Genomic DNA, 101,408 nt, shown 5'->3' on the forward strand with positions numbered 1-101,408 from the left:
CCCCCGTAAAGGGCATCGTTGCCCATCGTTCCGTCGCGCGTGTTCAGCGAACTCAGCCGATCAAGTTGGTCATCCAGCGTGTCGGCGATATCCGCCAGCATGTCGGCATAGATGACCGAGTAAACCCTGTAGGAAAGTGTCGCCATCGCGCATCCTCCTTGCGAAGCCAAGACCCGTCGGACTGTGCAAGCCTTATGCCACGGATGCGACGCTGCCACGACGCACGGGCAGCCTCAGGCGGGTTTTCGGCGGATTTCATCCCGCCGATCGACCGCCCCTGGGCACTCTGCCGCGCATCCCGGTCAAGGATGGGGCACACTGCGCAACGACCGGGCAGGGTCGGCCCCGCCCCGATCCCTGATTCGTCGTGATCTTCCCTTACTGCGGAAAACCGGGAGAGCGCCGCAACTCGCCGGTGACGCGCCCTCGCCAATTCGTCAGCGGACCGGTCAGGTGACGGCGGATGACCGGCGCGTCCTCGGGCAGCAGGCCCAGATGGACCAGCAATGCGGCAATCGCCGCCTCGGCCCCGCGGGTGCCGCCATCGGTGATCTTCAGCGCGATCCCAAGGCCGCGTTCCGGCAGGATACCCACGAAGACCGCCTCGGCCCCGGTCTTGACTGCGCCCTGACCGCCCAGGGCGCGCATCATTTCGGTGCAGGCACGCCCTTCGCCGGCGACCAGTTCGGGATGGGCCATCATCGCCTGGACCAGCCGCCGCTGCGCATCCCCGCGCAGACCGGGACGCGGATCGGCGAAATCCGCCATCGCCTGCGCCAACCCAGCGACACTGCAAGCGAAATTGGGTGCCGAGCAGCCGTCGACACCCCAGCCCGCAGCCTCTTCTCCGGTCGTCTCCTCAAAGGCCGCGCGCACGGCCTTCTGCACCGGGTGGTCGATCTCGACATAATCGGCATCGCCACCAAGCACCTGATTCAGTGTCAGGAACCCCGCATGCTTTCCCGAGCAGTTGTTGTGCAACTGGCAGGGCTCGCTGTCCGAACAGATCAGGCGCTTGCGCTCGTCCGGGTCGTTGGGCAGGTGGCTGCCGCAGCGCAGGTCGGGCTCGTCCAGTCCCAACCCTTTCAGCCAATGGGCAACGCGACCGACATGGATCTGCGCACCATTGTGGCTGGCACAGGCAAGCGCCAACTGTTCGGGACCAAGTCCGGCGCGGTCGGCCGCTCCGCTTTCGACCAGCGGCAGCGCCTGGATCATCTTGCACGAGGATCGCGGAAAGATCACCGTTCCCGGATCGCCCCAGGCCTCGACGATACCATTGGCATCGGCAACCACGGCATGGCCGCGATGCAGGCTTTCAAGCAGGCCGCCACGCCATAATTCGATCAGATTGGCCGCAGTCATGGACAGTTTTCCTCTGACAATCACGCGATATCCCGCAAGGGGGCTTTTTTGCGCGTCGATTTTTGCGTTATCCTTAAGCCGGATGGTTGAATCCACAACCGACATCGGCAACAAGTCCGGATAAACCGGACCATGGCAGGAGGCCAGAGCATGTTGAAATCCGCCCCGCATGTGGCGGCGGCAGCCGCCGCTTTCGCAATCGCCCTTTCTGCGCCCGTATTCGCGCAGGATTCGACGAACGTGATCGGCACCCAAGGCGACTGGACGGCTTTTTCGGCCTCCAGCCCGAAAGAGTGCTGGGCCGTTTCCGCACCGAAATCGTCCCAGAACACGGACTCGAGCGGCAGCCCCAAAGAAGTGTCCCGCGGCGATATCCGCCTGTACATCGCCTATCGTCCCGGCCAGTCGGGCGAAGTTTCGTTCTCGGGCGGCTATCCCTTTGCCCCGGATTCGGCGGTCGAGGTGAATATCGGCGGCAACACCTTCAAGCTGTTCACCGAGGGTGAAAGCGCCTGGACCGGCTCGCCCGCAGAAGACGGCAAGCTGATCACGGCCCTGCGCGGCGGCTCGACCGCAGTGCTGACCGGACGCTCGGCCCGCGGCACCGTGACCAAGGACACGTTCAGCCTGTCGGGCATCACCGCGATGACCAACAAGGCCCAGACCAGCTGCAAATAGGCCTCGCGGTCCCGATTTGCCGAAGATTCTCGTGAACAGGGGCTTGGGCCCCTGTTTTCTTTTTGGCTCGTTTACCCTATATAACGGCCTTCCCCCATCCGCCCGGACGCCCAAGCCATGACCGCCCCGATCACCCAGGACCTGTTGACCATCCCGCGCAAGCTGCCGGAAACGGCGCTGAAGAACATCGTGGGGCTGACCCGCGACCAGTTGCGCGACGCGCTGGTCGAGGCCGGGACGCCCGAAAAGCAGGCGAAGATGCGCGTCGGCCAGATCTGGCAGTGGGTCTATCACTGGGGCGTACGCGACTTTGCGCAGATGACGAACCTGGCGAAGGATTATCGCGCCTTCCTGGCCGAGCGGTTCGAGATTGCGGTCCCCGAAATCGTGACCCGTCAGGTTTCGGCCGACGGCACCCGCAAGTACCTGCTGCGCATCGCCGGTGGGCATGAGGTCGAGACGGTCTATATCCCCGAGGAATCGCGCGGCACGCTTTGCATCTCGTCCCAGGTCGGCTGCACGCTGACCTGTTCCTTCTGCCACACCGGCACCCAGAAGCTGGTGCGCAACCTGACCGCGGGGGAAATCGTGGGTCAGGTCATGGTCGCGCGCGACGACCTGGGCGAGTGGCCGGTTCAGGGCGCGCCCAAGGACGAGACGCGCCTTGTCAGCAACGTCGTGCTGATGGGCATGGGCGAGCCGCTTTACAATTTCGACAATGTCCGTGACGCGATGAAAGTGGTGATGGATGGCGAAGGGATCAGCCTGTCCCGCCGCCGCATCACCCTGTCGACCTCTGGTGTCGTTCCCGAAATCGCCAAGACCGCCGAGGAAATCGGCTGTCTTCTGGCCGTCAGCTTCCATGCGACCACCGACGAGACCCGCAACATGCTGGTTCCGGTGAACAAGAAATGGAACATCGAGACGCTTCTGAACGCGCTGCGCGAATACCCGCGCCTGTCGAATTCCGAACGCATCACCTTTGAATATGTGATGCTCGACGGCGTGAACGACAGCGATGCGGATGCCCGCCGTCTGGTCAAGCTGATCCGCGGCATTCCGGCCAAGATCAACCTGATCCCGTTCAACGAATGGCCCGGCGTCGCCTATAAGCGGTCCAGCTGGGAACGGATCGAGGCATTTGCCGACATCGTCCACAAGGCGGGCTATGCGAGCCCGATCCGCACCCCGCGCGGCGAGGATATCATGGCCGCCTGCGGACAGCTGAAAACCGCGACCGAGCGTGGCCGCAAGACCGCCGCCCAGATCGCCGCCGAAGCGCGGGTCTGAGGCGGAGGCAGGTTCGCCCGGCACGGCTTGTTGCTGGGGTATTTGAAAAACGGTGAAATCCGAAGCTCCGGCTACCCCTCTCACGGCCTCACTGTTTCATAAATACCCAATGCGACCTCTCCACCCGCGAATGGTGCGAGGATTCACGAATATGGGTAAGACCTGCACCGAACTTGCCCCGCGCGCCGCAGGATCGTAGAAGCGTCACGACCCGAGAATGAGGCGCGCATGACCCATCCGAAACCCGTCGTCCTTTGCATCCTCGATGGATGGGGCATCTCGTCGCGGCCCGAGCAAAGCGCGCCGGATCAGGCCAATACCCCGAATTTCGACCGGCTGATGCGCGAATGCCCGCATGGAACGCTGGTGACCTTCGGCCCCGATGTTGGTCTGCCCAAGGGGCAGATGGGCAATTCCGAGGTCGGCCACACCAATATCGGCGCTGGTCGGGTGGTCGCGATGGACCTGGGCCAGATCGATCTCGCCATCGAGGATGGCAGCTTTTACGAGAATACCGGTATCGGCGCCTTCATCGAAAAGCTGAAGGCCAGCGGTGGCACTGCGCATCTGATGGGGGTCGTCTCGGATGGCGGTGTCCACGGCCATATCCAGCATGTCATCGCCGCGGCCCGCGCCATCGCGACCCGTGGCGTTCCGGTGGTCATCCATGCAGTGACCGACGGGCGGGACGTGCCGCCGAAATCCGCGATGGGCTTCGTGACCGAGCTTCAGGGCAACCTGCCCGCGGGCGTGACCATCGGCACTGTCATCGGGCGCTATTACGCAATGGACCGCGACAATCGCTGGGAACGTGTCAGCCGGGCCTTTGCCGCAATGGTCCGGGCGCAGGGACAGTCCGCCCCCGATGCCGCACATGCCGTCGAAGCCGCCTATCACCGCGACGAAACCGATGAGTTCATCCAGCCCACGGTGATCGCGGACTATGCCGGTGCAAAAGACGGCGACGGCTTTTTCTGCCTGAATTTCCGTGCCGATCGCGCGCGAGAGATCCTGGCCGCCATCGGCCAGCCGGATTTCGACGCGTTCGAAACCGGGCCGCGGCCGCAATGGGCCTCGCTGCTGGGCATGGTCGATTATTCCACCAGGCATGACGAGTACATGGACGCCGCCTATCCGAAGCGGCAGGTGGAAAACACGCTGGGCGCTTGGGTCGCGAACAAGGGCCTGCGCCAGTTCCGTCTGGCCGAGACCGAGAAATATCCGCATGTCACCTTCTTCCTGAACGGCGGCAAGGAAACGCCCGAGCCGGGCGAGGACCGCTTCATGCCGCAAAGCCCGAAGGTCGCGACCTATGACCTTGCACCCGAAATGTCGGCACCCGAGGTCAGCGCGAAGCTCGCCTGGGCCATCGGCGAGGGTTACGACCTGATCGTCGTGAACTATGCCAACCCCGACATGGTCGGCCATACCGGCAGCCTTCCGGCAGCCATCCGCGCCTGCGAGGTCGTGGACAAGGGGCTGGGCATGATGCTTGAGGCGCTGGACAAGGCAGGTGGCGCGGCGGTCGTCATCGCCGACCACGGCAATTGCGAAACCATGATCGACCCCGCCACCGGAGGGCCGCATACCGCCCATACCGTGAATCCGGTTCCCGTCATCGTCTATGGTGGATCGCAGGGCGCCAGCCTGAGCAATGGCCGCCTGGCCGATATCGCTCCGACCGTGCTGGACCTGATGGGGCTGGACCTTCCGCCCGAGATGACCGGCAAATCCCTGATCGTGCGCCCATGAAGCTGAAACTCGCCCTGCCCGTCCTTCTTGCCGCGGGCCTTGCCAGCGTCGCCCCGGCCCAGCAGGCCAGCTCCGCCCAGCAAAGCGCCGCGCTTAGCCAGGCGGCGCAAGAGGCGGCCGAAGCCGCCGACATGCTGCGCAATGCGACCGGACAGCTTGATCAGGCGCTAAGCAAGGATGACCAGGTCCGCTCGCTGACCGACATGATCCGGGCTTATGAACAGGGACTGGCTGCGTTGCGCGACGGATTGCGCCGCGCCGGCATCCGCGAGCAGGAAATCCGCGCCGAGTTCGATGCCCGCCGTGACCGTCTGGGTCGGGTCGTCGGCGTGATGACCGCCATGCAGCGTTCCCCCGAAACGATGCTGCTGCTGCACCCCGCCGGACCGGAGGCGTCGGCCCATGCCGGGATGATCCTCAGTTCGGTCGCGCCGGGCCTGCAGGCCGAGGCCGAAGACATGCGCCGCCAGCTGGAAGAGATCCAGACGGTCCGCACCCTGCAACTGAACGCCGCCAATACGCTGGCCCAGGGTCTGGGCCAGGTGCAGGAGGCGCGACGGCTGCTGGCCTCGGCCGTCACGGACCGTTCGGATCTTCCGGTGCGCTTCGGGCAGGACCCGGAAGAGCTGACCTCGCTGGTTCAGTCCGCCGATACGCTTGATGCCTTCGCATCCGGGATCGTCGGCATGGAACAGGACGTCGGCGCGCCGATGGCCGATTTCGAAGGCGCGCAGGGCAGCCTGCCCTTGCCGGTGCTGGGCACGGTCCTGCGCCGCTATAACGAGGCCGACGCCGCCGGCGTCCAGCGCCCCGGTCTTGTCATTGCGACCGGTCCTGCGGCGCTCGTGACGACGCCATGGAGCGCGACCATCCGCTATCGCGGCCCGCTGCTCGACTATGGCAATGTCATGATCGTCGAGCCGGCGCGCGGCTATCTGATGATTTTCGCAGGCCTGGCCCAGGTCTTCGGAGAGACGGGCGACGTGCTTGCCGCAGGCGACCCGGTCGGCCTGATGGGCGGCATCGAACCTGAAGCACAGGAATTCGGGGCCGAGTTCGTGGCCGACGCGGCCATGGGCAACGGCGCTGGACAGAGCGAAACACTGTATGTTGAACTGCGAAAAGGCAAGGAAACACTGGACCCGGCCGAGTGGTTCGTGATGAATCCCATCATCGGCGGGACAAGCCACAACGCAACCGGGCAGGACGGAACATCGGAATGAAACATTACCTTCTGGCCGGAGCTATCGGCACCATCGCCGGCACATTGGTCGCGACCCAGTTCGCGGGCCCCCTGGTCGCGCAGGAAACCGGCAAGAACGCCTCAGTCTATGAGCAGCTCGACCTGTTCGGCAACGTCTTCGAACGCGTCCGCAGCGACTATGTGGAACAGGTCGACGACAAGGAACTGATCGAGGCCGCGATCAACGGCATGCTGACCTCGCTTGATCCGCACAGCTCGTTCCTGTCGGCCAAGGATTACGAGGACATGCAGACCCAGACGCGCGGCAGCTTCGGCGGCCTTGGGATCGAGGTCGGGCAAGAGGACGGGATCGTCAAGGTCATCTCGCCCATCGACGACACACCCGCGGCCGAGGCGGGCGTCAAGGCGGGCGACTATATCACCCATGTGAATGGCGAATCGCTGGTCGGGCTGACGCTGGATCAGGCGGTCGAGAAGATGCGTGGCCCGGTCGGGTCCGAAATCAAGATCACCATCCTGCGCGAAGGCGAGAAAGAGCCCTTCGACCTGACCATCGTGCGCGACACCATCAAGCTGACCGTGGTCAAGACTCGTGTCGAGGGCCATGCCGTTGTCCTGCGCGTCTCGACCTTCAACGACGAGACGATGGACACGCTGAAGACCCAGATGGCCAAGGCGGTCAAGGATGCCGGCGGGATGGACAAGATCACGGGTTTCGTTCTTGACCTGCGCAATAACCCCGGCGGCTTGCTGAACCAGGCCATCGAGGTTTCGGACGCCTTCCTCGACAAGGGCGAGATCGTTTCGACCCGCGGACGCAAGCCCGAGGAATCGGAACGCTGGAACGCCGAAAAAGGCGATCTGGCGCAGGGCAAGCCGATGGTCGTTCTGATCAACGGCGGTTCGGCCTCGGCCTCGGAAATCGTGACCGGCGCGCTTCAGGACCACCGTCGCGCCATCGTCGTCGGCACCAAGTCCTTCGGCAAGGGATCGGTCCAGACGGTGATGCCCGTGACCTCGGACAGCGCCATCCGCCTGACCACGGCACGCTATTACACGCCGTCGGGGCGTTCGATCCAGTCGCTTGGCATTCAGCCGGACATCATCGTTGAACAGCCCCCGGCCAAGCCCGTGGACGAGAACGAGGACAAGCCCAAGACCGAGTCGAAATTCCTGAACTCGGAAGCCGACCTGCGCGGCGCTCTGAACAACGACGCGATCAGCGACGATGAGCGCAAGCAGATCGAGGAAGAGGCCAAGCAGGTTGAAGCGACCGCCAAGCTGCGGGACGAAGATTACCAGCTTGCCTATGCCGTCGACATCCTGAAGGGGCTTTCCGCGGTGAACTTCCAGGCCAGCGCCGTTCCCGACAGCGTGAAGCCCGCGATCACCGGCGAGGATGCCACCCAGGAAGACGAGGAAGGCGCGGAACGGCAATGACAGGGCAATTGCTCGGCCCGTCGGGCCTGCCCTATCGCCCCTGCGCGGGTGTCGTCCTGATCGACAAGCGGGGTCTGGTCTTTGCCGGGCAGCGCATCGACAATCCGGGTCATGCCTGGCAAATGCCGCAAGGCGGGATCGACGCGGGGGAAACCCCGCGCGAAGCCGCCCTGCGCGAGTTGGTCGAGGAAACCGGTGTCACCCCCGATCTGGTCGAGGTCATCGCCGAATCCCCCGAATGGGTCACCTATGACCTGCCGCCCGAGCTTCTGGGCAAGGTCTGGAAAGGGCGCTTCGGGGGTCAGCAGCAGAAATGGCTGGCGCTGCGCTTCCTTGGCTCGGACAAGGACGTCCGGATCCAGACCGAGCACCCCGAGTTCGACCGCTGGCAATGGATGCGCGCCGCCGACCTGACCTCGTCGATCGTGCCCTTCAAGCGTTCGGTCTATGAACAGGTGTTCAAGGATTTCGCGAACTTGGTGTCCTAGGGGTTTTTCTCAACCTGAAATTGAAATGCCGCACTCCACCGGAGCGCGGCATTTTCATTGGGAGTCCCGCGACCAGTCATCACCGGCAAAAATTGGCCGAAGAAATGGAAAAACCTCCCCAAAATACGAAGCTGATCAATTCGCAATATAATGTTTTGATGCTTTGGCCGGAAATAATCCATTCCGCACATATCGTTGCAAACCGCGTCGCCAATCAATTCACGCGCTGAAAACAAACCGGTGATCTCAGGAACAAAGAACCCTGCGAAAGGCTTCATCCTCCAGTCGAAAGGAGATCAGCCATGAAACGCCTTTTCCTCATTCCCGGAGCCATCGCCGCGATTGCCGCCGGATCCGCCTTGGCCCAAACCACTGTCGTGACGCCGGGCCAGCCGGTCGTCGTGACCCAGCCCCCGGCAACCGCGCAAGTCCAGACCAATGATCCCCCGACCAGCGGTGGCGGCGCGGTCGGCGGCGCAACCACCGGAGCCATTGCCGGTGCGATTGCCGGCGGGCCGGTTGGGGCTGCCGTGGGCGGTATCGTTGGTGCCGTCACCGGTGATGTGACCGAGGACGCGATGACGCCGGCGACCCGCACCTATGTTCTGCAAAATCCGGTCCAGTCTGTTCCGGTTCAAGGCAATGTCGTCGTCGGCTCTCAAATCCCCGACGCGGTCCAATTCCAGCAGATCCCGGATTCGCCCTATCAGTATGTCTATGTGAATGACCAGCCGGTGATCGTCGAACCGCAAACACGCAAGGTTCTTTATGTGGTCCGGTAATTCCGGTTCCCAATAAACAATCCGATGGGCCGGTTTCGAATACTGGCCCACCGATATTTATCTGAATGACGTGGAATTGGCATTCGCCAAATCCAATGAAGCCATTCAGCAATTAAGGCCCTTGAATTGCCGCATCCCCTGCCCTATCTGCAGGGGCGAGGACGACCTCTCCATCATGGATATCAAGCGGGACGGCCCGATCTTTCGACAGGAGATCAGGCATGGCTTGGTTCTATCTTCTTGCTGCAGGCATTCTGGAAGTCGTCTGGGCTTACGCGATGAAGAAATCCGCGGGCTTCACAATCCTTACCCCCTCGGTCGTCACGATCGTCGCCATGATCGCCAGCTTCGCGCTGCTGTCCGTCGCGATGAAGACGCTGCCCCTGGGCACTGCCTATACGATCTGGACCGGTATCGGCGCGGTCGGGGCCTTCATCCTGGGCATTACTTTGCTGGGTGAGGCCGCAAGCCCCGCGCGCATCATCGCCGCCCTGCTGATCGTCAGCGGCATCGTCACGATGAAGCTGGCCTCGGGCCATTGACTGCCATGCCAGACCCGGCCGGGTGCGGATCGACTGAGCGACCCGCCTGACCTGTAGAGCGTCAGGGCAGAGATTCACCACGAGCGGGAATCACGCCTCAAGCGGAAATGGGCAGGACGCCTTGCGCGCTCTGCCCGGGATCCTCGTCGCAAGATCACAGTGTCTTGGCCAGCGCCTCAAGCTGATCCGCCGCCATCCCCCAGCCGGTGTGAAAGCCCATCGCCTCGTGCTCGGCCTTGGTTTCGGCATTCCAATGCATGGCGCGGGCCTCGTAATCCGTGCCGCCGCCCTCCGCATCCGACAGCGTGACGCTAGCCGCCATGAAGGGCTTTCCCGCAGGTCGCCAGCCCGGTTCGAAGGCGTCGGTAAAAATCAGCCGTTCGCCGGGCAGGATCTCAAGGAAAACGCCGATATTGTCGAAACGCTCACCCTCGGGACCGTTCATGACGGTAGAGAACTGACCGCCCGGTCGCAGCTCGATCCGCGCTTCCGAGACATTCCAGGGCTTCGGGCAGAACCATTGGACCAGCAGGTCAGGTTCGGTCCAGCAACGCCAGATCGCGGCGCGCGGCGCTGCCAGAAGGCGTTTCAGGACAAGGTCGTTCTCGGATTCGTTCATCTCCAACCCTCCAATTTGCGGGGGCAGGATAGCATGTCAGGCGGCGGCGCCCAAACCCGCCAGCCGCGCCTTCAGCGCCTCGCGCGGAACTTCAGCGCGGGTGCCCTGCAGGACCGCCCGCCCGCGTTCCAGCATCAGGAAGCGGTCGCCAAGGTCATGGGCAAAGTCGAAGAATTGCTCGACCAGGACGATCGCCATGTCGCCACGGTCACGCAAGCCTTTGATGACACGCCCGATCTGCTGGATGATGTTGGGCTGGATCCCCTCGGTCGGCTCATCCAGCAGCAGGACCCGAGGGCGGGGGATAAGCGCCCGCGCGATGGCCAGTTGCTGCTGCTGCCCGCCGGACAGGTCCCCTCCGCGACGGTGGGCCATTTCAGCCAGAACCGGGAAATGATCAAAGATCTCGTCGGGAATCCGCCGCTCGCCACGGGGCAGAAGCGCAAGGCCCGTTTCCAGGTTTTCGCGCACGCTCAGCAGCGGAAAGATCATCCGGCCTTGCGGGACATAGCCCACGCCGCGGACCGCCATGCCCTGCGCATTGACGCGACCCAGTTCTGCGCCACTCAGCCGCAGGCTGCCGCCCGAGCGCGGATGACTGCCCGACAGTACCTTCAGCAGGCTGGTCTTTCCGACGCCGTTATTGCCCATGACGCAGGTGACCTGCCCCGGCTCGGCGATCAGGTCGACACCGTGCAGGATCTGGCTTCCGCCGTAATGCAGGGTGATGTCGCGTGCTTCCAGCATGTTCAGCCCCTTCCCAGATAGACGTCGACGACCTGCGGATTCGCGGTGACGTGGTCCAGGCTTCCCTCGGCCAGCACGGCGCCTTCGTGCAGCACCGTCACCTTGCACTCCAGCCGACGCACGAAGTCCATGTCGTGTTCGACCACGACAACGGCGTGCCGTTCGGCCAGCCGGCGCAGCAGCGTGGTCGTCTGCTCGCGCTCGGCCAGCGTCATCCCGGCGGCGGGTTCGTCGACCAGCAGCAGGCGCGGTTCCTGCGCCAGCAGCATCCCGATTTCCAGCCACTGCTTCTGTCCGTGGCTCAACTCTCCGGACTTGCGCCCCAGATGTTCGGCAAGACCCACTTCCTCTGCAAGCTCAGCCACGCGAGCGACGCTGTCGGCCGAAGGGCGCCAGCGCAAAACGCGGAACGGCCCACGCGCGGCGCTCAGCGCCATGGTCAGGTTCTCGGCCACCGTCTGATCCTCGAAGACCGTCGGACGCTGAAACTTGCGGCCGACCCCGGCGCGCGCAATCTGCGCCTCGTTCATCCGCAGCAGACTTTTCGAGCTTTCGCCCCACAACACCTCGCCTTCGTTCGGGCGGGTCTTGCCTGTCACGATGTCCATGAAGGTCGTCTTGCCCGCGCCGTTCGGCCCGATGATGGCGCGCAGTTCACGCTCGCCGATTTCGAAGGACAGATTGTTGATGGCGCGGAACCCGTCGAAACTGACCGAGATGCCGCGAACCTCCAGCAGCGCGCTCATTCCACCGCCTCCTTTTCGCGCAGGGCGCCCATGTCGGGACCAAGGGCGGCCCCCCGGCGGTGGGGCGGGCGCAGCCCCTCGAACCAGGCGACCAGCCCGGAAATGCCCTTCGGCGCGAACAGGGTGACCAGCACGAAGGACAGGCCCAGCAGCACCTGCCACCAGTCAACCCATTTGATGGTATAGATGCCCAGATTCACGTCGGGCGCACGGCCGCCGGTGAACCAGCTTGACAGAAGCGACACGAAGACGGCCCCGATCGCCGCGCCATAAAGCCGCCCGCGCCCGCCGATCGCCACCCAGACCGCCAGATAGATCGAGGCAATGGGCGCAAGCTCGGCCGGATTGATGATCCCCGCCTGTGGGTAATACAGCGCCCCGGCGATGGCGGTCACGATGGCGGCCAGCACAAAGACCACCAGCTTGTAGCTTTCGACCGAATAGCCCAGAAAACGCACCCGCGCCTCGTCGTCGCGGATGGCGCGGGTAACGCTGCCGAATTTCCCCGAGGCGACCCAGGCGATCAGCAGATAACCCAACCCCAGCGCCAAAGCCGAGGCCCAGAGGAACCAGACCGACAGCCTTTCCTGCCCCACGCCATCCAGGCCGGGGATGTTTTGCAGGCCCGACAGGCCGTTGTTCCCGCGCAGGCCGGAATCGTTCTGGAACAGGTAAAGTGCCAGCGCCAGTGTCATCGCCTGCGTCAGGATCGACAGGTAAACCCCGTTCACGCGAGAACGGAAGGCGAGCCAGCCGAAGACCAGCGCCAGCAGCCCCGGCAACAGCACGACCAGCGCCAATTGTGCCGGGAGCGAGCCGGCAAAGGTCCAGATCGCCGGGAAACGGTCCGCCCCCACGACGCCAAAGATCTGGGTGGCGACGGCGGCGGAAATCTCGGCCTCGGTCGGCGGGATGGGCAGGTTCGCAAGCGAGCCGGCGACGATCCCCTCGGTCCGGGCGACCATCAGCCACATGCCGATCATGTAGCCGCCAAGCGCGAAGAAGGCCATTTGCCCAAGGCTCAGGATACCGGCATAGCCCCAGACCAGATCCATCGCCACTGCCGCCAGTGCAAGGCAGAGCGTCTTGCCCAGCGTCTTGACCATGCTGGTCGAGATGACGCCAGTCCCATAGCCCGCCGACAGCACCGTGACCGCGACGGTAAAGACCGCCAGCACGGCAAGGAAGACAAGGATCGAAGGGTGCCGCAGGACCAATGGTTTGCGCATGTCAGGCCCCCGCCGCCCGGCCCCTGGCGGCAATGATGCCGCGCGGCCGGAACTGGATGAAAATGATGATGAACAGGATCATGTAGGTCTGGGCGGCCAGGGTATTGGCCGGGTTGAACCATTCGATCCCCTTTTGCAGGAAGCCGATCAGCGCCGCGCCCGCCAGCGTGCCCCAGATATTGCCGACCCCGCCGACAACGACCGTCATGAAGCTTTGCACGATGTAGTCGCTGCCCAATTCGGAGGTGACCTTGGCAAACAGCCCGATCGCCACGCCTGCGATTCCGGCAATGCCCGAGCCAAGTCCGAAGGTCAGCATGTTGATGCGGTCCGGGCTGATGCCCATGCTGGCCGCCATGCCGGGGTTCTGGGTCACGGCGCGGACCTCCAGCCCCAGCCGGGTGCGGTTCATGATGAACAGGTAAAGGCCCAGGAAAACCAGCGCGAGGACGAAGATCGCGATGCGGATATAGCTGATCGAGACCACGTCGTTGAAGGTCAGCGCGCCGTCCAGCCATGCGGGCGCAGTCAGCGGCCGCGCCTGCGTGCCGAAGATGTTCTTGGCCAGTTGCTGCAACGCGATGCTGACGCCGAAGGTGGCCAGCAGCGTCTCCAGCGGGCGCTTGTAAAGATGGCGGATCACCAGCCGCTCCAGCGCCACGCCCGCGGCGAAGGTGACGGCAAAGGCCAAGGGCAGCGCCACGATCAGCGAAAGTGTCCGGTCGGCTATGAATTGCTGGACGACATAGCCGGTATAGGCGCCCATCATGATGAATTCGCCATGCGCCATATTGATGACGCCCATCACCCCAAAGGTGACCGCAAGCCCGATGGCGGCCAGGAAATAGATCGAGGCCAGCGACAGCGCGTCAAGCGACAGGTCCGCCGCCTGCATCAGACCGATCCGCGTTTCGGTCCCACGCAGCGCGGCGCGGGCGGCGTCCGTGACCTGCGGGTTTGGCTCGGCGTAAAGATCAAGGAAACGGTGCCGGGCCAGCGCCGCGTCGACCTCATCCTCGCTGGCGGCGGGCTGGACAAGGCCCTGACCCTCCAGCGCGGTATAGGCGCGGTCGCGCGCCTGCTGATCACCAAGTTCGGCGACGGGAATGCCACCGACAGCCCCATTGGCAATATGGCCGGACAGCGTCGCGCGCATCGCGTCTGGCGTCAGCCGCGCCGGGGCAAGCCCCTCGGAGACCAGCATCCCATAAGCCTCGTCGCGGCCAAGATCGCCACCGACGGAAAGTTCTCGGGCGATATTCGCACCCGCCGGGACAGCCTCCAGCGCGACCCGCTTCGTCGCCAGGATCGGATTCAGGCTCGCGCGGAAATCCAGCCCGGTATCGCCGCCGAAGCCTTCGATCGCGGCGATGCGTGCATCGGGATCAGGATCATGCTGGATGGTCAGCAACCGCTCCAGCCGGGCCTTGCGCGCGGCAAGCGCTGGGTCGGGATCGTCCATTGCCTCGCGCAGCAGCTGCAACTGCCCGGCATCGGCACGACGGGCCAGCGCGTCCAGCGCCTCGGCCCGGCGTTGCGGATCAGGATCGGACAGGGCATTCCCGGCCAAGGCGGCCGCGATGACGCCACGTACACCTGAATTCGGGCGCAGAAGGGTCAGATCCGCCTCGACAGCCGCGCCCAGATCGGCACCGGTCACCGCGTCCTGCAGCCGCAGGCCCTGCCCCTCGGGCGCGGTGATGACCAGCAGCCCGTCGCTTTTGCGCAGCGCGAGCAGGCGGTCACCCCAGGCCTGCAGCAAAGCCGCGCCTTGTGGACCAGTGGCGGCAATATCCTCGACCACCGGTCCGACCGACTGGCGAGAGGGTTTCTCGATCTGCGCGCGATGGCTGGCGACGACCGCCGCCAGGTCGGGCGCTTGCGCCCGCGCGGCAAGGGGCAGGACCAGCGCCAGCAGCGCCAGGACAGACAGAAGGTGACGCATGAAATCCTCGGACCGCAAAGGGGCGGCGACGACCGCCGCCCCGGTCAGGCTCAGTAGTTCGACTGCGCCTGCACGCAGCTTTGGGTCTCGGTGTTCCACATGCCGCATTTCTTGCCCGGCCAGTCGGCGTCCAGCTTGGCGCTTTCGGGCAGGAAGTCGGTCCAGGCATCGCCAGCGACCTCATCAGTCTGGCTGACAATGTCGAATTGACCATCGGCGCGGATCTCGCCGATCAGGACGGGCTTCGTCAGGTGGTGGTTCGGCAGGACCTTGGCCGTGCCGCCGGTCAGGTTCGGCACCTCGACCCCCACGATCGAGTCAAGAACGGCGTCGGTATCGGTCGACCCCGCCTTTTCCACGGCCGCAACCCAGGCGTTGAAGCCGATCATCGTCGCTTCCATCGGGTCGTTGGTCACGCGATCATCCTTGCCGGTGAACTTGTGCCACTGCTCGATGAAGGCCTTGTTCTCGGGGCTGTCGGCGGACTGGAAATAGTTCCATGCGGCCAGGTGGCCGACCAGGTTCGCGGTATCCAGGCCCGCCAACTCCTCCTCGCCGACCGAGAAGGCCATGACCGGGATGTCATCGGCCGAAACGCCCGCCGCCGCCAGTTCCTTGTAAAAGCCGATATTCGCGTCACCGTTGATCGTCGAGACGACGCCGACCTTCTTGCCATCTGCCCCCAGCGCGACCACGTCCGCGACGATCTTCGACCAGTCGGAATGCCCGAAGGGGGTATAGTTAACGAAGATATCGCCCTCGGCCACGCCCTTACCCTTGAGATAGGCGTCAAGGATGTTGTTCGTGGTGCGGGGATAGACATAGTCGGTTCCCAGAAGCGCCCATTTCTCGACGCCCAGTTCCTCCATCATGTAGTCCACTGCCGGGATCGCCTGCTGGTTCGGGGCGGCACCGGTATAGATCACGTTCTTCGAAGATTCCTCGCCCTCGTACTGGACGGGATAGAACAGCAACCCGTTCAGCTCCTCGATGACCGGCAGGACCGACTTGCGGCTGACGCTGGTCCAGCAACCGAAGATCGCATCGACCCCGTTGACCGAAATCAGCTCGCGCGCCTTTTCCGCGAAAAGCGGCCAGTCCGAGGCCGGGTCGACGACCACCGCCTCGATCTTCTTGCCCAGCAATCCGCCCTTGGCGTTCTGCTGGTCCACCATCATCAAGACCGTGTCCTTCAGCGTGGTTTCCGAAATCGCCATCGTCCCGGACAGCGAATGCAGGACCCCGATCTTGATCGTGTCTTCCTGCGCCCATGAGGCGCCCGCCAGGCCGACCGACAGAAGGGCGGCGGCCAAGGCGCGATTGTGATGTTTCATCCCTGTTTCCCTCTCGTTGATTATGCCGCGTGGCGGCTGCAACGATCAGGTCAGCGACACCGGATTTTGCCAAGTTCCGGGGCAACTTCGTTCGAAACCGTTCGGAACTGCCCGATTTTCTGCCAGTTTTTCGGGCGACAGGCGTTGCGATGCGGCAAATGGAAAAGGGGCGGCCTGCGCCACCCCCTTCGGTCCACAATCTGTCCGGGTCTAGCTGCGCAGCATCGCCAGAAGCTGGCTGTCGGCATAGCCGTCCGGGACCAGTCCGCGCGAACGCTGATAGGCCTTGACCGCCTCGACCGACTTGGCGCCCAGCTTGCCGTCGACTCCGCCGGTGTCGAAGCCCTTGGCCATCAACAGGCGCTGGATCTCGGCCTTTTCGCCATTCGACAGGGTGCGGTCGCCACGCGGCCAGCTGCCGCGAATGCCCGGTCGCCCGGCAATCCCGTCCGCGAGATAGGAAACCGCCAGCGCATAGCTGTCCGAGGCGTTGTATTTCAGGATGGCGCGGAAGTTGTCGGTGATCAGGAAAGCCGGGCCGCGCGCCCCTGCAGGCGCAAGGATCGCCCCCGAGGGCACCGCGCCGCCATTCGCCGCGCGCACGCCCATAGCCGCCCACTGGCTGCCTGACTTCACCACCGACTTGCCGACATGGTTGAAGTCGAAGCCCTGCGGCAGCACGACCTCGGTTCCCCAGGGCTGACCCGGACGCCAGCCGTTCTGGCGCAGATAGGACGCCGTCGAGGCCAGCGAGTCCGTCGGATCGTCCGACCAGATGTCGCGGCGGCCATCTCCGTTGAAGTCGACGGCATGGCTGAGGAAGGACGAGGGCATGAACTGCGTATGTCCCATCGCGCCCGCCCAGCTTCCGACCATGTGCGAGCTGTCGACATCGCCGGCCTGGATGATGCGCAGCGCGCTGACCAGCTCGCCCGCGAAGAATTCGCCCCGGCGGCCGTCATAGGCCAGCGTCGCCAGCGCGGGCACGATCTGCGTGCTGCCGCGATTCGCGCCGAAATTGGATTCCATGCCCCAGATCGCAAGGACATATTCGCGCGGAACGCCATAGCGCGCCTCGATCGCGGACAGGGTGCTGTTGTAGCGCGCCGACATCTGCCGGCCGGTTGCGATCCGGCTGCCGCCGACCGCACCGTCAAGATAGTCCCAGATCGGCTTGCTGAACTCGCTTTGCTTGCCGTCCAGCGCCACGATGCTGGGCTGGAAATGCGCCCCGGCCATGTTGCTGTCGAACACCGCCGGAGAGATGCCCGCCGCGATCGCGCGGGGGCGGAAGCTTTGGACCCAATAGCGGAAACCGGCCTCTGAACCCTGGCCGCCCGCCGTCGGCAGGCCGCTGAAATTGCCTCCGCCCGCACCGGGGGCCCGGCTTGATACGCCGCAGCCCGCCAGCGCGCAGACCAGAAGGATCGCGCCCGCTAATCGGAAATGTCCTGCCCTCATTTCTTGCCTGTCCCGTGCTCTTGTTCTGGTTGAGAACCAGTCTAACCCAGCAAGGCACGATTTGGATAGGCCCGGATCAGGCGTCGTCGTCTTCCGCGTCCTCGTCCTCGTCGCCGAACAGGGGCTCCATCTGCGCGACGATGACGGCATTCTCCTCAAGCGCGCGATCCATCAGGGCGCGCTCTTCCTCCGGAATGTCGTGGCCTTCGGCCAGCCGCTCCTCGACGGTGCCGTGGCCGGTGACTTCGATCGGGGAAAGCCCCGCCTGCTTCAGGATGGCCACCGTTTCGCGCACGGCCTCTCCTTCGTCTGTGCCCGAGGCATAGCAGACCAGCGCCGCGCCGGTTGCGTCTTCAGGCAGGCCGTCATCGGCGGCACGGCCGACCTCGACCAGAAGCGTATAGACATGCTGCGCCATGGCTTTCCCCTTGATGCGATTTGCGCTCATATCCCCGAAACATCGGAGAGTGACAATGAGCAAGAGCCTTGCCCGGGTCCGTGCCGCGCTGGAAGCCGCCGGAGCCACGACCCAAATCCGCGAAACCGACGACCGCGCGCGAACCGCGGCGGGCGCGGCCGAAGTCGTCGGCTGCGAGGTCGACCAGATCGCCAAGTCCATCATCTTCCGCGGCGAAGAGTCGGGCCATATCGTGCTGTTCCTGACCGCGGGCGGCAACCGTGTCAATTCCGGCAAGGCGGCCGAGGTCGCGGGACAGGATTTGGGCAAGGCCGATGCCGACCAGATCCGGGCCGAGACGGGTTTTGCGATCGGCGGCGTCGCCCCGGTCGGACATCTGCAACGGATCGAAGCCTATATCGACCCGCGCCTGACCGAATTCCCCGAGGTCTGGGCGGCGGCGGGGACGCCGCGGCACCTGTTCTCGATCTCTCCGCAGGAGTTGATCCGCATCACCGGCGCCCGCATGGCCGAGTTCACCGAATGAAAAAGGGGGGCGATCTCGCCCCCCGTCAATGGCTATTTGGCGACCGCCCGGTATAGCCAGATCAGGATCACCGCGCCGACCAGTCCGACGAAACCCTGTGCGATCCAGCTTCCGGGCTGAGCGTTCAGCCCCAGGACGCCCAGGATCGCGTTGCCGACCACGGCGCCCACGATGCCCAGGATGACGTTCAGGAAAATCCCGGTATCTGCCTTCATGATGTTGCTGGCGATCCAGCCCGCGATACCGCCCACGACGATGGCGGCGATCCAGCCCAAGCCTTCCATGCACGTCTCCTTTGGAAAGGGTGTCCGACGCCTTAACGCCGCGACCCCCAATGAAGTTCACATGGCTCGGGGCGGAATCTGGGGCGCGCCGGACGCGCCCCGTTCCGTCGTGTTTCAGTCGCGCAGAAGCTCGTTGATCGAGGTTTTCGAGCGCGTCTGCGCGTCCACGCGCTTCACGATCACCGCGCAATAAAGGTTCACGCCGTTCTTCGAAGGCAGCGAACCCGCGACGACGACCGATCCGGCGGGCACCTCGCCATACATGATCTCGCCGGTTTCGCGGTCGACGATCTTGGTCGACTTGCCGATGAAGACGCCCATGCCCAGAACCGATCCCTCGCGCACGATGCAGCCCTCGACCACTTCGGAACGCGCGCCGATGAAGCAATTGTCCTCGATGATGGTCGGGCCGGCCTGCATCGGCTCCAGCACGCCGCCGATGCCCACGCCGCCCGACAGGTGGACGTTCTTGCCGATTTGCGCGCAGGAACCGACCGTGGCCCAGGTATCGACCATGGTGCCTTCGTCGACATAGGCGCCCAGGTTCACGAAGCTGGGCATCAGGACCACGCCCTTGGCGATGAAGGCCGATTTGCGCACGACCGCATTCGGCACCGCGCGGAAGCCCGCGTCGCGCCAGCGGTTTTCGCCCCAGCCGGCGAACTTGCTGTCCACCTTGTCCCACCAGCCGCCATTCTGCGGACCGCCGGCATGAACTTCCATGTCCTTCAGGCGAAAGCCCAGCAGCACGGCCTTTTTAGCCCACTGGTTGACGTGCCAGTCGTTGCCGCGCTTCTCGGCCACGCGCAGCGTGCCGCGGTCCAGGGCGTCAAGCGTGGCCTCCACAGCCTCGCGCGCCTCGCCGGTGGTGGCGGGGGTGATCTGGTCGCGAATGTCCCAGGCGGATTCGATGGCGGCTTCAAGCTGGGCGTTGGACATGGGATCTCTCTGTTGCTGGAACTCGGGTGGAAACTGTCTCGCAAGGGCTATAGACCGGGGGCGTGCAGCCGCGCAATCCGCGCCTGCCCCACGTCAGAGGTTTCGATGATCGAAGAAGACGAGCGCCACCACCCGATCCGTGACAGCCAGCAGGACGCCGTGGCCGCGCGCCAACTGCCCGACACGCCCCAGACCCGTGCGCCCGCCTATCGTCTTGCCTTTACCGACCACGAATTCCTGTTGCGCGAGGAACTGCGTCCCGTCCGGCTGCAGCTTGAACTGCTCAAGCCCGAGATGATCATGGATGCGCGCGGCATCCGCTCGACCATCGTGCTGTTCGGCGGTGCCCGCATCCCTTCGCCCGCGAAGCGCGACGGCGCGCGCACCCCGGCCCTGGCCGAGCTGTCGCGTTATTATGAGGAAGCCCGCCGGTTTGCCCGGATGATGACCGAGCGCAGCCTTGAAAGCTATGGCGCCGAAAACGTCATCTGCACCGGTGGCGGACCCGGCGTGATGGAGGCGGGAAACCTTGGCGCGCACGAGGCCGGGGGGGCCTCCATCGGCCTGTCGATCGTGCTTCCGCATGAACAGGCGCCGAACGAATTCGTGACGCCCGACCTGTGCTTCAACTTCCATTACTTCGCGATCAGGAAGATGCATTTCCTGATGCGCGCCAAGGCAGTGACGGTGTTCCCCGGCGGCTTCGGCACCATGGACGAGATGTTCGAGGCCCTGACCCTGATCCAGACCGGCCGCATGAAGCGTGTCCCCTTCATCCTGTTCGGTGCAGAATTCTGGAACCGGATCATCAACTGGGACGCGCTGGCCGAGGCCGGCACGATCAACCGCGAGGATCTGGGGCTGATCAGCTTTGTCGAAACCGCCGAGGAAGCGGTCGCAATCATCGACAACTGGGTCGTGCCCTGCCCCTGAGCGGGCGGGTCAGACCCGGTGATAGGGGCTGCCCCCCAGAATGGTGGTCGCGCGATAGATCTGTTCGGCCAGCATGACGCGGACCAGCATGTGCGGCCAGACCATGCGCCCAAAGCTGATCGCCAGATCGGCGCGGTCCCGCAGGGCCGGATCGATCCCGTCCGCGCCGCCGATGACAAAGGCGATGTCACGCGCCTGATCACGAAAACCCGCGATCTTCTGGGCAAATTCGGGTGAGGTCAGCATCTGCCCGCGCTCGTCCATCACGACCAGCGCGGCACCGTCGGGGATCGCACGTTCCAGCAGTGGAGCCTCGGCGGCCATGCCGCCACCGCGCTTGTCCTCGACTTCGGAAATCGTGACCGGAGGCAGGCCAAGCGCGCGTCCGGCCTTGGCATGACGGTCAAGGTAATCGGCGATCAATTTCGCCTCGGGGCCCTGCCGCAGCCGCCCGACCGCGGCAATGACCATGCGCATCGTCTGTTCCGGTCAGTTCTGGGGCCGGCGGGCCTCTTCAGCCGCGTGATCTGCGCGCATCCGCTCAAGCGTGGCAGAACGCAGCGCATCCGCCGGCATCCACATCTTTTCAAGCTGATAGAATTCGCGCACTTCCGGGCGGAACAGGTGAACGATCACATCATCGGTGTCGATCAGGACCCAATCCCCGGTTTCCTTGCCCTCGATCCGGGCGGTGCGGCCGGTCTGTTCCTTCAGACGCTGCACCAGCTTTTCGGCGATGGCGGCCACCTGGCGCGACGAACGACCCGAGGCGATCACCATGTGATCGGCCATGGCAGAACGGCCGCGCAGGTCGATGGTCACGACCTCTTCGGCCTTGTCGTCATCAAGCGAGGTGAGAATGCGGTCCAGTAGCTGATCGCTGCTCAGCTCGGACTCCGCGGTGGACGCAGCCGGCGAAGGGGCCGGCGAAGCGGTATTGGACAGGGGTTCATCCTCCGGTCATCGAGCCGAAAAACCCCGGCACTGGGTTCCATCAATGTAGCATGAATCGCCGTCCGCTCAATGTTCCGGGCCGGTTTTTGTTGACGATGACGCCGCGGGACAGGCGAAATCCCGCGGATTTTCCTGCCTCTCCGGGCAGTTGAGCCCGGACTGGACCCAGGCAAGCTGGTTCGTTTGAAGCCGCGTCATCTCGTCCCGGCGGTCGCTTGCCCCATCACGGACCAACGCATCAAGCGCAAAAAGCGCCGCAATCACCAACGGAACCACCCGCAGCAGGATGCGAATCGTCATGTCCTGGCCCTCCATCCGACTGGGCCGGGATGATAACGCAGATGACACGAAGGGGAATTGACAGGCGCGTGTGTCGATATTGCCTGGCCCGTCAATTCATCGTAATACTGCCGCCATGCGAGGATTCGTCTATTTCGACATCCATGACCGCGCCCGCCTGCCGGGGCGGTTTTACGGCGAAAGCCTGTCCGTCACTGCACGACTTTGACGGTCGATGGCGCGTGCCAGCGCCCTGCCGCGTATCGCGGCGCCAATTTTCGCGTTTTCCCAGCTACTCTTTCGGAAAGAGAAAGCCATGACCGGCAACACCAATATGGGCGCACCGCGCACCCTCTACGACAAGATCTTCGACGCGCATGTGGTCGACCGTTCCGATGACGGGACCTGCATCCTTTATATCGACCGTCACCTGGTCCACGAAGTGACCTCGCCCCAGGCATTCGAAGGCCTGCGCATGGCCGGCCGCAAGGTGCGCCGCCCCGACCAGACCATCGCCGTTCCGGACCACAACGTTCCGACCACCGCCGACCGGGTGAACGGGATCGAAAACCCCGAGGGCCGCATCCAGGTCGCCGAACTGGACAAGAACGCGCGTGAATTCGGGCTGAACTATTACCCGATGTCGGATGTCCGCCAGGGCATCGTCCATATCGTCGGCCCGGAACAGGGCTGGACCCTGCCCGGCATGACCGTCGTCTGCGGCGACAGCCACACCGCGACGCATGGCGCCTTCGGCTCGCTTGCCCACGGCATCGGCACGTCCGAGGTGGAACACGTCCTGGCCACCCAGACGCTGATCCAGAAGAAGTCCAAGAACATGAAGGTCGAGATCACCGGCAAACTGCTGCCGGGTGTGACCGCCAAGGACATTACTCTGGCCGTCATCGGCAAGACCGGCACCGCCGGCGGCACCGGCTATGTCATCGAATATTGCGGCGAAGCGATCCGCGAGCTGTCGATGGAAGGTCGCATGACCGTCTGCAACATGGCGATCGAAGGTGGCGCACGCGCCGGTCTGATCGCCCCGGACGAAAAGACCTTCGCCTATGTGAACGGCCGCCCGCACGCCCCGAAAGGCGCTGCCTGGGAAGCCGCGCTGAACTGGTGGAAGACGCTCTACACCGACGAAGGCGCGCATTTCGACAAGGTCGTGACCATCCGGGGCGAAGATATCGCCCCCGTCGTGACCTGGGGCACCTCGCCCGAGGACGTGCTGGCGATCACCGACAAGGTTCCCGCCGCCGAAGACTTCGAGGGTGGCAAGGTCGAGGCCGCGCGCCGCAGCCTTGACTATATGGGTCTGCAGCCCGGCACCCCGCTGAACGAGATCAAGATCGACGCGGTCTTCATCGGGTCCTGCACCAACGGCCGGATCGAGGATCTGCGCGCTGCCGCCGGCATCCTCAAGGGCCAGCATCTGGCCGAGGGCGTGCGCGGCATGGTCGTGCCCGGCTCGGGTCTGGTTCGGCTTCAGGCCGAGGAAGAGGGTCTGGACAAGATCTTCACCGATGCCGGCTTCGAATGGCGCCTTGCCGGTTGCTCGATGTGTCTGGGCATGAACCCCGACCAGCTTGCCCCGGGCGAACGCTGCGCCGCGACCTCGAACCGCAACTTCGAAGGGCGGATGGGCCGTGGCGGACGTACGCACCTGATGTCGCCGGTGATGGCGGCAGCAGCGGGCATCAAGGGCCACCTGACCGACGTGCGCGAATTCATGGCCGAGACCGTCTGACTTCGGCGCGGCGGGGCACCCTGCCCCGCCGCAGCAGAAGCACGGCGTTCACGGCAATCAGCACCAGCCCGGCATTCTCGAACCAGAAGTTGAAACGGATGTTCGCGAAATCCATGCTGATGAGACGGTCGACATGATGGAACCCCACCGCCCGCACCAGAACGAAGCCGCAAAGCACGGCAAGGCCCAGCAGGGCCAGGCCGTTTGCGTGCAACTGACCGGAAAGCGAGCGCAGGGCAACCAGCAGGGCGACCAGCACGACCAGAACCAGCACAGCGATGAAGGCGATCTGCACCAGCCAGCGCTGGTCATACCAGCCCTGCACATGTGCCAGACAGCGCCCCGTCGCGGTCAGCGCGGTTTGCAGGTCAAGCTGCTTGTTGATGGCCAGGAACGCCATGATCGCCGCGATCGTGCCCCACAAGCCGCGCGCCGCACCCTGCGGCTGGCGGCGCAGGACCATGATCGCCAGCACAAGGCATATCACATACGAGACCACCGTCAGCCAGCCGGTGATCTCGGGATCCCCGATCTGCGGCCTCCAGTCGCCAAAGATGCAATCGCTCAGGCCGGACAGGCCGGGGAAACCAAACATCGAACATACCTCACGGACGGTGGCAAACTGCCGTCGCCAAAAAGCTAACGGCCACCCACGCGGCCAGTCAATTCTGCGAGGAAGCAAATGGACAAGTTCACCACATTGACCGGGATCGCCGCTCCGATGCCGCTGGTCAATATCGACACCGACATGATCATCCCCAAGCAGTTCCTGAAAACGATCCATCGTTCGGGACTGGGCAAGAACCTGTTCGACGAGATGCGCTATGATTCCGAAGGCAACGAGGTTCCGGATTTCGTCCTGAACCAGCCCGCTTATCGGCAGTCGCAGATCATCGTCGCGGGCGACAATTTCGGCTGCGGGTCGTCGCGCGAACATGCGCCCTGGGCGCTGATGGATTTCGGCATCCGCTGCGTCATCTCGACCAGCTTCGCGGACATCTTCTTCAACAACTGCTTCAAGAACGGCATCCTTCCGATCGTCATGCCCAAGGAAGTCGTCGACGTGCTGATGGAAGACGCCCGCAAGGGGGCGAATGCCCGCATGACCGTCGATCTGGAAAATCAGGTCGTCACCACCTCGGACGGGCAAAGCTTCGCGTTCGAGGTCGACGCCTTCCGCAAGCATTGCATGCTGGAAGGGCTGGATGACATCGGCCTGACGATGGAGAAATCCGGCTCGATCGACAGCTTCGAGACCCAGATGGCCCAGAGCCTCCCTTGGGTCTAAGGGCGCTTGCCGGGGCGGTCCTTCTTGCCGCCCTGGGTTCCGCCACCGCGGCCGCGCCCCTGCGGATCGCCACGTTCAGCCCCGACCTGTCGCGAGACGGGCCAGGGCTTCTTTTGCGCGATCTTGGCCGCAAGGACGCCCAGATCGACGCGGTCGTCCGGGTGATCGCCGAAACCCGACCCGATATCCTGCTGCTGACCGGTTTCGACTGGGATCTGGACGGGCTGGCCTTGGCCGCCTTCCGCGCCCGGTTGTCGGCGGCTGGCGCGGATTATCCGCACAGTTTCTCGGCCCGCCCCAACGCGGGCATGCCCAGCGGGCTGGATCTGGACGGAAACGGCAGGGCCGGGACCGCCAATGACCGGCAGGGCTTTGGCCGCTTTTCCGGGCAGGGCGGCATGGCGATCCTGTCGCGTCACCCGATCGGCCCGGTCCTTGACCACTCGGCGTTCCTGTGGCGCGATCTGCCCGGCAATCTGATGCCCCCGGCCGCGCCCGAGGTGGCGGCCGTGCAGCGCCTGTCCTCGGCCGCACATTGGGACGCGACGCTGACCGTCGCGGGAAAGCCGCTGCACCTGCTGGCAATGGCGGCCTCGCCCCCGGTTTTCGACGGGCCCGAGGATCGCAACGGCAGGCGCAACCATGACGAGTTGGCCTTCTGGCTGGACCGGCTGCCCGGCGCGCCCTTCGTGCTGGCGGGCAAGCTGAACATCGACGCTGCCGACAGCGAGGGGCGCCCCGATGCGTTGGCCCGGATGATGGCGCGCGTGACCGATTCCCTGCCCGCAAGCGAAGGGGGCAGGGCTGCCGGCAGCGCGGGCGTGAACGCGGCTCAAAAGGGCGACCCGGCGCTGGATACCGGCGACTGGCCCGACGACAAGCCGCCCGGAAACCTGCGCGTCGATTACGTCCTGCCGCAAAAGGGCCTGAAGGTGCTTGGCTCGGGCGTATTCTGGCCCCCGACGGGCGAACTGGCGCAGGTGGCGCTGGCGGCCTCCAGCCATCGGCTGGTCTGGGTCGATATAGACTGGCCGCCCGCCGAGCGGTGAGCTGACCTAGAACTCGACCCCCGGCTGCGCCTTGATGCCCGCGCGGAAGGGATGCTTCACCGCCTCCATCTCGGTCACGAGATCGGCGGCCTCGATCAGGGCCGGATCGGCATTGCGCCCGGTCAGCACGACATGGGTCATCGGCGGCTTCTCACGTTGCAGGAAATCCAGCACCTCCCCCACCTGCAGATAGCCATAGCGGAGCGCGATGTTGATCTCGTCCAGCAGGACCATGCGGATGCGAGGGTCGCGGATCAGCTCTTGCGCCTTGTCCCAGCCCGCGCGCGCCGCAGCAATGTCGCGGTCCCGGTCCTGGGTTTCCCAGGTGAAGCCCTCGCCCATCGCGTGAAACTGGCACAGATCGCCGAAATGCCCGGTCAGCAACCGCCGCTCGCCCGTGTCCCATGCACCCTTGATGAACTGCACGACCGCGCAGGGCATGTCATGGGCGATGCAGCGCAGAATCATCCCGAAACCCGAGGACGACTTGCCCTTGCCCTTGCCGGTATGGACGATGACCAGCCCCTTTTCGCCGGTCTTGTCCTGCATCATCCGGTCTCGGGCGGCCTTGATCTGGGCCATCTTCTCGGAATGGCGGGTATTCCCTTCGGCTGACATCGCGACTCCCTTGCTTGACAAGTGCGGGCGCCCGGCGCACTTCTTTGCCTGCGCTGGTCCTGCCTTATGGCAGGCTAAGAGGGAATGCGACAGGCCTTGGCCTGGAAAGCAGCCGCCCCCGCGACCGTGACCGGAAAGGTCGCCCTATGCCACTGGCTTCGGCCGGGAAGGTGGGCCGACCGTTGGCGAAAGCCTGAATCCGCAAGCCGGGAGACCTGCCTGCGCCTTGTTTGACCGGCGGACGGGGTGTTCCTGCTTGGGTTCGTGGCACGAATCCCGTGCCCGCATACCCGCACCGCGCCCGCCACATGGAAATGAAGGGCGCATGGACGTTTCACTGCTTGTCTGCACCACCTGCCGCGCCGGCCAGCCGGTGCTGGATGGCCAGCCCGTCGCGGGCGCAAGGCTGCATGCGGCGCTGGACGGCGTGGCCCCGCCCCCGGGCGTCCGCATCATTCCCGTCGAATGCCTCTCGGCCTGCAACAGCGGCTCGGCCATCGCGCTCAGCGGGCCGGGCCGGTGGAGCTATGTCTATGGCCGGATGGAGATCGCGGACGTGCCCGAGATCCTTCAGGGCGCGGCCGCCTATGCCGCCAGCACCGACGGCATCGTGCCATGGCGCGACCGCGTCGCGATTTTCCGCAAGCGCAGTATCGCGCGCATTCCTCCGATTGGGTGAAAGATGACCGACCTGACCAAGACCCCCGTCACCGTGATCACAGGCTTCCTTGGCGCGGGCAAGACCACGCTGATCCGGCACCTGATGCAGAACCCGCAGGGCAAGCGGCTTGCCGTTCTGGTCAACGAATTCGGCACCGTGGGCGTCGACGGCGACATCCTGAAATCCTGCGCGGATGAAAGCTGCCCGGCCGAGAACATCGTCGAGCTGTCGAATGGCTGCATCTGCTGCACCGTCGCCGACGACTTCATCCCGACGCTGGAAGCGCTGATGGCCCTGCCCCGGAAGCCGGACCACATCCTGATCGAGACCTCGGGTCTGGCGCTGCCCAAGCCCTTGCTGAAGGCCTTCGACTGGCCCGCCATCCGTTCGCGCATCACCGTCGACGGCGTCATCGCCCTGGCCGATGCCGAGGCGGTGGCCGCGGGCCGCTTTGCCCCGGACGAGGACGCAGTGCAGGCCCAGCGCGCGGCGGATGAAAGCCTGGACCACGAAACGCCGCTGTCCGAGGTATTCGAGGACCAGATCGCCTGCGCCGATCTTGTCCTGCTGACCAAGGCCGATCTGGCGGGAGAGGCCGGCCTTACCGCCGCCCGCGCCGTGGTCGAGGCCGAGGCGCCGCGCAAGCTGCCGATTCTGCCCTTGTCCGAGGGTGTGATCGATCCGCGCGTGATCCTGGGCCTGAACGCCGCTGCCGAAGATGACCTGGATGCCCGCCCCAGCCACCATGACGGCGCGGATGACCACGAGCATGACGATTTCGACTCCGTCGTGATCGACCTGCCCGAGATCGCCGATCCCGCCGACCTGTCGGATCGGATCGCCCGGCTGGCGCGTGAACGGAACATCCTGCGGGTCAAGGGCCATGTCGCCGTCGCGGGCAAACCCATGCGCCTGCTGGTGCAGGCCGTGGGTGCGCGGGTCCGCCACCAGTTCGACCGCCCCTGGGGCGACAGCCCGCGCCAGTCGCGCCTTGTCGTCATTGCCGAACATGACGACATCGACGAAGCCGCGATCCGGCACATCCTGACGGCCTGACCCATGCATGTCGTCTTCCGCGAAAGCCGTGGGCTTGAGGAGACCGAGGTTCCGACGGACCCCGGCCAGACCTCGGCCGACATGGTCGTGCTGTCCTTTTCGGACAGCGACCTTGGTGCTTTCGCGGCAGGCTGGCATCGGGGCGGGCTGCCATCGCTTCGGCTGTGCAATCTTTCGGCCCTGCGCCATCCCCTGTCGGTCGACCAGTATTGCGAGACGGTTCTGTCCGGCGCACGCGCCGTTCTGGTCCGCCTGATCGGGGGCGAGGGGTATTGGCCCTATGGCATCGCCAGTCTTCAGGATCTTGCCCGGCGGCGGGGCATCGCGCTGGCCATCCTGCCCGGCGACGGGCACGAGGACGCCACCCTCGACCGCCTCTCGACCCTGCCGGTGCCGGTGCTGCGCAGACTGGCCGCGCTTTGCGACAGTGGCGGCGCTGACGCGGCCCGCAGCGCGCTGGCCGTGTTGGCCGCATCCGCGGGACTGGATGGGCCAGAGGTCGCGGATGCGCCCACCGTCCCGACTTTTGGCTTCCATGATCCGGATGCCGGGATAATGGCCGCGCCACTTGGCGGGCCGCGCCCGGTTCTTGTCAGCTTCTACCGCAGCTATCTGACCAGCGCCGATCTTGACCCGGTCGACGCCCTGATCCGGGCGCTGCGGCTAGCGGGCTTTGCCGCGACCGGGGTCTTTGCCCCCTCGCTGAAATCCCCCGGATTTGGGGAATGGCTTGCCCCGCACCTGCCCGGACTGGCCGCGGTGGTGAACATGACCGCGTTTTCGGCACGGGACGACGCTGGCGCGACGCCCTTTGACGGCGCGGATTTCCCGGTATTCCAGGTGGCGCTTGCCACCTCGACCCGCGATCTGTGGCTTGGGGAAGAGCGCGGGCTGTCCGCCGCCGATCTTGCAATGCATGTCGTCCTGCCCGAGATCGACGGGCGGATCTTTCTGGGCGTGGTCAGCTTCAAGGCCACCCAGCCGCGCGATCCGGTCCTGCAATTCTCGCGCCAGATCCACAGGGCCGATCCGGCGCGCATCGCGGCGGCGGTGGCAAAGTTCGCGGGCTGGCACCGGCTGCGCGCGCCGGTGGCACAAGCGGCGGCACGGGCGGTGGTCTTGTCCACCTATCCCGGAAAGCCCCATCAGCTGGCGCATGCCGTCGGGCTGGACGCGCTGGCCTCGTGCGGCGCGATGCTGGGCATTCCACATCACGATCTTGGGCAGCGGCTGATGCGCGAACGCCTGGACTGGCCGCTTGCGGATTATTGCACCACGCTGGCAGCCCTTCCCCCCCGCCTGCAGGACGATCTGGCAAAGACCTGGGGCGATCCGGCGGCTGACCCTGCGGTGCAGGACGGGGTCTTCCGCTTTGCCGCGATCCGACACGGGGATGCGCTGGTCGCGCTGCAACCCGAAAGGGCCGAGGTCGCCACCCGGTCCGAGGACTATCACGACCTGATTCGCGTGCCCCGCCATGGCTATGTCGCCTTTCACCTGTGGCTACGGCAGCAGGTTCGGGTCATCATCCACATGGGCGCGCATGGTACGCTGGAATGGCTGCCCGGCAAGGCGGTGGCCCTGTCCGACGATTGCTGGCCCGAGGCGCTGCTGGGCGACCTGCCGGTGACCTATCCCTTCATCGTCAACGACCCCGGCGAGGCGGCGCAGGCCAAGCGTCGGCTTGGCGCGATCACGCTGGGCCACCTGCCCCCGCCTTTGGTCGATTCCGGCCTGCCGGAAACCCTTGCCGGGCTGGAACGCCTGCTGGACGAATATTCGACCGCCGACGGGCTGGACCCGCGCCGGCGCGACCGCCTGATCGGCGCGATCCGGGACGAGGCCCGTGCCGCCGGGATCGAAGCCGATCTTGGCCTGCCCGCCGACGCCTCGGCCGCCGAGGCAGTGCCCCGCATCGACCGCTTCCTGTGCGATCTCAAGGACAGCCGCTTTGGCCATGGCCTGCACGTCTATGGCAGCGGGAATTGCGGGACCGAGGAGCGCGAAGGTCTGGCCCGCGCAATGGCGGGGCTGCGCGTCGCACCCGGTCCGTCGGGCTCGCCCGCGCGCGGGCGCAGGGACGTGCTGCCGACCGGGCGCAACATGTTTGCCGTCGATCCGCGCGCCGTGCCCACGCGCGCGGCCCATGCGCAGGGTGTGAAGCTGGCGGCAGAGTTGTTGCGCCGCCACCTGCAGGATCACGGCTACTGGCCCCAAGGGCTGGTCGTCGACCTGTGGGGCAGCGCCACGATGCGCACCGCGGGCGAGGATTTCGCCATGGCGCTGCATCTGGCGGGACTTGCGCCGCGTTGGGATGCGACCTCGGGTCGCGTGACCGGGGTCGAGGCGTTGGCACTGGCCGAGCTTGGCCGGCCCCGGATCGACGTGACACTGCGCGTCTCGGGCCTGTTTCGTGACGTGTTTCCGGGTCTGGCCCAGATGTTCCAGACCGGGGCCGCGATGCTGGCCGCGCGGGACGAGCTGCCCGAGGACAACCCCTATCGATCCATCGCGCCGCGCGTCTTCGGTCCCCGACCCGGCCAATATGGTGTCGGCATCGGTGCACTGGCCGAAACCTTCACGCCCGAGGCCCGCCGCGCCGCGGGCGAGGCCTGGCTTGCCGCATCCGCGCACGCGATCGGTGCGGACGGTCAGGTCCGCCACGCCCCCGACGCGCTCCGCGCGCGGCTGGCGCAGGCGGATGCCTTTGTCCATGCGCAGGATCTGCCGGAAACCGACCTGCTGCTGGCCGCCGACCATGCCGCGCATGAGGCGGGCTTTGCCGCGGCAATGGCACGGCTGGGGGCGCCCGCACCGGCGCTTTACCATCTCGACACGACCCGCCCCGACGCACCCCGCGCCCGCACCCTGTCCGAAGAGATCGCCCGCGTCACCCGCGCCCGCGCCGCGAACCCGGACTGGGCCGGCGGCATGATGGCCCACGGTTTTCGCGGTGCGGCAGAGATTGCGGCGACGCTGGACCACATGGCCGCCTTTGCCAATCTGGCGGGCGTGGTCCCCGGCCATCTGTTCGATCTGTACCATCGCGCGACGCTGGAACGCCCCGAGGTTGCGGCCTTCATGGCCCGCGAAAACCCCGCCGCGCTTGCCGCGATGCGGGACATGTTCGCGCGCCTGCTGGCATCGGGGCTGTGGGTCACGCGGCGGAACTCGGTCCATGCCGGGGGTGAGGAATGACGCCGCAGGTCAAGGGCTGGTGTCCGGGCGCGCTTCGCCCCATGCGGTCCGGCGACGGATTGATCCTGCGCATCCGGCCCCGGAATGGACGGCTGGAGGTCGGCCAGATTGCGGCGCTGGCGGATCTGTCGCAGCGCCACGGCAACGGGCTGATCGACTTGACCTCGCGCGCGAACCTGCAGCTTCGCGGGCTGGACGAACCGGGCCACCGGGCAGCGCTGGACGTGCTGGCGGGGCTGGACCTGCTTGACGCCTCGCCGCGGGCCGAGGCGCGGCGGAACGTGGTCCTGTCGCCACTTGCGCCATTGGACAGCCCCGCCTGGAGGATCGCGACGGCGCTTTCGGACCTGTTGTCGCGGGACGACGGGCCCGATCTGCCGGGCAAGTTCGGCTTCGCGGTCGATCATGGCGCGCGGCTGCGGGAAGGCGCGCCCGCCGATCTCCGCTTGTCGCCCGATGCGGATGCTGGCTGGCAGATTCGTCCAGATGGCGCGGCGTGGGTTCTGCGCGCCCCCTATGACAAGGCGGCAGACGTCGCGCTGGGGCTTGCCCGCTGGTTCGTCGCGCAGGGCGGATGCCCCAACGGGCGCGGGCGGATGCGCGATCTGATCCGGCGGGGTCCTCCTCCCCCGTCGGGGGCGGTGCCGGGCGGGCAATCCTCGCCCGAGCCGGCACCGCAACCGGGTCCGGTGGCACAGGGCTGGCTGCTGGGATTTGCCTTTGGCCAGATCACCGCCCCCCAGCTTGCCGCGATCAGCGCACCGGTGCGCCTGACGCCCTGGCGGATGCTGCTGGTCGAGGATGCCCGCCCCCCCGCGATTGCCGGCGCGATCACCGCGCCGGACGATCCCCTGATGCGGATCCACGCCTGCACGGGCGCGCCCGCCTGCCCCGAAGCGCGGGCCGACATGCGCGCGCTGGCCCGCAAGCTGGCCCCGCAGATGGGGACCGGCACGCTGCATCTCAGCGGCTGCGCCAAGGGCTGCGCGCATCCGGGTCCTGCGGCCCGGGTGCTGGTGGCGCGGTCCCCCGATCATTTCGACCTTGTGCAGAATGGCCGGGCCAGCGACCCGCCCCTGCGCCGGGGACTGACCCTTGCCATGGCGGCGGGCCTTGTCGCCACGCACGCCGACACACCCGATCTCAGCACGGACAGGACCATGCATCACTATGAAACCGACGGCGCGCGGATCTATCGCCAGTCCTTTGCAACCATCCGCGCCGAGGCGGATTTGGACCGCTTCGACCCGGACGAGGAACCCGTCGCCGTCCGCATGATCCATGCCGCGGGCCTTGTCGGGCTGGAACGCGAGATCGAATTCTCGCCCGGCATGGCGACGGCGGCGCGCTTGGCCTTGCAGGGGGGGGCCGCGATCCTGTGCGATGCCCGCATGGTCAGCGAGGGGATCACCCGCAACCGCCTGCCCGCCGGGAACCGGGTCATCTGCACGCTGGGCGATCCGGGCGTCCCCGGACTGGCCGAGCGGATGGGGAACACACGTTCGGCCGCGGCGCTGGAATTGTGGCGAGCGGACCTGAAGGGCGCGGTCGTCGCCATCGGCAATGCCCCGACGGCGCTGTTTCACCTGCTGAACATGCTGCATGATCCCGCCTGCCCGCGACCCGCCGCGATCATCGGTTGCCCGGTCGGATTTGTCGGGGCCGCCGAATCCAAGGCCGCGCTGATGCAGGATCTGCCCGTTCCCGCCCTGACCGTACACGGGCGGCTGGGCGGCTCGGCCATCACGGTCGCGGCGATCAACGCGCTTGCCAGCCGACAGGAGGCATGATGGGCCGGATCATCTGCGCCGGGCTTGGCCCCGGCGACCCCGACCTGATCTCGGTCCGCGCGGATCGCGCCATCCGGAGCGCGCGCCAGATCGCCTATTTCCGCAAGAAGGGGCGACCCGGTCAGGCGCGCCGCATCGTCGAGGGAATGCTGCCCCCCGGAGTCGCGGAACACGCGATGGAATACCCGGTCACGACCGAAATCCCCTTCGACAGCCCCGAATACAACCGCCTGCTGTCCGCGTTTTACGACGAATGGACCGCAAGGCTGGCGGCACTGGCCGCGCAGGATGACATCGTCGTGCTGTGCGAAGGCGATCCGCTTTTCTACGGCTCGTTCATGCATCTGCAAACGCGGCTGGCCCCGATCGCAACGGTCGAGGTGATCCCCGGCATTCCCGGCATGACCGGCTGCTGGAACGCGATCGGAACGCCGATGACCTGGGGCGACGATGCGATGACCGTGCTGATGGGCACCCTGCCCGAGCACGAACTGGCCCGCCACATGCGCGCCGCCGACGCGATCGTGGTGATGAAGACCGGGCGCAACCTGCCCAAGATCGCCCGCGCACTGGCCCTGGCAGATCGTCTGGACGATGCCTGGCTGGTCGAGCGTGGCACCATGCCCAACCAGCGGATGATGCCCCTGGCGGCGGCCGACCTTGCCGCCTGCCCCTATTTCGCGACGGTCCTTGTCCACGGGCGCGGACGCCGCCCCGCATCCGAGGCAGCGGAATGACCGGCTGGCTGGCCGTGGCAGGGCTGGGACCGGGCGACGCCGCCCTGGTCACGCCCGAGGTCGAAGCGGCATTGGCGCAGGCGACCGACATCGTGGGCTATGCCCCCTATGTCGCGCGCGTGCCCCCCCGGCCGGGGCTGACGCTGCATCCGTCTGACAACAGGGTCGAACTGGACCGGGCCGCGCTGGCGCTGGACATGGCCGCGCGGGGCGCACGGGTCGTCATCGTCTCGTCCGGGGATCCGGGGGTCTTTGCCATGGCCTCGGCCCTGTTCGAAACGCTGAAGACCCGGCCGGGCCATGATCCCGACATCCGCATCCTGCCCGGCATCACCGCAATGCTGGCCGCCGCCGCACGGCTTGGCGCGCCGCTGGGCCATGATTTCTGCGCGATCAACCTCTCCGACAACCTGAAGCCCTGGGATCTGGTCGAACGCCGCCTGCGGCTGGCGGCGCAGGCCGATTTCGCGATGGCGCTTTACAATCCGCGCTCGCGCGCAAGGCCGCAGCAATTCGCGCGCGCGCTGGAGATCCTGCGCGATGAATGCGGGGAAAAGCGGCTGATCTGCTTCGCCCGCGCCGTCACGACGCCAGAAGAGAGCCTGTCGACCCTGCCCCTGTCCGAGGCCCGGCCCGAGATGGCCGACATGCGCACGGTCGTGATCCTTGGCAACAGTGCCACCTGCCGCGTCGGGCGCTGGGTCTATACCCCGCGATCGGCACTGCCATGAAGCCAGTCCATCACCTCGACCGGGGTTGCGGCAAGCCGGCGCGGCGGCAGGTCGGGACGCCGGATCATGACGACCCCCAGCCCCAATTCGCGGGCGGCGACCAGCTTTGCCTGCGCCGCAGAGCCACCCGCATTCTTGGTGACGACATGACGGATGTCGTGGCGCCGCATCAGCTGGACATCCCCCGCCACCGTGAATGGCCCGCGCGACGCGATCAGCGTGGCCCCCGGCAGGGGATGCGCCGCCACCTCGGCAAAGCGCAAAAGCCAACGCTGCCGGATGGCAAGGAAGGGCGCAAGATTCTGGCGGCCGATGGCAAGGAACACCCCCTCCCCATCGCCCGGCAGGGCAGCAGCGGCGGCAGGGAAATCAGCGACGTCGATCCAGTGGTCGCCGGGCTGCTCGACCCAGGCCGGACGCTCCAGCGCGATCAGGCCGCTGCCGGTCAGGGCGCTCGCGGCCACCGCGTTCCGGCTGATCTGCGCGGCAAAGGGATGGGTCGCGTCGATCACATGGGTCACGGCCGTTTCGCGCAGGAACGTGGCCATGCCCTCGACCCCGCCGAACCCGCCGATCCGCATCGGCAGGGGCTGGCCGACCGGGGCGCTGGTCCGGCCCGCATAGGAATAGATCGCGTCGATCCCGGCCCCGGCGAGCAGGCGGGCCATGCCGCTCGCTTCCGTCGTCCCCCCCAACAGAAGGATGCGCATCTTGGCTGACCCCTGGCTTTCGATAATCGGACTGGGCGAGGATGGACCCGCCGGGCTTTGCCCCGCAAGCCGCGAGGCGCTGGAGGCAGCCGATATCGTCTTTGGCGCCCCCCGTCACCTGGCGCTGGCGGGCGTCGGCACGGGAGAGGTCTGGCCCGTTCCCTTCGACATCGCGCCGCTGCTCAGCCGGCGTGGGCGGCGGGTGGCCGCATTGGTTTCGGGCGATCCGTTCTGGCACGGCGCGGGGGGCGCGCTGGCGGCGGCGCTGGCACCGGGCGAATGGCGCGCCTTTCCGGTGCCGGGCACCTTCTCGCTGGCGGCGGCGCGGCTGGGCTGGCGACTTGAGGACGTCGCCTGCCTTGGCCTGCATGCCAGCCCATTTGCGCGCCTGCGCCCGGTCATGGCACGGGGCGCGCGCGCGATCTGCCTGATGCGCGACGGGGAAGCCCCGGCCGAGCTTGCCCGCTGGCTGACCCGCCACGGCCTGGGCGAGACGCAGATGATCGCGCTTGAATCGCTGGGCGGGCCGCGCGAGCGGATGCGCAAAAGCACGGCGGCGCGGTTCTCGCTGCCCTGCCGGTCCCCGGTCGCAGTTGCGCTGGATGGCAGCGCGCTGCCCGCCGGGACCGGCCTGCCGCATGGCTTCGGCCTGCCGGACGAGGTCTTCGCCCATGACGGGCAGATCACCCGCCGTGCCATCCGCGCAATGACGCTGGCCGCACTGTCGCCACGAGCGGGCGAAACCCTGTGGGATATCGGCGGCGGCTCGGGCTCGGTCGGGGTCGAATGGTGCCTGAATGGCGGTCGCGCCCTCAGCATCGAGCCACGCCCAGACCGGCTGGCGAACATCGCGACGAATATCGAGGCTTTCGGCCTGACCGGGCGGATGCGCCTTGTCCCCGGCACCGCGCCCGAAGCGCTGGCGGACTTGCCCTTGCCGGACGCGATCTTTGTCGGTGGCGGGGCGGATGCCGCGCTGTTCGATGCCCTTCCCCCCGCCCGGATCGTGGCCAATGCCGTCACGCTTGAGACCGAGACGCTGCTGGCCCAGCTTCACGCCGCGCGCGGGGGCAACCTGACCCGGATTTCACTGCAGGAAACCGCGCCGCTGGGCCGGATGCGCGGCTGGACCCCCTTACGAACCGTCACACAATGGAGCTTGCCATGAGAATTGCCGGACTGGGTTTCCGCAACGGCGCAACCCTTGCCTCGCTGCGCGAGGCGCTGGCCCGCGCCGGGCGTGCGGATGCGCTGGCGACCTGCGCCAGCAAGGCCCATGCCCCAGCACTGCAGGCGCTGGCACGACACCTGGACCTGCCGCTGATGGCGGTGCCGGTCGCGGGCGTCGCGACCCCCACCCGATCAAGTCGGGTCGAGGCGATGCACGGCACCGGGTCGGTCGCCGAGGCTGCGGCACTGGCCGCACTTGGCGCTGATGCGCGGATCGTCGTGCCCCGCGTCACCTCACGCGATGGCATGGCGACGGCGGCCATTGCCGAAGGAGATGCCCCGTGACCGTCCATTTCATCGGTGCGGGTCCGGGTGCGGCGGACCTTATTACGCTGCGCGGGCGCGATCTGATCGCGGCCTGCCCGGTCTGCCTTTACGCGGGATCGCTGGTTCCACGCGCGTTGCTGGACCATTGCCCGCCCGGCGCACGCCTCGTCGACACCGCCGCCCTGAGCCTCGATGACATCATGGCTGAGATCCGGGCGGCACATCAGGCAGGCCATGACGTGGCGCGGCTTCATTCGGGCGACCTGTCGGTCTGGTCTGCGATGGGCGAGCAGCTTCGCCGCCTCCGGGCGCTTGGCATCCCCTATGACGTGACGCCCGGCGTTCCGTCCTTCGCGGCGGCGGCGGCGGCACTGGGGGCTGAACTGACCCTGCCGGGGGTCGCGCAATCGGTGGTGCTGACGCGGACCTCGGGCCGCGCCTCGGCCATGCCCGAAGGCGAGACGCTGGCCGCCTTTGCCGCGACCGGCGCGACGCTGGCGATCCACCTGTCGATCCATGTCCTTGATCGCGTGCGCTCGGAACTGCTGCCCCACTACGGACCCGACTGCCCGGTCGCGGTGGTCTTTCGCGCAAGCTGGCCGGAACAGCGCATCCTGCGCACGACGCTGGCCGCGCTTGATCCGGCCATCGGGCGGGACGAGCGCACGGCGCTGATTCTGGTCGGGCGGGCGCTGGCCGCCGAAGGTTTCGACGAAAGCCGCCTTTACGCCGCCGATTACGACCGCCGCTTTCGCCCGGTCGGTGCCGCACCGCGATTCCCGGAATGAAGGGGCTGGTCATCAGCGCCCCTGCCTCGGGCAGCGGCAAGACCACGGTGACGCTGGGCCTGATCGCGGCGCTGCGGGCCCGGGGCTTGGTGATCCAGCCCTTCAAGAGCGGGCCGGATTACATCGACCCCGCCTTTCACCGCGCGGCGGCGGGGCGCGAATCCTTCAATCTCGACAGCTGGGCGATGGGACCGGAGCAGATCGCGCATCTGGTCGGCAAGGCGGTCGGGGCCGACCTTGCGCTGGCCGAAGGCTCGATGGGGCTGTTCGACGGAGTTGCCCGCCACGGCGGCGCGGGGAACGGTGCCAGCGCCGATATTGCCGCGCTGACCGGCTGGCCCGTCCTGCTGGTTCTGGACTGCCGCGGGCAGGCGCAATCCGTCGCTGCCGTCGCCCTTGGCTTTCGCCAGATGCGGCGCGACCTGCGGCTGGCGGGGGTTGTGCTGAACCGCGTCGCCTCGGCCCGGCACGAGGCGCTGATGCGGCTGGCGCTGGACGCCGTGGCGATCCCGGTGCTGGGCGTCCTGCCCCGCGACGCTGGGATCGAGCTGCCCGAGCGGCACCTTGGGCTGGTTCAGGCGCGCGAACATGCCGCGCTGGACCTGCTTCTGTCGCGGGCAGGCGAATGCATGGCCCGCCACCTTGATCTGGACGCGATCCTCGCCGCGGCCGGCGGCGGTCTTGCGCCGCAGCCGCATCGTCCTTTGTCGCCGCCAGCCGGGCGCATTGCGCTGGCACAGGATGACGCTTTCTCGTTTGTCTATCCGCACCTGCTGGACGGCTGGCGCGCAGTCGGGGCCACGATCCTGCCATTCTCGCCCCTGGCGGATCAGGCGCCCGATGACAGTGCCGGGGCCTGCTGGCTGCCCGGAGGCTATCCCGAGCTTCATGCCGGTGCTCTTGCCGCCGCCGCGCGTTTCCGCGACGGGCTGGCGCGTTTCGCCCTGACGCGCCCGGTCCATGGTGAATGCGGCGGCTACATGGCTATGGGGGCGGGGCTTGTCGACGCGGCGGGCAAACGGCATCGCATGGCCGGGCTTTTGGGGATCGAGAGCAGCTATGCCAGTCGCCGGATGCATCTGGGCTATCGTCTGGCCACGCCGCTGGCGCCGCTGGCCGGAATCCATGCCGGGGTGCTGACCGGGCACGAGTTCCACTATGCCACCATTCTAGACCAACCCGACGCACCGCTGGCCCATGTCACCGATGCCGAGGGCGTTCCCGTTTCCGAAACCGGCTCGCGCCGCGGCAATGCCACCGGCAGCTTCTTCCACCTGATCGGGGAAAGACCATGATCGACCTGACCCTGATCGGCATCGGCACCGGAAGTCCCGGCCACCTGACCCGGCAGGCCATCGCCGCAATGCTGGATTCGGACCTGATCCTGATCCCCGACAAGGGCGAGGACAAGGCGGACCTGGCCTTCCTGCGCGAGGCGCTGTGCCGGCAGGTCCTGCCCAGCCCGCCGCCGCTGGCACGGTTTCCCATGCCCCGCCGCGATGATGCGCAGGGCTATCTGCCGGGGGTGCGAGACTGGCACGATGCCATCGCCTGTTCCTGGCTGCAGGTGCTGGAAAGCCACCGCGCCAGCCGCCCCAGCCTGCTGATCTGGGGCGATCCGTCGCTTTACGACAGCAGCCTGCGCATTGCCCGCCACCTGTCGGCGCGCATGGCGCTGAACCTGCGCGTCATTCCGGGTATCACCGCGATCCAGGCGCTGTGCGCGGCCCATGCGATTCCCCTGAACGACCTTGGCCAGCCGGTGATCGTCACCACCGGACGCAGGCTGCGGGATCAGGGCTGGCCATCGGGCGCGGACAGGATCGTGGTGCTGCTGGACGGAGAATGCTCGTTTGACCGGCTGGACCCTTTGGGGGTGACGATCTGGTGGGGGGCCTATCTGGGAATGCCGCAGCAGATCCTGCATTCTGGTCCTCTGGCGCAGGCTGGGCCAGAGATCACGCGCATCCGGGCCCGCGCCCGTGCCGCGCATGGCTGGATCATGGACAGCTACCTGCTGGCCCGCCCCTGAAAAGGTGGCCGCCGTCCTTGCGTCGCGTGGAGGGAGGAGAGACGCGGCAAGAACGGCGGCGCTGCCATGAAGAACCCCGTGCGGCGCGGGGTGACAGGGATGCGGCCCCGTCCATTTCAGGTTGCGCCGCAGTGCAGAACAACTCAACGCCAATCCGGTATTGTCGGCTGTATGGACAGCCTCTGCTTGTTTCAGCGCCAGTCCGGCCCGCCCGATGGGCGAAAATCCCGCAAGATCGCAAGCAAGACCAACGCCCAAGCCGATGTGATCACGCAAATGGCACCAACGGTCCGATTGGCAGAATCCAAGGCCTGTGCAACTCTGGCGGCGCGAGCCACGTGCAGCCCAACGCCACACAAAGGACAGACGACATGCGCCAGATCCTGACCGCCGCCTCCCTTGCCGCGCTTTCCCTGCTTCAACCTCTGGCCGCGATGGCCGATGACGACGCCATCGAACAGGCGATCGAGGCCCGCCACGGCTTTTACAACATGCTTGCCATCAACATGGCGACCCTGTCCGGCATGGCCAAGGGCGACATCGCCTATGACGAGGCCGTGGCCAGCCGCGCCGGCGCCAATATCGAGGCGCTGACCCATTACGACCTGCCCAGCCTGTTCATCGAAGGCAGCGCCCATGGCCAGGCCGAGGACAGCGCCGCCAAGCCCGAGATCTGGACCAACCTGGACGATTTCAAATCCAAGTTCGCCGGCCTGGTCGAGGCCGCCACCGGCGCTTCCGAGGCGGTGAAGGGCGGGCAGGACAAGGTCGGCCCGGTGGTCGGCAAGCTGGGCGCTGCCTGCAAGGCCTGCCACGACGTCTATCGCGAAAAAAGCTGATGGCGGGGTCCGCCCCCCGACCCGCGCCTGACGACCCGGTGCAAGAGGTCGCGCTGTGGGATCCGCTGCTGCGCGGGTTCCACTGGACGCTTGCGCTGTTCGTGTCGCTGGGCTGGTGTCTGGGGCAATTCGGCCCGGCCAAGATGACGCTGCATTTCTGGTGCGGCTATGTCGTGATCGGGCTTCTGCTCTTTCGGCTTGTCTGGGGATTCATCGGGCCCGCACCGGCACGGTTTTCGCATTTCCTGCGCGGACCCGGGGCGGTCGCGGGATACATGCGGGGCATCTTCCTGCGCGAACCCAGCCATTGGCCCGGCCACAATCCGCTGGGCGCGCTTTCCGTCATCGCCATGCTGGCGGTGCTGGCCGCGCAGGTTTCAAGCGGGCTGATCTCGGACCCGGACGATTACATCAATATCGGCCCGCTGGCCGGCTATGTCAGCCCGGCGCTGCGAGCCAAGGCAGTCGGCTGGCACGAGGTCGGGGCCAATCTGGTCCTGATCCTGGTGCTTCTGCATGTCGCGATGATCCTGTTCTATCGCTTCTGGAAGCGCGAGGATCTGGTCCGGCCGATGCTGACCGGGCGCAAACAGGTGCGTGATCGCGGGACAGACTGATTGAGCGAATCGCCGCTGCATGCGACCCTGAAGATGCGAACTGCGCACGGATGGCGCCCGATTTCGCCGACCGTGTTTCCCCGCCCTTTCAAGGAGCACGACGACATGACCAAGATCATTGCCGCCGCAGCACTGATCCTGTCCGTGGCAGCTCTGCCAGCAATGGCCTGCCCCTACAGCAAGGCAAAAGCCGATCAGTCCGCTTCGACCACGACGGCCCCGGATGGCACGACGATCATCCTGAAGCCCAAAGCGAACAGCTAAGCGACGGCGGAAAAGTGAAACGGGGCCGGATCGACCGGCCCCGATTTCAGTTGAACCTGTTGTCCCGCGGGAAGCCGCGCGGTGCCATGTAACCCGCGCCCGCGCGCTTGCCCAACCATTCGGTCAGGTCGGGTTCGCTGCGGGTGCGCCCACCGCTTTCCTGCCAACGCAGGCCGTCGGCCAGCGTGATGCAGATCGCGTCGGACAGGCCGCCATCCTTGAACTTCTGCAGGCGCACGCCCTTGCCGCGTCCCATCTCGGGCAGCTCGTCCAGCGGGAAGACCAGCATCTTGCGATTCTCGCCCACGGTGACGACATGGTCGCCCGTGACCGGGCGGCACAGCAGCGCATCCCCGTTCAGCACCTGCTTGCCGGCGCGGGTCTGGGCCAGGATGTCGGGCGCGCCGACGATGAACCCGTCCCCCGCTTTCGACGCGACAAGATAGCGCGTCCCGTCGCGCCACGGGAACATGTCGATCACCGCGGCATCATTCGGCAGGTCGATCATCAGCCGCAGCGGCTCGCCCATGCCGCGCCCGCCGGGCAGATTGTTCGCCGGCAGGGTATAGAAGCGTCCGTTCGCGCCATAGACCATCAGCTTGTCGGTGGTCTCGGCATGAAGCGCCAGGAACGGCCCGTCGCCATCCTTGAACTTCACCTCGGCATCCAGCGGCTGGTGGCCCTTCATCGCACGGATCCAGCCCATCTTGGACAGGATGACGGTGATCGGCTCGCGCTCGATCATCGAATCCATGTCGATCTCGGCCACTTCGCCGGTTTCGCCGATCTCGGTCCGACGCAATCCGCCGGGGGCCGACTTGCCGAACTTGCCGCGGGTCTCGCGCAGCTCTTCGGCGATCTTCGCCCATTGGCTGCTTTCGTCGGCCAGCATGGCGGCCAGACCCTCGCGTTCCCTTGTCAGGTTCTCATGCTCGGCGCGAAGCTCGATTTCCTCAAGCCTGCGCAAGGCACGCAGGCGCATGTTCAGGATCGCCTCGACCTGGACTTCGGACAGCTTGAACTCGGCGATCATCACCGCCTTGGGATCATCCTCGAAGCGGATGATCTCGATCACGCGGTCAAGGTTCAGGAAGGCGATCATATAGCCTTCCAGCACCTCAAGCCGCGCCGCGATCTTGTCCAGCCGGAAGTTCGCACGCCGCACCAGCACGTCGCGCCGGTGGTCCAGGAAGGCGCGCAGCACCTCTTTCAGCGAACAGACCTTGGGCACGCGGCCGTCGATCAGGACGTTCATGTTCAGCCCGAAACGGATTTCCAGGTCCGAAACGCGGAACAGGGCCGCCATCAACTGCTCGGGGTCGACGTTGCGGGCGCGCGGCTCCAGCACGATGCGCACATCCTCGGCCGATTCGTCGCGGACATCGGCAAGGATCGGCACCTTCTTCAGCTGGATCACCTCGGCCAGCCGCTCGATCAGCTTGGATTTCTGGACCTGATAGGGGATCTCGGTCACGACGACCTGCCAGATGCCCCGACCCAGATCCTCGACCGACCAGCGCGCGCGCAGGCGCAGGCTGCCACGGCCAGTGCGGTATGCCTCGGCGATGGTCTCGCGGCTTTCGACCAGAACGCCGCCCGTCGGAAAATCGGGACCGGGCATGATCGAGATCAGCGTGTCGTCGCGGGCATCCGGCGACTTGATCAGGTGCAGGCAGGCGTCGATGACTTCGTGCAGGTTGTGCGGGGGCACGTTCGTCGCCATCCCGACCGCGATGCCGCTGGCGCCGTTGCACAGCAGGTTCGGGAAGGCCGCGGGCAGCACGATCGGTTCTTCCAGCGTACCGTCATAGTTCGGGCGGAAATCGACCGCATTCTCGGCCAGCCCCTCCATCAGGGCCTCGGCGCTCGCGGTCAGGCGGGCTTCGGTATAGCGGCTGGCGGCCGGGTTGTCGCCGTCGATATTGCCGAAGTTTCCCTGCCCGTCGACCAGCGGATAACGCATGGCAAAGGGCTGCGCCAAACGCGCCATCGCGTCATAGATCGCGGCATCGCCATGCGGGTGATAGTTCCCCATCACGTCGCCGGTAATCTTGGCGGATTTCCGGAACGCACCCGTCGGCGAAAGCCTCAGTTCGCGCATCGCGTAAAGGATGCGGCGATGGACCGGCTTCAGCCCGTCGCGTGCATCGGGCAGCGCCCGGTGCATGATCGTGCTGAGCGCATAGGTCAGGTAACGCTCGCCAATGGCGCGCGACAAGGGTTCGGAGCTGGTCTGATCCGCATTCGGATCGGGGATGTTCGGATCGTCGGACATGTCCGGTTGAATATTCCTGCGCGCGCCGTCGGTCCAGCCGGAAATGCGCGTATTGCGCGAGCGCGCCGCTTGTCGCAGAACCGTCCCGGCAACAGGGGGCCATGCATGAAAACCGTTCTGATCACCGGCTGTTCATCGGGCATCGGACTGGATGCCGCCAGGCACATGCGGACGCGGGGCTGGCGCGTGATTGCCACCTGCCGCAAGCCCGAGGATCTGGCCGCCCGCCGTGACGAAGGCTTCGACGCCATCCACCTGGAACTTTCTGATGAAGACAACGTGGCCCGCGCGGCGGATGAGGCACTGGCGTTGGGGCGCATCGACGCGCTGGTGAACAACGCCGCCTTCGCGATTCCCGGTGCGGCCGAGGATCTGCCCCGCGGCGCCCTGCGCTCGATCTTCGAGGCGAACCTGTTCGGCACCCATGACCTGACCCGCCGCCTGCTGCCGCAATTCCGCGAACATGGCGGGCGCGTGGTCAACATCAGCTCGGTTCTCGGCCTTGTCGGCATCCCTTGGCGCGGTGCCTATGTCGCGACAAAATTCGCGCTTGAAGGGCTGACCGACGTGATGCGCGTCGAGATGGCCGATACCCCGGTCAAGTTCATCCTGATCGAGCCCGGACCGATCGGCACCCGAATCCGCCTGAACTCGATCCCGCATTTCGAGGCCTGGATCGACTGGCGGTCCAGTCCGAGGGCCGAGCAGTATCGCCGCGTGCTGCTGAAACGCCTGTATGAACCGGGCGCGAAAAAGGACCGCTTCGAACTGCCTCCGGCGGCAGTCAGTGCCCGGATCGCGCAGGCGCTGGAAAGCCCGAACCCGCGCCCGCGCTATTACGTCACCACGCCCACCCATGTTTCGGGAATCGGCCGCAGGCTGCTTTCCACGCGCGCACTGGACTGGTTTGCACGCCGCAGCTAGTCTTCCCGAGAAAGGCTTCAAGATGCACGACAAACCCCTGCTAATCCTGCTGGCGATCTGCTGCCTCGCCGTCCTCGTGATCCTCACGACGGGTATCGGCGGCTTTGCCAAGGGCGGCGAATTCAACCGCAAGCACGGCAACCGCCTGATGCGCTGGCGCATCATCGCGCAGGCGGTCGCGATCGTCGTGTTCCTGCTGTATCTTTGGGCAAGGAGCCGCTGATGGTTGTCCTGAACCGCATCTATACCCGCACCGGCGACAAGGGCGAAACCGCGCTGTCGAACGGCGAACGCGTTCCCAAGCACGCCCTGCGGGTCGAAGCCTATGGGTCGGTCGACGAACTGAACGCCACGCTGGGTCTTGCGCGATTGCATGCCGAAGGCGAGATGGCCGCGCGGCTTTCGGTGATTCAGAACGACCTGTTCGACCTTGGCGCGGACCTGTCCCGCCCCCGGATGCATGAGGATGCCGAGGCCCCCTATCCCGTTCTGCGCATCATCGACAGCCAGGTCGAGCGGCTGGAATCAGAGATCGACGGCATGAATGCAGCGCTGGCGCCACTGCGCAGCTTCATCCTGCCGGGTGGCAGCGCGCTGTCCGCGCATCTGCACCTGTGCCGGACGGTCGCCCGCCGGGCCGAACGTGGGGCCGTGGCACTGGCTGCGGCCGAGGACGCCAACCCCGCCGCGGTGAAATACCTCAACCGCCTGTCGGACTGGCTCTTCGTTGCGGCCCGCGTCGCCAATGAAAACGGCGCGCAGGACATCCTGTGGGTGCCGGGCGCCAGCCGTTAGCGACATCGGCGCGGGATCGTTGCGAAACGACGCGACGGCGTCGTTTTTTCCCTGTTATTGCCCCGACCGGCCAGCTAACAAAACCCCCGAACAGGTGACGCAACCAAAAGGGAGAGAGACCGATGAAGGTTCTCGTGCCAGTGAAGCGCGTGATCGACTACAACGTGAAGGCCCGCGTGAAGGCCGACGGTTCCGGTGTCGATCTGGCGAACGTCAAGATGTCGATGAATCCCTTCGACGAGATTGCGGTTGAAGAGGCGATCCGTCTGAAGGAGGCCGGCAAGGCCGCCGAGGTGATCGCGGTCAGCATCGGCGTGAAGCAGGCGGCCGAGACGCTGCGCACGGCGCTGGCGATGGGCGCGGACCGGGCGATCCTTGTGGTTGCGGCCGATGACGTGCACCAGGACATCGAACCGCTGGCCGTGGCCAAGATCCTGGCCGCGGTGGCGAAATCCGAGGGCGCCGAGCTGGTGATCGCGGGCAAGCAGGCGATCGACAACGACATGAACGCGACCGGCCAGATGCTGGCGGCGCTTCTGGGCTGGGGCCAGGCGACCTTTGCCAGCAAGCTCGAACTCGACGGCGGCAAGGCCAAGGTCACGCGCGAGGTGGATGGCGGGCTGCAGACGATCGAGGTCGCGCTGCCGGCGGTGGTCACCGCCGACCTGCGCCTGAACGAGCCGCGCTATGCCTCGCTGCCCAACATCATGAAGGCCAAGAAGAAACCGCTGGACGAAAAGACCGCGGCCGATTTCGGCGTCGATGTCAGCCCGCGGCTCGAGGTGGTCTCGACCCGCGAACCGGCCGGCCGCAGCGCCGGCATCAAGGTTGGCTCGGTCGACGAGCTGGTCGCGAAACTGAAAGAAGCGGGGGTGATCTGATGGCTGTTCTTCTGCTGGGTGAAGTCACCGGGGGCGAATTGAACCGCGACGCGACCGCCAAGGCGGTCAATGCGGTGAAATCCCTGGGCGACGTGACCGTGCTTTGCGCCGGGGCGCAGGCCCGGACCGCCGCCGCCGAGGCCGCCAAGATCGCGGGCGTCAGCAAGGTGCTGGTGGCCGAGGCCCCGCTTTACGGCCATCGCCTGGCCGAACCGACCGCGGCGCTGATCCAGTCCCTGGCCGGCGATTATTCCCATATCGCGGCGCCCGCGACGACTGATGCCAAGAACATCATGCCGCGCGTCGCCGCTCTGCTCGACGTGATGGTGATCTCGGATGTCTCGGCGGTGATCGATGCCGACACGTTCGAACGCCCGGTCTATGCCGGCAACGCCATCCAGACGGTGCGTTCGAAGGATGCCAAAAAGGTCTTCACCCTGCGCACGGCCAGCTTCGACGCGGCCTCCGAAGGCGGCGCGGCCAGCCTGGCCGAGGCCGCCCCGGCCACGGACCCGGCGCTGTCGATCTGGCTTGCCGACGAAGTCGCGGCCAGCGACCGCCCGGAACTGACCTCGGCCAAGCGCGTGGTCTCGGGCGGGCGCGGCGTCGGCTCGAAGGACAGCTTCGCGGTGATCGAGAAGCTGGCCGACAAGCTTGGCGCGGCGGTCGGCGCCTCGCGCGCGGCGGTCGACAGCGGCTATGCCCCGAACGACTGGCAGGTCGGCCAGACCGGCAAGGTCGTGGCCCCCGAGCTTTACGTCGCGGTGGGCATCTCGGGCGCGATCCAGCACCTTGCGGGCATGAAGGACAGCAAGGTCATCGTCGCCATCAACAAGGACGAAGAGGCCCCGATCTTCCAGATCGCCGATTACGGCCTGGTCGGCGACCTCTTCACCCTGGTGCCGGAACTGACCGACAAGCTCTGAGCTTCACCGTTTCGGAAAATACCCCGGGGAAGATCCCGAAGGGATCGGGGGCACAGCCCCCACCCACCCAAACCCAGAAAAACCGTCCGTCACACGGACGGTTTTTGCATTGATGCAACACCGGCGTTGCGCCTATCGTCCCGGCGATAGCGCAAGGGGAAGTCATCATGGCAATTCAATCGGTGGGCGTGATCGGCGCCGGTCAGATGGGCAACGGCATCGCCCATGTCTTCGCCCTTGCGGGCTACGTCGTGCTGATGACCGACATCTCGCGCGACGCCATGGACAAGGCGCTGTCGCTGATCGACCGGAACCTTGAACGGCAGGTCAGCCGCGAGAAGATCTCGGCCGAGGACAAGGCCCGCGCAATCGGGCGCATCCGCACGACGATGAATCTGGCCGACCTGGGCCAGTGCGATCTGGTCATCGAGGCCGCGACCGAGCGTGAGACGATCAAGCAGGCGATCTTCGAGGACCTGCTGCCACATCTGAAGCCCGAGACGATCCTGGCCTCGAACACATCGTCGATCTCGATCACGCGGCTTGCCAGCCGGACGGACCGGCCGGGGCGCTTCATCGGCGTGCATTTCATGAACCCTGTCCCGGTCATGCAGCTGGTCGAACTGATCCGCGGCATCGCCACCGACGAGGCGACCTATCGAGAGCTGGCCGATGTCGTCCACAGGATCGGCAAGACCGCCGCCAGCGCCGAGGATTTCCCCGCCTTCATCGTCAATCGCATCCTGATCCCGATGATCAACGAGGCGGTCTATACGCTTTACGAGGGGGTGGGATCGGTCAAGTCCATCGACGAATCGATGAAGCTGGGCGCCAACCACCCGATGGGCCCGCTGGAACTGGCCGATTTCATCGGTCTGGACACATGCCTTGCGATCATGAACGTGCTGCATGACGGGTTGGCCGATACAAAGTATCGCCCCTGCCCGCTTCTGGTGAAATATGTCGAGGCCGGGTGGCTGGGCCGCAAGACTGGGCGCGGCTTCTATGACTATTCCGGAGAGACTCCGGTCCCGACCCGGTAACCGCACCCCGGGCTGCCGGGGCGCTGCCCCGGACCCCGGAGTATTTGCAAAACGGTGAAGATCAGGTCTTGCGGCCGATGCGGGGCTCGGTCCCCGCGACGATGCGGGTAATGTTCGCACGGTGGCGCAGGAAGATCAGGGCCGCCATGAAGGCCGCGACCCCGGCCATGCGCGCCCCGTCCAGCCATAGCGCGATGAAGGGGGCAAGCGCCGCCGCGACCAGCGCCGACAGCGACGAGATCCGGCCGATCACCGCCGCGAGCAGCCATAGCCCACAGGCGGCAAGCCCCAGCCGCCAGTCGAGTGCAAGAAGCGTCCCGAGGAAGGTGGCGACGCCCTTTCCCCCCTTGAAGCCCAGCCAGACCGGGAACAGGTGCCCAAGGAAAGCGGCCGCGCCCGCGATCATCGCGGCGTCCGGCCCGGCAAGCCAGCGGGCAAGCAGCACCGCAGCCGCGCCCTTTCCGGAATCGAGCAGCAGTGTCGCCAAGGCGGCGGGCTTGTTGCCGGTGCGCAGGACGTTCGTCGCGCCGATATTGCCAGAGCCGATCTTGCGCAGGTCGCCCAGACCCAGCGCGCGCGCGATGACAAGTCCGAACGGGATCGAGCCGAGCAGGTAGCCCAGAATGGCCCAAAGGATCATGCCGATGCCTCCTCGCCAAAGACACGGCGGCCCGCGACCCAGGTGCCCAGCACCTTGCCCTGCATCCGCGCCCCGTCGAAGGGCGTGTTCTTGGATTTCGAGACCAGGGTGAAGCGGTCAAGAACGAAGGGCGAATGCGGGTCGAAAAGAACGAGGTCGGCCGGAGCTCCCGCGACGAGCCTCCCGCCATCCAAACCAAGACGTCGCGACGGGTTCAGCGACATCGCACGCCAAAGCTGCGGCAGGCTTAGCCCGCCGGAATGGTAAAGCCGCATCGCCGCGGGCAGCAGCGTCTGCAGGCCCACCGCCCCCGGCGCAGCCTCGGCAAAGGGCAGGCGCTTCGATTCCTCGTCCTGCGGGGTGTGGAAGCTGGCGATCACGTCGATCACGCCATCGGCCACCGCCTCGATCATGGCAAGGCGGTCATCCTCGGCGCGCAGGGGCGGGGTGAAGCGGAAGAAGGTGCGATAATCGCCGACATCGAATTCGTTCAGCGTCAGGTGGTGAATCGAGATCCCCGCCGTGACGTCAAGCCCGGCGTCGCGTGCGCGCTGCAAGGCGGGCAGGCTGGCCGCGACGGTGATCTGGTCGGCGTGGTAGCGCGCCCCGGTCATCGCGACCAAAGCAAGATCGCGGTCCAGACCCATCACCTCGGCCATGGGCGAGACGGCGGGCAGCCCGTAAAGCGAAGCGAACTTGCCGCTGGTCGCGGCGGTGCCGCGCGACAGGACCGGCTCCTGCGGGTGGCCGACGATCAGCGCGCCCAGACCCCTTGCATAGGTCATGCAGCGCGACATCAGTCGCGTGTCCGCGATGACGCGGACGCCGTCGGTAAAGGCGACCGCGCCGGCATCCTGCAGGAAGGACATCTCGACCATCTCGCGCCCGCCGCGATCGCGGGTCAGGGCGGCCATGTGTCGGATGTTCACCGGCGCATCCGCGGCACGTCGCGTGGCAAATTCCAGCGACTCGGGCGCGTCGATCGGCGGCAGGGTATCGGGCCGGGCAATGATGGTCGTGACCCCGCCCGCCGCCGCGGCCAGCCCCGCGCTGCGGAAGCTTTCCTTGTGCCGTTCGCCCGGCTCGCCGATCTTGACGCCCCAGTCGACAAGACCGGGGGCCAGGTACTTGCCGCCGCAATCGATCAGTTCGGCCCCTTCGGGTGCCTCGACATTGACGGCATCGATGCGGCCATCGCGGATCGTCAGCGCGCCGATTTCATCCGTCAGGCCCTCGGGATCGATCAGGCGTGCGTTCTGGAAATGCAGGATCATGCGGGTACCTTTTGGCGATTGGCCCGGATTTCGCGCGCCTGCGCGTCGGCGGCAGACAGGCGCAAGGCTTTGATGGATGGCAGGTGCTTGAGAGGAAAAGCCGTCAGCGGATCCCGCCCTTTGAAAGGACCGCGCGCACGCGAACCGCGACGCGCAAGCTTGGCCTGCGCCGACGGGACGCGACCCGCCGTGATCACGCCATCATCTCCGAGGCTTTCGCCCCGCGTTCGGCGCGCAGATTCCGTGCCAGCAGGTCCATCGCGGCCATGCGGACGGCGACGCCCATCTCGACCTGGTCCTGGATCACGCTGCGGTTGATATCGTCGGCGATGGTGCCGTCGATCTCGACCCCGCGATTCATTGGGCCGGGATGCATGACGATCGCATCGGGCGCGGCCAGTGCCAGCTTGTCGTGGTCAAGGCCCCAGCGGTGGTAATATTCGCGCTCGGAGGGGATGAAGCCGCCGTCCATACGCTCTTTCTGAAGACGCAGCATCATGACGACATCCGCCCCCTTCAGCCCCTCGCGCATGTCCTCATAGACCTCGCAGCCCCAGTCGCGGGCCCCAGCGGGCATCAGCGTGGCCGGGCCGACAAGGCGCAGGCGATTCTCCATCTTGCCGAGCAGGAACAGGTTCGAGCGCGCGACGCGGCTATGTGCGATGTCGCCGCAGATGGCGACGGTCAGGCGGTGCAGCCGCCCCTTGGCGCGGCGGATGGTCAGCCCGTCCAGCAGCGCCTGCGTCGGATGCTCATGCCGGCCGTCGCCTGCGTTGATGACCGCGCAATTCACCTTCTGCGCCAGAAGGTCGACCGCGCCCGATTCCGGGTGGCGAACGATCAGCAGGTCCGGGTGCATGGCGTTCAGCGTCAGGGCGGTGTCGATCAGCGTCTCGCCCTTCTTCACGCTGGAGGTCTGCATCGACATGTTCATCACGTCGGCCCCCAGCCGCTTGCCCGCCAGCTCGAAGCTGGACTGGGTGCGGGTCGAGTTCTCGAAGAACATGTTGATCTGGGTCATGCCCTCCAGCGCATCCGAATGTTTCACGGTGCGTCGGTTCAGGTCGACATAGGTCTCGGCCAGGTCGAGAAGCGTGGTGATCTCGGCCGGGGCGAGCGGCTCGATCCCCAGAAGATGGCGGGCACGGAACATGGCTTGGGTCCCCCGGTTCGGTTGCGGGTTATATGGCAAATGCCGCGCTTGGCGGCAAGCAGCCACGCGGCGCTTGCCGCGAGCATCCTGCCCCTTGTCTTTGCGCCGGATTTGGCCCATCGCGGAAAGCATGAACGATATGAACGGCATTGTCAGCTTCGTCTCGTCGGGGCCGGGTGATCCCGAGCTTCTGACGCTGCGCGCCGTCAAGCGGCTGCAGACTGCGGATGTCGTCCTGTTCGACGACCTTGCCTCGGGGCCGGTGCTGGATTGCGCGGGCCCGGACGCGCTGCGCATCGCGGTCGGCAAGCGCGCCGGTCGGCCCTCGGCCAAGCAGGAGCATGTGAATGCGCTGCTGGTCGAACATGCGCAGGCAGGCCGACAGGTCGTTCGGCTGAAATCCGGCGATTCCGGTGTCTTTGGCCGGCTTGAGGAAGAAATCGCCGCCCTGCGCGCGCATGGCATCCCGTTCGAGATCGTGCCCGGCGTGCCATCCGCCATGGCCGCGGCCGCGGTCGCCGGATTGCCGCTGACCAGGCGGCTGACCGCACGGCGGCTTCAGTTCGTGACCGGGGCCGATGTGACCGGCGGGCTGCCCGCAGACCAGAACTGGGCGGCGCTGGCCGATCCCCATGCCACGACGGTTGTTTTTATGGGGCAGCGCACCTTTCCCGCGATGGCGGAACAACTGATCGGCCACGGCCTGCCGGCTGCGACCCCTGCGCTTTTGGCCGAGGCGGTCGGCCATCCGCACCAGCGGCTGGTGCGCACCACCGTGGCGGGGCTGGCGGCGCTGTTGCTGGCCGAAGGCCCAAGCGCCCATCCGGCGCTGATCCTTTACGGCCCGCTGGCCGACAGCAACTAGGCGAAATCGCCGATCTCCGACTCCGCCCGGTTGCGCCTGCCGCCACCGGGACTATTCTGTCCCCCTGATACAGGAGCGGTCATGCTGGGCTTCGTCACCATCGATCATCGGGCGGGCGCCGCCGACCGGCTTCTGGCCGAGATCGCGGATGCGCTGGAAACAGGGGGGCTCCGGCTGGCCGGCGCGATCCAGGTCAACCTGGACCACGGCCCGGACCGCGACTGCGACATGGATCTGCGAATCCTGGGCGACGGCGACGATGCGCCGATCCGCATCTCGCAAACGCTGGGAACCTGCTCCGAAGGTTGCCGCCTTGATACCGGCGCGCTGGCCCGCGCCGTCGGCCGGGCCGAAGCGGTGCTGGCGCAGGGCGCGGATCTGGTGATCGTGAACAAGTTCGGCAAGCAGGAGGAGTTTGGCCGGGGCTTTCGCGAATTCATCGCCAGCGCCCTTGCGCATGGCATCCCCGTCCTTCTGTCCGTCCCGGCCGAACAGTTGCCTGCCTTCCATGCCTTCGCGGGAGACATGGCCGAACCGGTGCCCCCTGAAGGCGCGCTGGATTGGTGCCATGCCCGCATCGGGCGCGCAGCATGACCGAAAGCATCGACGCGCGCGGATTGCTGTGCCCATTGCCGGTGCTGAGGCTGCGCAAAAGGCTGATCCCCCTGCCCCCCGGCGCGCGTGTCACTCTGCTGGCGACCGACCGCGCCGCGATGATCGACGTGCCGCATTTCTGCACCGAAGGCGGGCACCGCCTTGTCGCCACCCGCGACATCGGCGATGGCGGAACCGAATACACCGTCGAACGCGGAACCGATGCTTGAAATCTTTCTCAAGACCCTGCCCTTTTTCCTGCTGATCGGCACCGGCTGGCTGGCCGGCCGCGTCGGACTGTTCCCGCAAGAGGCGACTGCGTGGCTGACGAAATTCGTCTTCTACTTCGCTTTGTCCGCGATGCTGTTCCGGTTTGCGGCGACCGTGGACATCGACCGGCTTTTCGATCCGGCCTTCGTTCTGGCCTATCTGTGCGGGACATTGGCGCTTTGGGTGATCGCGATGGCCGTGGGCCGCTGGCGACGCCTGCCGCTGGCCGAAGCCGGAATGGAGGCGCATAGCGCGATCACCGGAAACACCGGCTTTCTGGGCGTGCCAATGCTGGTCGTCTTGCTGGGGCAGCAGGCGATCGGGCCGGTCCTGATGGTGCTGACAATCGATCTGGTGCTGTTTTCGACCGTCATCACCTTGATCGTCACCGGCGCGCGCCAAGGCCGCATCACTGCAGCGACCATCCTGCCGCTGGCGCGGGGGATCGCGGCAAACCCGATGATCGTCTCGATGGTCGCGGGCCTTGTCTGGGCGCGGCTGCATCTGCCGATGCCGGCCCCGCTGGACGAATTCCTGTCTCTTCTTGGGGGCGCGGCGACGCCCGGCGCGCTGTTTGCCATCGGCGCTAGCCTTGCCGGCCGCTCGGCCGAGCGGCTGGGCCCGGCGCTGTGGCTGAGCGGAGCGAAACTGTTCCTGCATCCGCTGGCGGTCGGCGTCGCGGCACTGGCGCTGTTCCACGTCGACCCTTTCGCGGCTGGGGTGATGATTGCCGCGGCAAGCCTGCCGGTCGCGGGGAACGTCTATATCCTCGCGCAGCATTTCGGCGTCGCGCCGCATCGGGTTTCGACCGCCATCCTGATCTCGACCGCGGCCAGCATCGCCACGGTCCCTGTCGTCATTCACTGGATCACGAAAGGCTAGACCATGCTTGGCATCTCGGAACTGCGGCTGACGAATCTTTTGCTGGCGGTCGACGACGATGGCATCGCCACGGTCACGCTGAACCGCGCGGCCAAGCGCAATGCCCTGGACGCAGAAACCATCGAGGAGCTGATCGGTGTCTTTACCGCGCTGCCATCCTCGGGTGCGCGGGCCGTGGTCCTGCGCGCCGAGGGGCCGCATTTCTGCGCCGGGCTGGACCTTGTCGAGCATGGCCGCGCCGAACGCACCCCCGCCGAGTTCATGCGCCTGTGCTTGCGCTGGCACGAGGCATTCAACAAGATCGAATATGCCGGGCTGCCGGTCATCGCGGCCCTGAAAGGCGCGGTGGTCGGCGGCGGGCTTGAACTCGCCTCGTCCGCGCATATCCGCGTGATGGACGAGACCACCTATTTCGGCCTGCCCGAGGGGCAGCGCGGCCTGTTCACCGGCGGCGGCGCCACGATCCGCGTGCCCGCCCTGATCGGCAAGGCCCGCATGGTCGACATGATGCTGACCGGCAGGCTTTATTCCGGGGACGAGGCCGTGGCCGTCGGCCTGGCGCAATACCGCGTCCGCGACAGCGAGGCCAAGGCGCTGGACCTGGCCCGGCAAAGCGCCCGGAACACGCCCCTGTCGAATTTCGCGGTCTGCTCGGCGATTTCGCACATGCAGAACATGTCGGGCCTGGACGCCGCCTATGCCGAGGCGATGGTGGCGGGCATCGTGAACACACAGGACGCGGCCATGGACAGGCTGGACGCCTTTGCCCGCGGGACCGCGCACAAGATCGCTCCGGACTAATCGACCGGGCGGATCAGCTTCTTTTCCAGAATGCGAAGGACATTGGCAAGATCGTGGCCGCGCTTCAGGATGCGCCCGTCCATGCCGATGACCGCGTATTGCCCCTGCGCGCCGCGCAGGCGCGGCCGCTTTTCGATCCGATACAGCGGATGTTCGGCAGCACGGCGAAAGACCGAAAAGACCGCGACCTCGCGCAGGAAGGACATGGCGTAGTCCCGCCATTCCCCCGCCGCGACCATCCGACCATAGACCGACAGGATCAATCCAAGCTCGGACCGGTCAAAGGCGACCCGGTCATGCTGCGAGGAAATGCCGAAGGGCGCATTCATCATGACGAAATGGTGACATCTCGCGCCGCGCCGATCAATCGAAAAGGCGCGCGCGCCTGCGGCCGCGGCCCGCCATGCGCGACAGCGTACCGTCGCGCCACATGCCCTCGTGCAGCCCGACCATGGCGACATGGCCCGCGATCAGCGCCAGCATCAGCCAGCCCAGCTCTCCATGCAGGGCATTGCCGAAGCCGACCATCCAGCCGATCTGGGGATCCTGCGCGGCAAAGATCTGGAAACCGAAGGGGGCAAAGACGCGCTCGGACCCATAGGCGCGCAGCAGGGCCGCAAGCGGCACCAGCAACATCACCGCGTAAAGCGACAGGTGTCCCGCCCGCGCCGCGACACCCATCAACCCACCGCCATGCGAGGGCCGGTTGCCGCGGTTCGCCACCGCCCACAGCGCGCGCAGCACGATCAGCACGAACAGCACCGTCCCGACCTTCTGATGCGAGCTGGTGAAGAAGGACACAACCGGCGTGCGCCCGAGAACCAGCTTCAACCCCATTCCCAGGAACTGCCAGGCCAGCAGCGCCGCCATGGACCAATGCAGGGCGCGCGTCAGGCGCCCGTAACGCGTGCTGGTGTCTCGCAGGGGCAGGCTTCCGGCCCGATCGGATGGGTGCATAATGGTGCCCGCTAAAAAGTTGACTGAAATTCCATGTCAACCTAGGGCCAGCCGCGGACCAGGGGCAAGCCTTGACGCCCTCGCTCACGTCGATGTGGTCGGACGAAACATCATCACGACGGATTCCGCTGCAATCGCTGCGGGGTGACCTGGATGACAGGAGGAAGTCCCGGGGCGATCCGGCAGGAGCCTAAGCCCAGGCTGCAGCGGTCCATGGCTTTCGCGCAAGGCTCGATCGCTGCTCGCAGGCAAGGCTGGTGGCGCCGAACGACGCCGGATCCGGGAAACTTCAGTTCGCGCGCTGACGCGACCGGAAGGGCAGCGGCGCGACGGGAATGCCGTCTTCGATCAGGCTGCGCGCGTCCTCGAGCTTCGCCTCGCCATGAATGGCGCGGGCGGGGGCATCGCCCTCATGGATGGCGCGCGCCTCGGCCGCAAAGGACATGCCGACATAGTCTGAATTTTCCTCGATATGCCGGCGAAGCTTGTCCAGCGCGGCCTCTTCGGGGTTGCGGGCCGTATGCAGATCCCCGGACGGTTTGGAACGCGACGTGGCTATTCCGGGCGCCATCAGCACCTTTTCGACCACCGTCGATCCGCAAAGCGTGCAAGCCACCTGTCCCGCGCTCCGCAAGGTCTCGAACCCTTCGGAAGATCGGAACCAGCCATCGAATTCATGGCCCTTTTCGCAGCGCAGGTCATAGCGGATCATCGTCGATTCCTTTCCCTGCAGATATCGGTTCTGGCAGGGTCTTATGCAAGGCCGCCATGCGCGAGGTCCAGGATCCGTGCGACCAGTGGTTGTGGATCGCCCGCCCGCGACAGCAGCATTTCGCGCGCGGTCTTGCCCATTCCCCGCTGGCGCCGCGGGTCTTGCGCCAGCTCGACCAGCCGGGCCGACAGATCGGCCGCGGTGCAGCCCATCGCCGCGCCCGCCGCATCAAGATCGGCGTAGTCGGCGGCGTGGTTCGAGACATGCGGCCCATGCAGGATCGCGCAGCGCCAGGCACCCGGTTCCCACGGGGTATGGCCGCCATGATCCGCAAAGGAACCACAGGTGACGCAGATACCGGCGGCGGCATACCAATCCGCCATCTCGCCCAGCGTGTCGGCCAGCAGGATCTGCGCGTCCAGATCTCCGCCCGTACTGCGGCGGCGGAAGGCAATGCCCCGCGCGGCCAGGCGCGCCGCGACGGCATCCCCCCGTACCGGATGGCGGGGTGCAAGGATCAGCCGCAATCCGGGCACGATCTCGCGCGCGGCAAGATAGGCATCCAGCACGATCTCGTCCTCGCCCTCATGGGTGGACGCGGCCAGCACGGTCTCGGCGCGATCCGGCCCGTCATGGGGCGGCTGGATGCGCGCCGGGTCCAGAAGCTTCAGGTTCAACCGGCTGCCGATCGCGTCGGGGGGCAGGCCCAGCTGCATCAGGCGCTGTTCGCTGCCGGCATCCTGCGCCGACAGCAGGTCGATGCGTTCCAGCATGGGTCGGATCAGACGCGGCAACCGGGCCCAGCGCTCGGCCGAGCGGGCCGAGATGCGCGCGCCCACCACCACCTGCGCCACGCCCAGCTCATCCGCCATGACGGAGCGGTTGGGCCAAAGCTCGTTCTCGACCGTGACCAGCACCGAAGGCTCGATCCGGTCAAGGAAGCGGCCCACGGCCTGCGGCACGTCCAGGGGCGCCAGAACCGCCGTCCATCCCAGCTTGCGGGCCAGAGCGCGACCGGTCGTGCTGTTGGTGGTCACGGTCAGGCGGCTTTGCTCGGCCAGCGCCTCGGCCAGCAACCGGGCCGAGGTCAACTCGCCCACGCTGGCGGCGTGAAGCCAGATCCCCCCCGGCACGACCTCGGGGCCGGTCAACGCAAGGCGTTCGCGCCAGTCCGCGCCCGTCATCGGGGCGGTCAGGCGCAGGGCCGTACCGGCAAGCGCAGTCGCGCCGCGCCAGATCATTGCGGTTTCTCGACGATGGGTGCCAGGGCTCGTCTCCGATCGGGTCGGGGCCAGCCTAGCCCCGCCCCCGGCCGGGATCAACGCAGCACGGCCTCGGCTGCGGCGCGGATCGCGCGGATGTTTTCGCCATAGGGCGCGCTATTGGAAACCGAGCCGCCCTTGAACACGGCCGAGCCCGCGACCAGCACATCGGCCCCTGCTTCGGCGACCAGCGGCGCAGTGGTCGGATCGACCCCGCCGTCGATCTCGATATGGACGGGACGGTCGCCGATCATCGCCCGCAGCGCCCGCACCTTCTCGATCTGGCTGCGAATGAACTTCTGCCCGCCGAAACCGGGGTTCACGGTCATCACGCAGATCAGATCGACGTCGTCAATCAGGCCCTTCGCCGCCTCGGCCGGGGTGCCGGGGTTCAACGCCAGTCCCGCCTTGGCCCCGGTCGCCCGGATCGCCTGCAGGGTGCGGTGGATATGCGGCCCGGCCTCAAGATGGGCGGTGATGAAATCCGCGCCCGATTCCGCGAAAGCATCGATATACTGATCCACCGGCGAGATCATCAGGTGAACATCCATCACGCCCCGGATATGCGGGCGGATCGCCTTGCAGGTGGCCGGGCCAAAGGTGATGTTCGGAACGAAATGCCCGTCCATGACGTCGACATGGACCCAGTCGGCGCCCTGCTCCTCGACTGCGCGGATCTCCTGTCCGAAATTGGCGAAATCCGCCGAAAGGATCGAGGGGGCGATCTTGATGCTGCGGTCGAAGCTCATGGCACGTCCTTCCTGCGGCTGCCGTCAATGTCGAGCCCGCCGGAAAAGACGCGGCTCGCTCGGATATCGGCCTCCGTTATCGTGGAAAGCGATTTGGCGTCAACCACGGCTGCTGCGGAAAAAAGCCGGTTCGCCTGACGCAGTCGTGCCCGGTCCAGCGCATTGCGGATGCTGCGGGCATTGGCGAAATGGGGCTGCTCGCGGCGCAGGCGGACATATTCCGCCATCGCCGCCGCCCCACCCGGATCAAGGACATATCCCTGCGCGCCAAGCATCGCACCCGAGATGCGCCCCAGCTCCTCGTCCGAGTAATCGGGAAACTCGATGTGATGGGCAATGCGCGAGCGGAAGCCGGGATTGGCGGAAAAGAAGCGGTCCATCCGGTCGGCATAGCCCGCCATGATCACGACCAGATCGTCTCGGTTGTTTTCCATCACCTGCAACAGGATCTCGATCGCCTCCTGCCCATAGTCGCGTTCGTTGTCTGGCTTGTAGAGGTAATAGGCCTCATCGATGAACAGCACGCCCCCCATCGCCTTTTTCAGCACTTCCTTGGTCTTGGGTGCGGTATGGCCGATATATTGCCCGACCAGATCGTCGCGGGTGACACTGACCAGATGCCCCTTGCGGACATAGCCCAGCCGATGCAGCAGACCCGCCATCTTCAGCGCGACGGTGGTCTTGCCCGTGCCGGGATTGCCGGTAAAGGACATGTGCAGGGTCGGCGTCTCATGGGCCAGGCCCAGTTGCCGCCGCGCCCGGTCCACCAGCAGCAGCGCCGCAGTTTCACGGATGCGCTGCTTGACCGGGGCCAGGCCGATCAGCTCGCGGTCAAGCTCGTCAAGGATCTCGCGCACGCCCGAGGATTCGTATTCCGCCCTCAGGTCGACCGTGACCGGTGCCGCATCGCCATCCATGACCCCACTCCTTCCTTCATCGTTTGGAAAATACCCTCGGGGGGTCCGGGGGGCAGACGGCCCCCCGGCGCCGCCGGGCCAACAGGCCCGGCAGATGCGTCAGCCCACCATCTCGTGGGTATAGCGGACATGCCGCCCGTCCGCCTCCATCCTCCAGGTGCGGAAGCTCGGCTCATGCGCGGGGCGGTTGACGATGAAGGACATCATCACCGTCTCCCATCCACGACTGCTGTCGAAGGCGTTGATGCGGATATAGGCGTCGCCATGCGCCTTGCGGCACTCGTCCAGTTCCATCATCACGCCCTTCGCGTCCTTCAGGTCGAACATCGGGTTGCCCCACATCTCCCAATAGGTGTTGCGGGGATGGGGCTCGTCGGTGAATTCGATTCCGACCGCCCAGTCGCGGGACAGGATGTATTCGATCTGGTCGCGGATCTGCGCGTCGGTCAGGTCGGGCAGAAAGGAAAAACAACCTTGGGTAATGCGCATCTTTCCTCTCCTTAGCTGACGGATGCGGTGGGAACGAAGTCGGAGGTGTCGGTCGAGGTATAGTTGAAGGTGATGTTCCCCCAGGTATCCAGCGCCGCCTCCAGCGGCTTGCACCACTTCGCGGCCTTGCGCAGGACCTCGGGGCCTTCGGACTTCAGGTCGACGCCCTCGTTCCTGGCCAGGACCATTGCCTCCAGCGCAACGCGGTTCGCGGTTGCGCCCGCCTGGATGCCCATCGGGTGGCCGATGGTCCCGCCGCCGAATTGCAGGACGACGTCATCGCCGAACAGGTCGATCAGCTGGTGCATCTGCCCGGCATGGATGCCCCCCGACGCGACGGGCATGGTCTTCTTCAGGTTGCCCCAATCCTGTTCGAAGAAGATCCCGCGCGGCAGGTCGACCTCGTTATGGATCTCGCGGCAGACATTGTAGAAGCCCTGCACGGTCATCGGGTCGCCTTCCAGCTTGCCGACGGCGGTGCCGCAATGCAGGTGGTCGACGCCCGCCATGCGCAGCCATTTCGCGATCACGCGGAAGCTGATGCCGTGGTTCTTCTGCCTTGTATAGGTGCCATGCCCGGCGCGGTGCATATGCAGGATCATGTCATTCTGGCGGCACCAGTTCGAGATCGACTGGATCGCGGTCCAGCCCACGATCAGGTCGACCATGACGATGACCGAGCCAAGTTCCTTGGCCATTTCGGCGCGGCGATACATCTCTTCCATCGTGCCGGCGGTGATGTTCAGGTAATGACCCTTGATCTCGCCGGTCACGGCGGTCGCCTTGTTCACCGCCTCCATGCAGTAAAGGAAACGGTCGCGCCAATGCATGAAGGGCTGGCTGTTGATGTTCTCGTCATCCTTCATGAAGTCGAGGCCACCCTTCAGCCCCTCATAGACGACGCGGCCATAGTTCTTGCCGGACAGGCCCAGCTTCGGCTTGGTGGTCGCGCCCAGCAGCGGACGGCCGAACTTGTCCAGCCGCTCGCGCTCGACCACGATGCCGGTCGGCGGGCCGGCAAAGGTCTTCATGTAGGCGACGGGAAAGCGCATGTCCTCCAGCCGGGCGGCCTTCAGCGGCTTGAAGCTGAACACGTTGCCGATGATCGAGGCGGTGACGTTCGCAATCGAGCCTTCCTCGAACAGGATCAGGTCATAGGCGACGTAACAGAAATACTGCCCCGGCGTGCCCGGCACCGGCTCGACTCTGTAGGCCTTTGCGCGATATTGGTCGCAAGCGGTCAGCCGATCGGTCCAGACCACCGTCCAGGTCGCGGTCGAGCTTTCTCCGGCGACGGCAGCAGCGGCCTCGATGGGGTCCACGCCCTCCTGCGGCGTGATGCGAAACAGGGCCAGGACATCGGTGTCCTTCGGCACGTAATCGCCGTCCCAATAGCCCATCTGGGCATATTTCAGAACGCCTGCGGCATAGCGCTTCTTGGCGTCGGTGATTTCGGTCTTCGACATCTCGTTCATCGAACTTCCTCCCTTCAGGCGGCTCTGGCGCCGGCAATGGCCGGGTCCAACGCCCCCGACGCGTAGCGTTTGGCCATCTCGTCCATCGGGATGACCCTGATGCGGCCGGCGTGGCCCGCCGTGCCGAAGCGTTCGAACCTGTCGCGACACAGCGCGGCCAGTTCCTCCATCGCGGGGATCAGGAACTTGCGCGGGTCGAATTCCTGCGGGCGTTCGCGGGCGACCTTGCGGAAATGCCCGGTCATGGCCATGCGGCAATCGGTGTCGATATTGACCTTGCGCACGCCGTGGCGAATGCCGCGCTCGATCTCCTCCACCGGGACGCCATAGGTCTGGGGCATCTCGCCGCCCGCCCCGTTGATGAGATCCTGCAAATATTGCGGAACGCTGCTGGACCCGTGCATGACCAGATGCGTGCCGGGCAGGCGCTGGTGAATCGCCTCGATCACATGCATGGCAAGAATGTCGCCATCGGGCTTGCGTGTGAACTTGTAGGCGCCGTGGCTGGTGCCGCAAGCGATCGCCAGCGCGTCGCAGCGGGTGCGCTGGACGAAATCGGCCGCCTGATCGGGATCGGTCAGCAACTGGCTGTGGTCCAGCTTGCCTTCCGCGCCAGATCCATCCTCGGCCGCGGCCTCGCCGGTCTCAAGGCTGCCCAGCACCCCCAGCTCGCCCTCGACCGACGCGCCGACCGCATGGGCGGCCTCGGACACCTTGGCCGTCACCGCGACGTTGTAATCGTAGTCGGCGGGCGTCTTCATGTCCTCCAGCAGCGAGCCGTCCATCATCACGCTGGTGAAGCCGTGGCGGATCGCCGACATGCAGGTACCAAGATTGTTGCCATGATCCTGATGCAGGCAGATCGGGATCGTGGGGTTCATCTCGGCCAGCGCCTCGACCATGCGGCGCAGCATGATGTCGCCAGCATAGGACCGTGCGCCGCGGCTGGCCTGCAGGATCACGGGGGCGTCGGCCTGCGCGGCCGCCTTCACGATGGCCAGCCCCTGCTCCATGTTGTTGATGTTGAAGGCGGGCACGCCATAGCCATGCTCGGCGGCGTGGTCCAGAAGTTGCCGAAGCGTGATCAGCGCCATCACTTTCCTCCCGTGATCAGTTGCTGGGCCAGGTCAGCCGCGGCCTCGGCCGTGATGCCGAAATGGCGATACAGCGCCGGGGCGGGGGCGGATGCGCCAAAGCCGGTCATCCCGATGAAGCCGTCACCGGGCCGCAGGAAAAGTCCGTCCCAGCCCTGCCGGATCAGCGCCTCGATCCCGATGCGCGGGGCCGCGCCCAAGACCTCTTCGCGATCGACCTGGGGGCGGGCGGCGAAAAGCTCGAAGCTTGGGGCGGACACCACGGCCGCGGCGACGCCACGCGCGACCAGAAGATCGGCAGCGCCCAGCGCAAGCTCGACCTCCGATCCGGTGGCGATCAGCGTCACGTCCCGCGGCCCTTGCGTCTCGCGCAGGACGTAGGCGCCTTGCCGCGTCATGTTCACGCGGGCGAGGTCACGGACCGTGGGCAGGTTCTGACGCGACAGGCATAGGACCGAGGGGGTGGCTGGCGCAGTCAGCGCGATTTCCCAGGCCTCGGCCGTCTCGATCGCGTCGGCAGGACGAAAGACCGTCAGGTTCGGGATGGCACGAAGGGCGGCCACATGCTCGACCGGCTGGTGGGTCGGACCATCCTCGCCCAGCCCGATGCTGTCATGGGTCATGACATGGACCACTGGCACCCCCATCAGCGCCCCCAGCCGGATCGCCGGACGGGAATAGTCGCTGAAAGCCAGGAACGTCCCGCCATAGGGGATGAACCCGCCATGCAGCGCGATCCCGTTCATGATCGCCGCCATGCCATGTTCGCGGATACCGTAATGGACATAGCGCCCGCCACGGTCTGCAGCCGTGATGGCCGCCATCCCCTTCGTCCGGGTATTGTTCGATCCGGTCAGGTCTGCCGACCCCCCGATGGTGTTCGGCAGTGTCGCGTTGACCACCTCCAGCGCCATTTCAGACGCCTTGCGGGTCGCGACAGAGGGCCGCTCGACGGCGATGCGTTCGGCATGTTCGGTGATGGCGCGGCGCAGTGCGGATGCGTCGGGCGCGGCCAGCATGGCAGAAAACCTGGGCTTCAGAGGGGAACGGGTCAGCCGTTCCTGCCATGCCGACCGCGCCGTCGCCCCCCGCGCGGAGACGGCGCGCCAGGAGTCGAGGATGGCTTGCGGAATTTCGAAGGGGTCATGCGTCCAGCCAAGATGCTGGCGGGCCGCCTCGATCTCGTCCTTGCCCAGCGGCGCACCGTGGACATCGTGGCTGCCCTGCTTGTTCGGGGCGCCATAGCCGATCACCGTGCGGCAGGCGATCATCGAGGGGCGGTCATCCGTCCGCGCAGCCTGGATCGCGCGGGCCACGGCCTCTCGGTCATGGCCGTCGACGGCCTGCACATGCCAGCCCGATGCGGCGAAGCGCGCCTGCTGATCGGTGCCGGTCGACAGGTCGGTCGCGCCGTCGATGGTGATGCGGTTGTCGTCCCAAAGCACGACCATCCGGCCGAGGCGCTGGTGCCCGGCGAAATCGATCGCCTCCTGGCTGACGCCCTCCATCAGGCAGCCGTCGCCGCAAATGACATAGGTCCAGTGGTCGACCAGATCGTCCCCGAAGCGGGCGTTCATCATCCGCTCGGCCAGCGCCATGCCGACGGCGGTGGTGATGCCCTGACCCAAGGGACCGGTCGTGGTCTCGATCCCCCGGGCGTGGCCGTATTCGGGATGACCGGCGGTGCGCGATCCAAGCTGGCGAAAGGCGCGCAGCTGCTCCACCGGCATGTCGTCATAGCCCAGCATGTGGTTGATCGCATAGACCAGCATCGAGCCGTGCCCGGCCGACATCACGAAACGGTCGCGGTCCGGCCATTTGTCATCGGCAGGATCGATCCGCATGAAGCGGTTGAACAGCACCGCCGCCACATCCGCCATGCCCATCGGCGCGCCGGGATGGCCGGATTTCGCGGCCTCGACCGCGTCCATCGCCAGCACCCGGATCGCGGTCGCCATCTGGGCTTCGGCGTCGGTTTCCATGCGCGTCATCTGGTTCATCGCGGCCACTCCTTCAGGCGCGTTTCGATTCGCTGACCATCCGCGTCACCATCGGCGTCAGGATCAGCTGCATCGCCAGGTCCATGCGCGGACCGGGAACGACGATGGAATTGGCGCGGCTCATCCACGAGCCCTGGATCATCGTGGTCAGATAAGGGAAATCGATGCCCCGTGGATTGCGGAAGCGGATCACCACCAGGCTTTCGTCCGGCGTCGGGATCCAGCGCGCGATGAAGGGGTTCGAGGTATCGACCACCGGGACGCGCTGGAAGTTGATGTCGGTCTGCGTGAATTGCGGGCAGATCACATGCACATAGGCGTGCATCCGGCGCAGGATCACGTCTGTCACCGCCTCGGTCGAATAACCGCGGCTGGCCTTGTCGCGATGGATCTTCTGGATCCACTCGACATTGATGACCGGGACGACCCCGATCTTCAGGTCGGCATGACCGGCGATGTCGATGCCATCGGTCTTCACGGCACCGTGCAGGCCTTCATAGAAAAGCAGGTCAGACCCCGGCTCGAACTCAGACCATTCGGTGAAGGTGCCGGGCGCGGAACCCCAGATTTCGGCCTCGCGCTCGTCATGGACATAGTGGCGGGTCTTGCCGCTGCCGCTCCGGGCATAGTCCCGGAAGGCCTCTTCCAGCCGCGGCAGCTCATTCGCGTCCAGGCTGAAATGGCTGAAAGTATGATCCCCTGCCTCGGTCCGGCGCGCCAGTTCGGCCTTCATCGCTGCGCGGTCATAGCGGTGGAAGGCGTCGCCCTCGATCGAGGCGGCCCTGATTCCCTCGCGCCGGAAGATCTGGTCGAAGGTATTCTTGATGGTCGTGGTGCCCGCGCCTGACGAACCGGTGACCGAAATGATGGGGTGCTTCCTGCTCATGTGTTCCTCTCAGGCACGGAAAAGGCCGCGATTGCCGAACAGCGCCGAAACCTCGGTTTCGGGCAGGTCGTGATAGGCGGCGATGCGGGCGACCTTTTCGGCCGATCCGAAGACAAAGGGCGAGCGCTGGTGCAATGCCTGCACCTGCTGGTCGAGCATCGGCTCGCAGGAATCCGACGCACGCCCGCCCGCCTGCTCAATCAGGAAGGCGATGGGACCGCATTCGTAAAGAAGGCGCAGGCGGCCGCGCTCATACCCTTTGCGGGCGTCGGCGGGATACAGGAACACGCCGCCCCGGATCAGGATCCGATGCGTCTCGGCCACCAGCGAGGCGATCCAGCGCATGTTGAAATTCGTCTCGCGCGGGCCGTCGATCCCGGCCAGGCAATCGTCGATGAACGCCCGGACCGGACGCGCCCAATGGCGATAGTTCGAGGCGTTGATGGCGAATTCGAACGAACAGTCGGGCATCATCAGCCGCGTGTTCTCGATCCGGAAAGCGTCGGTCGCGGGGTCCAGGACATAGTGCTGCACCCCGTCGCCGAAGCTGACCATCATCGCGCAGCGCGGACCATAGATGATGTAGCCCCCGCCGATCTGCTGGCGCAGGGGTCGCAGGAAGCTGGCTTCGGCCGTGTCCTCGGCCGGATAGATCGCGAAGATCGAGCCGATCGAGACGTTGGTGTCGATGTTGGATGAGCCATCCAGCGGGTCCATCGCCACGGCAAGCACCCCGGCGGGATCGACCTCGATGGCGTGGTCCTGCTCCTCCGAGACCAGCCAGCGAACTCCGGTCCCGGCCAGCGCCTCGCGGAACATGTCGTCGGCGAGCACGTCCAGCGCCTTTTGTCCGTCGCCATCCGAGTTTCTGCCCACCGCCGCGCCCAGATCGCGTCCACCGCGGATGATCGCGGCCAGCCTGGCACCGGTTTCGGCGATGGCCTGCATCATCGGGCGGAATTCGGCCGGAATCCGGCGACTGTCGATGCTTGTGGCGGTCATCGGCCCCTCCCTTGGCGCGCTTCCCACCTTCTTGTTGACACGGCTAAATTTTAAGGAACATTTAAAAAACTGGAAGTTTCTTTCGGAAAACCTGAATGAACAGGATCGACGCCGTCACCTTGCGCCAGTTGCGCGCCCTGCGCGCCGTCATCGACAGCGGCTCGCTGACGGGAGCGGCCGGCGACCTGGGTCTCAGCCCGCCCGCCGTTCACGGCCAGCTTCGCGCGCTTGAGGATCTGATGGCCGCGCCCCTGGTCCTGCGCGGAGAGCATGGCGCCTTTCTGCCCACCGACGAAGGCCGCGCCATGCTGGAGGCCGAGGCCCAGATCGCGGTCGCGCTGGAAACCTGTGCCCGCCGCGTCGCCGCGCTGCAAAGCGGCCATACCGGGAACGTGTCGCTGGGCGTGGTCTCGACCGGCAAGTATTTCGCCCCGCGCCTTGTCGCAGACCTGCGCCGCGCCCTGCCAGAGGTCGAAGTGACCTTGCGCATCGGCAACCGCGACACCGTCATCCAGTGGCTTGGGGCGCGCGCGGTCGATCTTGCCATCATGGGGCGACCGCCCCGCAGTCCCGCCGTCGTAGCCGAGCCGGTCGGCCCCCATCCCCATGTCATCGTCGCGCCGCCCGGACATCCGCTGGCGGATGCCGATCCCGCGCTGCCGCAGGATCTTCTGGCCGAGACCTTCCTGGCGCGAGAGCGCGGCTCCGGCACGCGGATCCTGATGACGCGCTTTCTGGACCGGATCGGCGACGGGACACCTTGGCGCATGGTCGAGATGGGCACCAACGAGACCATCAAGCAGGCCGTCATCGCGGGACTGGGGATCGCGCTGATCTCGCTTCACACCGTGACAGAGGAATTGCGGGCGGGGCGGCTTGTCTCGATCAGGGCCATCGGCCTGCCGATCCAGCGCAGCTGGTTCCTGCTGCGGCGCGAGGATACGCCGCTTTCCCCAGCCGGGCAGCGCGTGCATGACCATGTCCGCGACATGAACGGATCCTTCCTGCCCCGCGTCTGACGGCCCCCCTTGGGGTTTTCCGTCCAAGGCCTATATTGGGGGCAACGCGCGCCGCCGCTTGGCCCGGTCGCGCCCCTCATTCCGAAGGACAAATGATGGCTCAAACAAAGGATCTTTCCTGGGACGACTGCGTGTTGCCCTTTCAACTGGAAGCATCGGGGGTGCGCGGGCGCGCAGTCCGGCTGGGTCCGACCCTTGAACATATCCTGTCGCGCCACGACTATCCGGTCGCGGTCAGCGCCATGGTGGCCGAACTTGTGGCATTGACGGCGCTGATCGGTCCCACGATCAAGCTGCGCTGGAAACTGTCGCTGCAGGTTCGGGGCAATGGTCCGATCCGCACCATCGCCACCGACTATTACGCCCCCGAGACCGAAGGTGCCCCCGCCCGCATCCGCGCCTGGGCCAGCTTCGACGCCGAGCGCCTGTCCTCGGACCAGCCCGGTTTCGAGCAGGTGGGCGAAGGCTATTTCGCCGTGCTGATCGACCAGGGTCCGGGCATGACCCCCTATCAGGGGATGACGCCGCTGGACGGGGGATCGCTGTCGCGCTGTGCGCAGACCTATTTCCAGCAGTCCGAACAGCTGCCGACCCAGTTCGAGGTGACGGTCGGCCGCTCGCGTCTGGCCGGTGACAGCGCCGAGCATTGGCGCGCGGGCGGGATCATGTTGCAGACCCTGCCGGCGCAAAGCCATGCCGCGCCCGAAGACGGTGCGGAACTGGAATCGGCCGACATCCTGCAAGGCGCCGAGTCCGAGGACTGGAATCGCGCAACCATGCTGATGGGCACGGTTGAGGCGATCGAGCTGGTCGATGCCGGCCTGCCGCTGCCGAATCTGGTCTATCGCCTGTTCCACGAGGAACAGCCGACGGCCTTCCACCGCCAGGACCTGCATTTCGGCTGCTCGTGCAGCCCCGACCGGGTGCGTGGCACGCTGTCGATCTATTCCGCCAAGGACATCGCGCACATGACGACCGAGGACGGAATCGTGACCGCCGACTGCCAGTTCTGCGGCGCGCATTACGAATTCGACCCGCGCAGCCTGGGCTTCGAGGCGACCGTGGACAGTCAGGGCAAGCCCCTGCCCCCTGCCCAGCAAGCGGCGCAATGACATGCTGACCGCGCCGCAGACGCTGCTGCGCGACCAGCTTCGAAGGGCGCTGTCGACCCCAGCGGCGCCCTCGTCCGACTATGACCTGGTGCAAGCGGCGCCCCCGGCCGAGGTGGAGCTGCGCCCCGCCGGCGTGCTGGCGGCGTTTGACAGGCAGGGCCGGCTGGTGCTGACCAAGCGCGCCAGCAGCCTGCGCCATCACCCCGGACAGATCGCGCTGCCCGGCGGCAAGGTCGATCCCGGCGACGCAGACGAGGTCGCGGCCGCCTTGCGTGAGGCGCATGAGGAAATCGGCCTTGATCCCGCGCAGGTCGAGATCCTGGGCAGCCTGCCCCCGCACCGCACGGTCACGAATTTCGCCATGACCCCCGTCCTGGGGTTGATCCGCGGCGAGTTCACCCCCCGGGCCGAGGCCGGGGAGGTCGAGGAAATTTTCACCGTTCCCTTTGCGCATATCGCCGATCCCGCCAGCTATCGCATCGAACGCCGACTGTGGCGTGGCGACTGGCGGAACTATTACGTCGCGCCTTATGGCCCGTATTACATCTGGGGGGCGACGGCGCGGGTCTTGCACGCGCTGGCATTGCGGCTGGCGGCATGACCCGGATCGAGGCCCCCTTTCTTCACGACCCCGCGCTGCGCCGGGTTCTGGCCGCGCTGAGCGATGCGGGGCATCAGGCGCTGGTGGTCGGCGGCGCGGTCAGGAACGCCCTGCTGGGCGAGCCGATCGCGGATGTCGATATCGCCACCTCTGCCCTGCCCGACGACACGCGGCGGCTGACCGAGGCGGCGGGGTTGCGCGCCGTGCCCACGGGTGCCGAACATGGCACCATCACCGTCGTTGCCGATAGCAAAGGCTTTGAGGTCACGACATTTCGCCGCGATGTCGAGACGGACGGGCGCCATGCCGTCGTCGCATTTTCGGACCGGATCGAGGAAGATGCGCTTCGCCGCGACTTCACCATGAACGCGCTTTACGCGGATGCCTCGGGGCAGGTGCTGGATCCGGTCGGCGGCCTGCCCGACCTTGTGGCCCGGCGGCTGCGCTTTGTCGGAGACGCCCGCGCCCGCATCGTCGAGGATTACCTGCGCATCCTGCGCTTCTTCCGCTTCCATGCCCGCTATGGCGCGAAAGGTGCGGCCGATCCCGCCGCGCTGGCGGCCTGCGCCGCGCTGGCGCCGGGCCTTGATGGCATCTCGAAGGAACGGATCGGGGCGGAAATGCGCAAGCTTCTGTCCGCACCGGACCCGGTCGAGGCCGTGGCGATGATGGCCGATGCAGGCATCGTTGCGCGCATCCTGCCGGGGTCGCGGCCCGATGCCCTGCCTGCGCTGATCGCTGCCGAGGTTCAGGCGGGCGCGTCGCCCGACTGGCAGACCCGGCTGGCCCTGCTTGCCCCCGCCAATCCGGTCCATGACCTGCGCCTGTCGCGCGAGGAAGCCCGCGCGCAGGAACATCTGGCAACTGCCCTGACCCTGCCGCTGCCCGAGGCCGCCTATCGGCTTGGCGCGAGAACCGCGCGCCGCGCCGCGTTGATCCGCACCGCGCAAGGCGCCGCCTTCCGCCCGGACTGGCAGGAACGGATCGATCGTGCGGCGGCCGCGCGGCTGCCCCTTGCGGCTCGGGACCTGATGCCGGAACTGTCCGGACCCGCCTTGGGCGAGGCCCTGCGCGAGGCCGAGATTGCCTTTGTCGCCAGCGACTTCACCCTGCCGCGCGATTCCCTGCTGCGGATTGCGCTGGACCGGTCCGGCGAGATGAAAGGTTGACCGCGAGATGCATGACTACTTCGCCCGCATGATCGACGCCTTCCGTCCGGCCGATGGACCGCCACCGCGCAGGCTGATGGCCTTTTTCCGCTGGTGCCTGTCGGGTGCCTGGCCGGGGCTGACGCTGGCGGCCATCGCATCGGCGCTTGGCGGGGTTGCGGATGTCATCTCGGCGATCCTGCTGGGCTGGGTGATCGACGCCGTGGTCGTGACCCCCGCCGACCAGATCTGGGCGCAGCATGGCGGGCTGATCATCGGCTTCGTCCTGTTCTTCCTTGTCGCCCGCCCCGCGATCTTCGGCCTGTCCACCGCCAGTTCCAGCGTCATCATCGGGCCGAACGTGCTGCCGCTGGTCCTGTCGCGGCTGCATCGGTGGACGATGGGTCATTCCGTCACATTCTTCGACAACGACTTTGCCGGGCGCATCGCGCAAAAGCAGATGCAGACCGCGCGTGCAGTGACTGACGTCGCCTCGGAAATGGTGAACGTCGTCGCCTTTGCGCTGGCCTCGGTGCTGGGGTCGGCGGCGTTCCTTGTCTCGATCGACGGCTGGGGCGCGGTCGCGCTGCTGGTCTGGCTGGCCTCCTATATCGTGCTGATCCGCTTCTTCCTGCCGCGGATCCGCACGACCTCGGCCGGGCGGGCCTCGGCACGGGCGATGGTGACCGGGCAGGTCGTGGACACGATCACCAATATCAAGACCGTCAAGCTGTTCGCCCATGCCGATCACGAGGATCGCGCCGCGCTTGGCGCGATGGCGGGCTTTCGCGAACGCGCGCTGGATTTCGGCCGCGTCAGTTCGTGGTTCCGCCTGTCGCTGATGGCTGTGGCCGGGGCGCTGCCGGTGATCCTGGTCGGCGGCACCATGCTGTTGTGGCGCGAAGGGCTCGCCACTGCCGGCGACATCGCGGCCTCGGGTGCGATCGCAATGCGGCTTGCGCAGATGACCGGTTGGGTCAGCATGGCCCTGATGGGGGTCTGGGGCAGCATTGGCGAGGTCGAGGACGGGATGCAGACCCTGTCGCCGCCCCACGGCCTGACGGACGCGCCCGATGCGCTGGTCCTGGGCCGGGTCGCGGGCCGGATCGATTTCGACCATGTCGATTTCGCCTATGGCCGGACCGAAGGCGGTATTCGCGACCTGGACCTGCATGTCGCCCCCGGCGAGAAGCTGGGCATCGTCGGTGCCTCGGGCGCGGGCAAGTCGACGATGGTGTCGCTGTTGCTGCGGCTTTACGACGTGGAACGCGGCGCGGTCAGGATCGATGGCCATGACATCCGGCAGGTGACGCAGGAAAGTCTGCGCCAGAACATCGCGATGGTCACGCAGGAAACCGCGATGTTCAACCGCTCCGCCCATGACAACATCCTGTATGGCCGTCCCGATGCCACCGAGGCAGAGGTCATTGCCGCCGCGACCGCCGCCGAGGCGCATGAGTTCATCCTGAACCTGCGCGACCATGCCGGGCGTAAGGGCTATGACGCCCATCTGGGCGAGCGGGGCGTGAAGCTGTCGGGCGGGCAGCGGCAGCGGATCGCGCTGGCCCGCGCCCTTTTGCGCGATGCCCCGATCCTGGTGCTGGACGAAGCGACCAGCGCCCTTGACAGCGAGGTCGAGGCGCAGGTCCAGGACGCCCTGCACCGTGCCATGCAGGGCAAGACGGTGCTGGCGATCGCCCACCGGCTGTCCACCATCGCCGAGCTTGACCGCATCGTCGTGATGGAGGCCGGGCGCATTGTCGAGCAGGGCAGCCATGCCGAGCTGCTGGCACTTCAGGGCACCTATGCCCGCTATTGGAACCGCCAGTCGGGCGGATTCCTGGGAACTGACGAAGACGAGACGACCGAGGCTGCCGAGTGACCACCTGGAAGATCGAGCGGCTGGGCCGCAAGGGCGACGGCGTCGCCCTGACCGAAGACGCACGTGCGCTGGCCGCGCTGACCCTGCCCGGCGAGGTGATCGAGGGTGAGGACATCGATGGACGCATCGCCGCACCCCGCATCCTGTCCCCCTCCGCCGATCGGGTCCGCCCGGCCTGCGCGCATTACCGCTCCTGCGGTGGCTGTTCGCTGATGCATGGCTCGGACGCGTTCGTTCGCGACTGGAAGGTCGGCGTCGTGACCGAGGCCCTGCGCGCGCAGGGGCTGACCGCGCCGGTGGCGGGTGTCCATGTCTCGCCCCCCCGTTCGCGCAGGCGGGCGGTCCTGTCGGCGCGGCGCACGAAAAAGGGCGTGCTTCTGGGCTTTCACGCCCGTGCCTCGGACATCATCGTCGACATTGCGGATTGCCATGTCCTGCGCCCGGCCATCCAGGACGCACTGCCGCTGCTCCGCCAGATCGTCACGACCGGGGCATCGCGTGCCGGTGAGCTTTCGCTGACCGTGACCGAGACGACCTCGGGGCTTGATGTCGCGGTCACGGGGGGCAAGCCGCTTGACCCGCCGCTGTTCGAGGCGCTGGCTGGTCTTGCTGACCGGGGCGATCTTGCGCGGCTCAGCTGGGGCGACCAGTCGATCACGCGGCGTCCGCCGATGGTTTCCTTTGGTCGCGCCAGCGTCGTGCCGCCGCCCGCCGCGTTTCTTCAGGCCACGGCCGAGGGAGAGGCCGCGCTGGCCGGCGCCACCCGCAGCATCGTCGGGGATGCTGCGCGCGTCCTTGACCTGTTCGCGGGCTGCGGCACCTTCACCCTGCCTTTGGCCGAACGGGCCGAGATTCATGCCGTCGAAGGATTGGCCGCGCCCCTTCAGGCGCTGCAGGCTGCTGCGCGCAAGACTTCGGGATTACGTCGAATCACCACCGAGACCCGCGACCTTGCCCGCCGTCCGCTATTGGCGGACGAGCTGGAATATGACGCGATCGTGATCGATCCGCCACGGTCCGGGGCCGAAGCGCAGGCGCGTCAGATCGCCCTTACCCGTGTTTCGCGGCTGGCCTGGATCAGCTGCGATCCTGTGACTTTTGCAAGGGATGCGCGGATTCTCGCCGAGAAGAACTGGACCATCACACGGCTTTTCATCGTCGATCAGTTCCGCTGGTCGCCCCATGTCGAAACCGTGGCGGAAATTCGCCGAAGCTAGCCCGTTGGCGGCCCCTGTGCTATCTCATCCCCCAAGAAGCGGTGCAGAGGCACTCTGAGGGCAGTGATGATACGGGCAATTCGCGCAGGGATCGCGGTCATCGCGGTTTTCTTGCTGGCTAACTGCGGCGGTGACAGCGCGCAGCCGCGCAGCAAGTTCAAAAGCTATAACGGTCCGCCGGTGACTCAGGTCGTCGTCAAAAAGGGCGAGCGCAAGATGTACATGGTCAGCGGCACACAGGTGATCGCCAGCTATGACGTCAATCTTGGCAACCAACCGGTGGGCGCAAAGCAGTTCGAAGGCGACGGCAAGACGCCCGAGGGCATGTATTTCATCGATCGCAAGAACCCGCGCAGCCGCTATCACCTGTCGGTCGGGATCTCTTATCCCGCGGCCAAGGATATCGCCTATGCCGCCTCGATGGGATTGCGGCCGGGCGGGGACATCATGATCCACGGGCTGGGACCGGATGGACGGATGCTGAACCGCCCGGACTGGACCGCTGGCTGCATCGCGGTCAACGATGAAGAGATCGAGGATATCTTCGCCATGCTGAACACCGGCGTTCCCGTCTTCATCTACCCCTGACGGAACGACCGCGTCCCGGCAGACAAAGGAAAAGGCCCCGGAGTTCCGGGGCCTTCCTCATTTCCGGGCATCGCCGGGCATGGCCCGGCGATCCGGCCGTCACTGGGTCGAGGCCATCGCGAAACCACCAGGCGCCGCCGGCGCGGCCATCGAGTTGGAACCGGTCAGCAGCACCCACCAGATCTTGCCCGACGGCTCCTGATACCAGCCGATGCCGAAATCGCTGACGCTGGGGTCCATGATGACATCGCGGGTATCGCGGTTCTGCATCCAGGCGTTCAGCGTGGTGATCTCGTTCTCATAGGTTTCCGAGATGTTCTCACCCACCAGATGCGCGGTATAGCCTTGGCGCCGGACCCGGTCGAGCGGCGAGGAGCCGTCCGAACCGAAATGCCAGGCGCGGTTCTGCGCCGACATGTCGCGGGCATGGGCCTTGGCAGCGGCGTCCAGCATCGGGTTTTCCGTGACCGGCGTTGCGCCGACATTGGCGCGCAGCTGGTTGATCTGACCGGCAAGGCGCGCGGGGATCTGGGCTTCTTCGCGCGGCGTGATCTTGTAGGCCACGGGGATGGGCTGACCATCGGGGCCAAGCTGCGGCTGCTGCTTCTGGCAGGCGGTCAGCGCAAGAACGGAGACCAGCGCAATGGTTGCAAATTTCATCATGTCGTTCTGTCCCGGAGAAGATTTTGCGACAGCCATACAAAAGCGTGTGACTGCCTTCAAACCCAAGATTGCGTGAGCGCAACAGCCTGAGGCTCTGTTGCGACAATGACGCTTGTTTGAATTGCGCGCGACTTCGGGGGCGCGTAAGGCCCAAATCCATAAGCTCATCGCAAATCGGGCAGAGAAGGCCGCTTGAGGCGGCTCGGAACAAATTCAGGAGCGACAGATGATCACGCCGAAAAATCCGGTCTCGCGCCGGAAATTTCTGACCACCTCGGTGGTGGTCGGGGCAGCCGGGCTTGCAGCGCCGGCCATCGCCCAGCAAATCGACCCTTATACCGGGCAGCCGTTGCAGGGGACCGGCGGGGGCGCCACGCCCGACGCGGGCATGGTCCAGTACGACCAGACGCAGGATTCGCGCCGCAACATCTCCAGCTTCCGGATGCAGGACTGGCAGCCCTATTTCAGCAGCCTGACCAATGGCGCGATTCTGGTCGACCTGACCTCGCGCGCGCTGCATTTCTGGTCCGAGGACCAGTCGGTCTACAAGCTGTTCCCGACCTCGGTTCCGGTCAGCAAGGATTTGACCCGCACCGGTCGGACCGAGATCATCAAGAAGGTTGTCGGCCCGACCTGGTCGCCGACGCCCGAGATGAAGAAGCGCAACCCCGAATGGCCGGATTTCGTGCCCGCGGGTCCGGACAACCCGCTTGGCACCCACGCGCTGTGGCTGAGCTGGCAGTATTACCGCATCCACGGCACCCACGACACGCGCAAGATCGGCCGCAAGTCCTCGAACGGCTGCATCGGCCTTTACAACGAACACATCAAGCAGCTTTACGACCTGACCACGGTCGGGACGCAGGTGCTGCTGATCTGAGCGAGACGCTCAACCCGGACAGGAAAGGCCCCCGAGGGGGCCTTTTTCATATCCAGCCGCCAAGGTTCTCGGCGATGATCGAGGTCAGCACGTCCAGATGCGAAGGCTCAGCATTGAGGCAGGGGATATAGGTGAACTCCTTGCCCCCGGCATGCATGAAAGCCTCGCGGATCTCGCCCTGAACCTCCTCCAGCGTTTCGACGCAATCGGCCGAGAAGGCAGGCGAGATCACGGCGATCTCGGTGATCCCGCGCCGTGCCAGGTCGGCGACATGTTCCACCGTATAGGGACGCAGCCACTCTTCCTTGCCGAAGACCGACTGGAACGAGGTGTCGATGACATCGCTGTCCCAGCCCAGCCGCGCGCCCAGCAACCGCGAGGTCTGCTGGCAATGGCAATGATAGGGGTCGCCCTCGGTCAGGTAGCGTTTGGGCATCCCGTGATAGCTGGCGACCAGCTTGCGCGGCACCGCGCCCCCCAAGGCGCGCGTGACCGAGCCCGCCAGCGCCTCGATATAGTCGGGTCGAGCGAAATAGGGGGCGACGGTGCGGGCGGCAGGCTGCCATTTCTGCTGCATCAGCGCCCGAAAGAACTGATCGTTGGCCGTGGCCGAGGTCGCGCCGGCATATTGCGGGTAAAGTGGCAGGAACAGGATCCTGTCGCAGCCCGCCTTGACCATCCGGTCGACCACCGAAGGGGTCGAGGGATTGCCGTAGCGCATGCAGTAATCGACCATCACCCGGTCGCCCCAAAGGGCGGTGGCCCGCTCACGCAGGCCCGCCACCTGCTGCTTGGTGATGGTCATGAGCGGGCTTTCATTCGCCTCGTTGTTCCAGATGCTGCGGTAATTCGCCCCCGAGCTGAACGGCCGCTTGGTCAGGATGATGCCTTGCAGGATCGGCTGCCATTTCCAGCGCGGCAGGTCGATGACCCGTTCATCCGACAGGAACTCGTTCAGGTAGCGGCGCATCGACCAATAGTCGGTGGCATCGGGCGTCCCCAGATTGGCGATCAGAACGCCGATCCGCCGGGCCGGGATCGCGGGATGGTCGTCGGGCGCGTGTTCGGGACGGGTCATTCCTGCGGTTTCCTCATGCTCGCAAGGGCCTCGGCCAGCGGCATCTTGGCCGAACCGGGCCGCAGGGGGCGTTGCTGACTGGCATCTGGTGCCCATCCGGTCAGGAAGACCAGGTCGAAGGTCGCCCTGATCCGCCCGGCATTCGCCGGATCGGGATGGGATTCGGCATAGATCGCGGCCGCGCGCATCAGCACCTCGCGGCGCGTCGGGTGGCGCAGGCGACCGGACAGGGCGTTCCCCTCGCCCATGCCGCGCAGGTCATGGGCTAGGTGGAACAGGTCGCGATAGCTGACATGACGGGTGATCTGGTCGGCGACCGGCAGCGCCAGACCGGCGCGCCCCAGAAGCCCGCCAAGGTCACGGATCTCGGCCATCGGCACGACGCGGGGCGAAAGCCCCCCCGTCACCTCGACCTCGGCCCGCGTCAGCGCTTCGCGCAATTCGTTCAGGCTGCGTCCGCCGGGACAGGCCGCGACGAAAAGCCCGTCAGGCCGTAGCGCGCGGGCACATTGCACAATCTGGCCGACGGGATCCTCGGCCCAGTGCAGCGCCATCGCGTGGATCACCAGGTCATGCGCGCCAGGTTCAAGATCCAGCTCGGGCTGATCGGGCACGATCTTCGCCCCCGGGATGGCTCTGGACCAGAAGCCGGGCATCCCGGTCACGACGGCCACGTCGCTAAACCTTCTGTTTACCTCTTCCCGCCTATCCTCGATCTCGTCGGCGACGAGTCGGTGCAGGAAATCGACAGGACCGGCGCTGATGGCGCGGGCGCGGTTGCGTTCAAGCGCGGCGCGGTCCGTTAGGCCGGGAATGGAGCTGTTTCGGATGGCTGTCATGGGGGCGCACAATAGGGGGCTTCGCGGGCTGATGAAAGGCGCATTGCGGCTGGTTTATCCACCCCAATGCCTGTGCTGCGCGAAGCCGGTTTCGGACGAAGGCGGCCTGTGCCCGGACTGCTGGGCCGAGGCGCAGTACATCTCGGGCACCTGTTGCACGCGCTGTGGCGCCCCCTTACCGGGCGCCGGGCTGGAGGAGGATGAAGACAGCCTGATCGTCTGCGACGACTGCCTGCACCTGCCCCGACCCTGGCTGCGGGGACGCGCCGCGCTTGTCTATCGCGGAACCGGGCGCAAGCTGGCCCTGATGCTGAAGCATGGCGACCGCCCGGACCTGGCCCCGGCGCTGGGGGACTGGGTCGCGCGCGCAGCAGATCCACTGATCCGGCCAGACATGGTGATCGTGCCCGTCCCGGTCCATCTGCGCCGGCTTGCGCGGCGGAAATACAATCAGGCCGCGCTGCTGTCGGAACGCGTGGCCCGCGTACATCATCTGACCCACCTGCCCCATGCCCTGCTGCGCCGGCGCGACACCCCGATGCAGGATCACGGAACCGTCGGCGACCGCTTCGCCAATGTCGCACAGTCAATGCAGGTGGCGTCGCGCGCTGCCCCGATGATCGAGGGGCGGACGGTCCTGCTGGTCGATGACGTCATGGCCTCGGGGGCGACGCTTGCCGAAGCGGCGGGGGTGCTGCGCGATGCGGGTTCCGGCCCGGTTTCGGTCGTGGTTCTGGCGCGCGCGGTCAAGGATACCTAGATAGGAGGCAACGGAACCGCAAATCTGGAAGCTGCCGAGATGACCAAGGTCGAAATCTATACGACGCCCACCTGCCCCTATTGCATCGCAGCGAAGGCTCTGCTGACGCGCAAGGGCATCAGCTTTGAGGAAACCGATGTCAGCCGCGACCCCAGCCTGCGCGTCGCGATGACCCAGCGTGCCGGTGGTCGCCGCACCGTTCCGCAAATCTTCATCGGCGGTCAGCATGTGGGCGGCAGCGACGACATCCACCTGCTGGATCGGCAGGGCAAGCTGGACGAGCTGCTCGGCATCTCGGCATGACATCGGCGCCGCTTACGGCAGGGCTGGTGCAGCTTTGCGTCTCGGACGACCCCGAACGCAACCTGCCGCAGACGCGGGCGCTGATTCGCGAAGCGGCCGCGGGCGGTGCATCCCTTGTGCTGACGCCCGAGGCCACGAATCTGCTGAATGCCGACCGCGAGACCCAGGACCGCCTGCTGCGGACCGAGGCCGAGGACCTGACCCTGGCCGCCCTGCGTGAGGACGCGCGCGCGCTTGGGATCTGGCTGCTGATCGGGTCTCTGTCGCTGAAGACGGACGAGGACGGGGACGGGCGCTTTGCCAATCGAAGCTTTCTGGTCGCGCCCGATGGCGAAATAAGGGCGCGCTACGACAAGCTGCACATGTTCGACGTGACGGTCTCGGACACCGAGTCCTATCGAGAATCGCAGGCCTTCCGCCCCGGCGGGCGGGCGGTTCTGGCCGATGGTCCCTGGCCGCTGGGAATGAGCGTCTGCTATGACCTGCGCTTTCCCTATCTTTACCGCGATCTTGCACAGGCGGGGGCGACGGTCCTGACCGTTCCGGCGGCATTCAACGACACCACCGGTGCCGCCCACTGGGAGGTGCTGCTGCGCGCCCGCGCGATCGAGACGGGCAGTTATGTGCTGGCCCCGGCCCAGTCCGGCTTGCATGAAAGCCACCTGTCGCCCGGCCGCAAACCCCGGCGCAGCCACGGGCATTCTCTGGCCGTCGACCCCTGGGGCCGGGTGATCGCCGATGCCGGCACCGAACCCGGCGTGACGCTGGTTGCGCTTGACCCTGCCGAGGTTGTCGGGGCACGGTCCCGCATCCCCTCCCTGACCCATGACCGGGCCTATTCGGGACCATGAAAGAATGATGCCGAGCAAGATCGTGGAAAATCAGACGCTAAGCGCCGAGCCGTCCCCCGACGCGCTTGCCGCGAGCCTGTTTTCCGAGGTGTTCATCGCAGACCAGCTGGCCCGCGACCTGATCGGCAAGTCGCTGCCCAAAGGCATGCAGATCTCGCATTTCTCGGTGCTGAATCTGCTGGCCCATCTGGGGGTCGAACGCAGCCCGGCCGAACTGGCCGAGGCGTTCCACGTCACCCGCGGCGCGATGACCAATACGCTGTCCCGGCTGGAATGGGCCGGGCACATCCATATCCGCCCCGATTGGGACGACGCGCGGCGCAAATTCGTGTCGATCAGCCCGGCCGGTCGCGCGGCCCGCGACGCGGCGCTGGCCGCCTTCATGCCGCGCATCGCGGACGTCGTGCGCGATATCGGCTCGGACCGTGTCCGCGCCGCGCTGCCCGTCCTGCGCCTGCTGCGCCGCCAGCTTGAGGAAGCGCTGAGCCAGGACATGCGCTGACCGGTCGCGCCGCGACCGGTCATGGGTATTTGGAAAACGGTGAAATCGCTCAGGCCGTGCGCAGGGCCGTCATCGCATAGTTGACGGAAAGGTCGCGATGGGACAGCGACCAACTCCAACCGAGCGGGTTGAAGACCATGCCGCAGCGGTCGACGACCTCAAGCCCGGTCGCAATGGTCATCGTCGCAAGTTCGTCCGGCGTGATGAAGCGGTGCCAGTCATGGGTGCCCTTGGGCAGCCAGCGCATCACCCATTCCGCGCCGATGATCGCCGCGGCGAAGCTGCGCGCGGTCCGGTTCAGGGTCGACTGGATCAGCATTCCGCCGGGCCGCACCAAGTCGCGGCAGGTGGCGATGAATTCGGACGGCTCCGCGACATGCTCGACGATCTCAAGCGCCATGACCACGTCATAGCTTTTGCCCTCGGCCGCGAGCGCTTCCGAGGTGGTGGCGCGGTATTCGATCGGCAAGCCCTGCTCTTTTGCGTGAAGCGAGGCGATGGTGATGTTGCCCTCGGCCGCGTCGGCGCCGGTCACTGTTGCCCCCAACCGGGCCAGCGGCTCGGCCATCAGTCCGCCGCCGCAGCCGATGTCGAGGATCGAGATCCCTGCGAAAGGCTGTGCCGCGTCGCGGTCGCGCCCGAACTGTGCGGCGATCTGGGCTGTGACATAATCCAGCCGCGTCGGGTTCAGCATGTGCAGCGGCTTGAACTTGCCCTGAGGATCCCACCATTCGGCCGCCATGGCCTGAAACTTGGCGACCTCGGCCGGATCGATGCTGCTGGTTTGCTGTCTTTCTGTCATCTGGCCGTCCTTCGTATGGCGGGCGCCTGCGGGGCGTTATATAGTCGTCGCATGGACAGATTGGCAGGGCAAATCGGCGGCAATCCATCGCCAGGCAAGCTGCACCCGATGGTCGAGCCTTTCGACCAGCGCCAGATCGACGTTGGCGACGGCCATGTCCTTCATGTCGAGCAAAGCGGCAATCCGCGCGGCGTCCCGGTCATCGTCCTGCACGGCGGTCCCGGCGGCGGATGCAGCCCCTATATGCGGCGTTTCTTCGATCCGCGGCACTATCGCGCGATCCTGTTCGATCAGCGCGGCTGCGGGCGTTCGCGCCCCCATGCCGAGGTGCGGGCGAACACGACCCAGCATCTTGTTGCCGATATCGAGCGGATCCGCACGGAACTGGGGATCGAGCGAGCGATCCTGTTCGGCGGGAGCTGGGGGGCGACACTGGCCCTGACCTATGCCGAAGCGCATCCCGACTCGGTTCTGGCCCTTGTCCTGCGGGGCGTGTTCCTGGGCCGGCGGGCCGAATTGGACTGGTTCTACGGTGGCGGCGTCGCGCGCTTCTTTCCCGACCGCTGGGCCGAGTTCCAGAAGCCCATCCCCGAGGCTGAACGCGACGACATGATCATCGCCTATCATCGCCGCCTGTTCAGCGGCGATCGCGGGCAGGAGATCCGATATTCCCTGCCCTGGCTTCAGTGGGAAAACGCGCTGGCGGGGCTTGAGATCTCGGGGGCGGGCCATGCGCCGCCGGATTATGCCCGCGCCTTCGCCCGGCTGGAAAACCACTATTTCGCGCATGGCTGCTTTCTTGAGGAAGGGCAGCTTCTGCGTGACCGGCACCGGATCGAGCACCTGCCCGCCTTCATCGTTCAGGGGCGCTACGACATGGTTTGCCCACCCCAGACCGCGTGGGAGCTGGCGCAGGACTGGCCCTTGGCCGACCTGCGGCTGGTTCCCGCCTCTGGCCATGCGCTGAGCGAGCCGCGAATCGCTACGGAACTCGTCCGGGTGATGGATGGTTTGCGTGATGCGGCGCAAGAAGGCGGCCGCGTCGCCTGACGGTGCGAGATGATCTTTCTAAGCCTGATTCTGGCCTGTGCCGCCGCGGCGGCGACCGGCATCCTGTTTCCGCCCGGCGCCTGGTATGACGGACTGCGCAAGCCGTCCTTCACCCCACCACGCTGGGTCTTTCCAGTGGCATGGACCACGCTTTATCTGCTGATCGCCTGGGCCGGGGCGCGTCTGGCCGTTCTTCCGGGCGCGGGCCTGGCGATGGGGCTGTGGGCTGCGCAGGTCGCGCTCAACACCTTGTGGACGCCCGTGTTTTTCGGTGCGCACCGGACAGGTGCAGCCATGGCGGTCATAGCGCTGCTTTGGCTGGTCGTCACGGCGCTGGTCGTGCAGGCCTTTGGTCTGGATATCTGGACGGGGGTGATGCTGCTGCCATATCTGGGCTGGCTGACATTGGCCTCGGCACTGAATTTCAGCATCTGGCAGAACAATCGCTAAGCCCCATTCCCGACAGATGCGCGGCTTTTCCTTGCAATTCGCGATTTGGCGGCCTATATGACGCTCAACAGCGGCGCAGGTGTCCAAAGCCTGCCCACCGATAAGATGTGCGGGCCGCTCAGGCCCGCTTTTTGTTTTTGGGATAGCGATCATGACCGACCTCATCGCCAAGACAGCCATTGACCGACGCATTGCCGAGATCATTTCTCCGGTCATCGAGGATCTGGGTTTCGAACTGGTCCGCCTGCGCCTGCAGGGCGGAAAGACTGCCACGCTGCAGATCATGGCCGACCGGCCGGATGGCGGCATCAATGTTGATGACTGCGCCGATATCTCGACCGCCGTCAGCGCGGTTCTGGATGTCGAGGATCCGCTGGAGGATGCCTATCATCTGGAAGTGTCCAGCCCCGGCATCGACCGGCCGCTGACGCGGATGAAGGATTTCGCGACCTTCGAGGGTTACGAGGCGCGGCTGGAAACCAACCAGCCCATCGACGGACGCAAGCGCTTCAAGGGCGTCCTGGCCGGGATCGAGGGTGACGAGGTCCTGCTGAACATCGAAGAGGCGGGCGAGGTCCAGACAATCGGGCTGAATTTCGACTGGCTTTCGGATGCGAAACTGGTCCTGACGGACGAACTGATCGCCGAGATGCTTCGGCAAAAGAAGGAAGCGGGCGTGCAGATCGAGAATCTGGACGAAACCGACTTTGACGAGATCGAAACGGAATCCGGCGAGACCAACGCCGACGCCAAGGAGTGAGGAATGGCCATCACCTCTGCCAACCAGCTTGAGCTTCTCCAGACCGCCGAGGCGGTCGCGCGGGAGAAGATGATCGACCCCGATCTGGTGATCGAGGCGATGGAGGACAGCTTGGCCCGAGCCGCGAAGTCGCGCTACGGCAGCGAGATGGACATCCGCGTCCACATCGACCGCAAGACAGGCAACGCCACCTTCACCCGCGTCCGCACCGTGGTCGAGGATGACGCCGTCGAGAACTATCAGGCGCAGCTGACCGTCAAGCAGGCGCAGCCCTATCTGGACAATCCCCAGATCGGCGACGAGATCGTGGATCAGGTCCCCCCGGTCGAACTGGGCCGGATCGCTGCGCAATCGGCCAAGCAGGTGATCCTGCAACGCGTCCGCGAAGCCGAGCGTGACCGCCAATACGAGGAATTCAAGGACCGCGCCGGCACCATCATCAACGGTGTCGTCAAGCGCGAGGAATATGGCAACATCATCGTCGATGTCGGCCGTGGCGAGGCGATCCTGCGCCGCAACGAAAAGATCGGCCGCGAAAGCTATCGTCCGAACGACCGCATCCGCGCCTATGTCAAGGACGTGCGCCGCGAAAGCCGTGGCCCGCAGATCTTCCTGTCGCGCACCGACCCGCAGTTCATGGCCGAACTGTTCAAGATGGAAGTGCCCGAGATCTATGACGGCGTGATCGAGATCAAGGCCTGCGCCCGCGATCCGGGGTCGCGCGCCAAAATCGCCGTGATTTCCTATGACAACTCGATCGACCCGGTCGGGGCCTGCGTCGGCATGCGCGGTTCGCGCGTTCAGGCCGTTGTCGGCGAACTTCAGGGCGAGAAGATCGACATCATTCCGTGGTCGGATGATCAGGCGACGTTCCTGGTGAACGCGCTGCAACCGGCCGAAGTCGCGAAAGTCGTGTTCGATGAAGACGCGTCGCGTATTGAAGTTGTCGTCCCCGATGAACAACTAAGCCTTGCGATCGGCCGTCGCGGCCAAAACGTGCGTCTGGCCTCGCAGCTGACGGGTCTGGATATCGACATCCTGACCGAGGAAGAGGAATCGAAGCGTCGTCAGGCCGAGTTCAACGCCCGGACGAAGCTGTTCGTCGACGCCCTGGATCTGGACGAGTTCTTCGCCCAGCTTCTGGTCGCCGAAGGCTTTACGAACCTCGAAGAGGTCGCCTATGTCGACCTTGACGAGCTGACCTCGATCGAAGGTGTGGACGAAGGCACGGCGGAAGAACTGCAAACCCGCGCCCGCGAGCATCTGGAAGCGGCCAACCGTACTGCGCTGGAAAATGCCCGCGCCTTGGGTGTCGAGGAAAGCCTGATCGAATTCGAAGGGCTGACCCCGCAGATGGTCGAGGCGCTGGCCAAGGACGGTGTGAAGACGCTGGAAGACTTCGCGACCTGCGCCGACTGGGAACTGGCTGGCGGCTGGACCACCGAAAACGGTCAACGCAAGAAGGACGAGGGCATTCTGGAGCCCTTCGACGTCTCGCTGGAAGAAGCGCAGAATCTGGTCATGACCGCCCGCGTGATGCTGGGCTGGGTCGATCCGACCGAACTGGAACCCGCTGCCGAAGTGGCCGGGGAAACCGAAGACAAGGAGGCCGGGGTGTAACGCCCCGGGAGGCAGATGACACGCGGGGGCCAGACAAAGGACCGCGAGACGCCCGAACGTCGCTGCATCGTGACGGGAGAAACCCAGCCAAAAGCTGGGTTGATCCGCTTTGTCGCGGGCCCCGATGGCGAAGTTATCCCGGATCTGGCCGAAAAGCTGCCAGGTCGCGGCTTCTGGGTCGTCTCGGATCGTGCGGCCTTGGACAAGGCAGCATCTAAGGGCTTGTTTTCGCGAGGGGCAAGGGCGCAAGTTTCGGCCCCTCCGGAACTGCTGGAATTGATTGAAGCCGGGCTTGCAAAGCGTGTGACGAACACGCTGTCGCTGGCTCGCAAAGCCGGTCGCGCCGTGGCCGGCTTCGAGAAGGTCAAGGACTGGCTGGCGAACGGCAAGGCAAAAGTCTTGCTGCAGGCCAGTGACGGATCGGACCGCGGCAAGGGCAAACTCTGGACCCCGCCCGGCGGGCGCTGGTTCGGCTGCCTGACCGCATCAGAATTGGGTTTGTCCTTTGGGCGCGATCATGTCATACACAGCGCGCTTGCGCCGGGGGGCCTGACCGACACGTTGATCAGGGACGCGAGCAGACTGACGGGTCTGCGCGGGCATGACGGCGGTGCATCCGCCGGGAAGGAATGAAAAGCGGAATGAGCGATACTGACGGAAAGAAACCCCTGGGTCTTGGCGGCGGCTCTGGTCGTTCGGGCCAGGTGAAGCAAAGCTTCAGCCACGGTCGGACCCATAATGTCGCGGTCGAGGTCAAGCGCAAGCGCGTTGTCGTGCCGGGAAAACCCGGTGCGGCAGGCGGTTCGCGTTCGGGCTCTCCCGCCGCCATTTCGGGCGACCCCTCGAAACGCCCTGCCGGTATTTCCGATGCCGAGATGGAGCGTCGCCTTGCCGCGCTGAAGGCCGCCAAGGCCCGCGAGGTCGAGGAAGCCGCCCAGCGTGTGGCCGAGGAAAAGGCCCGCGAGGAAGAACGCGAACGCCGCCGGCTTGAGCTGGAGGCGAAGGAGCGCGAAGAGCGCGAGCGCGTCGAAGCGCTTCGGCTGAAAGCCGAGGAAGACGAGCGCCGCGCCCGCGAATCCGAACTGCGCGCCCAGAAAAAGGCCGAGGTCACCAAACCGAAGCCCACCACCGAAGCGCGCCCCGCGCCTGCCGACCGTGCCGCGGCCGAAGCCGCTGCCGCGCGCGCCGAGACCAAGGGTGTCGTCGCGACCGCGCCGCGCAAGACGGAACGTGACCGCGATCCCCGCGGTGGCGCCGACGACCGCAACAACGATCGCAACAAGAACCGCGACGACAACCGCCGCACCGGCAAGCTGTCGCTGACCCAAGCTCTTGACGGCGAAGGCGGACGCCAGCGTTCGCTGGCCGCGATGAAGCGCAAGCAGGAGAAAGCCCGGCAGAAAGCCATGGGCGGACACCAGCGCGCCGAAAAGCAGGTCCGCGACGTCCAGCTGCCTGAAACCATCCTGGTTTCCGAACTGGCGAACCGGATGGCCGAGCGTACGCCCGATGTCATCAAATCGCTGATGCGCATGGGCATGATGGTCACCGCGAACCAGGCGGTCGATGCCGATACCGCGGAACTGGTGATCGACGAGTTCGGCCACCGCGCCGTGCGCGTCTCGGATGCCGATGTCGAACAGGTCATCGACCAGGTCGAGGACAAGGTCGAGGATCTGCAGTCGCGCCCGCCGGTCATCACGATCATGGGTCACGTCGACCACGGCAAGACCTCGCTTCTGGATGCCATCCGCAAGGCGAATGTCGTCTCGGGCGAAGCCGGCGGGATCACCCAGCATATCGGCGCCTATCAGGTGAAAACCGAATCCGGTTCGCTGCTGACCTTCCTTGATACGCCCGGCCACGCCGCGTTCACCTCGATGCGTGCCCGTGGCGCGCAGGTGACGGATATCGTCGTTCTGGTCGTCGCCGCCGATGACGCGGTCATGCCGCAGACGATCGAGGCGATCAACCACGCCAAGGCCGCCAAGGTGCCGATGATCATTGCGATCAACAAGGTCGACAAGCCGGGTGCGAACCCGCAGAAGGTCCGGACCGACCTGCTGCAGCACGAAGTCGTCGTCGAGGCGATGTCGGGCGAAGTGCAGGATGTCGAGGTTTCGGCCAAGACTGGCAAAGGCCTGGACCAACTGCTTGAAGCCATCGCGCTGCAGGCGGAGATCCTTGAACTGAAGGCCAACCCGGAACGCGCCGCGTCCGGCGCGGTGATCGAGGCGAAGCTCGACGTGGGCCGCGGCCCGGTCGCCACCGTCCTGGTCCAGAACGGCACCCTGAAGCGCGGCGACATCTTCGTCGTCGGCGAACAATGGGGCAAGGTGCGCGCGCTGATCAACGATCAGGGCGAGCGCGTCGAAGAAGCCGGTCCCTCGGTTCCCGTCGAGGTCCTGGGCCTGAACGGCACGCCCGAAGCGGGTGACGTCCTGAACGTCGTCTCGACTGAGGCACAGGCGCGCGAGATCGCGGATTACCGCGAGCAGGCCGCCAAGGACAAGCGCGCCGCTGCTGGTGCCGCCATCACGCTGGACCAGATGCTGGCCAAGGCAAAGGCGGACAAGAACGTCGCCGAACTGCCGGTCGTCGTCAAAGCCGACGTGCAGGGTTCCGCCGAGGCCATCGTCCAGGCACTGGAAAAGATCGGCAACGACGAAGTCCGCGTCCGCGTTCTGCATTATGGCGTCGGCGCGATCACCGAGTCGGATATCGGCCTTGCCGAGGCAAGCCAGGCGCCGGTCATCGGCTTCAACGTCCGGGCCAATGCTCCGGCGCGGAATGCCGCCAACCAGAAGGGCGTCGAGATCCGCTACTACTCGATCATCTACGACCTGATGGATGACATCAAGGCGGCGGCCTCGGGCCTGCTTTCGGCTGAGGTCCGCGAGACCTTCATCGGCTATGCCGAGATCCGCGAAGTCTTCCGCGTCACGGGCGTCGGCAACGTCGCCGGCTGCCTGGTCACCGAGGGTGTGGCCCGCCGTTCGGCAGGCGTCCGCCTGCTGCGCGACAACGTGGTCGTCCACGAAGGCACGCTGAAGACGCTGAAGCGCTTCAAGGACGAGGTCAAGGAAGTCCAGTCCGGCCAGGAATGTGGCATGGCATTCGAGAATTACGACGACATCCGCAAGGGTGACATCATCGAGATCTTCGAACGCGAGGAAGTGCAGCGTAAGCTGTAATTTCTACAGACATGACAATCGTGAAGGGGCGGATGCGGAGACGTGTTCGCCCTTTTCGATTCCGCGGCCACGGCAACGCGCCCGTGCCTGCGATGCAAAATTCGGCGGCTCCAAACGCGGACGGGGCCCCTTTCGGGACCCCGTCTTCGCGTTCATGGCACTGCTGTTTACCCGTTGGCTTATGCCGCGGTCGCCACCGGCTTGCCTTCGTAAGTCTTGGACCCGACGCGGACAACGATGTTGCCGTTCGGAACCTGCCGCTCGAAGACGCCTTGGACAGAAATACAGCTACCGATCGTAATCGTGCGAATCATATCCGGCTCTCTCTCTCCTACCCGTAATTTCATGATTGCCACAAAATCGTTAAGTCTTAACTAATTTTGTGTAACAGACCGGCAGAATGGAAAGACGCCGACCCGTTTGTTGTCGATAAGTCTCATATCCAGTCTCTGAGGACGGGAATCAACGGGATATCGGCCGGAGGCATGGGGTAATTGCACAAATTTTGCGATTTCACCCATGCGATGTTCTGTCCTTCTTGCGGGATGGGCACCCCTTCCCAGCGTCGGCAGGCGTAAAGCGGCATCAAAAGGTGGAATGTGTCATAGGTGTGGCTGGCAAATGACAGCGGCGCCAGGCAGGAGTCCCAGGTCTTGATGCCCAGTTCCTCCTCCAACTCGCGGATCAGCGCGACCTCGGGGGTCTCCCCCGCCTCGACCTTGCCGCCGGGAAACTCCCACAGGCCCGCGAGGGACTTGCCCTCGGGGCGCTGCGCCAGAAGAATGCGACCATCCTTGTCGATCAGGGCGACGGCCGCCACCAGCAGGATCTTCATGAACGGTAATCGGCGTTGATGTCGATATAGCGATGGGTCAGATCGCAGGTCCAGACCGTGCGTTTCGCGCGGCCCAGCCCCAGGTCAACGCCGATCACAAGGTGATCGCGCTGCATATAGGCGCTGGCCTTGTCCTCGTCATAGGCCGGCGCGCGCCAGCCATTCTCGGCAAGGACCAGATCGCCGAAACGGATGGTCAGCTTGTCGCGGTCAGCCACGGCGCCGGACTTGCCGACGGCCATGACCACGCGACCCCAGTTCGCATCCTCACCCGCGATCGCGGTCTTGACGAGCGGCGAGTTCGCGATCGCCATGGCGACACGGTGGGCATCCTCGGGCGTCGCGGCGCGCGTGACGCGCACCTCGACGAACTTGGTCGCCCCCTCGCCGTCTTTCACGACCTGCTGGGCCAGATCCAGCATGACCTCTCCCAAGGCCTTGGTGAAGGCCCGCCCGGTGGCCGAGCGCAGCTCGGTAATGGGGGTCGCCGCGGATTTCCCCGTGGCCGCCACGATCAGCGCATCCGAGGTCGAGGTGTCGCTGTCCACGGTGATCGCGTTGAAGGTGCTTGCCAGCTGGCCGTTCAGCATCCGCTGCAACAGCGCCGGCGCGATCTTCGCATCGGTGAAGATATAGACCAGCATGGTCGCCATATCGGGCGCGATCATGCCCGAGCCCTTGGCAATACCGACGATGTTGATCTTGCCGCCCTCGCCCTCGAAGCTGGCGGTCGCGCCCTTCGGGAAGGTGTCTGTCGTCATGATCGCCCGCGCCGCCTCGGCCGCGCCATCGGCGCTGAGCCCGTTCGCAAGCTCGCTGATGACGGCGGTGATGCGGTCCGCCGGAAGCGGCTCGCCGATCACACCGGTCGAGGATGAGAAGACCCGGTCGCGGGGGATCGACAGCGCCGAAGCGACACTGCCGGTAACCTTGTCCACCGCCTCCTGGCCATTCCGGCCGGTAAAGGCGTTCGCGTTCCCCGAGTTCACGATGATCGCGGCGCCTTGCCCCACATCCTGCTTCAGCGCCAGCTTGGCCTGGCAGTCAAGGATGCTGGCCGCACGGGTCGACGACCGCGTGAAGGCCCCGGCAATGGCGGTGCCGCGCGCAAGACGCACCAACATCACGTCGGTGCGCCCCTGATATTTGACGCCCGCAGCGCCCGAGGCAAACTCGGCCCCGGCCACCAGCGGAAATTCGGGAAACTCCTCAGGCGCGAGCGGCGAGACGAGCTTTTCCTTTTTCTGCGGGGCCGGCTTTCCGACCGTCTGGGCAAGCGCGCGCGTTGCGGCCTCGACACGGGTCTCGGTCGGGGCTGCACCGCTTTCCGAAGTCTCCTGAAGCTTCTTCAGCTTCTTCTTCAGCTTCTTGAGCTTCTCGGCGTCGGAAATCTTCACCTTCTTCTCGGCCTTGGCCATGGATCACTCTCCCAGCAGATCGGTCTTGCCCAGCAGGTCCGGGCTCAGGCCCTCGGTCTTTTCGACCTTGGAGTCGGCGACGCGCTTCTCGATCTCGGCCTGGACCTTGTCACGGCGGACCTGAACGGCAAGCTGGTCCTTGACCTCTTCCATTTTCGGCGGCTGCACTTCGCGCTGGTCAAGCAGCTTGATGACATGCCAACCGAACTGGGTTTCGACCGGCGCCGAAACTTCGTCCTTTTTCAGGGTCTTCACTGCGTCCGAGAAGGGGGCGACCATCTGCTCGGGCTGGAACCAGCCCAGATCACCCTTGTTCGGGGCCGAGCCGGGATCGGTCGATTTCTCGGCCGCGATCGCGCCGAAATCACCGCCATCCTTCAGCTGCTTCTCGATCGCTTCTGCCTCTTCCTTGGTTTTCACCAGGATATGGGCAGCGTTGTATTCGGTCTTCGGCTCGGTCTGGCCGCCGAACACCTGGTCATAGGCGGCCTTCAGCTCGTCATCGGTCGGCTCGGCAGCAGCGACCTTTTCCAGAACCGAACCGGCCAGATAGGCACGGCGCTCAATCTCAAGCCCCGCCTGGTCACGCTTGCTCAGTTCCTTGCCGGCGGCCTGCGCGACCGCGGTCTGACGGATCATCTGGTCCAGCATCAGGTCCCAGACGGCGGTGTCGGGCAGGCCCTGAACGGCTTGCTCGTCAATGCCCTGACGCATCGCGATCAGCTGGCCTAGGGTGATTGCCTCATCATTGACCTTCGCGACGACCGTGTCGGCATCCTGGGCAAACGCGGGCGCCGAACCGAACGAGACGGCGACAAGGGCGGTGGCGGCAAGAAGCGATTTCAGCATCTGATTCCCTTTCCTGGGATTGGTTCATTTCCGGCACGTCTACATGACGCAAAACGGCGCAAGCGTTGACAGTCTGGCCTCCGACGCATACATCCGGCGCAACCGAAAATGCGCGCCCGTCGCCATTTTTCCGGCCCATGTGATAGGGCATGGCGAATGGTGGCGGCAAGTGGGCGGAACGTCCGGCGCTTCCACAGATACGCGATTTTGAAGGCTCACATGCTCGGCATCGGAAACTTGGCTAAACTGGTCTTTGGAACGCCCAACGACCGCAAGGTGAAATCTGTGCGCCCGCTGGTCGCCCAGATCAATGCTCTGGAAGAAAAATTCCGCGCGATGTCCGACGCGGAGCTGATCGCAAGGACGCGAGATTTGCAGGGTCGTGCCCAGGGTGGAGAGGATCTGGACAAGCTTCTGCCCGAAGCTTTCGCCAACTGCCGCGAAGGTGCCCGCCGTGCACTTGGCCTGCGCGCTTTCGATACGCAGCTGATGGGCGGGATCTTCCTGCACCAGGGAAACATCGCCGAAATGAAGACGGGCGAGGGCAAGACCCTTGTCGCGACCTTCCCCGCCTATCTGAACGCGCTGGCGGGCAAGGGCGTCCATGTCGTCACCGTCAACGATTACCTCGCAAAGCGTGACGCCGAATGGATGGGCAAGGTCTTCCGCCATCTCGGCCTGACCACTGGTGTCGTCTATCCCTTCCAGCCCGACGAGGAAAAGCGGCAGGCCTATCAGGCCGACGTGACCTATGCCACGAACAACGAGCTGGGCTTCGACTACCTGCGCGACAACATGAAGGGCTCGATCGACCAGATGGTCCAGCGCGGCCACTTCTTCGCGATCGTCGACGAAGTCGATTCGATCTTGGTCGACGAGGCCCGCACGCCGCTGATCATCTCGGGCCCATCGCAGGACCGCAGTGAGCTTTACAAGACGCTCGATCATTTCATGCCCGAGCTGACTGAAGAACATTACAAGCTGGACGAGAAGACCCGGAACGCGACCTTCACCGAGGAAGGCAACGAATATCTGGAAAAGCGCCTTCAGGCCGCTGGTGTCCTGCCTGAGGGCCAGACCCTCTATGACCCCGAATCGACCACGATCGTGCATCACGCCAACCAGGCGATGCGCGCGCACAAGCTGTTCCATCGTGACCAGCAATACATCGTCCGCGATGACGAGATCGTGCTGATCGACGAGTTCACCGGCCGCATGATGAAGGGCCGCCGCCTGTCCGACGGCCTGCACCAGGCGATCGAGGCCAAGGAAGGCGTCCAGATCCAGCCCGAGAACGTCACGCTGGCCTCGGTCACCTTCCAGAACTACTTCCGCCTGTATTCGAAGCTGGGCGGCATGACCGGCACCGCCGCCACCGAGGCAGACGAATTCGCCGAGATCTACAAGCTGGGCGTCGTCGAGGTTCCCACGAACCGCCCGATCCAGCGGATCGACGAACATGACCGCGTCTATCGCACCGCGGCCGAAAAATATTCCGCCGTGCTCGAAGCGATCAAGGAAGCCCATGCCAAGGGCCAGCCGATCCTGGTCGGCACCACCTCGATCGAGAAATCCGAGATGCTGTCGCAGATGATGACCCAGGCGGGCATCGTCCATAACGTCCTGAACGCACGCCAGCACGAGCAGGAGGCGAAGATCGTCGCCGACGCCGGCAAGCTGGGCGCCGTCACCATCGCCACCAACATGGCCGGCCGCGGCACCGACATCCAGCTGGGCGGCAATGTCGAGATGAAGGTGATGGAGGCGCTGGCCGCCGATCCCGAGGCCCATCCCGACGAATTGCGCGCCCGGATCGAGGCCGAGCACGCGAACGACAAGCAGGTGGTTCTGGACGCGGGCGGGCTGTTCGTCCTTGCGACCGAACGCCACGAAAGCCGCCGCATCGACAACCAGCTGCGGGGCCGCTCGGGCCGCCAGGGCGACCCCGGCCGTTCGCTGTTCTTCCTGTCGCTGGAAGACGACCTGATGCGCATCTTCGGGTCTGAGCGCCTGGATAAGGTGCTTTCGACGCTGGGCATGAAGGATGGCGAGGCAATCATCCACCCCTGGGTCAACAAGTCGCTTGAGCGCGCGCAGGCCAAGGTCGAAGGCCGCAACTTCGACATCCGCAAGCAGCTGCTGAAATTCGATGATGTGATGAACGACCAGCGCAAGGCGATCTTCAGCCAGCGCCTCGAGATCATGCATACCGAAGAAGTGGCCGAGGTCGCTGCCGACATGCGCGCGCAGGTCATCGACGACATGGTCGACGAATTCCTGCCGCCGCGCTCCTATGCCGAGCAGTGGAAGATCGACGGCCTGAAGGACGCGATCATCGAACGGCTGAACATGGACCTTCCCGTCAAGGAATGGGCCGCCGAAGATGGCGTCGACCATGACACTATGCGCGAACGCATCCAGCAGGCCACCGACGCCTATATGGCGCAGAAGGCCGAGCAGTTCGGCGAAGACAACATGCGCCAGATCGAAAAGCAGGTCCTGCTGCAACAGATCGATTCGAAGTGGCGCGACCACCTTATCACGCTGGAACACCTGCGTTCGGTCGTGGGCTTCCGCGGCTATGCGCAGCGCGACCCGCTTTCGGAATACAAGACCGAGGGGTTCCAGCTGTTTGAAACCATGCTGGACGGGCTGCGCTATGACGTGACCCAGCAACTTGCCCGCATCCGCCCGCTGACCGATGCCGAGCGCGAAGAGATGCTGCGCGACTATCAGCGCCAGCAGGCTGCCGCCCAGGCCGAGATGCAGCCGGTGCATGAGGAGGCCGAAGGCGGAGAGATCTCCGCCCGCGTCGCCGGCTTTGACGAGACCGACCCCACCACCTGGGGCGACCCGGCGCGGAACGACCCCTGCCCCTGCGGCTCGGGCAAGAAGTTCAAGCACTGCCACGGCGTGCTGGCGTGATCGGGGGCCTTCGGGCCCCTTTTCACACCTCGCCGGACGCAAGGGGGCAACTCGCGACGCCTGCGACTTCACCGTTTCTCAAATACCCACTGCGCGACGCCCGGCGCCGCGCAGGACCCATCAGTCCGGAACCAGCATATATCCCATCCCGCGGACGGTCTGCAGGTAACGCGGCTCGCGGGGATCGGGCTCGATCTTGCGGCGCAATCGGGTGATCTGCACATCGATGGCGCGTTCCGAATTCTCGCCCGCATCCTCGGATGGACTGCGACCCATGTCCTCGATCAGTTCCGCGCGGCTGACGGGCTGGCGCGGAGTGTCGGCCAGGCGGCGCAGCAAGGCCTGTTCGGTGCCCGTCAGGCGCAGCGGCGCATCGCCCTGCCAAAGCTCGCCCTTGTCCGCGTCATAGCGCAGAGGTCCGATCGACAGGAACTTCGGGCCACGATTCTCGCTTGCCGGGACGCGACGCAGGATCGCGGCAATGCGCAGCAAAAGCTCGCGCGGTTCGAAGGGCTTGGCAAGATAGTCGTCGGCCCCACTTTCCAGCCCCGAAATCCGGTCCTCGATCTCTCCCTTTGCGGTCAGCAGCAGGATCGGCGTCTGCGCGCGCTTGCGCAGGTCGCGAGTCAGGGAAAAGCCGTCCTCGCCCGGCATCATCACGTCAAGGACGATCAGGTCGAAATCCAGCCCCGACAGCAGCCGACGCGCATGGGCGGCGTCCCGCGCCGTCGTGACCAGGAAGTCGTTGCGCATCAGGAACCGGCGCAGAAGGCTGCGGATGCGTTCGTCGTCATCGACGACCAGGATATGGGCGGAGATCGGGTCAGGATTGCTCATTGGGATTCGGGCAGGTCCTTCATAGACTTGAACTGCCGCAGCGTATCACGGTCCATCATTGCCTCAAGCACCTGCCGGAACCCCGCGACTGCCTGCGGCCCGGCGTTGCGATAGGCGGCGCGCATCCGGGCGCGCTGGCTCTCGGACAGGCGCCGCTCCAGCGCATTTCCCTGCTCGGTCAGGAAAAGCTGCCTTTCGCGGCGATCGCGACGGCCGACCCGGCTTTCGACAAGCCCATCCTCGATCAGCGTGCGCAGCACCCGGTTCAGGGATTGCTTGGTCACGCCAAGCACGTCCAGAAGCGCCGTCACCGTCAGCCCCGCATCGCGGTTGATGAAATGCAGCGCGCGGTGATGGGCGCGGCCATAGTCCATATCCGACAGAATCAGATCCGGATCGGCCGTGAAGGCACGATAGGCGAAGAACATCGCCTCGATCCCGCGACGCAGTTGCTCATCGGTCAGGAACAGCAGGTTTTCGCCACCAACGGGCGCGATGCTGACTTTGTTCTGCATGGCTTCCCCATATTGCATGGCTCTTATTACGTCAGGCTTGTTGACTTTCCAATCACCAATGGATAGCGAAGACCCTGTGTTGCGCAACTTTATATGCGGATAATGGCAAAACAGCGCAACAATCCGAAAAACAGACCGGCCGGAGGAAGAACATGGCAGGCGCTTACGACGATCGTGATGGCAAAATCTGGATGGATGGCGAGCTTGTGGACTGGCGCGACGCCAAGGTGCACATCCTGACCCATGCTTTGCATTACGCAAGCTCGGTATTCGAGGGCGAGCGGTGCTATAGCGGCAAGATCTTCAAAGGCCACGAACATTCCCTGCGGCTGATTGAATCGGCTCGGCTGCTGGACATCGAATCGCCCTATACTGCGGAAGAAATCGACCGCGCCAAACAGGAAGTTCTGGACGCGAACGGCTTCACCGACGCCTACGTCCGCGTGGTGATGTGGCGCGGCTCGGGCTCGGACATGGGTGTCTCGGCGGCGCGCAACCCGGTTCGCATGGCGGTCGCCGCCTGGGAATGGGGCAGCTATTACGGGGACGCGAAATGGCAGGGCGCCAAGCTCGACATCGCGAAATGGAAGCGCCCCAGCCCCGAGACGATTCCGACCGCCGCCAAGGCCGCCGGCCTTTACATGATCTGCACCATGTCCAAGCACGCGGCCGAGGCCAAGGGCTGCTCGGACGCGCTGTTCATGGATTACCGCGGCTATGTCGCCGAGGCGACCGGCGCGAACGTCTTCTTCGTCAAGGATGGTGAGGTTCACACCCCGCTGGCCGACGCCTTCCTGAATGGGATCACGCGCCAGACCATCATCCAGCTGCTGAAGGACAAGGGCGTTGCCGTGCATGAACGCCACATCCTGCCGGAAGAGGTCTCGGGCTTCCAGGAGTGCTTCCTGACCGGAACCGCCGCCGAAGTGACCCCGGTCGCCCAGATCGGCGAGGACTGGCATTTCCAGATCGGCGAAGTCACCCGCGGCATCGCGGACGATTACGAAAAGCTCGTCCGCGCCTGATCGCGCACCAGACGTGAACGAAAGCGCCCGCGCCCGGAATGGGCGCGGCCGTCTTGCATTCTGGACTGGACCGGACCGGATTCAGGCGTTCTGCCCGCGCTCGATCCGCAGGAACTCGGCCATGCGGCGGCCGCCCCCGGCATCCTCCTGCTTGCGGCGGGTCAGAAGGCGCTGGATGGCGGGATGAATGGTCGCCTCGCGATCTTGCCGGGTAAAGTTCCGGATGCGACCCGCACCCGTCTCATGCTGTCTGTCTGCGATATGCCTGGTCATTGCCGAACCTCCGCTTTCGGGCGGAGGCATCGTAACACGGAACCAGCCCGCGATCACCCCTTCAGGCAGCCTTGATCCCCGGCGCGGCCGACAGGATCGCGTGCAGCGCGACCGGATCGTCATTGGCGCGCAGCTTGCCGCGCAGATCCTGGTCGCGCAGCGTCCGCGACACCAGCGCCAGTGCCTTCAGGTGATCGACACCCGAGTTCTTGGGGGCGAGCAGCGCAAAGATCAGGTCCACAGGCTGACGGTCGACCGCATCGAAATCCAGCGGCTTCTCCAGACGCAGAAACAAGCCGACGACCCGGTCCAGCCCGTGCAGCCTGGCATGAGGCAAGGCCACGCCGTGACCGACCCCGGTCGGACCCAGCGATTCTCGTTCCTGCAAGGCATCCAGCGTCTGCGCGGCATCGACGCCATAGATGCTTCGCGCCTGCTCGGCGATTTCCTGGAACAAACGCTTCTTGCTGGTGCTTTGCGTCATCGTCCGCACGGCGGAAGGTGAGAGAATGTCGCTGATCTGCATATCGCCCGAAATTGTCCAAGTCCCGGCCACGGATTTCGTGACCGGGACAATTCATTCAACCAGACTGCTCTTGCGGTCAGTCTAGCGCAAATTGCGGGGATCAATCCAGCCCACGTTGCCATCTTCACGGCGATGGACCACGTTGACGCCCCCATGTTTCTCATTGCGGAAAACCAGCAGCGGCGAACCGGCCAGCTCCATCTGCATCACCGCATCGCCGACGGAAAGCGTGGGAACGCGGGTCTCCATCTCGGCGATGATCATGGGTTGCAGGCCGTCTTCCTGGGATTCCCATTCGTCTTCATCGGCGGCCAGCACATACATGCCCGCCTGCTCGAAGGCAACCGGTTCAACCCGATCCTTGTGGTGATCCTTCAGCCGGCGCTTGTAGCGGCGCAGCTGCTTGTCCATCCGCTCCTTGCACTGTTCGAAAGCGGCATAGATCTCGGTCGAGGCCCCCTTGGCCTGCACGTTCAGCCCGGTCGACAGATGCACCACGGCGTCGCAGATGAATTCATGCGCATTGCGGGAAAAAATGACCGTCGCATCGGTCGGGCGCTGCGAATACTTGTCGATGGTCTCGCCCAGTTCGGTCTTAACATGCGTCGAGAGGGCATCTCCGACGTCGATTTGTTTTCCGCTGATCTGATAGCGCATGATGGTCCGTCCTTTCGGTTGCCCGGCCTAGACTTTACGCCGCCCGCGCGGTTTCGCCGTCCGGGTTGAAGACAGGCATCTTCGGGCCTGCCTTAAGGATCATTTGGTGATAGGGGAGCGGTCCTGTCAACGGGCGCGAATTGTCGCAGGCATCGACAGGCCCTCAGTTCATGCGGAAGCTTTCACCCAGATAGACGCGCCGGACCTGCGGATCGTCGACGATTTCGGCCGTGGTGCCGGATTTCAGCACATGCCCGTCATGCAGGATATAGGCGCGATCGACGATCTCCAGCGTCTCGCGGACGTTGTGATCGGTGATCAATACGCCGATTCCCCGGCTTTTCAGGTCGTGGACCAGCCCGCGGATTTCGCCGACAGCAATCGGGTCGACGCCCGCAAAGGGTTCATCCAGAAGCAGATAAGACGGGTTCGCCGCCAGGCAGCGCGCAATCTCGACCCGCCGCCGCTCACCGCCCGACAGGGCCATGGCCGGGGCCTTGCGCAGATGCTCGATCGAGAATTCGCCCAGCAGCGTCTCCAGCCGGTCGCGCCGATGATGGGCGTCGCGACAGACCAGCTCCAGCACCGCAGCAATGTTCTGTTCGACATTCAGGCCGCGAAAGATCGACATTTCCTGCGGAAGATAGCCGATGCCCATCTGCGCGCGCCGATACATGGGCAGAGCCGTCGCCTCAAGCCCGTCGATCGTCACCTGCCCCGAATCGGGCGCGACAAGGCCCGCGACACAGTAAAAGCAGGTCGTCTTGCCAGAGCCGTTCGGCCCCAGCAGCGCCACCACCTCGCCCCGCTCAAGGTCCAGCGCCACGTCGCGGATGACGGGGCGGCTGCGATAGGATTTGCGCAGTCCCCGGACGCGCAGTCCGCCGGCAAGGGAATCGGTCGAGGCGTTCATCTGTTCTGCTCCGGTTGCAGGACGCTGCGCACGCGGCCTGCGGCATTGGCGGTGCCGGTCGCAAGGTTCACCGTGACCGTCTCGCCGGTCAGCACGTTGCTGCCCTGCGTCAGCAGGACATCGCCGCGCAGCACGACATTGCCCGACTCGACATCGTAATCGGCGGTCTTCGCCTCGGCCGCGTCCTGCCCGCTGGCAAGGGTCACGTTGCCTTCCGCCTTCATAGCGCTGATCTTCTGTGCATTGTCCTGGGCATAGGTCACGGTGACGCGGTCGGCCGACAGCCGCATCGCGCCCTGCCCGATCAGCACATTGCCGGTAAAGACCGCAAGGCCGGTGCGCTGGTCGACCTGCAATGCATCGGCCGTTACCTCGACCGGCGCCTTCACGTCCTGAGCATTGCCGAATCCGGTCGTCTGCGCCGCTGCCAGCTGGGGCAGCAGGGCAGCCAGGGTCAGCGACAGAAGCAAGGGCAGCGGTCCTGGCCGGATCATCGGGTTTCCTTTCTGGCGCGAGGGCTTGGCCGAGCCAGATACCAGTCTGGCGGGTCGGGCAATCATGGCCGGTATATCAACCGGACTCCGCCCTTCAAATCAAGAACGTGATCGGCATCGCCGGGCGCAATCGGGCGCAGTTCCATTGCGCCGGCGGTCAGGTCGCCGAACGGGGCGCGAACATTCACCTCGCGATCAGCCGCCAGGGTGCCCTCGGTGGTCGAGGCATGGAACTCGGGTGCGGTCACGATCCAGCCTGCGGCCGTCGTCATCCGCACACCATCCTGCAGCGCGACCTGGTCGCCCTGAATGCGGGCAGTCCCGGCGCTGACATCCGCCGCCCGCCCGTCGGGCGCGCGCAGCGTCATGCGGACCGACCGGACCGAGCCCTGGTTCATCCCGGCGCCCGGCTCTGCCTCGGCCCCGGCGATCGTCAGCTGCGACCCGTTGGTCGTGACCCCGGTATAGGTCGGGTTGGTGATCGCCTGGCGCTCGGCCAGATCCTGCGGATCGACGGTCGCATAGGGAATGGTCGCATGCGGTTCTGGCTTGCGCCCCAAAAGGAACAGCACCGACAGAATCGCCAGCGCTGTCAGGGGCAGGATTACGCGCAGCCAGGCAACGATGCACGACCGCCGCATGTTCTAGACCATCCCTGTCCGCAGGAAATCGTGGATGTGCAGCAGCCCGGCAGGCTTCTGATCCTCAAGCACGAACAGGCTGGTGATCTTGCGCCCCTGCATCTCGGCCAAGGCGGTTTCCGCCAGGCTTTCGGGCGAGATCGTGCGCGGGTTGCGGGTCATGACCTCGCTGGCGCGGTGATCCAGCAGACCCTCCATGTGGCGCCGCAAGTCGCCGTCGGTGATGATGCCGCTAAGCCGCCCGTCAGGGTCCACGACGCCGGTGACGCCGAACCCCTTCTGGCTGATGACCAGCAGCGCATCCGACATCGGCGCGTCCTCGGCGACCAGCGGAATCTCGCGATGCATCATGTCGCCCACGCGCGACAGCCGCGCGCCCAGCTTACCACCGGGATGGAAGGTGCGGAAATGATCGGGGGTGAACTTGCGATGCTCCATCAGCGCGATCGCCAGCGCGTCGCCAAGCGCCATGGTCATCGTGGTCGAGGTGGTCGGAACGATGCCCGACCCGCAGGCCTCGGGCGCAGCAGGCAGGACCAACGCCACGTCCGACTGGCGCAAAAGCGTCGAATCGGCGCGGCTCGCCACCCCGATCAGCGGGATGTTGAACCGGCGGGTATGGGCGATCAGGTCGGCCAGCTCGGGCGTCTCGCCGCTGTTGGACAGGACCAGCGCGACGTCGCTTTCCGTCACCATGCCCAGATCGCCATGGCTCGCCTCGCCCGGGTGGACGAATTGCGCCGGGGTCCCGGTCGAGGCCAGAGTCGCCGCGATCTTGCGCCCGACATGGCCGGATTTCCCCATGCCCGAGACGATCACCCGCCCCTGCGCGGCAAGGATCAGTCCGATCGCATGATCGAAGCTGTCGCCAAGACTGTCGGACAGGGCCAGAAGGCCATCGGTTTCGGCCCGGATCACACGGCGGGCGGTATCAAGGTATGCGCTCATGGCCCTCACCTAGTGACGGAAAAGGTCGTTTTCATCCCCCCAGCCCATCAAGTCCAGATGGGCCCGGGCCGGAAGGAAATCGAAACAGGCCTGCGCAAGGCCCATCCGGCCCTCGCGCTCCAGCCGTTTTTCCAGTTCGGCCTTCAACCGGTGCAGGTGCAACACGTCCGATGCGGCATATTCAAGCTGGGCATCGGACAGCTGCTGCGCACCCCAGTCGCTGGTCTGCTGCTGCTTCGAGATGTCGACCCCGACCATCTCGCTCAGCAGGTATTTCAGCCCGTGCCGGTCGGTGAAGGTGCGGATCAGCTTCGACGCGATCTTGGTGCACCAGACGGGCGCGGTTACGACGCCGAAGGCCGCTTCCAGCGCGGCGATGTCGAAGCGTCCGAAATGGAACAGCTTCAGCACCTTCGGATCGGCCAGCAGCCGCACCAGGTTCGGCGCCTGACGCTGCCCGCGCGCGATCTGGACCAGATGGGCGGAACCGTCGCCCGAGGACAGCTGGACCAGACACAGGCGATCGCGCCGCATGTCCAGTCCCATGGTCTCGGTGTCGATGGCGACGGTGGCCCCCAGTTCCAGCCGGTCCGGCAGGTCATTCTGGTAAAGATGTATGCTCATGTCGGGATCCGGCTGTGGCGTGGCATGACTTGGCCCGAGGCTTACTCTCTTTTCCCCGCCTCACGCCACCCCCTTGCGTCCCGCGCGCCTGCGCCCGCCCCCATTCAGCCCATTCTTTCGCTGGCATAGCTTCCTGGCGATGCGGGGAAGACGACGGTCT

110 protein-coding genes, 1 pseudogene and 1 riboswitch (1 of these 112 running past the window's edge) are annotated in these 101,408 nt (G+C 65.8%); of the genes and pseudogenes, 59 read left to right on the top strand and 52 right to left on the bottom strand.

From position 1 onward, the window contains the following. Together RM190_RS01985 and RM190_RS01990 are read right to left on the bottom strand one after the other, a co-directional pair. On the bottom strand, positions 1-146 hold the beginning of the coding sequence (locus RM190_RS01985) for a calcium-binding protein (RefSeq protein WP_311757699.1). 673 nt of this gene lie to the left of the window's left edge; the window shows 146 of its 819 coding nt (coding positions 1-146); it begins with the start codon at positions 144-146; the stop codon falls past the left edge of the window. 232 nt (positions 147-378) lie between these two features. Beyond that, the gene (locus RM190_RS01990) at positions 379-1,365 is read right to left on the bottom strand and encodes an asparaginase (protein WP_311757700.1); all 987 of its coding nucleotides are present in this window, start codon (positions 1,363-1,365) and stop codon (positions 379-381) included. Positions 1,366-1,515: 150 nt separating this feature from the next. Between RM190_RS01990 and RM190_RS01995 the strand changes: the two genes are divergently transcribed. The 6 genes from RM190_RS01995 (at position 1,516) to RM190_RS02020 (ending at position 8,217) form a co-directional block, all read left to right on the top strand. After that, a complete protein-coding gene (locus RM190_RS01995; protein ID WP_311757701.1) occupies positions 1,516-2,043 on the top strand; it encodes a hypothetical protein in 528 nt (175 codons plus the stop codon). A gap of 117 nt (positions 2,044-2,160) precedes the next feature. Then, positions 2,161-3,333: a 23S rRNA (adenine(2503)-C(2))-methyltransferase RlmN gene (gene rlmN / locus RM190_RS02000; protein ID WP_311757702.1), complete on the top strand. Its 1,173-nt coding sequence runs from the start codon at positions 2,161-2,163 to the stop codon at positions 3,331-3,333. Between the two features lie 228 nt (positions 3,334-3,561). After that, on the top strand, positions 3,562-5,085 hold the full coding sequence (gene gpmI / locus RM190_RS02005; protein ID WP_311757703.1) for a 2,3-bisphosphoglycerate-independent phosphoglycerate mutase: 1,524 nt from the start codon (positions 3,562-3,564) through the stop codon (positions 5,083-5,085). Next, a complete protein-coding gene (locus RM190_RS02010) occupies positions 5,082-6,308 on the top strand; it encodes a murein hydrolase activator EnvC family protein (protein ID WP_311757704.1) in 1,227 nt (408 codons plus the stop codon). The genes gpmI and RM190_RS02010 overlap by 4 nt, the downstream gene beginning before the upstream one ends. Then, positions 6,305-7,729, top strand: coding sequence for a S41 family peptidase (locus tag RM190_RS02015; RefSeq protein WP_311757705.1), 1,425 nt, complete (start codon positions 6,305-6,307; stop codon positions 7,727-7,729). The genes RM190_RS02010 and RM190_RS02015 overlap by 4 nt, the downstream gene beginning before the upstream one ends. Next, entirely contained in the window at positions 7,726-8,217 is a 492-nt protein-coding gene (locus RM190_RS02020; RefSeq protein ID WP_311757706.1) for an RNA pyrophosphohydrolase, read from the top strand. The genes RM190_RS02015 and RM190_RS02020 overlap by 4 nt, the downstream gene beginning before the upstream one ends. Here the strand turns inward: RM190_RS02020 and RM190_RS02025 are convergent. Next, a complete protein-coding gene (locus RM190_RS02025; protein WP_311757707.1) occupies positions 8,214-8,495 on the bottom strand; it encodes a hypothetical protein in 282 nt (93 codons plus the stop codon). The two genes, RM190_RS02020 and RM190_RS02025, sit on opposite strands and share 4 nt — an antisense overlap. A gap of 24 nt (positions 8,496-8,519) precedes the next feature. On the opposite strand from RM190_RS02025, the gene RM190_RS02030 reads away from it, so the two are divergent. Next, positions 8,520-8,999: a DUF1236 domain-containing protein gene (locus tag RM190_RS02030; protein WP_311757708.1), complete on the top strand. Its 480-nt coding sequence runs from the start codon at positions 8,520-8,522 to the stop codon at positions 8,997-8,999. A gap of 221 nt (positions 9,000-9,220) precedes the next feature. Continuing rightward, the gene (locus RM190_RS02035; RefSeq protein WP_311757709.1) at positions 9,221-9,541 is read left to right on the top strand and encodes a DMT family transporter; all 321 of its coding nucleotides are present in this window, start codon (positions 9,221-9,223) and stop codon (positions 9,539-9,541) included. Positions 9,542-9,695: 154 nt separating this feature from the next. Here the strand turns inward: RM190_RS02035 and RM190_RS02040 are convergent, their stop codons facing one another. From RM190_RS02040 to RM190_RS02075, 8 genes are all read right to left on the bottom strand, one after another. Next, positions 9,696-10,160, bottom strand: coding sequence for an SRPBCC family protein (locus RM190_RS02040; protein WP_311757710.1), 465 nt, complete (start codon positions 10,158-10,160; stop codon positions 9,696-9,698). Between the two features lie 36 nt (positions 10,161-10,196). Continuing rightward, positions 10,197-10,907 carry an urea ABC transporter ATP-binding subunit UrtE gene (gene urtE, locus RM190_RS02045; protein ID WP_311757711.1) on the bottom strand — a complete coding sequence of 237 codons (711 nt, stop codon included), beginning with the start codon at positions 10,905-10,907 and terminating at the stop codon, positions 10,197-10,199. Between the two features lie 2 nt (positions 10,908-10,909). Next, a complete protein-coding gene (urtD, locus tag RM190_RS02050) occupies positions 10,910-11,653 on the bottom strand; it encodes an urea ABC transporter ATP-binding protein UrtD (protein WP_311757712.1) in 744 nt (247 codons plus the stop codon). Further along, entirely contained in the window at positions 11,650-12,882 is a 1,233-nt protein-coding gene (gene urtC, locus RM190_RS02055; protein WP_311757713.1) for an urea ABC transporter permease subunit UrtC, read from the bottom strand. The genes urtD and urtC overlap by 4 nt, the downstream gene beginning before the upstream one ends. Position 12,883: 1 nt before the next feature. Next, a complete protein-coding gene (gene urtB / locus RM190_RS02060; RefSeq protein WP_311757817.1) occupies positions 12,884-14,827 on the bottom strand; it encodes an urea ABC transporter permease subunit UrtB in 1,944 nt (647 codons plus the stop codon). 50 nt (positions 14,828-14,877) lie between these two features. Continuing rightward, entirely contained in the window at positions 14,878-16,161 is a 1,284-nt protein-coding gene (urtA, locus tag RM190_RS02065; protein WP_311757714.1) for an urea ABC transporter substrate-binding protein, read from the bottom strand. A gap of 210 nt (positions 16,162-16,371) precedes the next feature. Continuing rightward, complete coding sequence (locus tag RM190_RS02070) at positions 16,372-17,622, bottom strand: lytic murein transglycosylase (RefSeq protein ID WP_311757715.1); 1,251 nt, start codon at positions 17,620-17,622, stop codon at positions 16,372-16,374. 76 nt (positions 17,623-17,698) lie between these two features. After that, on the bottom strand, positions 17,699-18,040 hold the full coding sequence (locus tag RM190_RS02075; RefSeq protein WP_311757716.1) for a hypothetical protein: 342 nt from the start codon (positions 18,038-18,040) through the stop codon (positions 17,699-17,701). A 55-nt stretch (positions 18,041-18,095) separates the two neighbouring features. Between RM190_RS02075 and RM190_RS02080 the strand changes: the two genes are divergently transcribed. Next, the gene (locus RM190_RS02080; protein ID WP_311757717.1) at positions 18,096-18,566 is read left to right on the top strand and encodes a YbaK/EbsC family protein; all 471 of its coding nucleotides are present in this window, start codon (positions 18,096-18,098) and stop codon (positions 18,564-18,566) included. Between the two features lie 32 nt (positions 18,567-18,598). Here RM190_RS02080 and RM190_RS02085 read toward each other — a convergent pair whose 3' ends face one another. Further along, the gene (locus tag RM190_RS02085; protein ID WP_311757718.1) at positions 18,599-18,850 is read right to left on the bottom strand and encodes a GlsB/YeaQ/YmgE family stress response membrane protein; all 252 of its coding nucleotides are present in this window, start codon (positions 18,848-18,850) and stop codon (positions 18,599-18,601) included. Between the two features lie 114 nt (positions 18,851-18,964). After that, entirely contained in the window at positions 18,965-19,789 is an 825-nt protein-coding gene (gene dapD, locus RM190_RS02090; RefSeq protein WP_311757719.1) for a 2,3,4,5-tetrahydropyridine-2,6-dicarboxylate N-succinyltransferase, read from the bottom strand. A gap of 105 nt (positions 19,790-19,894) precedes the next feature. On the opposite strand from dapD, the gene RM190_RS02095 reads away from it, so the two are divergent. Next, positions 19,895-20,722, top strand: a complete 828-nt coding sequence (locus RM190_RS02095; protein ID WP_311757720.1) for an LOG family protein — start codon at positions 19,895-19,897, stop codon at positions 20,720-20,722. 9 nt (positions 20,723-20,731) lie between these two features. Here the strand turns inward: RM190_RS02095 and rlmH are convergent, their stop codons facing one another. From rlmH to RM190_RS02110, 3 genes are all read right to left on the bottom strand, one after another. Continuing rightward, on the bottom strand, positions 20,732-21,199 hold the full coding sequence (rlmH, locus tag RM190_RS02100; protein WP_311757721.1) for a 23S rRNA (pseudouridine(1915)-N(3))-methyltransferase RlmH: 468 nt from the start codon (positions 21,197-21,199) through the stop codon (positions 20,732-20,734). 12 nt (positions 21,200-21,211) lie between these two features. Further along, entirely contained in the window at positions 21,212-21,667 is a 456-nt protein-coding gene (gene rsfS, locus RM190_RS02105; RefSeq protein ID WP_390907809.1) for a ribosome silencing factor, read from the bottom strand. A gap of 75 nt (positions 21,668-21,742) precedes the next feature. Beyond that, the gene (locus RM190_RS02110) at positions 21,743-21,991 is read right to left on the bottom strand and encodes a hypothetical protein (protein ID WP_311757722.1); all 249 of its coding nucleotides are present in this window, start codon (positions 21,989-21,991) and stop codon (positions 21,743-21,745) included. Between the two features lie 298 nt (positions 21,992-22,289). Between RM190_RS02110 and leuC the strand changes: the two genes are divergently transcribed. Continuing rightward, positions 22,290-23,708 carry a 3-isopropylmalate dehydratase large subunit gene (gene leuC / locus RM190_RS02115; RefSeq protein ID WP_311757819.1) on the top strand — a complete coding sequence of 473 codons (1,419 nt, stop codon included), beginning with the start codon at positions 22,290-22,292 and terminating at the stop codon, positions 23,706-23,708. Here leuC and RM190_RS02120 read toward each other — a convergent pair. Continuing rightward, positions 23,689-24,303 carry a hypothetical protein gene (locus RM190_RS02120; protein WP_311757723.1) on the bottom strand — a complete coding sequence of 205 codons (615 nt, stop codon included), beginning with the start codon at positions 24,301-24,303 and terminating at the stop codon, positions 23,689-23,691. The two genes, leuC and RM190_RS02120, sit on opposite strands and share 20 nt — an antisense overlap. Before the next feature lie 87 nt (positions 24,304-24,390). On the opposite strand from RM190_RS02120, the gene leuD reads away from it, so the two are divergent. After that, positions 24,391-24,996 (top strand): 3-isopropylmalate dehydratase small subunit, encoded by a 606-nt coding sequence (gene leuD, locus RM190_RS02125; RefSeq protein WP_311757724.1) that lies wholly within the window; start codon positions 24,391-24,393, stop codon positions 24,994-24,996. Further along, a complete protein-coding gene (locus RM190_RS02130; RefSeq protein WP_311757725.1) occupies positions 24,987-26,045 on the top strand; it encodes an endonuclease/exonuclease/phosphatase family protein in 1,059 nt (352 codons plus the stop codon). The genes leuD and RM190_RS02130 overlap by 10 nt, the downstream gene beginning before the upstream one ends. A 6-nt stretch (positions 26,046-26,051) precedes the next feature. Here RM190_RS02130 and cobO read toward each other — a convergent pair whose 3' ends face one another. Beyond that, positions 26,052-26,663 (bottom strand): cob(I)yrinic acid a,c-diamide adenosyltransferase, encoded by a 612-nt coding sequence (gene cobO / locus RM190_RS02135; protein ID WP_311757726.1) that lies wholly within the window; start codon positions 26,661-26,663, stop codon positions 26,052-26,054. 37 nt (positions 26,664-26,700) lie between these two features. Continuing rightward, a riboswitch (cobalamin riboswitch) is annotated at positions 26,701-26,900 on the top strand. A gap of 88 nt (positions 26,901-26,988) precedes the next feature. Between cobO and RM190_RS02140 the strand changes: the two genes are divergently transcribed. The 7 genes and pseudogenes from RM190_RS02140 to cobJ all read left to right on the top strand — a co-directional run bounded on the left by RM190_RS02140 (position 26,989) and on the right by cobJ (position 34,836). Next, positions 26,989-27,342, top strand: a complete 354-nt coding sequence (locus tag RM190_RS02140) for a DUF1636 domain-containing protein (protein ID WP_311757727.1) — start codon at positions 26,989-26,991, stop codon at positions 27,340-27,342. 3 nt (positions 27,343-27,345) lie between these two features. Continuing rightward, entirely contained in the window at positions 27,346-28,380 is a 1,035-nt protein-coding gene (gene cobW, locus RM190_RS02145) for a cobalamin biosynthesis protein CobW (protein WP_311757728.1), read from the top strand. A 3-nt stretch (positions 28,381-28,383) separates the two neighbouring features. After that, the gene (gene cobN, locus RM190_RS02150; protein ID WP_311757729.1) at positions 28,384-31,578 is read left to right on the top strand and encodes a cobaltochelatase subunit CobN; all 3,195 of its coding nucleotides are present in this window, start codon (positions 28,384-28,386) and stop codon (positions 31,576-31,578) included. 41 nt (positions 31,579-31,619) lie between these two features. Next, a pseudogene (locus RM190_RS02155) lies at positions 31,620-31,766 on the top strand (precorrin-3B synthase); the annotation flags it as partial. A gap of 972 nt (positions 31,767-32,738) precedes the next feature. Then, entirely contained in the window at positions 32,739-33,368 is a 630-nt protein-coding gene (locus tag RM190_RS02160) for a precorrin-8X methylmutase (protein ID WP_311757820.1), read from the top strand. After that, positions 33,368-34,105 (top strand): precorrin-2 C(20)-methyltransferase, encoded by a 738-nt coding sequence (gene cobI / locus RM190_RS02165; RefSeq protein ID WP_311757730.1) that lies wholly within the window; start codon positions 33,368-33,370, stop codon positions 34,103-34,105. The genes RM190_RS02160 and cobI overlap by 1 nt, the downstream gene beginning before the upstream one ends. Beyond that, complete coding sequence (gene cobJ / locus RM190_RS02170; RefSeq protein ID WP_311757731.1) at positions 34,102-34,836, top strand: precorrin-3B C(17)-methyltransferase; 735 nt, start codon at positions 34,102-34,104, stop codon at positions 34,834-34,836. Before cobI ends, cobJ begins: the two co-directional genes overlap by 4 nt. On the opposite strand, the gene RM190_RS02175 is transcribed toward cobJ, so the two are convergent. Then, positions 34,809-35,546 (bottom strand): cobalt-precorrin-6A reductase, encoded by a 738-nt coding sequence (locus RM190_RS02175; RefSeq protein ID WP_311757732.1) that lies wholly within the window; start codon positions 35,544-35,546, stop codon positions 34,809-34,811. The two genes, cobJ and RM190_RS02175, sit on opposite strands and share 28 nt — an antisense overlap. 1 nt (position 35,547) lies before the next feature. Between RM190_RS02175 and cbiE the strand changes: the two genes are divergently transcribed. From cbiE to RM190_RS02215, 8 genes are all read left to right on the top strand, one after another. After that, positions 35,548-36,714: a precorrin-6y C5,15-methyltransferase (decarboxylating) subunit CbiE gene (gene cbiE / locus RM190_RS02180; RefSeq protein ID WP_311757733.1), complete on the top strand. Its 1,167-nt coding sequence runs from the start codon at positions 35,548-35,550 to the stop codon at positions 36,712-36,714. Continuing rightward, positions 36,711-37,061 carry a cobalamin biosynthesis protein gene (locus RM190_RS02185; RefSeq protein WP_311757734.1) on the top strand — a complete coding sequence of 117 codons (351 nt, stop codon included), beginning with the start codon at positions 36,711-36,713 and terminating at the stop codon, positions 37,059-37,061. The genes cbiE and RM190_RS02185 overlap by 4 nt, the downstream gene beginning before the upstream one ends. After that, a complete protein-coding gene (cobM, locus tag RM190_RS02190) occupies positions 37,058-37,831 on the top strand; it encodes a precorrin-4 C(11)-methyltransferase (RefSeq protein ID WP_311757735.1) in 774 nt (257 codons plus the stop codon). The genes RM190_RS02185 and cobM overlap by 4 nt, the downstream gene beginning before the upstream one ends. After that, positions 37,828-39,126, top strand: a complete 1,299-nt coding sequence (locus RM190_RS02195; protein WP_311757736.1) for a cobyrinate a,c-diamide synthase — start codon at positions 37,828-37,830, stop codon at positions 39,124-39,126. The genes cobM and RM190_RS02195 overlap by 4 nt, the downstream gene beginning before the upstream one ends. Next, positions 39,123-39,863, top strand: coding sequence for a precorrin-6A synthase (deacetylating) (gene cobF, locus RM190_RS02200; RefSeq protein WP_311757737.1), 741 nt, complete (start codon positions 39,123-39,125; stop codon positions 39,861-39,863). Before RM190_RS02195 ends, cobF begins: the two co-directional genes overlap by 4 nt. 371 nt (positions 39,864-40,234) lie before the next feature. Continuing rightward, entirely contained in the window at positions 40,235-40,702 is a 468-nt protein-coding gene (locus tag RM190_RS02205) for a c-type cytochrome (RefSeq protein WP_311757738.1), read from the top strand. Further along, positions 40,702-41,319 carry a cytochrome b/b6 domain-containing protein gene (locus RM190_RS02210; RefSeq protein ID WP_311757739.1) on the top strand — a complete coding sequence of 206 codons (618 nt, stop codon included), beginning with the start codon at positions 40,702-40,704 and terminating at the stop codon, positions 41,317-41,319. Before RM190_RS02205 ends, RM190_RS02210 begins: the two co-directional genes overlap by 1 nt. A gap of 105 nt (positions 41,320-41,424) precedes the next feature. Next, positions 41,425-41,583, top strand: coding sequence for a hypothetical protein (locus RM190_RS02215; RefSeq protein ID WP_311757740.1), 159 nt, complete (start codon positions 41,425-41,427; stop codon positions 41,581-41,583). A 46-nt stretch (positions 41,584-41,629) separates the two neighbouring features. Here the strand turns inward: RM190_RS02215 and parC are convergent, their stop codons facing one another. Then, positions 41,630-43,858, bottom strand: coding sequence for a DNA topoisomerase IV subunit A (parC, locus tag RM190_RS02220; protein ID WP_311757741.1), 2,229 nt, complete (start codon positions 43,856-43,858; stop codon positions 41,630-41,632). A 105-nt stretch (positions 43,859-43,963) separates the two neighbouring features. Between parC and RM190_RS02225 the strand changes: the two genes are divergently transcribed. From RM190_RS02225 to RM190_RS02250, 6 genes are all read left to right on the top strand, one after another. Then, positions 43,964-44,782, top strand: a complete 819-nt coding sequence (locus RM190_RS02225; RefSeq protein WP_311757742.1) for an SDR family NAD(P)-dependent oxidoreductase — start codon at positions 43,964-43,966, stop codon at positions 44,780-44,782. 22 nt (positions 44,783-44,804) lie between these two features. Continuing rightward, complete coding sequence (locus RM190_RS02230; protein WP_311757743.1) at positions 44,805-45,005, top strand: twin transmembrane helix small protein; 201 nt, start codon at positions 44,805-44,807, stop codon at positions 45,003-45,005. Next, positions 45,005-45,577 carry a cob(I)yrinic acid a,c-diamide adenosyltransferase gene (locus RM190_RS02235; protein WP_311757744.1) on the top strand — a complete coding sequence of 191 codons (573 nt, stop codon included), beginning with the start codon at positions 45,005-45,007 and terminating at the stop codon, positions 45,575-45,577. The genes RM190_RS02230 and RM190_RS02235 overlap by 1 nt, the downstream gene beginning before the upstream one ends. A 122-nt stretch (positions 45,578-45,699) precedes the next feature. Further along, entirely contained in the window at positions 45,700-46,458 is a 759-nt protein-coding gene (locus tag RM190_RS02240) for an electron transfer flavoprotein subunit beta/FixA family protein (RefSeq protein ID WP_311757745.1), read from the top strand. Next, positions 46,458-47,384, top strand: coding sequence for an electron transfer flavoprotein subunit alpha/FixB family protein (locus RM190_RS02245; protein ID WP_311757746.1), 927 nt, complete (start codon positions 46,458-46,460; stop codon positions 47,382-47,384). Before RM190_RS02240 ends, RM190_RS02245 begins: the two co-directional genes overlap by 1 nt. A 167-nt stretch (positions 47,385-47,551) precedes the next feature. After that, positions 47,552-48,427: a 3-hydroxybutyryl-CoA dehydrogenase gene (locus RM190_RS02250; protein ID WP_311757747.1), complete on the top strand. Its 876-nt coding sequence runs from the start codon at positions 47,552-47,554 to the stop codon at positions 48,425-48,427. A 61-nt stretch (positions 48,428-48,488) separates the two neighbouring features. Here the strand turns inward: RM190_RS02250 and plsY are convergent, their stop codons facing one another. The 3 genes from plsY to RM190_RS02265 form a co-directional block, all read right to left on the bottom strand. Next, complete coding sequence (gene plsY / locus RM190_RS02255) at positions 48,489-49,067, bottom strand: glycerol-3-phosphate 1-O-acyltransferase PlsY (RefSeq protein ID WP_311757748.1); 579 nt, start codon at positions 49,065-49,067, stop codon at positions 48,489-48,491. Next, on the bottom strand, positions 49,064-50,341 hold the full coding sequence (pyrC, locus tag RM190_RS02260) for a dihydroorotase (protein ID WP_311757749.1): 1,278 nt from the start codon (positions 50,339-50,341) through the stop codon (positions 49,064-49,066). Before pyrC ends, plsY begins: the two co-directional genes overlap by 4 nt. 193 nt (positions 50,342-50,534) lie before the next feature. Next, positions 50,535-51,494, bottom strand: coding sequence for an aspartate carbamoyltransferase catalytic subunit (locus RM190_RS02265; RefSeq protein ID WP_311757750.1), 960 nt, complete (start codon positions 51,492-51,494; stop codon positions 50,535-50,537). Positions 51,495-51,633: 139 nt separating this feature from the next. Between RM190_RS02265 and cobA the strand changes: the two genes are divergently transcribed. The 5 genes from cobA to RM190_RS02290 all read left to right on the top strand — a co-directional run bounded on the left by cobA (position 51,634) and on the right by RM190_RS02290 (position 54,906). Further along, complete coding sequence (gene cobA / locus RM190_RS02270) at positions 51,634-52,359, top strand: uroporphyrinogen-III C-methyltransferase (protein ID WP_311757821.1); 726 nt, start codon at positions 51,634-51,636, stop codon at positions 52,357-52,359. An 81-nt stretch (positions 52,360-52,440) separates the two neighbouring features. Next, positions 52,441-52,953, top strand: coding sequence for a DUF2478 domain-containing protein (locus tag RM190_RS02275; RefSeq protein ID WP_311757751.1), 513 nt, complete (start codon positions 52,441-52,443; stop codon positions 52,951-52,953). Then, positions 52,950-53,183 carry a sulfurtransferase TusA family protein gene (locus RM190_RS02280; protein WP_311757752.1) on the top strand — a complete coding sequence of 78 codons (234 nt, stop codon included), beginning with the start codon at positions 52,950-52,952 and terminating at the stop codon, positions 53,181-53,183. Before RM190_RS02275 ends, RM190_RS02280 begins: the two co-directional genes overlap by 4 nt. Further along, complete coding sequence (locus RM190_RS02285) at positions 53,176-54,105, top strand: AEC family transporter (RefSeq protein ID WP_311757753.1); 930 nt, start codon at positions 53,176-53,178, stop codon at positions 54,103-54,105. The genes RM190_RS02280 and RM190_RS02285 overlap by 8 nt, the downstream gene beginning before the upstream one ends. A gap of 3 nt (positions 54,106-54,108) precedes the next feature. Further along, positions 54,109-54,906 carry a crotonase/enoyl-CoA hydratase family protein gene (locus RM190_RS02290; RefSeq protein WP_311757754.1) on the top strand — a complete coding sequence of 266 codons (798 nt, stop codon included), beginning with the start codon at positions 54,109-54,111 and terminating at the stop codon, positions 54,904-54,906. On the opposite strand, the gene RM190_RS02295 is transcribed toward RM190_RS02290, so the two are convergent. The 12 genes from RM190_RS02295 to RM190_RS02350 form a co-directional block, all read right to left on the bottom strand. After that, entirely contained in the window at positions 54,903-55,235 is a 333-nt protein-coding gene (locus tag RM190_RS02295; protein WP_311757822.1) for a DUF2794 domain-containing protein, read from the bottom strand. The two genes, RM190_RS02290 and RM190_RS02295, sit on opposite strands and share 4 nt — an antisense overlap. Positions 55,236-55,269: 34 nt before the next feature. Continuing rightward, positions 55,270-55,863: a cytochrome b gene (locus RM190_RS02300; protein WP_311757755.1), complete on the bottom strand. Its 594-nt coding sequence runs from the start codon at positions 55,861-55,863 to the stop codon at positions 55,270-55,272. A 289-nt stretch (positions 55,864-56,152) separates the two neighbouring features. After that, positions 56,153-56,575 carry a DUF1178 family protein gene (locus tag RM190_RS02305; RefSeq protein WP_311757756.1) on the bottom strand — a complete coding sequence of 141 codons (423 nt, stop codon included), beginning with the start codon at positions 56,573-56,575 and terminating at the stop codon, positions 56,153-56,155. Positions 56,576-56,616: 41 nt separating this feature from the next. Continuing rightward, positions 56,617-57,816: a 3-deoxy-D-manno-octulosonic acid transferase gene (locus RM190_RS02310; protein WP_311757757.1), complete on the bottom strand. Its 1,200-nt coding sequence runs from the start codon at positions 57,814-57,816 to the stop codon at positions 56,617-56,619. 77 nt (positions 57,817-57,893) lie between these two features. Beyond that, positions 57,894-58,586, bottom strand: coding sequence for a ribulose-phosphate 3-epimerase (gene rpe / locus RM190_RS02315; protein WP_311757758.1), 693 nt, complete (start codon positions 58,584-58,586; stop codon positions 57,894-57,896). Beyond that, positions 58,583-59,503, bottom strand: coding sequence for a CbbX protein (gene cbbX / locus RM190_RS02320; RefSeq protein WP_311757759.1), 921 nt, complete (start codon positions 59,501-59,503; stop codon positions 58,583-58,585). Before cbbX ends, rpe begins: the two co-directional genes overlap by 4 nt. A gap of 99 nt (positions 59,504-59,602) precedes the next feature. Further along, positions 59,603-59,992 carry a ribulose bisphosphate carboxylase small subunit gene (locus tag RM190_RS02325; protein WP_311757760.1) on the bottom strand — a complete coding sequence of 130 codons (390 nt, stop codon included), beginning with the start codon at positions 59,990-59,992 and terminating at the stop codon, positions 59,603-59,605. 11 nt (positions 59,993-60,003) lie between these two features. After that, a complete protein-coding gene (locus RM190_RS02330; RefSeq protein ID WP_390907811.1) occupies positions 60,004-61,458 on the bottom strand; it encodes a form I ribulose bisphosphate carboxylase large subunit in 1,455 nt (484 codons plus the stop codon). 23 nt (positions 61,459-61,481) lie between these two features. After that, positions 61,482-62,561 carry a class II fructose-bisphosphate aldolase gene (gene fba, locus RM190_RS02335; protein ID WP_311757762.1) on the bottom strand — a complete coding sequence of 360 codons (1,080 nt, stop codon included), beginning with the start codon at positions 62,559-62,561 and terminating at the stop codon, positions 61,482-61,484. Then, positions 62,561-64,552: a transketolase gene (tkt, locus tag RM190_RS02340; protein WP_390907813.1), complete on the bottom strand. Its 1,992-nt coding sequence runs from the start codon at positions 64,550-64,552 to the stop codon at positions 62,561-62,563. Before tkt ends, fba begins: the two co-directional genes overlap by 1 nt. A 22-nt stretch (positions 64,553-64,574) precedes the next feature. Further along, positions 64,575-65,447 (bottom strand): phosphoribulokinase, encoded by an 873-nt coding sequence (locus RM190_RS02345; protein ID WP_311757764.1) that lies wholly within the window; start codon positions 65,445-65,447, stop codon positions 64,575-64,577. 9 nt (positions 65,448-65,456) lie between these two features. Beyond that, positions 65,457-66,449: a class 1 fructose-bisphosphatase gene (locus RM190_RS02350; RefSeq protein ID WP_311757765.1), complete on the bottom strand. Its 993-nt coding sequence runs from the start codon at positions 66,447-66,449 to the stop codon at positions 65,457-65,459. A 95-nt stretch (positions 66,450-66,544) separates the two neighbouring features. Between RM190_RS02350 and cbbR the strand changes: the two genes are divergently transcribed. The 7 genes from cbbR to RM190_RS02385 all read left to right on the top strand — a co-directional run bounded on the left by cbbR (position 66,545) and on the right by RM190_RS02385 (position 74,016). Continuing rightward, positions 66,545-67,468, top strand: coding sequence for a LysR family regulator CbbR (gene cbbR, locus RM190_RS02355; RefSeq protein ID WP_311757766.1), 924 nt, complete (start codon positions 66,545-66,547; stop codon positions 67,466-67,468). A 95-nt stretch (positions 67,469-67,563) separates the two neighbouring features. After that, a complete protein-coding gene (gene hslO / locus RM190_RS02360) occupies positions 67,564-68,580 on the top strand; it encodes an Hsp33 family molecular chaperone HslO (protein ID WP_311757767.1) in 1,017 nt (338 codons plus the stop codon). A gap of 1 nt (position 68,581) precedes the next feature. Further along, positions 68,582-69,181 carry a CoA pyrophosphatase gene (locus tag RM190_RS02365; protein ID WP_311757768.1) on the top strand — a complete coding sequence of 200 codons (600 nt, stop codon included), beginning with the start codon at positions 68,582-68,584 and terminating at the stop codon, positions 69,179-69,181. Beyond that, positions 69,178-70,350 carry a CCA tRNA nucleotidyltransferase gene (locus RM190_RS02370; RefSeq protein ID WP_311757769.1) on the top strand — a complete coding sequence of 391 codons (1,173 nt, stop codon included), beginning with the start codon at positions 69,178-69,180 and terminating at the stop codon, positions 70,348-70,350. The genes RM190_RS02365 and RM190_RS02370 overlap by 4 nt, the downstream gene beginning before the upstream one ends. A gap of 7 nt (positions 70,351-70,357) precedes the next feature. Further along, on the top strand, positions 70,358-72,211 hold the full coding sequence (locus tag RM190_RS02375) for an ABC transporter ATP-binding protein (RefSeq protein WP_311757770.1): 1,854 nt from the start codon (positions 70,358-70,360) through the stop codon (positions 72,209-72,211). Continuing rightward, positions 72,208-73,428 carry a class I SAM-dependent RNA methyltransferase gene (locus tag RM190_RS02380; RefSeq protein ID WP_311757771.1) on the top strand — a complete coding sequence of 407 codons (1,221 nt, stop codon included), beginning with the start codon at positions 72,208-72,210 and terminating at the stop codon, positions 73,426-73,428. The genes RM190_RS02375 and RM190_RS02380 overlap by 4 nt, the downstream gene beginning before the upstream one ends. Before the next feature lie 66 nt (positions 73,429-73,494). Continuing rightward, positions 73,495-74,016 carry a L,D-transpeptidase family protein gene (locus RM190_RS02385; protein ID WP_311757772.1) on the top strand — a complete coding sequence of 174 codons (522 nt, stop codon included), beginning with the start codon at positions 73,495-73,497 and terminating at the stop codon, positions 74,014-74,016. A gap of 99 nt (positions 74,017-74,115) precedes the next feature. Here RM190_RS02385 and RM190_RS02390 read toward each other — a convergent pair whose 3' ends face one another. After that, positions 74,116-74,679 (bottom strand): CAP domain-containing protein, encoded by a 564-nt coding sequence (locus RM190_RS02390; protein ID WP_311757773.1) that lies wholly within the window; start codon positions 74,677-74,679, stop codon positions 74,116-74,118. Between the two features lie 226 nt (positions 74,680-74,905). Here RM190_RS02390 and RM190_RS02395 point away from each other — a divergent pair, with 226 nt between their 5' ends. Then, positions 74,906-75,559, top strand: a complete 654-nt coding sequence (locus RM190_RS02395) for a L,D-transpeptidase (protein ID WP_311757774.1) — start codon at positions 74,906-74,908, stop codon at positions 75,557-75,559. A 46-nt stretch (positions 75,560-75,605) separates the two neighbouring features. Here the strand turns inward: RM190_RS02395 and hemH are convergent, their stop codons facing one another. Together hemH and RM190_RS02405 are read right to left on the bottom strand one after the other, a co-directional pair. Beyond that, the gene (hemH, locus tag RM190_RS02400) at positions 75,606-76,637 is read right to left on the bottom strand and encodes a ferrochelatase (protein WP_311757775.1); all 1,032 of its coding nucleotides are present in this window, start codon (positions 76,635-76,637) and stop codon (positions 75,606-75,608) included. Further along, a complete protein-coding gene (locus RM190_RS02405) occupies positions 76,634-77,476 on the bottom strand; it encodes a methyltransferase domain-containing protein (protein WP_311757776.1) in 843 nt (280 codons plus the stop codon). Before RM190_RS02405 ends, hemH begins: the two co-directional genes overlap by 4 nt. Positions 77,477-77,507: 31 nt before the next feature. Here RM190_RS02405 and RM190_RS02410 point away from each other — a divergent pair, with 31 nt between their 5' ends. From RM190_RS02410 to RM190_RS02425, 4 genes are read left to right on the top strand one after another with little or no spacing between them, the layout of a single operon-like run. Continuing rightward, a complete protein-coding gene (locus RM190_RS02410; protein ID WP_311757777.1) occupies positions 77,508-78,236 on the top strand; it encodes a ComF family protein in 729 nt (242 codons plus the stop codon). Between the two features lie 39 nt (positions 78,237-78,275). Beyond that, entirely contained in the window at positions 78,276-78,539 is a 264-nt protein-coding gene (gene grxC, locus RM190_RS02415; RefSeq protein WP_311757778.1) for a glutaredoxin 3, read from the top strand. After that, a complete protein-coding gene (locus RM190_RS02420; protein ID WP_311757779.1) occupies positions 78,536-79,390 on the top strand; it encodes a carbon-nitrogen hydrolase family protein in 855 nt (284 codons plus the stop codon). The genes grxC and RM190_RS02420 overlap by 4 nt, the downstream gene beginning before the upstream one ends. Before the next feature lie 7 nt (positions 79,391-79,397). Further along, positions 79,398-79,892, top strand: a complete 495-nt coding sequence (locus RM190_RS02425) for a MarR family winged helix-turn-helix transcriptional regulator (protein WP_311757780.1) — start codon at positions 79,398-79,400, stop codon at positions 79,890-79,892. 49 nt (positions 79,893-79,941) lie between these two features. On the opposite strand, the gene ubiG is transcribed toward RM190_RS02425, so the two are convergent. Continuing rightward, complete coding sequence (gene ubiG / locus RM190_RS02430; protein ID WP_311757781.1) at positions 79,942-80,694, bottom strand: bifunctional 2-polyprenyl-6-hydroxyphenol methylase/3-demethylubiquinol 3-O-methyltransferase UbiG; 753 nt, start codon at positions 80,692-80,694, stop codon at positions 79,942-79,944. A gap of 51 nt (positions 80,695-80,745) precedes the next feature. On the opposite strand from ubiG, the gene pip reads away from it, so the two are divergent. From pip to infB, 6 genes are all read left to right on the top strand, one after another. Then, positions 80,746-81,744, top strand: coding sequence for a prolyl aminopeptidase (gene pip, locus RM190_RS02435; protein ID WP_311757782.1), 999 nt, complete (start codon positions 80,746-80,748; stop codon positions 81,742-81,744). A 9-nt stretch (positions 81,745-81,753) separates the two neighbouring features. Beyond that, the gene (tspO, locus tag RM190_RS02440) at positions 81,754-82,194 is read left to right on the top strand and encodes a tryptophan-rich sensory protein TspO (protein ID WP_311757783.1); all 441 of its coding nucleotides are present in this window, start codon (positions 81,754-81,756) and stop codon (positions 82,192-82,194) included. Between the two features lie 151 nt (positions 82,195-82,345). Beyond that, positions 82,346-82,954 carry a ribosome maturation factor RimP gene (rimP, locus tag RM190_RS02445; protein ID WP_311757784.1) on the top strand — a complete coding sequence of 203 codons (609 nt, stop codon included), beginning with the start codon at positions 82,346-82,348 and terminating at the stop codon, positions 82,952-82,954. Positions 82,955-82,957: 3 nt separating this feature from the next. Then, positions 82,958-84,574 (top strand): transcription termination factor NusA, encoded by a 1,617-nt coding sequence (nusA, locus tag RM190_RS02450; RefSeq protein ID WP_311757785.1) that lies wholly within the window; start codon positions 82,958-82,960, stop codon positions 84,572-84,574. A 15-nt stretch (positions 84,575-84,589) separates the two neighbouring features. Then, positions 84,590-85,207, top strand: coding sequence for an RNA-binding protein (locus tag RM190_RS02455; protein ID WP_311757786.1), 618 nt, complete (start codon positions 84,590-84,592; stop codon positions 85,205-85,207). Positions 85,208-85,215: 8 nt separating this feature from the next. Continuing rightward, positions 85,216-87,768 (top strand): translation initiation factor IF-2, encoded by a 2,553-nt coding sequence (gene infB, locus RM190_RS02460; protein WP_311757787.1) that lies wholly within the window; start codon positions 85,216-85,218, stop codon positions 87,766-87,768. 436 nt (positions 87,769-88,204) lie between these two features. Here infB and mutT read toward each other — a convergent pair whose 3' ends face one another. Genes mutT through RM190_RS02475 form a run of 3 tightly spaced genes read right to left on the bottom strand, consistent with a single transcriptional unit; the run spans position 88,205 to position 90,870 of the window. Next, positions 88,205-88,603 carry an 8-oxo-dGTP diphosphatase MutT gene (mutT, locus tag RM190_RS02465; RefSeq protein ID WP_311757788.1) on the bottom strand — a complete coding sequence of 133 codons (399 nt, stop codon included), beginning with the start codon at positions 88,601-88,603 and terminating at the stop codon, positions 88,205-88,207. Next, positions 88,600-90,021, bottom strand: a complete 1,422-nt coding sequence (gene argJ / locus RM190_RS02470) for a bifunctional glutamate N-acetyltransferase/amino-acid acetyltransferase ArgJ (protein ID WP_311757789.1) — start codon at positions 90,019-90,021, stop codon at positions 88,600-88,602. Before argJ ends, mutT begins: the two co-directional genes overlap by 4 nt. Before the next feature lie 3 nt (positions 90,022-90,024). Beyond that, positions 90,025-90,870: a peptidylprolyl isomerase gene (locus tag RM190_RS02475; protein WP_311757790.1), complete on the bottom strand. Its 846-nt coding sequence runs from the start codon at positions 90,868-90,870 to the stop codon at positions 90,025-90,027. Positions 90,871-91,089: 219 nt separating this feature from the next. Between RM190_RS02475 and secA the strand changes: the two genes are divergently transcribed. After that, the gene (secA, locus tag RM190_RS02480; RefSeq protein ID WP_311757791.1) at positions 91,090-93,795 is read left to right on the top strand and encodes a preprotein translocase subunit SecA; all 2,706 of its coding nucleotides are present in this window, start codon (positions 91,090-91,092) and stop codon (positions 93,793-93,795) included. Between the two features lie 120 nt (positions 93,796-93,915). Here secA and RM190_RS02485 read toward each other — a convergent pair whose 3' ends face one another. After that, entirely contained in the window at positions 93,916-94,632 is a 717-nt protein-coding gene (locus tag RM190_RS02485) for a response regulator (protein ID WP_311757792.1), read from the bottom strand. Next, positions 94,629-95,147 (bottom strand): MarR family winged helix-turn-helix transcriptional regulator, encoded by a 519-nt coding sequence (locus tag RM190_RS02490; protein WP_311757793.1) that lies wholly within the window; start codon positions 95,145-95,147, stop codon positions 94,629-94,631. The genes RM190_RS02485 and RM190_RS02490 overlap by 4 nt, the downstream gene beginning before the upstream one ends. A 152-nt stretch (positions 95,148-95,299) precedes the next feature. Between RM190_RS02490 and RM190_RS02495 the strand changes: the two genes are divergently transcribed. Continuing rightward, positions 95,300-96,172 (top strand): branched-chain amino acid aminotransferase, encoded by an 873-nt coding sequence (locus RM190_RS02495; protein ID WP_311757794.1) that lies wholly within the window; start codon positions 95,300-95,302, stop codon positions 96,170-96,172. Between the two features lie 81 nt (positions 96,173-96,253). Here the strand turns inward: RM190_RS02495 and RM190_RS02500 are convergent, their stop codons facing one another. From RM190_RS02500 to RM190_RS02535, 8 genes are all read right to left on the bottom strand, one after another. Next, positions 96,254-96,445, bottom strand: coding sequence for a hypothetical protein (locus RM190_RS02500; protein WP_311757795.1), 192 nt, complete (start codon positions 96,443-96,445; stop codon positions 96,254-96,256). Between the two features lie 61 nt (positions 96,446-96,506). Further along, entirely contained in the window at positions 96,507-96,971 is a 465-nt protein-coding gene (locus RM190_RS02505) for a PTS sugar transporter subunit IIA (protein WP_311757796.1), read from the bottom strand. Positions 96,972-97,052: 81 nt separating this feature from the next. Then, complete coding sequence (hpf, locus tag RM190_RS02510; RefSeq protein ID WP_311757797.1) at positions 97,053-97,628, bottom strand: ribosome hibernation-promoting factor, HPF/YfiA family; 576 nt, start codon at positions 97,626-97,628, stop codon at positions 97,053-97,055. A gap of 163 nt (positions 97,629-97,791) precedes the next feature. Continuing rightward, on the bottom strand, positions 97,792-98,541 hold the full coding sequence (gene lptB / locus RM190_RS02515) for an LPS export ABC transporter ATP-binding protein (protein ID WP_311757798.1): 750 nt from the start codon (positions 98,539-98,541) through the stop codon (positions 97,792-97,794). Beyond that, on the bottom strand, positions 98,538-99,035 hold the full coding sequence (lptA, locus tag RM190_RS02520) for a lipopolysaccharide transport periplasmic protein LptA (protein ID WP_311757799.1): 498 nt from the start codon (positions 99,033-99,035) through the stop codon (positions 98,538-98,540). Before lptA ends, lptB begins: the two co-directional genes overlap by 4 nt. A 62-nt stretch (positions 99,036-99,097) precedes the next feature. Further along, a complete protein-coding gene (gene lptC / locus RM190_RS02525) occupies positions 99,098-99,676 on the bottom strand; it encodes an LPS export ABC transporter periplasmic protein LptC (protein WP_311757800.1) in 579 nt (192 codons plus the stop codon). 3 nt (positions 99,677-99,679) lie between these two features. Then, the gene (locus RM190_RS02530) at positions 99,680-100,624 is read right to left on the bottom strand and encodes a KpsF/GutQ family sugar-phosphate isomerase (protein WP_311757801.1); all 945 of its coding nucleotides are present in this window, start codon (positions 100,622-100,624) and stop codon (positions 99,680-99,682) included. Between the two features lie 9 nt (positions 100,625-100,633). Next, positions 100,634-101,248 carry a ribonuclease D gene (locus RM190_RS02535; protein ID WP_311757802.1) on the bottom strand — a complete coding sequence of 205 codons (615 nt, stop codon included), beginning with the start codon at positions 101,246-101,248 and terminating at the stop codon, positions 100,634-100,636. Positions 101,249-101,408 lie beyond the last annotated feature (160 nt).

Origin of the sequence: Paracoccus broussonetiae (assembly GCF_031854425.1) — a bacterium.
In the GTDB taxonomy this organism is placed as follows: domain Bacteria; phylum Pseudomonadota; class Alphaproteobacteria; order Rhodobacterales; family Rhodobacteraceae; genus Paracoccus; species Paracoccus broussonetiae.

Excerpts from the sequence above, each read along its gene's own strand:
- RM190_RS02010 (WP_311757704.1), top strand. The coding sequence starts at position 5,082 with ATGAAGCTGAAACTCGCCCTGCCCGTCCTTCTTGCCGCGGGCCTTGCC.
- RM190_RS02395 (WP_311757774.1), top strand. The coding sequence starts at position 74,906 with ATGATCACGCCGAAAAATCCGGTCTCGCGCCGGAAATTTCTGACCACC.
- RM190_RS02075 (WP_311757716.1), bottom strand. The coding sequence starts at position 18,040 with ATGGCGCAGCATGTCTATACGCTTCTGGTCGAGGTCGGCCGTGCCGCC.
- RM190_RS02390 (WP_311757773.1), bottom strand. The coding sequence starts at position 74,679 with ATGATGAAATTTGCAACCATTGCGCTGGTCTCCGTTCTTGCGCTGACC.
- lptB (WP_311757798.1), bottom strand. The coding sequence starts at position 98,541 with ATGAACGCCTCGACCGATTCCCTTGCCGGCGGACTGCGCGTCCGGGGA.
- parC (WP_311757741.1), bottom strand. The coding sequence starts at position 43,858 with ATGTCCGACGATCCGAACATCCCCGATCCGAATGCGGATCAGACCAGC.
- RM190_RS02305 (WP_311757756.1), bottom strand. The coding sequence starts at position 56,575 with ATGATCCGCTATGACCTGCGCTGCGAAAAGGGCCATGAATTCGATGGC.
- mutT (WP_311757788.1), bottom strand. The coding sequence starts at position 88,603 with ATGAAGATCCTGCTGGTGGCGGCCGTCGCCCTGATCGACAAGGATGGT.
- RM190_RS02330 (WP_390907811.1), bottom strand. The coding sequence starts at position 61,458 with ATGTCGAAGACCGAAATCACCGACGCCAAGAAGCGCTATGCCGCAGGC.
- rimP (WP_311757784.1), top strand. The coding sequence starts at position 82,346 with ATGACCGACCTCATCGCCAAGACAGCCATTGACCGACGCATTGCCGAG.
- secA (WP_311757791.1), top strand. The coding sequence starts at position 91,090 with ATGCTCGGCATCGGAAACTTGGCTAAACTGGTCTTTGGAACGCCCAAC.
- RM190_RS01990 (WP_311757700.1), bottom strand. The coding sequence starts at position 1,365 with ATGACTGCGGCCAATCTGATCGAATTATGGCGTGGCGGCCTGCTTGAA.
- urtA (WP_311757714.1), bottom strand. The coding sequence starts at position 16,161 with ATGAAACATCACAATCGCGCCTTGGCCGCCGCCCTTCTGTCGGTCGGC.
- tspO (WP_311757783.1), top strand. The coding sequence starts at position 81,754 with ATGATCTTTCTAAGCCTGATTCTGGCCTGTGCCGCCGCGGCGGCGACC.
- RM190_RS02285 (WP_311757753.1), top strand. The coding sequence starts at position 53,176 with ATGCTTGAAATCTTTCTCAAGACCCTGCCCTTTTTCCTGCTGATCGGC.
- nusA (WP_311757785.1), top strand. The coding sequence starts at position 82,958 with ATGGCCATCACCTCTGCCAACCAGCTTGAGCTTCTCCAGACCGCCGAG.
- cbbR (WP_311757766.1), top strand. The coding sequence starts at position 66,545 with ATGAACAGGATCGACGCCGTCACCTTGCGCCAGTTGCGCGCCCTGCGC.
- RM190_RS02485 (WP_311757792.1), bottom strand. The coding sequence starts at position 94,632 with ATGAGCAATCCTGACCCGATCTCCGCCCATATCCTGGTCGTCGATGAC.
- RM190_RS01995 (WP_311757701.1), top strand. The coding sequence starts at position 1,516 with ATGTTGAAATCCGCCCCGCATGTGGCGGCGGCAGCCGCCGCTTTCGCA.
- RM190_RS02225 (WP_311757742.1), top strand. The coding sequence starts at position 43,964 with ATGAAAACCGTTCTGATCACCGGCTGTTCATCGGGCATCGGACTGGAT.
- RM190_RS02215 (WP_311757740.1), top strand. The coding sequence starts at position 41,425 with ATGACCAAGATCATTGCCGCCGCAGCACTGATCCTGTCCGTGGCAGCT.
- pip (WP_311757782.1), top strand. The coding sequence starts at position 80,746 with ATGGACAGATTGGCAGGGCAAATCGGCGGCAATCCATCGCCAGGCAAG.
- grxC (WP_311757778.1), top strand. The coding sequence starts at position 78,276 with ATGACCAAGGTCGAAATCTATACGACGCCCACCTGCCCCTATTGCATC.
- gpmI (WP_311757703.1), top strand. The coding sequence starts at position 3,562 with ATGACCCATCCGAAACCCGTCGTCCTTTGCATCCTCGATGGATGGGGC.
- RM190_RS02495 (WP_311757794.1), top strand. The coding sequence starts at position 95,300 with ATGGCAGGCGCTTACGACGATCGTGATGGCAAAATCTGGATGGATGGC.
- RM190_RS02245 (WP_311757746.1), top strand. The coding sequence starts at position 46,458 with ATGGCTGTTCTTCTGCTGGGTGAAGTCACCGGGGGCGAATTGAACCGC.
- RM190_RS02325 (WP_311757760.1), bottom strand. The coding sequence starts at position 59,992 with ATGCGCATTACCCAAGGTTGTTTTTCCTTTCTGCCCGACCTGACCGAC.
- RM190_RS02455 (WP_311757786.1), top strand. The coding sequence starts at position 84,590 with ATGACACGCGGGGGCCAGACAAAGGACCGCGAGACGCCCGAACGTCGC.
- RM190_RS02085 (WP_311757718.1), bottom strand. The coding sequence starts at position 18,850 with ATGGAAGGCTTGGGCTGGATCGCCGCCATCGTCGTGGGCGGTATCGCG.
- RM190_RS02095 (WP_311757720.1), top strand. The coding sequence starts at position 19,895 with ATGATCGAAGAAGACGAGCGCCACCACCCGATCCGTGACAGCCAGCAG.
- cobO (WP_311757726.1), bottom strand. The coding sequence starts at position 26,663 with ATGTCAGCCGAAGGGAATACCCGCCATTCCGAGAAGATGGCCCAGATC.
- urtD (WP_311757712.1), bottom strand. The coding sequence starts at position 11,653 with ATGAGCGCGCTGCTGGAGGTTCGCGGCATCTCGGTCAGTTTCGACGGG.
- RM190_RS02310 (WP_311757757.1), bottom strand. The coding sequence starts at position 57,816 with ATGATCTGGCGCGGCGCGACTGCGCTTGCCGGTACGGCCCTGCGCCTG.
- RM190_RS02300 (WP_311757755.1), bottom strand. The coding sequence starts at position 55,863 with ATGCACCCATCCGATCGGGCCGGAAGCCTGCCCCTGCGAGACACCAGC.
- infB (WP_311757787.1), top strand. The coding sequence starts at position 85,216 with ATGAGCGATACTGACGGAAAGAAACCCCTGGGTCTTGGCGGCGGCTCT.
- argJ (WP_311757789.1), bottom strand. The coding sequence starts at position 90,021 with ATGGCCAAGGCCGAGAAGAAGGTGAAGATTTCCGACGCCGAGAAGCTC.
- RM190_RS02235 (WP_311757744.1), top strand. The coding sequence starts at position 45,005 with ATGGTTGTCCTGAACCGCATCTATACCCGCACCGGCGACAAGGGCGAA.
- leuD (WP_311757724.1), top strand. The coding sequence starts at position 24,391 with ATGGACAAGTTCACCACATTGACCGGGATCGCCGCTCCGATGCCGCTG.
- RM190_RS02425 (WP_311757780.1), top strand. The coding sequence starts at position 79,398 with ATGCCGAGCAAGATCGTGGAAAATCAGACGCTAAGCGCCGAGCCGTCC.
- RM190_RS02375 (WP_311757770.1), top strand. The coding sequence starts at position 70,358 with ATGCATGACTACTTCGCCCGCATGATCGACGCCTTCCGTCCGGCCGAT.
- ubiG (WP_311757781.1), bottom strand. The coding sequence starts at position 80,694 with ATGACAGAAAGACAGCAAACCAGCAGCATCGATCCGGCCGAGGTCGCC.
- RM190_RS02175 (WP_311757732.1), bottom strand. The coding sequence starts at position 35,546 with ATGCGCATCCTTCTGTTGGGGGGGACGACGGAAGCGAGCGGCATGGCC.
- urtC (WP_311757713.1), bottom strand. The coding sequence starts at position 12,882 with ATGCGCAAACCATTGGTCCTGCGGCACCCTTCGATCCTTGTCTTCCTT.
- RM190_RS02020 (WP_311757706.1), top strand. The coding sequence starts at position 7,726 with ATGACAGGGCAATTGCTCGGCCCGTCGGGCCTGCCCTATCGCCCCTGC.
- RM190_RS02350 (WP_311757765.1), bottom strand. The coding sequence starts at position 66,449 with ATGACCGCCACAAGCATCGACAGTCGCCGGATTCCGGCCGAATTCCGC.
- urtB (WP_311757817.1), bottom strand. The coding sequence starts at position 14,827 with ATGCGTCACCTTCTGTCTGTCCTGGCGCTGCTGGCGCTGGTCCTGCCC.
- hemH (WP_311757775.1), bottom strand. The coding sequence starts at position 76,637 with ATGACCCGTCCCGAACACGCGCCCGACGACCATCCCGCGATCCCGGCC.
- hpf (WP_311757797.1), bottom strand. The coding sequence starts at position 97,628 with ATGCGCTATCAGATCAGCGGAAAACAAATCGACGTCGGAGATGCCCTC.
- RM190_RS02290 (WP_311757754.1), top strand. The coding sequence starts at position 54,109 with ATGCTTGGCATCTCGGAACTGCGGCTGACGAATCTTTTGCTGGCGGTC.
- RM190_RS02265 (WP_311757750.1), bottom strand. The coding sequence starts at position 51,494 with ATGTTCCGTGCCCGCCATCTTCTGGGGATCGAGCCGCTCGCCCCGGCC.
- RM190_RS02280 (WP_311757752.1), top strand. The coding sequence starts at position 52,950 with ATGACCGAAAGCATCGACGCGCGCGGATTGCTGTGCCCATTGCCGGTG.
- RM190_RS02250 (WP_311757747.1), top strand. The coding sequence starts at position 47,552 with ATGGCAATTCAATCGGTGGGCGTGATCGGCGCCGGTCAGATGGGCAAC.
- RM190_RS02015 (WP_311757705.1), top strand. The coding sequence starts at position 6,305 with ATGAAACATTACCTTCTGGCCGGAGCTATCGGCACCATCGCCGGCACA.
- RM190_RS02140 (WP_311757727.1), top strand. The coding sequence starts at position 26,989 with ATGGACGTTTCACTGCTTGTCTGCACCACCTGCCGCGCCGGCCAGCCG.
- lptA (WP_311757799.1), bottom strand. The coding sequence starts at position 99,035 with ATGATCCGGCCAGGACCGCTGCCCTTGCTTCTGTCGCTGACCCTGGCT.
- pyrC (WP_311757749.1), bottom strand. The coding sequence starts at position 50,341 with ATGATCCTGCATTTCCAGAACGCACGCCTGATCGATCCCGAGGGCCTG.
- RM190_RS02120 (WP_311757723.1), bottom strand. The coding sequence starts at position 24,303 with ATGTTTGGTTTCCCCGGCCTGTCCGGCCTGAGCGATTGCATCTTTGGC.
- fba (WP_311757762.1), bottom strand. The coding sequence starts at position 62,561 with ATGGCGCTGATCACGCTTCGGCAACTTCTGGACCACGCCGCCGAGCAT.
- RM190_RS02035 (WP_311757709.1), top strand. The coding sequence starts at position 9,221 with ATGGCTTGGTTCTATCTTCTTGCTGCAGGCATTCTGGAAGTCGTCTGG.
- RM190_RS02275 (WP_311757751.1), top strand. The coding sequence starts at position 52,441 with ATGCTGGGCTTCGTCACCATCGATCATCGGGCGGGCGCCGCCGACCGG.
- hslO (WP_311757767.1), top strand. The coding sequence starts at position 67,564 with ATGGCTCAAACAAAGGATCTTTCCTGGGACGACTGCGTGTTGCCCTTT.
- RM190_RS02030 (WP_311757708.1), top strand. The coding sequence starts at position 8,520 with ATGAAACGCCTTTTCCTCATTCCCGGAGCCATCGCCGCGATTGCCGCC.
- RM190_RS02385 (WP_311757772.1), top strand. The coding sequence starts at position 73,495 with ATGATACGGGCAATTCGCGCAGGGATCGCGGTCATCGCGGTTTTCTTG.
- cobF (WP_311757737.1), top strand. The coding sequence starts at position 39,123 with ATGATCGACCTGACCCTGATCGGCATCGGCACCGGAAGTCCCGGCCAC.
- tkt (WP_390907813.1), bottom strand. The coding sequence starts at position 64,552 with ATGACGCGCATGGAAACCGACGCCGAAGCCCAGATGGCGACCGCGATC.
- cobJ (WP_311757731.1), top strand. The coding sequence starts at position 34,102 with ATGACCGGCTGGCTGGCCGTGGCAGGGCTGGGACCGGGCGACGCCGCC.
- RM190_RS02025 (WP_311757707.1), bottom strand. The coding sequence starts at position 8,495 with ATGAAGCCTTTCGCAGGGTTCTTTGTTCCTGAGATCACCGGTTTGTTT.
- RM190_RS02230 (WP_311757743.1), top strand. The coding sequence starts at position 44,805 with ATGCACGACAAACCCCTGCTAATCCTGCTGGCGATCTGCTGCCTCGCC.
- RM190_RS02505 (WP_311757796.1), bottom strand. The coding sequence starts at position 96,971 with ATGCAGATCAGCGACATTCTCTCACCTTCCGCCGTGCGGACGATGACG.
- RM190_RS02490 (WP_311757793.1), bottom strand. The coding sequence starts at position 95,147 with ATGCAGAACAAAGTCAGCATCGCGCCCGTTGGTGGCGAAAACCTGCTG.
- RM190_RS02295 (WP_311757822.1), bottom strand. The coding sequence starts at position 55,235 with ATGAATGCGCCCTTCGGCATTTCCTCGCAGCATGACCGGGTCGCCTTT.
- RM190_RS02160 (WP_311757820.1), top strand. The coding sequence starts at position 32,739 with ATGCATCACTATGAAACCGACGGCGCGCGGATCTATCGCCAGTCCTTT.
- plsY (WP_311757748.1), bottom strand. The coding sequence starts at position 49,067 with ATGATCCTTTGGGCCATTCTGGGCTACCTGCTCGGCTCGATCCCGTTC.
- RM190_RS02420 (WP_311757779.1), top strand. The coding sequence starts at position 78,536 with ATGACATCGGCGCCGCTTACGGCAGGGCTGGTGCAGCTTTGCGTCTCG.
- RM190_RS02535 (WP_311757802.1), bottom strand. The coding sequence starts at position 101,248 with ATGAGCATACATCTTTACCAGAATGACCTGCCGGACCGGCTGGAACTG.
- cobA (WP_311757821.1), top strand. The coding sequence starts at position 51,634 with ATGAACGGCATTGTCAGCTTCGTCTCGTCGGGGCCGGGTGATCCCGAG.
- RM190_RS02205 (WP_311757738.1), top strand. The coding sequence starts at position 40,235 with ATGCGCCAGATCCTGACCGCCGCCTCCCTTGCCGCGCTTTCCCTGCTT.
- RM190_RS02195 (WP_311757736.1), top strand. The coding sequence starts at position 37,828 with ATGAAGGGGCTGGTCATCAGCGCCCCTGCCTCGGGCAGCGGCAAGACC.
- RM190_RS02530 (WP_311757801.1), bottom strand. The coding sequence starts at position 100,624 with ATGAGCGCATACCTTGATACCGCCCGCCGTGTGATCCGGGCCGAAACC.
- lptC (WP_311757800.1), bottom strand. The coding sequence starts at position 99,676 with ATGCGGCGGTCGTGCATCGTTGCCTGGCTGCGCGTAATCCTGCCCCTG.
- rpe (WP_311757758.1), bottom strand. The coding sequence starts at position 58,586 with ATGAGCTTCGACCGCAGCATCAAGATCGCCCCCTCGATCCTTTCGGCG.
- RM190_RS02080 (WP_311757717.1), top strand. The coding sequence starts at position 18,096 with ATGAGCAAGAGCCTTGCCCGGGTCCGTGCCGCGCTGGAAGCCGCCGGA.
- RM190_RS02345 (WP_311757764.1), bottom strand. The coding sequence starts at position 65,447 with ATGAGCAGGAAGCACCCCATCATTTCGGTCACCGGTTCGTCAGGCGCG.
- cbbX (WP_311757759.1), bottom strand. The coding sequence starts at position 59,503 with ATGGATGGCGATGCGGCACCGGTCACGGTCGACCTGAGGGCGGAATAC.
- RM190_RS02410 (WP_311757777.1), top strand. The coding sequence starts at position 77,508 with ATGAAAGGCGCATTGCGGCTGGTTTATCCACCCCAATGCCTGTGCTGC.
- RM190_RS02405 (WP_311757776.1), bottom strand. The coding sequence starts at position 77,476 with ATGACAGCCATCCGAAACAGCTCCATTCCCGGCCTAACGGACCGCGCC.
- urtE (WP_311757711.1), bottom strand. The coding sequence starts at position 10,907 with ATGCTGGAAGCACGCGACATCACCCTGCATTACGGCGGAAGCCAGATC.
- RM190_RS02240 (WP_311757745.1), top strand. The coding sequence starts at position 45,700 with ATGAAGGTTCTCGTGCCAGTGAAGCGCGTGATCGACTACAACGTGAAG.
- rlmN (WP_311757702.1), top strand. The coding sequence starts at position 2,161 with ATGACCGCCCCGATCACCCAGGACCTGTTGACCATCCCGCGCAAGCTG.
- rlmH (WP_311757721.1), bottom strand. The coding sequence starts at position 21,199 with ATGCGCATGGTCATTGCCGCGGTCGGGCGGCTGCGGCAGGGCCCCGAG.
- cobI (WP_311757730.1), top strand. The coding sequence starts at position 33,368 with ATGGGCCGGATCATCTGCGCCGGGCTTGGCCCCGGCGACCCCGACCTG.
- RM190_RS02070 (WP_311757715.1), bottom strand. The coding sequence starts at position 17,622 with ATGAGGGCAGGACATTTCCGATTAGCGGGCGCGATCCTTCTGGTCTGC.
- RM190_RS02370 (WP_311757769.1), top strand. The coding sequence starts at position 69,178 with ATGACCCGGATCGAGGCCCCCTTTCTTCACGACCCCGCGCTGCGCCGG.
- dapD (WP_311757719.1), bottom strand. The coding sequence starts at position 19,789 with ATGTCCAACGCCCAGCTTGAAGCCGCCATCGAATCCGCCTGGGACATT.
- RM190_RS02185 (WP_311757734.1), top strand. The coding sequence starts at position 36,711 with ATGAGAATTGCCGGACTGGGTTTCCGCAACGGCGCAACCCTTGCCTCG.
- leuC (WP_311757819.1), top strand. The coding sequence starts at position 22,290 with ATGGGCGCACCGCGCACCCTCTACGACAAGATCTTCGACGCGCATGTG.
- cobW (WP_311757728.1), top strand. The coding sequence starts at position 27,346 with ATGACCGACCTGACCAAGACCCCCGTCACCGTGATCACAGGCTTCCTT.
- RM190_RS02365 (WP_311757768.1), top strand. The coding sequence starts at position 68,582 with ATGCTGACCGCGCCGCAGACGCTGCTGCGCGACCAGCTTCGAAGGGCG.
- RM190_RS02475 (WP_311757790.1), bottom strand. The coding sequence starts at position 90,870 with ATGCTGAAATCGCTTCTTGCCGCCACCGCCCTTGTCGCCGTCTCGTTC.
- RM190_RS02040 (WP_311757710.1), bottom strand. The coding sequence starts at position 10,160 with ATGAACGAATCCGAGAACGACCTTGTCCTGAAACGCCTTCTGGCAGCG.
- cobN (WP_311757729.1), top strand. The coding sequence starts at position 28,384 with ATGCATGTCGTCTTCCGCGAAAGCCGTGGGCTTGAGGAGACCGAGGTT.
- RM190_RS02500 (WP_311757795.1), bottom strand. The coding sequence starts at position 96,445 with ATGACCAGGCATATCGCAGACAGACAGCATGAGACGGGTGCGGGTCGC.
- RM190_RS02210 (WP_311757739.1), top strand. The coding sequence starts at position 40,702 with ATGGCGGGGTCCGCCCCCCGACCCGCGCCTGACGACCCGGTGCAAGAG.
- RM190_RS02110 (WP_311757722.1), bottom strand. The coding sequence starts at position 21,991 with ATGGAGGGCCAGGACATGACGATTCGCATCCTGCTGCGGGTGGTTCCG.